General features: G+C 61.7%; 113 protein-coding genes, 2 tRNA genes and 1 other RNA gene (2 of these 116 cut by a window edge). 55 read left to right on the top strand and 61 right to left on the bottom strand.

What is annotated here, in order from left to right:
• Positions 1–1,078: the 5' portion of a galactonate dehydratase gene (gene dgoD, locus ACXZ1M_RS07695; RefSeq protein WP_459052585.1), read on the bottom strand. It extends 71 nt beyond the left edge of the window; only the first 1,078 of its 1,149 coding nucleotides appear in the window; the start codon lies at positions 1,076–1,078; its stop codon lies beyond the left edge, outside the window.
• Between the two features lie 298 nt (positions 1,079–1,376).
• On the opposite strand from dgoD, the gene ACXZ1M_RS07690 reads away from it, so the two are divergent.
• The 8 genes from ACXZ1M_RS07690 to ACXZ1M_RS07655 all read left to right on the top strand — a co-directional run bounded on the left by ACXZ1M_RS07690 (position 1,377) and on the right by ACXZ1M_RS07655 (position 10,338).
• Entirely contained in the window at positions 1,377–2,294 is a 918-nt protein-coding gene (locus ACXZ1M_RS07690) for an SMP-30/gluconolactonase/LRE family protein (protein ID WP_459052584.1), read from the top strand.
• A 58-nt stretch (positions 2,295–2,352) separates the two neighbouring features.
• A complete protein-coding gene (locus tag ACXZ1M_RS07685) occupies positions 2,353–3,321 on the top strand; it encodes a LysR substrate-binding domain-containing protein (protein WP_459052583.1) in 969 nt (322 codons plus the stop codon).
• A gap of 138 nt (positions 3,322–3,459) precedes the next feature.
• Positions 3,460–6,066 carry a TonB-dependent receptor gene (locus ACXZ1M_RS07680; RefSeq protein WP_459052582.1) on the top strand — a complete coding sequence of 869 codons (2,607 nt, stop codon included), beginning with the start codon at positions 3,460–3,462 and terminating at the stop codon, positions 6,064–6,066.
• Between the two features lie 86 nt (positions 6,067–6,152).
• Complete coding sequence (gene galA, locus ACXZ1M_RS07675) at positions 6,153–8,951, top strand: beta-galactosidase GalA (protein ID WP_459052581.1); 2,799 nt, start codon at positions 6,153–6,155, stop codon at positions 8,949–8,951.
• A 91-nt stretch (positions 8,952–9,042) separates the two neighbouring features.
• A complete protein-coding gene (locus tag ACXZ1M_RS07670; RefSeq protein ID WP_459052580.1) occupies positions 9,043–9,282 on the top strand; it encodes a hypothetical protein in 240 nt (79 codons plus the stop codon).
• Entirely contained in the window at positions 9,279–9,590 is a 312-nt protein-coding gene (locus tag ACXZ1M_RS07665) for a cell division protein ZapA (RefSeq protein WP_373988647.1), read from the top strand. Before ACXZ1M_RS07670 ends, ACXZ1M_RS07665 begins: the two co-directional genes overlap by 4 nt.
• 45 nt (positions 9,591–9,635) lie before the next feature.
• A non-coding RNA gene (ssrS, locus tag ACXZ1M_RS07660) (6S RNA) lies at positions 9,636–9,816 on the top strand.
• 63 nt (positions 9,817–9,879) lie between these two features.
• The gene (locus ACXZ1M_RS07655) at positions 9,880–10,338 is read left to right on the top strand and encodes an EVE domain-containing protein (RefSeq protein WP_459052579.1); all 459 of its coding nucleotides are present in this window, start codon (positions 9,880–9,882) and stop codon (positions 10,336–10,338) included.
• Here ACXZ1M_RS07655 and lgt read toward each other — a convergent pair.
• A complete protein-coding gene (gene lgt / locus ACXZ1M_RS07650) occupies positions 10,322–11,182 on the bottom strand; it encodes a prolipoprotein diacylglyceryl transferase (protein WP_459052578.1) in 861 nt (286 codons plus the stop codon). The genes ACXZ1M_RS07655 and lgt overlap by 17 nt on opposite strands.
• Entirely contained in the window at positions 11,176–12,072 is an 897-nt protein-coding gene (locus ACXZ1M_RS07645) for a LysR family transcriptional regulator (RefSeq protein ID WP_459052577.1), read from the bottom strand. The genes lgt and ACXZ1M_RS07645 overlap by 7 nt, the downstream gene beginning before the upstream one ends.
• A 126-nt stretch (positions 12,073–12,198) precedes the next feature.
• On the opposite strand from ACXZ1M_RS07645, the gene ilvD reads away from it, so the two are divergent.
• The gene (ilvD, locus tag ACXZ1M_RS07640) at positions 12,199–14,061 is read left to right on the top strand and encodes a dihydroxy-acid dehydratase (RefSeq protein ID WP_459052576.1); all 1,863 of its coding nucleotides are present in this window, start codon (positions 12,199–12,201) and stop codon (positions 14,059–14,061) included.
• A gap of 32 nt (positions 14,062–14,093) precedes the next feature.
• Here ilvD and ACXZ1M_RS07635 read toward each other — a convergent pair whose 3' ends face one another.
• Positions 14,094–14,315, bottom strand: coding sequence for a TIGR04438 family Trp-rich protein (locus tag ACXZ1M_RS07635; RefSeq protein ID WP_373988642.1), 222 nt, complete (start codon positions 14,313–14,315; stop codon positions 14,094–14,096).
• Between the two features lie 139 nt (positions 14,316–14,454).
• Between ACXZ1M_RS07635 and ACXZ1M_RS07630 the strand changes: the two genes are divergently transcribed.
• Positions 14,455–14,775, top strand: coding sequence for a c-type cytochrome (locus tag ACXZ1M_RS07630; RefSeq protein ID WP_459052575.1), 321 nt, complete (start codon positions 14,455–14,457; stop codon positions 14,773–14,775).
• A gap of 79 nt (positions 14,776–14,854) precedes the next feature.
• Here ACXZ1M_RS07630 and ACXZ1M_RS07625 read toward each other — a convergent pair whose 3' ends face one another.
• The gene (locus ACXZ1M_RS07625; RefSeq protein ID WP_459052574.1) at positions 14,855–15,988 is read right to left on the bottom strand and encodes a branched-chain amino acid ABC transporter substrate-binding protein; all 1,134 of its coding nucleotides are present in this window, start codon (positions 15,986–15,988) and stop codon (positions 14,855–14,857) included.
• Here ACXZ1M_RS07625 and ACXZ1M_RS07620 point away from each other — a divergent pair.
• Positions 15,905–16,099, top strand: coding sequence for a hypothetical protein (locus tag ACXZ1M_RS07620; RefSeq protein WP_459054094.1), 195 nt, complete (start codon positions 15,905–15,907; stop codon positions 16,097–16,099). The two genes, ACXZ1M_RS07625 and ACXZ1M_RS07620, sit on opposite strands and share 84 nt — an antisense overlap.
• 65 nt (positions 16,100–16,164) lie before the next feature.
• On the opposite strand, the gene ACXZ1M_RS07615 is transcribed toward ACXZ1M_RS07620, so the two are convergent.
• From ACXZ1M_RS07615 to folD, 4 genes are all read right to left on the bottom strand, one after another.
• The gene (locus ACXZ1M_RS07615; RefSeq protein WP_459052573.1) at positions 16,165–16,545 is read right to left on the bottom strand and encodes a hypothetical protein; all 381 of its coding nucleotides are present in this window, start codon (positions 16,543–16,545) and stop codon (positions 16,165–16,167) included.
• The gene (locus tag ACXZ1M_RS07610) at positions 16,542–16,973 is read right to left on the bottom strand and encodes a DNA polymerase III subunit chi (protein WP_459052572.1); all 432 of its coding nucleotides are present in this window, start codon (positions 16,971–16,973) and stop codon (positions 16,542–16,544) included. Before ACXZ1M_RS07610 ends, ACXZ1M_RS07615 begins: the two co-directional genes overlap by 4 nt.
• Positions 16,974–17,073: 100 nt before the next feature.
• Entirely contained in the window at positions 17,074–19,146 is a 2,073-nt protein-coding gene (locus ACXZ1M_RS07605) for a M3 family metallopeptidase (RefSeq protein ID WP_459052571.1), read from the bottom strand.
• A 93-nt stretch (positions 19,147–19,239) separates the two neighbouring features.
• A complete protein-coding gene (folD, locus tag ACXZ1M_RS07600; protein ID WP_459052570.1) occupies positions 19,240–20,085 on the bottom strand; it encodes a bifunctional methylenetetrahydrofolate dehydrogenase/methenyltetrahydrofolate cyclohydrolase FolD in 846 nt (281 codons plus the stop codon).
• Positions 20,086–20,318: 233 nt separating this feature from the next.
• Here folD and aceE point away from each other — a divergent pair, with 233 nt between their 5' ends.
• The 6 genes from aceE (at position 20,319) to ACXZ1M_RS07570 (ending at position 27,513) form a co-directional block, all read left to right on the top strand.
• Complete coding sequence (aceE, locus tag ACXZ1M_RS07595; RefSeq protein WP_459052569.1) at positions 20,319–23,009, top strand: pyruvate dehydrogenase (acetyl-transferring), homodimeric type; 2,691 nt, start codon at positions 20,319–20,321, stop codon at positions 23,007–23,009.
• A 21-nt stretch (positions 23,010–23,030) separates the two neighbouring features.
• Positions 23,031–24,701, top strand: a complete 1,671-nt coding sequence (aceF, locus tag ACXZ1M_RS07590; RefSeq protein WP_459052568.1) for a dihydrolipoyllysine-residue acetyltransferase — start codon at positions 23,031–23,033, stop codon at positions 24,699–24,701.
• Between the two features lie 9 nt (positions 24,702–24,710).
• Complete coding sequence (lpdA, locus tag ACXZ1M_RS07585; protein ID WP_459052567.1) at positions 24,711–26,498, top strand: dihydrolipoyl dehydrogenase; 1,788 nt, start codon at positions 24,711–24,713, stop codon at positions 26,496–26,498.
• A 57-nt stretch (positions 26,499–26,555) separates the two neighbouring features.
• A complete protein-coding gene (locus ACXZ1M_RS07580; RefSeq protein ID WP_459052566.1) occupies positions 26,556–26,882 on the top strand; it encodes a TfoX/Sxy family protein in 327 nt (108 codons plus the stop codon).
• Between the two features lie 161 nt (positions 26,883–27,043).
• A complete protein-coding gene (locus ACXZ1M_RS07575) occupies positions 27,044–27,229 on the top strand; it encodes a hypothetical protein (protein ID WP_459052565.1) in 186 nt (61 codons plus the stop codon).
• Positions 27,229–27,513: a CPBP family glutamic-type intramembrane protease gene (locus tag ACXZ1M_RS07570; RefSeq protein ID WP_459052564.1), complete on the top strand. Its 285-nt coding sequence runs from the start codon at positions 27,229–27,231 to the stop codon at positions 27,511–27,513. Before ACXZ1M_RS07575 ends, ACXZ1M_RS07570 begins: the two co-directional genes overlap by 1 nt.
• Before the next feature lie 16 nt (positions 27,514–27,529).
• Here ACXZ1M_RS07570 and ACXZ1M_RS07565 read toward each other — a convergent pair whose 3' ends face one another.
• Positions 27,530–28,828, bottom strand: coding sequence for a M20/M25/M40 family metallo-hydrolase (locus ACXZ1M_RS07565; RefSeq protein WP_459052563.1), 1,299 nt, complete (start codon positions 28,826–28,828; stop codon positions 27,530–27,532).
• A 40-nt stretch (positions 28,829–28,868) separates the two neighbouring features.
• On the bottom strand, positions 28,869–29,288 hold the full coding sequence (locus ACXZ1M_RS07560) for a PACE efflux transporter (RefSeq protein WP_459052562.1): 420 nt from the start codon (positions 29,286–29,288) through the stop codon (positions 28,869–28,871).
• A gap of 97 nt (positions 29,289–29,385) precedes the next feature.
• On the opposite strand from ACXZ1M_RS07560, the gene ACXZ1M_RS07555 reads away from it, so the two are divergent.
• Positions 29,386–30,297 (top strand): LysR family transcriptional regulator, encoded by a 912-nt coding sequence (locus ACXZ1M_RS07555; protein WP_459052561.1) that lies wholly within the window; start codon positions 29,386–29,388, stop codon positions 30,295–30,297.
• A 33-nt stretch (positions 30,298–30,330) separates the two neighbouring features.
• Positions 30,331–30,990, top strand: a complete 660-nt coding sequence (locus ACXZ1M_RS07550; protein WP_373988626.1) for a thiol:disulfide interchange protein DsbA/DsbL — start codon at positions 30,331–30,333, stop codon at positions 30,988–30,990.
• Positions 30,991–30,993: 3 nt separating this feature from the next.
• On the opposite strand, the gene ACXZ1M_RS07545 is transcribed toward ACXZ1M_RS07550, so the two are convergent.
• Genes ACXZ1M_RS07545 through ACXZ1M_RS07530 form a run of 4 tightly spaced genes read right to left on the bottom strand, consistent with a single transcriptional unit; the run spans position 30,994 to position 33,421 of the window.
• Entirely contained in the window at positions 30,994–31,506 is a 513-nt protein-coding gene (locus ACXZ1M_RS07545) for a GNAT family N-acetyltransferase (RefSeq protein ID WP_459052560.1), read from the bottom strand.
• Positions 31,503–32,441, bottom strand: coding sequence for an alpha/beta fold hydrolase (locus tag ACXZ1M_RS07540; protein ID WP_459052559.1), 939 nt, complete (start codon positions 32,439–32,441; stop codon positions 31,503–31,505). Before ACXZ1M_RS07540 ends, ACXZ1M_RS07545 begins: the two co-directional genes overlap by 4 nt.
• 2 nt (positions 32,442–32,443) lie before the next feature.
• Complete coding sequence (locus ACXZ1M_RS07535; protein WP_459052558.1) at positions 32,444–32,626, bottom strand: hypothetical protein; 183 nt, start codon at positions 32,624–32,626, stop codon at positions 32,444–32,446.
• Positions 32,627–32,683: 57 nt separating this feature from the next.
• The gene (locus ACXZ1M_RS07530) at positions 32,684–33,421 is read right to left on the bottom strand and encodes a TetR/AcrR family transcriptional regulator (protein ID WP_459052557.1); all 738 of its coding nucleotides are present in this window, start codon (positions 33,419–33,421) and stop codon (positions 32,684–32,686) included.
• 102 nt (positions 33,422–33,523) lie between these two features.
• Between ACXZ1M_RS07530 and ACXZ1M_RS07525 the strand changes: the two genes are divergently transcribed.
• The 8 genes from ACXZ1M_RS07525 (at position 33,524) to ACXZ1M_RS07490 (ending at position 44,878) form a co-directional block, all read left to right on the top strand.
• A complete protein-coding gene (locus ACXZ1M_RS07525) occupies positions 33,524–34,636 on the top strand; it encodes an HlyD family secretion protein (RefSeq protein WP_459052556.1) in 1,113 nt (370 codons plus the stop codon).
• Between the two features lie 15 nt (positions 34,637–34,651).
• Positions 34,652–36,265, top strand: coding sequence for a DHA2 family efflux MFS transporter permease subunit (locus ACXZ1M_RS07520; RefSeq protein ID WP_459052555.1), 1,614 nt, complete (start codon positions 34,652–34,654; stop codon positions 36,263–36,265).
• Positions 36,266–36,288: 23 nt separating this feature from the next.
• On the top strand, positions 36,289–37,764 hold the full coding sequence (locus tag ACXZ1M_RS07515) for an efflux transporter outer membrane subunit (protein ID WP_459052554.1): 1,476 nt from the start codon (positions 36,289–36,291) through the stop codon (positions 37,762–37,764).
• A 95-nt stretch (positions 37,765–37,859) separates the two neighbouring features.
• Positions 37,860–39,560, top strand: coding sequence for a dipeptidyl-peptidase 3 family protein (locus ACXZ1M_RS07510; protein ID WP_459052553.1), 1,701 nt, complete (start codon positions 37,860–37,862; stop codon positions 39,558–39,560).
• 80 nt (positions 39,561–39,640) lie between these two features.
• Positions 39,641–40,324, top strand: coding sequence for a hypothetical protein (locus ACXZ1M_RS07505; protein WP_459052552.1), 684 nt, complete (start codon positions 39,641–39,643; stop codon positions 40,322–40,324).
• Between the two features lie 89 nt (positions 40,325–40,413).
• On the top strand, positions 40,414–41,124 hold the full coding sequence (locus ACXZ1M_RS07500; RefSeq protein WP_459052551.1) for a BON domain-containing protein: 711 nt from the start codon (positions 40,414–40,416) through the stop codon (positions 41,122–41,124).
• Between the two features lie 126 nt (positions 41,125–41,250).
• Positions 41,251–42,573 carry an MFS transporter gene (locus ACXZ1M_RS07495; RefSeq protein WP_459052550.1) on the top strand — a complete coding sequence of 441 codons (1,323 nt, stop codon included), beginning with the start codon at positions 41,251–41,253 and terminating at the stop codon, positions 42,571–42,573.
• A gap of 166 nt (positions 42,574–42,739) precedes the next feature.
• On the top strand, positions 42,740–44,878 hold the full coding sequence (locus ACXZ1M_RS07490; protein ID WP_459052549.1) for a metallophosphoesterase: 2,139 nt from the start codon (positions 42,740–42,742) through the stop codon (positions 44,876–44,878).
• A gap of 8 nt (positions 44,879–44,886) precedes the next feature.
• On the opposite strand, the gene ACXZ1M_RS07485 is transcribed toward ACXZ1M_RS07490, so the two are convergent.
• On the bottom strand, positions 44,887–45,267 hold the full coding sequence (locus ACXZ1M_RS07485; RefSeq protein ID WP_459052548.1) for an MAPEG family protein: 381 nt from the start codon (positions 45,265–45,267) through the stop codon (positions 44,887–44,889).
• 11 nt (positions 45,268–45,278) lie between these two features.
• Positions 45,279–47,390 (bottom strand): prolyl oligopeptidase family serine peptidase, encoded by a 2,112-nt coding sequence (locus ACXZ1M_RS07480; protein WP_459052547.1) that lies wholly within the window; start codon positions 47,388–47,390, stop codon positions 45,279–45,281.
• A 95-nt stretch (positions 47,391–47,485) separates the two neighbouring features.
• Between ACXZ1M_RS07480 and ACXZ1M_RS07475 the strand changes: the two genes are divergently transcribed.
• On the top strand, positions 47,486–48,340 hold the full coding sequence (locus ACXZ1M_RS07475) for a PhzF family phenazine biosynthesis protein (protein WP_459052546.1): 855 nt from the start codon (positions 47,486–47,488) through the stop codon (positions 48,338–48,340).
• 4 nt (positions 48,341–48,344) lie between these two features.
• Here ACXZ1M_RS07475 and ACXZ1M_RS07470 read toward each other — a convergent pair whose 3' ends face one another.
• From ACXZ1M_RS07470 to ACXZ1M_RS07415, 12 genes are all read right to left on the bottom strand, one after another.
• A complete protein-coding gene (locus ACXZ1M_RS07470) occupies positions 48,345–49,112 on the bottom strand; it encodes a substrate-binding periplasmic protein (RefSeq protein WP_459052545.1) in 768 nt (255 codons plus the stop codon).
• A 63-nt stretch (positions 49,113–49,175) separates the two neighbouring features.
• Positions 49,176–49,952: a hypothetical protein gene (locus ACXZ1M_RS07465; protein ID WP_459052544.1), complete on the bottom strand. Its 777-nt coding sequence runs from the start codon at positions 49,950–49,952 to the stop codon at positions 49,176–49,178.
• Positions 49,953–50,033: 81 nt separating this feature from the next.
• Entirely contained in the window at positions 50,034–50,726 is a 693-nt protein-coding gene (locus ACXZ1M_RS07460; RefSeq protein ID WP_459052543.1) for a substrate-binding periplasmic protein, read from the bottom strand.
• A 164-nt stretch (positions 50,727–50,890) separates the two neighbouring features.
• Positions 50,891–51,166 (bottom strand): type II toxin-antitoxin system RelE/ParE family toxin, encoded by a 276-nt coding sequence (locus ACXZ1M_RS07455; RefSeq protein ID WP_459052542.1) that lies wholly within the window; start codon positions 51,164–51,166, stop codon positions 50,891–50,893.
• Positions 51,135–51,359, bottom strand: a complete 225-nt coding sequence (gene relB, locus ACXZ1M_RS07450; protein ID WP_459052541.1) for a type II toxin-antitoxin system RelB family antitoxin — start codon at positions 51,357–51,359, stop codon at positions 51,135–51,137. The genes ACXZ1M_RS07455 and relB overlap by 32 nt, the downstream gene beginning before the upstream one ends.
• Before the next feature lie 317 nt (positions 51,360–51,676).
• Complete coding sequence (locus ACXZ1M_RS07445; protein WP_459052540.1) at positions 51,677–52,978, bottom strand: hypothetical protein; 1,302 nt, start codon at positions 52,976–52,978, stop codon at positions 51,677–51,679.
• 159 nt (positions 52,979–53,137) lie between these two features.
• Positions 53,138–54,556 carry a DUF262 domain-containing protein gene (locus ACXZ1M_RS07440; protein ID WP_459052539.1) on the bottom strand — a complete coding sequence of 473 codons (1,419 nt, stop codon included), beginning with the start codon at positions 54,554–54,556 and terminating at the stop codon, positions 53,138–53,140.
• The gene (locus ACXZ1M_RS07435; RefSeq protein WP_459052538.1) at positions 54,553–54,996 is read right to left on the bottom strand and encodes a DUF262 domain-containing protein; all 444 of its coding nucleotides are present in this window, start codon (positions 54,994–54,996) and stop codon (positions 54,553–54,555) included. Before ACXZ1M_RS07435 ends, ACXZ1M_RS07440 begins: the two co-directional genes overlap by 4 nt.
• A gap of 468 nt (positions 54,997–55,464) precedes the next feature.
• Positions 55,465–55,540, bottom strand: a tRNA-Lys gene (locus ACXZ1M_RS07430).
• 50 nt (positions 55,541–55,590) lie between these two features.
• Entirely contained in the window at positions 55,591–57,393 is a 1,803-nt protein-coding gene (locus ACXZ1M_RS07425; protein ID WP_459052537.1) for a GspE/PulE family protein, read from the bottom strand.
• 21 nt (positions 57,394–57,414) lie between these two features.
• Positions 57,415–58,215: a spermine/spermidine synthase domain-containing protein gene (locus ACXZ1M_RS07420; RefSeq protein ID WP_459052536.1), complete on the bottom strand. Its 801-nt coding sequence runs from the start codon at positions 58,213–58,215 to the stop codon at positions 57,415–57,417.
• A gap of 95 nt (positions 58,216–58,310) precedes the next feature.
• Positions 58,311–58,826 carry a glycine zipper 2TM domain-containing protein gene (locus ACXZ1M_RS07415; protein WP_459052535.1) on the bottom strand — a complete coding sequence of 172 codons (516 nt, stop codon included), beginning with the start codon at positions 58,824–58,826 and terminating at the stop codon, positions 58,311–58,313.
• A gap of 334 nt (positions 58,827–59,160) precedes the next feature.
• Between ACXZ1M_RS07415 and ACXZ1M_RS07410 the strand changes: the two genes are divergently transcribed.
• The 6 genes from ACXZ1M_RS07410 (at position 59,161) to ACXZ1M_RS07385 (ending at position 65,539) form a co-directional block, all read left to right on the top strand.
• Positions 59,161–59,640, top strand: a complete 480-nt coding sequence (locus tag ACXZ1M_RS07410; RefSeq protein WP_459053983.1) for a barstar family protein — start codon at positions 59,161–59,163, stop codon at positions 59,638–59,640.
• 113 nt (positions 59,641–59,753) lie between these two features.
• A complete protein-coding gene (gene purN / locus ACXZ1M_RS07405) occupies positions 59,754–60,365 on the top strand; it encodes a phosphoribosylglycinamide formyltransferase (RefSeq protein ID WP_373988602.1) in 612 nt (203 codons plus the stop codon).
• Between the two features lie 19 nt (positions 60,366–60,384).
• Positions 60,385–61,674, top strand: coding sequence for an RsmB/NOP family class I SAM-dependent RNA methyltransferase (locus ACXZ1M_RS07400; protein WP_459052534.1), 1,290 nt, complete (start codon positions 60,385–60,387; stop codon positions 61,672–61,674).
• Positions 61,675–61,756: 82 nt separating this feature from the next.
• Positions 61,757–63,100, top strand: coding sequence for a mechanosensitive ion channel family protein (locus tag ACXZ1M_RS07395; protein WP_459052533.1), 1,344 nt, complete (start codon positions 61,757–61,759; stop codon positions 63,098–63,100).
• 120 nt (positions 63,101–63,220) lie between these two features.
• A complete protein-coding gene (locus ACXZ1M_RS07390; protein WP_459052532.1) occupies positions 63,221–64,417 on the top strand; it encodes a DesA family fatty acid desaturase in 1,197 nt (398 codons plus the stop codon).
• Between the two features lie 174 nt (positions 64,418–64,591).
• Complete coding sequence (locus ACXZ1M_RS07385) at positions 64,592–65,539, top strand: PEP-CTERM sorting domain-containing protein (protein ID WP_459052531.1); 948 nt, start codon at positions 64,592–64,594, stop codon at positions 65,537–65,539.
• A gap of 61 nt (positions 65,540–65,600) precedes the next feature.
• On the opposite strand, the gene rpmG is transcribed toward ACXZ1M_RS07385, so the two are convergent.
• The 3 genes from rpmG to radC form a co-directional block, all read right to left on the bottom strand.
• Positions 65,601–65,768: a 50S ribosomal protein L33 gene (gene rpmG / locus ACXZ1M_RS07380; protein ID WP_220461439.1), complete on the bottom strand. Its 168-nt coding sequence runs from the start codon at positions 65,766–65,768 to the stop codon at positions 65,601–65,603.
• A 13-nt stretch (positions 65,769–65,781) separates the two neighbouring features.
• Positions 65,782–66,018, bottom strand: coding sequence for a 50S ribosomal protein L28 (gene rpmB, locus ACXZ1M_RS07375; RefSeq protein ID WP_026637479.1), 237 nt, complete (start codon positions 66,016–66,018; stop codon positions 65,782–65,784).
• Positions 66,019–66,179: 161 nt separating this feature from the next.
• Entirely contained in the window at positions 66,180–66,854 is a 675-nt protein-coding gene (gene radC, locus ACXZ1M_RS07370) for a RadC family protein (RefSeq protein WP_459053982.1), read from the bottom strand.
• 114 nt (positions 66,855–66,968) lie between these two features.
• Here radC and ACXZ1M_RS07365 point away from each other — a divergent pair, with 114 nt between their 5' ends.
• From ACXZ1M_RS07365 to ACXZ1M_RS07340, 6 genes are all read left to right on the top strand, one after another.
• Positions 66,969–67,421 carry an FKBP-type peptidyl-prolyl cis-trans isomerase gene (locus ACXZ1M_RS07365; protein WP_459052530.1) on the top strand — a complete coding sequence of 151 codons (453 nt, stop codon included), beginning with the start codon at positions 66,969–66,971 and terminating at the stop codon, positions 67,419–67,421.
• A 7-nt stretch (positions 67,422–67,428) separates the two neighbouring features.
• On the top strand, positions 67,429–68,394 hold the full coding sequence (gene ispH, locus ACXZ1M_RS07360) for a 4-hydroxy-3-methylbut-2-enyl diphosphate reductase (RefSeq protein WP_459052529.1): 966 nt from the start codon (positions 67,429–67,431) through the stop codon (positions 68,392–68,394).
• Positions 68,395–68,641: 247 nt separating this feature from the next.
• Entirely contained in the window at positions 68,642–69,571 is a 930-nt protein-coding gene (locus tag ACXZ1M_RS07355; protein ID WP_373988595.1) for a branched-chain amino acid ABC transporter permease, read from the top strand.
• A gap of 11 nt (positions 69,572–69,582) precedes the next feature.
• Positions 69,583–70,800, top strand: coding sequence for an ABC transporter permease subunit (locus ACXZ1M_RS07350; RefSeq protein ID WP_459052528.1), 1,218 nt, complete (start codon positions 69,583–69,585; stop codon positions 70,798–70,800).
• Positions 70,801–70,813: 13 nt separating this feature from the next.
• Positions 70,814–71,584 carry an ABC transporter ATP-binding protein gene (locus ACXZ1M_RS07345; RefSeq protein ID WP_459052527.1) on the top strand — a complete coding sequence of 257 codons (771 nt, stop codon included), beginning with the start codon at positions 70,814–70,816 and terminating at the stop codon, positions 71,582–71,584.
• A complete protein-coding gene (locus tag ACXZ1M_RS07340) occupies positions 71,584–72,306 on the top strand; it encodes an ABC transporter ATP-binding protein (protein ID WP_459052526.1) in 723 nt (240 codons plus the stop codon). The genes ACXZ1M_RS07345 and ACXZ1M_RS07340 overlap by 1 nt, the downstream gene beginning before the upstream one ends.
• Before the next feature lie 229 nt (positions 72,307–72,535).
• Here the strand turns inward: ACXZ1M_RS07340 and phaP are convergent, their stop codons facing one another.
• Complete coding sequence (gene phaP / locus ACXZ1M_RS07335) at positions 72,536–73,096, bottom strand: TIGR01841 family phasin (protein WP_459052525.1); 561 nt, start codon at positions 73,094–73,096, stop codon at positions 72,536–72,538.
• A gap of 338 nt (positions 73,097–73,434) precedes the next feature.
• Between phaP and ACXZ1M_RS07330 the strand changes: the two genes are divergently transcribed.
• The 3 genes from ACXZ1M_RS07330 to pbpG all read left to right on the top strand — a co-directional run bounded on the left by ACXZ1M_RS07330 (position 73,435) and on the right by pbpG (position 76,261).
• Entirely contained in the window at positions 73,435–74,343 is a 909-nt protein-coding gene (locus ACXZ1M_RS07330) for a DMT family transporter (protein WP_459052524.1), read from the top strand.
• A gap of 20 nt (positions 74,344–74,363) precedes the next feature.
• Positions 74,364–75,059: a nitroreductase gene (locus ACXZ1M_RS07325; protein WP_459052523.1), complete on the top strand. Its 696-nt coding sequence runs from the start codon at positions 74,364–74,366 to the stop codon at positions 75,057–75,059.
• Between the two features lie 128 nt (positions 75,060–75,187).
• Complete coding sequence (gene pbpG, locus ACXZ1M_RS07320; protein WP_459052522.1) at positions 75,188–76,261, top strand: D-alanyl-D-alanine endopeptidase; 1,074 nt, start codon at positions 75,188–75,190, stop codon at positions 76,259–76,261.
• On the opposite strand, the gene ACXZ1M_RS07315 is transcribed toward pbpG, so the two are convergent.
• Complete coding sequence (locus ACXZ1M_RS07315; protein WP_373988587.1) at positions 76,243–77,022, bottom strand: IclR family transcriptional regulator; 780 nt, start codon at positions 77,020–77,022, stop codon at positions 76,243–76,245. The genes pbpG and ACXZ1M_RS07315 overlap by 19 nt on opposite strands.
• A gap of 102 nt (positions 77,023–77,124) precedes the next feature.
• Between ACXZ1M_RS07315 and ACXZ1M_RS07310 the strand changes: the two genes are divergently transcribed.
• The 10 genes from ACXZ1M_RS07310 to ACXZ1M_RS07265 all read left to right on the top strand — a co-directional run bounded on the left by ACXZ1M_RS07310 (position 77,125) and on the right by ACXZ1M_RS07265 (position 86,262).
• Positions 77,125–77,508, top strand: a complete 384-nt coding sequence (locus ACXZ1M_RS07310) for a diacylglycerol kinase (RefSeq protein ID WP_459052521.1) — start codon at positions 77,125–77,127, stop codon at positions 77,506–77,508.
• 88 nt (positions 77,509–77,596) lie between these two features.
• The gene (locus tag ACXZ1M_RS07305; RefSeq protein ID WP_459052520.1) at positions 77,597–78,604 is read left to right on the top strand and encodes a sulfate ABC transporter substrate-binding protein; all 1,008 of its coding nucleotides are present in this window, start codon (positions 77,597–77,599) and stop codon (positions 78,602–78,604) included.
• A gap of 5 nt (positions 78,605–78,609) precedes the next feature.
• Positions 78,610–79,164, top strand: a complete 555-nt coding sequence (locus tag ACXZ1M_RS07300; RefSeq protein ID WP_459052519.1) for an RBBP9/YdeN family alpha/beta hydrolase — start codon at positions 78,610–78,612, stop codon at positions 79,162–79,164.
• A 25-nt stretch (positions 79,165–79,189) separates the two neighbouring features.
• Positions 79,190–79,828 (top strand): peroxiredoxin, encoded by a 639-nt coding sequence (locus ACXZ1M_RS07295; RefSeq protein WP_161015131.1) that lies wholly within the window; start codon positions 79,190–79,192, stop codon positions 79,826–79,828.
• A gap of 71 nt (positions 79,829–79,899) precedes the next feature.
• Positions 79,900–80,676, top strand: a complete 777-nt coding sequence (locus tag ACXZ1M_RS07290) for a sulfite exporter TauE/SafE family protein (protein ID WP_459052518.1) — start codon at positions 79,900–79,902, stop codon at positions 80,674–80,676.
• Between the two features lie 95 nt (positions 80,677–80,771).
• Positions 80,772–81,644 carry a sulfate ABC transporter permease subunit CysT gene (gene cysT / locus ACXZ1M_RS07285; RefSeq protein WP_459052517.1) on the top strand — a complete coding sequence of 291 codons (873 nt, stop codon included), beginning with the start codon at positions 80,772–80,774 and terminating at the stop codon, positions 81,642–81,644.
• 1 nt (position 81,645) lies between these two features.
• Complete coding sequence (gene cysW / locus ACXZ1M_RS07280; RefSeq protein WP_459052516.1) at positions 81,646–82,536, top strand: sulfate ABC transporter permease subunit CysW; 891 nt, start codon at positions 81,646–81,648, stop codon at positions 82,534–82,536.
• Between the two features lie 4 nt (positions 82,537–82,540).
• On the top strand, positions 82,541–83,611 hold the full coding sequence (locus ACXZ1M_RS07275; RefSeq protein ID WP_459052515.1) for a sulfate/molybdate ABC transporter ATP-binding protein: 1,071 nt from the start codon (positions 82,541–82,543) through the stop codon (positions 83,609–83,611).
• Positions 83,608–84,540 (top strand): CysB family HTH-type transcriptional regulator, encoded by a 933-nt coding sequence (locus ACXZ1M_RS07270; RefSeq protein ID WP_459052514.1) that lies wholly within the window; start codon positions 83,608–83,610, stop codon positions 84,538–84,540. The genes ACXZ1M_RS07275 and ACXZ1M_RS07270 overlap by 4 nt, the downstream gene beginning before the upstream one ends.
• A 117-nt stretch (positions 84,541–84,657) precedes the next feature.
• A complete protein-coding gene (locus ACXZ1M_RS07265) occupies positions 84,658–86,262 on the top strand; it encodes a methyl-accepting chemotaxis protein (protein WP_459052513.1) in 1,605 nt (534 codons plus the stop codon).
• Between the two features lie 36 nt (positions 86,263–86,298).
• On the opposite strand, the gene ACXZ1M_RS07260 is transcribed toward ACXZ1M_RS07265, so the two are convergent.
• The 6 genes from ACXZ1M_RS07260 to ACXZ1M_RS07235 form a co-directional block, all read right to left on the bottom strand.
• Positions 86,299–88,641 (bottom strand): TonB-dependent receptor plug domain-containing protein, encoded by a 2,343-nt coding sequence (locus ACXZ1M_RS07260; RefSeq protein WP_459052512.1) that lies wholly within the window; start codon positions 88,639–88,641, stop codon positions 86,299–86,301.
• A gap of 114 nt (positions 88,642–88,755) precedes the next feature.
• Positions 88,756–89,805 carry an aldo/keto reductase gene (locus ACXZ1M_RS07255; protein WP_459052511.1) on the bottom strand — a complete coding sequence of 350 codons (1,050 nt, stop codon included), beginning with the start codon at positions 89,803–89,805 and terminating at the stop codon, positions 88,756–88,758.
• A gap of 10 nt (positions 89,806–89,815) precedes the next feature.
• Positions 89,816–90,853 (bottom strand): quinone-dependent dihydroorotate dehydrogenase, encoded by a 1,038-nt coding sequence (locus ACXZ1M_RS07250; RefSeq protein ID WP_459052510.1) that lies wholly within the window; start codon positions 90,851–90,853, stop codon positions 89,816–89,818.
• A gap of 33 nt (positions 90,854–90,886) precedes the next feature.
• A complete protein-coding gene (locus ACXZ1M_RS07245; protein WP_459052509.1) occupies positions 90,887–91,615 on the bottom strand; it encodes an arginyltransferase in 729 nt (242 codons plus the stop codon).
• 40 nt (positions 91,616–91,655) lie between these two features.
• The gene (aat, locus tag ACXZ1M_RS07240) at positions 91,656–92,384 is read right to left on the bottom strand and encodes a leucyl/phenylalanyl-tRNA--protein transferase (protein ID WP_459052508.1); all 729 of its coding nucleotides are present in this window, start codon (positions 92,382–92,384) and stop codon (positions 91,656–91,658) included.
• Positions 92,381–92,962 (bottom strand): NUDIX hydrolase, encoded by a 582-nt coding sequence (locus tag ACXZ1M_RS07235; protein WP_459052507.1) that lies wholly within the window; start codon positions 92,960–92,962, stop codon positions 92,381–92,383. Before ACXZ1M_RS07235 ends, aat begins: the two co-directional genes overlap by 4 nt.
• Before the next feature lie 161 nt (positions 92,963–93,123).
• Here ACXZ1M_RS07235 and ACXZ1M_RS07230 point away from each other — a divergent pair.
• Positions 93,124–93,200, top strand: a tRNA-Met gene (locus ACXZ1M_RS07230).
• A gap of 21 nt (positions 93,201–93,221) precedes the next feature.
• On the opposite strand, the gene ACXZ1M_RS07225 is transcribed toward ACXZ1M_RS07230, so the two are convergent.
• The 9 genes from ACXZ1M_RS07225 to ACXZ1M_RS07185 all read right to left on the bottom strand — a co-directional run bounded on the left by ACXZ1M_RS07225 (position 93,222) and on the right by ACXZ1M_RS07185 (position 99,333).
• A complete protein-coding gene (locus tag ACXZ1M_RS07225; protein ID WP_459052506.1) occupies positions 93,222–93,689 on the bottom strand; it encodes a DUF29 domain-containing protein in 468 nt (155 codons plus the stop codon).
• A gap of 5 nt (positions 93,690–93,694) precedes the next feature.
• Positions 93,695–94,144 carry a DUF29 domain-containing protein gene (locus tag ACXZ1M_RS07220; RefSeq protein WP_459052505.1) on the bottom strand — a complete coding sequence of 150 codons (450 nt, stop codon included), beginning with the start codon at positions 94,142–94,144 and terminating at the stop codon, positions 93,695–93,697.
• Positions 94,102–94,569: a DUF29 domain-containing protein gene (locus tag ACXZ1M_RS07215; RefSeq protein WP_459052504.1), complete on the bottom strand. Its 468-nt coding sequence runs from the start codon at positions 94,567–94,569 to the stop codon at positions 94,102–94,104. The genes ACXZ1M_RS07220 and ACXZ1M_RS07215 overlap by 43 nt, the downstream gene beginning before the upstream one ends.
• A gap of 10 nt (positions 94,570–94,579) precedes the next feature.
• Positions 94,580–95,020, bottom strand: a complete 441-nt coding sequence (locus ACXZ1M_RS07210) for a DUF29 domain-containing protein (protein ID WP_459052503.1) — start codon at positions 95,018–95,020, stop codon at positions 94,580–94,582.
• 46 nt (positions 95,021–95,066) lie between these two features.
• Positions 95,067–96,101, bottom strand: coding sequence for a MerR family transcriptional regulator (locus tag ACXZ1M_RS07205; RefSeq protein WP_459052502.1), 1,035 nt, complete (start codon positions 96,099–96,101; stop codon positions 95,067–95,069).
• A 16-nt stretch (positions 96,102–96,117) separates the two neighbouring features.
• Positions 96,118–96,384 carry a hypothetical protein gene (locus ACXZ1M_RS07200; RefSeq protein ID WP_459052501.1) on the bottom strand — a complete coding sequence of 89 codons (267 nt, stop codon included), beginning with the start codon at positions 96,382–96,384 and terminating at the stop codon, positions 96,118–96,120.
• A 66-nt stretch (positions 96,385–96,450) separates the two neighbouring features.
• Positions 96,451–97,344 carry a DNA-3-methyladenine glycosylase family protein gene (locus ACXZ1M_RS07195; protein ID WP_459052500.1) on the bottom strand — a complete coding sequence of 298 codons (894 nt, stop codon included), beginning with the start codon at positions 97,342–97,344 and terminating at the stop codon, positions 96,451–96,453.
• Positions 97,341–98,225, bottom strand: coding sequence for a DMT family transporter (locus tag ACXZ1M_RS07190; RefSeq protein WP_459052499.1), 885 nt, complete (start codon positions 98,223–98,225; stop codon positions 97,341–97,343). Before ACXZ1M_RS07190 ends, ACXZ1M_RS07195 begins: the two co-directional genes overlap by 4 nt.
• Positions 98,226–98,310: 85 nt before the next feature.
• Positions 98,311–99,333 (bottom strand): XdhC family protein, encoded by a 1,023-nt coding sequence (locus tag ACXZ1M_RS07185; RefSeq protein ID WP_459052498.1) that lies wholly within the window; start codon positions 99,331–99,333, stop codon positions 98,311–98,313.
• 44 nt (positions 99,334–99,377) lie between these two features.
• Here ACXZ1M_RS07185 and ACXZ1M_RS07180 point away from each other — a divergent pair, with 44 nt between their 5' ends.
• Positions 99,378–99,515, top strand: a complete 138-nt coding sequence (locus tag ACXZ1M_RS07180) for a hypothetical protein (RefSeq protein WP_459052497.1) — start codon at positions 99,378–99,380, stop codon at positions 99,513–99,515.
• Here the strand turns inward: ACXZ1M_RS07180 and ACXZ1M_RS07175 are convergent.
• The 12 genes from ACXZ1M_RS07175 to ACXZ1M_RS07120 all read right to left on the bottom strand — a co-directional run.
• Positions 99,512–99,907: a surface-adhesin E family protein gene (locus ACXZ1M_RS07175; protein WP_459052496.1), complete on the bottom strand. Its 396-nt coding sequence runs from the start codon at positions 99,905–99,907 to the stop codon at positions 99,512–99,514. The two genes, ACXZ1M_RS07180 and ACXZ1M_RS07175, sit on opposite strands and share 4 nt — an antisense overlap.
• Positions 99,908–99,916: 9 nt before the next feature.
• The gene (locus ACXZ1M_RS07170; RefSeq protein WP_459052495.1) at positions 99,917–101,014 is read right to left on the bottom strand and encodes a M48 family metalloprotease; all 1,098 of its coding nucleotides are present in this window, start codon (positions 101,012–101,014) and stop codon (positions 99,917–99,919) included.
• Positions 101,015–101,041: 27 nt separating this feature from the next.
• Positions 101,042–101,491: a dUTP diphosphatase gene (gene dut / locus ACXZ1M_RS07165; RefSeq protein WP_459052494.1), complete on the bottom strand. Its 450-nt coding sequence runs from the start codon at positions 101,489–101,491 to the stop codon at positions 101,042–101,044.
• A complete protein-coding gene (coaBC, locus tag ACXZ1M_RS07160; RefSeq protein WP_459053981.1) occupies positions 101,492–102,715 on the bottom strand; it encodes a bifunctional phosphopantothenoylcysteine decarboxylase/phosphopantothenate--cysteine ligase CoaBC in 1,224 nt (407 codons plus the stop codon).
• An 18-nt stretch (positions 102,716–102,733) separates the two neighbouring features.
• The gene (gene lspA, locus ACXZ1M_RS07155) at positions 102,734–103,237 is read right to left on the bottom strand and encodes a signal peptidase II (RefSeq protein WP_459052493.1); all 504 of its coding nucleotides are present in this window, start codon (positions 103,235–103,237) and stop codon (positions 102,734–102,736) included.
• Between the two features lie 119 nt (positions 103,238–103,356).
• Positions 103,357–106,224: an isoleucine--tRNA ligase gene (ileS, locus tag ACXZ1M_RS07150; protein ID WP_459052492.1), complete on the bottom strand. Its 2,868-nt coding sequence runs from the start codon at positions 106,222–106,224 to the stop codon at positions 103,357–103,359.
• Positions 106,225–106,286: 62 nt separating this feature from the next.
• A complete protein-coding gene (locus tag ACXZ1M_RS07145) occupies positions 106,287–107,243 on the bottom strand; it encodes a bifunctional riboflavin kinase/FAD synthetase (RefSeq protein ID WP_459052491.1) in 957 nt (318 codons plus the stop codon).
• Positions 107,244–107,356: 113 nt separating this feature from the next.
• Complete coding sequence (locus ACXZ1M_RS07140) at positions 107,357–108,580, bottom strand: tetratricopeptide repeat protein (RefSeq protein ID WP_459052490.1); 1,224 nt, start codon at positions 108,578–108,580, stop codon at positions 107,357–107,359.
• 73 nt (positions 108,581–108,653) lie between these two features.
• On the bottom strand, positions 108,654–109,082 hold the full coding sequence (locus ACXZ1M_RS07135) for an ExbD/TolR family protein (protein WP_373988558.1): 429 nt from the start codon (positions 109,080–109,082) through the stop codon (positions 108,654–108,656).
• 59 nt (positions 109,083–109,141) lie between these two features.
• On the bottom strand, positions 109,142–109,570 hold the full coding sequence (locus ACXZ1M_RS07130; RefSeq protein ID WP_090181773.1) for an ExbD/TolR family protein: 429 nt from the start codon (positions 109,568–109,570) through the stop codon (positions 109,142–109,144).
• Between the two features lie 6 nt (positions 109,571–109,576).
• A complete protein-coding gene (locus ACXZ1M_RS07125; protein ID WP_373988557.1) occupies positions 109,577–110,485 on the bottom strand; it encodes a MotA/TolQ/ExbB proton channel family protein in 909 nt (302 codons plus the stop codon).
• A gap of 83 nt (positions 110,486–110,568) precedes the next feature.
• A protein-coding gene (locus tag ACXZ1M_RS07120) for an energy transducer TonB (protein ID WP_459052489.1) crosses the window boundary here: on the bottom strand, positions 110,569–110,611 show its end. The gene runs 620 nt beyond the window's last position; 43 of the gene's 663 nt are visible here — the last part of the coding sequence; its start codon lies beyond the right edge, outside the window — the gene reads right to left on this strand; the stop codon is at positions 110,569–110,571.

The raw sequence follows: 110,611 nt of genomic DNA, 5'->3' as shown, positions 1-110,611 counted from the left end.
CTTCGATGACGCGCTCTTCGTCCACTTCCACGCCCAGGCCTGGTTTTTGCAATGGATTGCAGTAGCCGTCGATGATCTTGAAGTCTTCCTTGTTGATCACGTAGTCCAGCAGCTCGCCGCCCTTGTTGTAGTGGATGCCCATGCTCTGCTCCTGCAGCACGGCGTTGTACGACACGAAGTCCACCGCCAGGCAGGCCGCCAGCGCGACTGGACCCAGCGGGCAGTGCGGCGCCAGCGTGATGTCGTAGGCTTCGGCCATCGAGGCGATCTTCAGGCACTCGGTGATGCCGCCGGCGTGCGACAGGTCCGGCTGCACGATGGACAGGCCACCGGCCGCGAACACGTTCTTGAATTCGAAGCGCGAGTACATGCGCTCACCGGCCGCCAGCGGGATGGAGGTCATCTCGGCCAGGCGCGGGTAGTATTCGGCCTGCTCGGCCAGCACCGGTTCTTCCACGAACAGTGGTCGGAACTGTTCCAGTTCGCGCAGCAGGGTCTTGGCCATCGGCGCGGCCACGCGGCCGTGGAAGTCCAGGCCGAATTCGATGGTGCTGCCGAAGGCTTCGCGGATCTCGGCAACGCGGCGCACCGCCTCATCGACCTTGGCCGACGTGTCCAGCATGCCGAGTTCCTCGGTGCCGTTCATTTTGAAGGTGTTGAAGCCACCCTTTTGCAGCGTGCGGATTTGTTCGATGATGTCGGACGGACGGTCGCCGCCCACCCAGCTGTACATCTTCATGCGATCACGCACCAGGCCGCCCAGCAGTTCGTACACGGGCTTGCCCAGCACCTTGCCCTTGATGTCCCACAGCGCCTGGTCGATACCGGCGATCGCGCTCATCAGGATGGCGCCGCCGCGATAGAATCCGGCGCGGTACATGGTTTGCCACAGGTCGTTGATGCGGGCCGGGTCCTGGCCGATCAGGTAGGGTTCCATTTCCTGCACCGCCGTCTCCACGGTGCGGGCGCGGCCTTCGATGACCGGTTCGCCCCAGCCGACGACACCCTCATCGGTTTCGATTTTGAGCAGCATCCAGCGCGGTGGAACACGGTAGGTCGTCAGTTTGATGATTTTCATAGGATCGGGTCAGGGAATGGTTCGGGAACAGCACTCAGTCTAAAGCGGGCGGCTAGACGGGAAATATGATTAATTCGTAACGACCCATATCATTATCGGATAGCTTAAGCCCATCGTTCCCGCGTAGGCGGGAACCCATGTTGAGTTAAATGGTCGGCGCCCGATGGATTCCCGCGTGCGCGGGAATGACGGTCTCGTGCTATCCGATATCGGCATGGATGGACGCGGTTTATTCATAGCTGTGCCCGTTGGCGCTCGCTTAGACTGGGACCTGTCAAAAATCGTCTCCGAGATCCGTATGAATTCCACCAGCACCACCGTCGCCTCCACGCCCGGCATCATGTTGCTGCGGGTAGGACAAGCCGGCTGCGCGCTGCGCTGGGATGCTTTACGGCAATGCTGGCGTTGGCCCGATCCGGTCGGCAGCCAACTCTACGCCTGGCCGGCGCCGCCGGCGATGCCGAGTGGCCTGCGCATGTTGGAGACCGCACGCGTGATGGCGTTTTGCAGTTCCGGCCGGATTTTGCTGGGCCTGGGCAAGCGCCTGGGCATGGTGGAGCTGCCGGCGCCGGGCCAGCCCAGCCGGCCACTGCAGGCGCAGGTGCTGATCACCATCGACGCCGCCGAGCCGCGCACCAGCGTCAGCGACGGCTGCGCCGACCGCCATGGCAATTTTGTCTTCGGCACCGCCAACACGGCGCAGGACCGGCGCCCGATCGGCAGCTTCTACCAGTATTCCCAGCGCTACGGCCTGCGCCGGCTGGCCTTGCCTGCGGTGGTGACCGCCGCCAGCATCGCCTTCAGCCCGGACGGCCGCCGCATGGTGTTTGCCGACGCCGCGCGCGGTGCCATCATGCAATGCGAGTACGACGCCGAACGCGGCAAGGTCGGCGGTGTGAAACCGTTTTCAGAATTACTGGAGCAGGGCGCCGGCGCCGCCATCTTCGACAGCGCGGGCAATCTGTGGAGCGTGCAGGGCGGCGTGCTGGTGCAGTACGACGGCGAGGGCCAGGTGCTGCAGCAAATCGCCTTGGCGCGCGAGCCGGCGGCCAGCGTGGCCTTCGGCGGCCCGGCGCTCGACCAGTTGCTGGTGCTGGGCGAGCAGGGCGGCCTCTACGGCCTGCCGCCGGACTTGCTTCACGGCCTGGCGCCGGGACTGAACGACAGCCTGTTCAAGGACAGCGGGAGCGCTTCCACCAGCGTGTCCCGTTCGTAGCGGTGATTGACGCTGGTACGGCTCGCCTTTATGATGGGCGATCAAACCACTCATCTATATGACTGACTCCCGCTCGGACCGCTTTGTACGCTCCCACCTGAAAACCCGTCACCTGGTCTTGCTGGTTGAACTCGGCCGCCATGGTTCGATCGCCCATGCGGCGCAAGCAGCCAACCTGACGCAACCCGGTGCGTCCAAATTATTGGGCGAGCTGGAACACGCCCTGGGCGTGCAGCTGTTCGAGCGTTTGTCGCGCGGCGTGTCGCCGACCTGGTACGGCAAGGTGCTGATCCGTCGCGCCGGCGCGGCGCTGGCGGAGATGGACGCGGCGCACCAGGAAGTGATGGAGCTGCTCTCCGGCCTGCGCGGCCGCGTGGGCATCGGCACCGTGCTGGCGCCGGCCACCGGCCTGGTGCCGAAGGCGATCAATCTGCTCAAGGGCCGCCACGCGCGCGTGCATGTGGCGGTGACGATGTCGACCAGCAAAGTGCTGGTGGAACGCCTGCGCAGCGGCGAACTCGATCTGGTGGTGGGCCGCATCCTCGATACCGAAGCGGCCGATGAATTGAATTTCGAACCGCTGACCGACGAGCCGCATCTGCTGATCGCGCGCGCCAGCCATCCGCTGATGGGCCGCAGCGACCTGACGCTGGAAGACCTGATGGAACAGTGCTGGATCCTGCCGCCTGCAGGCTCCATCCTGCGCGACCGCCTGACCGCGTTGTTCCTTTCGCATGGTTTGGAGCAGCCGGCGGAAACCGTCGAAACGCTGGACATGCCCGTGGTTGCTAGTCTCCTGCTCAACAACGACATGGTGGTAGCGCTGCCAGCGGAAGCGGTGCAACCGTATCTCGACGCCGGCCTGTTGAAAATTCTGCCCTTCGATCTGGGCGTGAGCATGGATTCCTTCGGCATTGTGACGCGCAAGCGACACCAGCTCTCGCCTGGCGCCGATGCCATGCTGACCGCGCTGCGCGACGCCGCAGCCAGCATCTACCCTCACTATCGCGCGCCTGTTCAAAGCTGAAACCTTGCCTGATATACGAACTTGGTATGGCGCAAACTAAAATAGCTATTGGTTTGTAAATTCGTGTTTCGTTAGCATCCGTTTATCCGTCCACATCTTCACCAGAGACGGGACAAATACAAACACTGGAGATGCACAATGAAACATAAAAAAATGAGCTGGCTGATCGCCACGCTCTTCACCACCCCTCTGCTCGTCCAGGAAGTTCTGGCCCAGGAAGCTGCAGCAGCAGGCGATATTCAACAAGTGAACGTCACCGGCATCCGTGCTTCGGTACGCAATGCGCTGGCGGCGAAGGAAGCCTCCAACAGCATCGTGGAAGTCATTTCGTCGGAAGACATCGGCAAGCTGCCGGATACCACCATCGCCGAATCGCTGGCGCGTCTGCCAGGTCTGTCGTCCGGCCTGGATCGCGGCAACGCTTCGCAGATCGTGGCGCGCGGCATGGGCCCACGCTTCATCGGCGCCACTTTGAACGGCCGTGAGCTGGCCTCGTCGGAGCCCAACCGCGCCGTGCGTTTCGAGCAGTTCCCGTCGGAGTCGCTGAGCGGCGCCACCGTCTACAAAACGCAGCAGGCCGATATCGTTGAAGGCGGCATCGCCACCACCATCGACCTGCAAACCGTGTCGCCGCTGAAGACCAACGGCCGTCAGGTGGTGCTGCGCGCGGATGCGCTGTACTACCCGCTGGCCAAGGACATCCAGGGCGCCGATAAAACCGCACCGCGCCTCGGCGGCGTGTATGTCGACCAGTTCCTGAACAAGACCCTGGGCGCGGCGCTGGCCTTCAGCTATCAGGACCAGCCTTCGGTGCAGAAGAACAAGCGCCACTGGGGCTTCAACGAAACCAACTCGGTCGACGTGACCGGCGACGGCAAGGTGGACAAGCTGCCATGGGGCTTCCAGGACGAAGCGCGCAACGGCAAGGACAAGCGCGGCAGCCTGCTGGGCAAGGTCGAATGGAAACCGAACAGCGACGTGCTGATCACCGCCGACACCTACTACGCCGAAGCGAAGATCAAGGAACGTGGCCTGCAGCACTGGGTGGACGGCGTCGGCAACTGGGACGGCTACAACTCGGCCAACTACAGCAACCTCGATGTGCGCAACGGTTACGTGGTCGGCGGCACCATCAGCAACGCCACCCTGATCAACAACGACTTCATCTACGTGCAGGACACCAGCGTGGCCGCCAGCGGCTTGAACGGCAAGTTCAACGCCGGCGACTGGAAGATCGAAGCCGACCTGTCGTCGTCGCACGCCCGTCGCGGCAGCGCATGGCGCGACTTGCGCCAGAGCGCCTTCAACGTGCCGGTCACCTGGTCGTTCCCTGGCGACGAAGTGCAGAACTACAGCTACGGCATCGACAGCGGCAAGGTCTCCAACTTCGGCGCGCCTTCGCTGTACATCGACAACGATGGCCACGTGAAGGACAAGTTGAACGCGGCCAGCCTGAGCGCCTCGCGTCAACTCGACAACAGCATCGTCAGCCGCATCAAGTTCGGCGCGCGCGCAACCGACCGCACCAAGAGCTACCACCAGACCACCTGGACCCTGCAACCGACTACGCCGATTCCGGCATCGGCCTACGAAACCATCAACGTCGACGGCTATCCCGCCTTCATCGGCCTGAAGGACTGGGACAGCACCATTGCCTCGTCGTTCGGCCCGAACGCGTTCAATCCATACGGCCAGACCCAGGAAGGTTGGCAGACGCAGAACGACGCGCTGGCCGGCTGGAAGGTCAAGGAGCGCAGCAGCTCGGCCTATGTTCAGGGCGACCTGGATGGCGAAGCGCTGGGCAAGACCTATCGCGGCAATGTCGGCCTGCGCGTGGTACGCACCAAGCAGACCGGCTACGGCATGCAGTCGATCAATGGCGCGGCGCCTACCGCTACCGAAGGCGGCGTGTCGTACACCGAAGTGCTGCCTAGCCTGAACCTGGTGTTCAACATGGACGAAGCGCAGGAACGCCAGGTGCGTTTCAGCGTGGCCCGTGCCATGTCGCGCGCACCGCTGGACGAAATGCGCAGCTCGCGCAACCTGAGCGTCAACACCGACACCAGCCAGCCGGTGACCGGCAGCGCCGGCAATCCGGAACTGAAGCCGATGATGGCCAATCAGGTTGATTTGTCCTACCAGTGGTACTTCGGCAAAGGTTCGCTGCTGTCGGCTGGTGGCTTCTACAAGAAGGTATCGCGTTACATCGCCATCGAAAGCGACACCACCGTGGTCAATGGCCGCAACGCCACCATCACCCGTTCGGTGAACGGCGACGGCGGCGATATTCGTGGCCTGGAGCTGGTGTATCAGCAGGCGTTCACTTCGCTGCCTGCACCGTGGGATGGCCTGGGTATCTTCAGCAGCTACTCCTACACCACCAGCAACATCAAGGAGCAGACGCCGGTCAACGATCCATATCCGATCGAAGGCCTGATGAAGCACAACGGCGGTGTGACCCTGTGGTACGAGAAAGCCGGCTACGAAGCACGCCTGTCGGCCAACTACCACAGCAAGTTCGCGCGCAACCCGACCTGGGGCGCCGGTCAGCTGATCATGAACGAAGCGGAGACTTACCTGACGCTGAATCTGTCCAAGCAGCTGACGCCTAACCTGCAACTGCGCTTCGGCATCGACAACCTGACCAACCAGAAAGCGGTCTACACCAGTGCTAACATTCCGGCGCAGCAGGAAGTTACGGAATTCGGCCGCCGCTTCAACCTGGGCCTGACCTTTAAACTGTAAGAAGTACGCCTTCATCCTGATTTATCGTGGTTTTACGGAGCGGTGCGTGATGGCGCTGCTCCGTTTTTTTTTACCAGGAGACTGTATTGAAAACACGACTGATAGCCACCGTTCTACTGATGCTGGCCTGCGTGAGTGTGAGTGCGGCGCCGCGCGAGCGCCTGTCGCTCAATCGCGGCTGGCTGTTCCACCAGGGCGACATCGTCCAGCCGCCCATCCTCGGGCACGAAGAATCCTACGGCAACGCCAAGGCCGGCAGCGCCGGCGGCGCGGCCGGCAATGAATACGACGACTCCGACTGGCGCCGCCTCAACCTGCCGCACGACTGGGCGGTGGAAGGCCCGTTCGATCCCAAGGCCAATGTCTCGCAGGGCTACCGTCCGCGCGGCATCGGCTGGTATCGCCGCTACCTGAAGGTGGATGCCGCCGATCGCGGCAAACATTTCGAACTGCAGTTCGATGCCATCGCCACCCACGCCACGGTCTGGGTGAACGGCAATGTGGTCAACCGCAACTGGTCCGGCTACAACGCCAGCTACATCGACATCACGCCCTACCTGCGCTACGGCGATGCGATGAACACCATCGCCATCCGCGTGGATGCGGAAGCGATGGAGGGCTGGTGGTATGAAGGCGCGGGCATGTATCGCCACAGCTGGCTGGTCAAGCGCAACCCGGTGCATGTGGTCACCGACGGCGTGCACGCCACGCCGCGCCTGGTGAAGGACAAGCAGTGGAGCATTCCGGTGGAAGTCACGCTGAACAACAGCGGCAAGCAGGCCGGCGACGTCATCGTCGAAGTCACCGTGTACGACCCGTCGGGCAAGCAGGTGGCGCGGCGCACCGCGCCGGCGAAGGTGGGCGTGCTGGCCACCAGCGGCATCAAGCTGCCGGTGACCATCGATAACCCGGCCCTGTGGTCGATCGAGAAAACCAATCTGTATCGCGTCACCACCCGCGTTTTGCAAGCGGGCAAGGCGATCGATGAAGTGTCGCTCAACACCGGCTTCCGTACCATCCGCTTCGATGCGGCGCAGGGCTTCTTCCTCAACGGCGTGCACGTCAAGCTGCAGGGCGTGTGCATCCACCAGGACCACGCCGGCGTCGGCGTGGCGGTGCCCGATTCGGTGTGGGAGTATCGCCTGCGCCGTCTGAAGGAGATGGGCGTGAACGCCATCCGCTTCTCGCACAATGCGCCGGCGGCGGAAGTGCTGGACCTGGTGGACCGCATGGGCTTTGTGGTGATGGATGAAAACCGCAACTTCAATCCTTCGCCGGACTACATGAAGCAGCTGGAGTGGATGGTCAAGCGCGACCGCCATCATCCGGGTGTGGTGCTGTGGTCTGTGTTTAACGAAGAGCCGGTGCAGGCTACCGAAGTCGGTTACGAGATGGTGCGCCGCATGTCGGCCGTGGTGAAGGCGCTGGACGATACGCGTCCGGTGACGGCGGCCATGAACGGCGGCTTCCTGACCGAGCTGAATGTCTCGCACGCGGTGGACGTGGTGGGCGCCAACTACCAGGTGCCGGACTACGACAAGTACCACAAGGCCTATCCGAACAAGCCGTTCACCAGCTCGGAGGACACCTCCGCCTTCATGACGCGCGGCGAGTACAAGACGGTGAAAGAGAAGAACCTCATCGCCAGCTATGACGACGATGCGGCGCAGTGGGGCAACACCCACCGCGACGCCTGGCAAGCCATCGACACCCGACCTTACGTGGCGGGCGGCTTTGTGTGGACCGGCTTCGATTATCGCGGCGAGCCGACGCCGAACGAATGGCCTTCGGTCAGCTCGGTGTTCGGCATCATGGACCTGAACGGCTTTGCCAAGACCGCGTACTACATCCACCAGGTGCAATGGATCAAGGACAAGCCATTGATCCACATCGCACCGCACTGGAACTGGAAGCAGGGCGAGAACGTGCGCGTGATGGTGATGGCCAACGTGGAGCGCATCCAGCTGCTGCTGAACGGCCGTGCGCTGGGCGAGCAGAAGGTGGACCCGTACCGCATGAACAACTTCGATGTGGCGTTCGAACCGGGCAAGCTGGAAGCCATCGGCTACAAGGGCGGCAAGGAAGTGGTGCGCACGGCGGTGGAAACCACCGGCGCGGCGGTGTCGCTGGAGCTGGTGCCGGACCGCGCGCAACTGGCGGGCGACGGTTACGACGCCCTGCCGATCACCGTGCGCGCGCTCGATGCGCAGGGCCGTGCGGTGCCGCTGGCCGACAACGAAGTCACGTTCGCCGTCAGCGGCGGCGGGCGTTCCATCGGCCATGGCAACGGCGATCCGAATTCGCACGAGGACGAGAAGGGCGCCACCCGTCGCCTGTTCAACGGCCTGGCGCAGCTAATCGTGCAGACCAACTACGAAAGCAAGGACGCCGTCACCATCACCGCCAATGCCCCCGGCCTGCAAGCCGCGCGCGTGACGATTCCGGTGAAGCCGGTGGACGCCGTGCCTTACGTGGAACCGGCGGATGCGCCGCTGACCTTCGTGCGCAGCTGGCGCATCGCGCCGGACGGCAACGAGCGTCCGGACCCGAACCAGAAACTGGCCAGCTTCGACATGAACACCTGGGGCTGGGGCTCGCCGCCGATGCGCGCCGCCGCCGGCAGCAAGTACCATCTGTACCGCGCCAGCTTCACGCCGCGCAAGAGTCTGGCGGACGGCAAGGGACGGATCCGCTTTGCCGCCATCAAGGGCAAGGCGGAGATCTGGCTCAACGGCCAGCTGATCGGCAAGAAGGACAGCTACGCCGCCGCGCCGCTGGACGTCACGCTGCCGGCCGGTCTGGGCAAGCGCGACCTCAATGTGCTGATCGAAGCCGAAGCGGGCCAGGGCAGCGGCATCGAAGGTCACGTGACCATCGAGCCTTGATTGTTAGTAAGCTGTAAATAAATCGCGTGCTTGTTGGTAGCAAACACGCGATTCGGTTGACGGCGTCCCGCGCGCTCCCTATAGTGGCGGGATGATTTCCGAATTCCAAGAGCTCTCTGACAAAATCGACCAACTGGCCGAGATGACCGCCGCGCTGCGCCGGGAAAATGCACAACTACGCCAAGCCAATGCCGCCCTCGTGGTGGAAAACATGGGCTACCAGCGCCGCCTGAGCGAAGCGTCCGACCGGGTCGAGGCTTTGCTGGAAAAAATTCCCGCGCTCGATGCTGTTGCAGCAGACGAGCAGCCTGAAAACGAGGACGCACGATGATCCAACTGGACGTGACCATCATGGGCCAGGTCTACAAGCTGGCTTGCAAGGAAGACGAAGAGCCGGCCCTGCGCAAGGCCGCCGCCTTCCTCGACAAGAAGATGAGCGCCATTCGCGACGCCGGTAAAGTCAAGGGCACCGACCGCATCGCGGTGATGGCGGCGCTGAGCGTGGCCGGCGAGTACCTGTCGGTGAAAGCGCCACAGGGACCGTTGTCGGACATGTCCATGCTCGAGGTGCAGACCAAGATGGCGGCCATGCACAAAGTGTTGGACTCCGCCCTGACGCCGCAAGAAACCCTGTTTTAATTTGTAAAAGTCTTCCTTTGCGGCGCACAAGAGAGTAAACTCTGTCTCACCCTGCGGTGTTCGAGACTTGTCATATATTCCTTGAACCATTTGTTTGCACCGGTCGTGGAAATTTGTTCGATGGGCGAGAGCGTCGCTAGTCCGATGAACCCGAAATTGAACTAACCGTGACCACCTGAGCCTTTTAGGTTCGGGATGCCGGCAAGACGGCACATGCGGGGCCTTATATCTAGAAAGCGGTTGTTAGCATGTGAATGCGCAGCCGCTTTTTTTCGTCTGGAGAATCCGAATGCAATACTGGTTGATGAAATCCGAACCGGATGAAGTGAGTATTGACGATGTGATGGCGTCACCCGACCAGACCACTGCGTGGTTCGGCGTGCGCAACTACCAGGCGCGCAATTTCATGCGCGACCAGATGAAGCCTGGCGACGGCGTGCTGTTTTATCACTCCAGCTGCCCGCAGCCCGGCATTGCCGGACTGGCGGAAATCGTCAGCGTGCCGTATCCGGATGCGTCGCAGTTCGACGCCAAGGGCAAGTACTACGATCCCAAGGCCACGCAAGAGCAGCCGCGCTGGATTTCGATCGATGTGAAGGGGACGCAGAAAACGCGTTTGCTGTCGCTGGCGGAGATGCGCACGATCCCCGCGCTGGAAGACATGGTGGTGCTGCAGAAGGGCACTCGCCTGTCCATCACGCCGGTCACGCCGGCGCAATGGAAGGCTGTGGTCAAGCTTTTGAAGTGAGGACGGGCGCGCGGCCCTGCTGGCGCACTTTGTAGGCCCACACCAGCATCAGGATCGCGCCGACGATCATCGGCAGCGACAGCACCTGGCCGGAGGTGATCGGCATGCCCAGCACCGTGGTTTCCCAGTCCGGTGTGCGGAAGTACTCGGTGAAGAATCGCGCGCAGCCATACAGCAGCGTGTAGAACGCGCCCACCGCCAAACGCGGACGGGCCTTGCGCGAGAATAGCCACAACATCACAAACACGATCAAGCCGTCGATCAGCATCTGGTAGATCGGCGATGGATGGCGCAAGCCTTGCAGGAACACCGGGTCCGGATGCAGGGGGTAGCGGATATCGGGCCACAGCATGGCCCATGGCAGCGATTGATCGCCCACCACGCGGCCCGGCAGCTCGGCGTTGATGAAGTTACCCATGCGACCGGCCGCGTAACCGAGCGGCACCAGCGGCGCGATGAAGTCGTACACGTCGAGGATGTTGCGCCCGGCCTTGCGCGCCCACAGCGACATCGCCACCAGCACGCCGATAAAGCCGCCGTGGAAGGACATGCCGCCGTGCCAGACCTTGAAGATTTCAATCGGATCGGCGAAGTATTTGGCCGGCTCGTAGAACAGCACCTCGCCCAGCCGGCCACCGATGATCACACCCATCATGCCGTAGAACAGCATGTCGTCCAGATCCTCTTTCTTCCACAGCTGCGCGGCGATGTGCGGCTGCTTGATGCGCACCCGGCCCAAGGCGATGAATAGCGCAAAGGCCAGCACGTACATCAAGCCATACCAATGGATGGCGACTGGCCCGATTTGCAGGGCGATGGGATCGGGCATCGGGTGTATCAGCATAGAGTGTTCTTCCTTAATAATTCCAAAAAGCCGTGCAGCACCGGCGAGGCGTTGTCGCGCCGCCAGGCCAGGCCGGTTTCGACCAGCGGCGTGGCGTGGCTGAGCGCCCGGTATTCTACCCCGGTCCGCATCAGGTTGGAGACGGACTGCGGCACCAGCGCCATGCCGATGCCGGCCGAGACCAGGCTGACGATGGTTTGCATCTGGATCGCTTCCTGCCCGATCTCCGGCGTGATGCCGGCTTCGCGGAATACAGACAGGATGGCGTCGTGCAGCGCCGGCGAAATCGCGCGCGGGAAGATGATGAGCGGTAGCGGCGGCAGCGAAGCCAATGCCAGCTTGCCCTTCTTCTTCAGCGCGGGCAGGCCGGAGGGCAGGGCTAGCACCAGCGGTTCGTTCAGCACCGGCAGGTAGTCGAGTTCCGCGCGCGCCTTGTCGGGCAGCGGCGGGATCAGAAGGCCGGCGTCGATGCGGTTTTGCAGCAGGTCGTCCAGCTGCAGGTCGGAGGTGGCTTCCTGCAGCGTGATCTGCACCTGCGGATAGGCGGCGCGGTAGGCGCGCAGGAAGGGCGGCAGCACGCTGTAGTCGGCCGAGGAGACGAAGGCCAGCGTCAGGCGTCCCACCTCGCCGCTGGCGGCGCGTTGCACCAGCTGCGGCAGTTCCTGCGCCTGCGCCAGCATGCGGCGCGCTTCGGGCAGCAGCGCGGTGCCGGCCGGCGTCAGCGCCACGCCGCGCCGGTTGCGCTCGAACAGCTGCGCGCCCAGCGCTTCCTCCAGCGCCTGGATGGTTTGCGACAACGGCGGCTGCGTCATGTGCAGGCGCAGCGCCGCCTTGCCGAAGTGGAGTTCCTCGGCGACGGTGACGAAGTAGCGGAGCTGGCGCAGTTCCATATGGTTAACTATGCAATTTAATCTCTGTGATATTTTATATGAATCACAGTGACGGAAATCATATATTTGACACGGTGGCAGGGTAGTCGCACACTCTTAGGCTAGGCTTACCTTTGGAGAAACATCATGCCGCAATATCGTTCCCGCACCACCACCCACGGCCGCAACATGGCCGGCGCCCGCGCCCTGTGGCGCGCAACCGGCATGAAAGACGGCGATTTCGACAAGCCGATCGTTGCCGTGGTCAATTCCTTCACGCAGTTCGTGCCCGGTCACGTGCACCTGAAGGACCTGGGTCAGCTGGTGGCGCGCGAGATCGAAAAGGCTGGCGGCGTGGCCAAGGAATTCAACACCATCGCCGTCGATGACGGCATCGCCATGGGCCACGGTGGCATGTTGTACTCGCTGCCGTCGCGCGACCTGATCGCCGATTCGGTAGAGTACATGGTCAACGCCCACTGCGCCGATGCGATGGTCTGCATCTCCAACTGCGACAAGATCACGCCAGGCATGCTGATGGCCGCCATGCGCCTCAACATTCCGGTGGTGTTTGTCTCCGGCGGCCCGATGGAAGCGGGCAAGGTCGTCAAGGTTGTCAACGGCAACCAGAAGATCATCAAGCTCGATCTGGTCGATGCCATGATCAAGGCCGGCGATACCACCGTCAGCGATGCCGACGTGGCCGAGATCGAGCGTTCCGCCTGTCCTACCTGCGGTTCCTGCTCGGGCATGTTCACCGCGAACTCGATGAACTGTTTGACCGAGGCGCTGGGCCTGTCGCTGCCGGGTAACGGCACCATCGTCGCCACCCATTCGGACCGCGAACAGCTGTTCCTGCGCGCCGGCCGCGTGATCGTGGAGCTGGCCAAGCGCCACTACGAGCAGGACGACTACAGCATCCTGCCGCGCACCATCGCCAACAAGGCGACCTTTGAGAACGCCATGGCGCTGGACGTGTCCATGGGCGGCTCCACCAACACCGTGCTGCACCTGCTGGCGGCGGCGCACGAAGCGGGCGTGGACTTCACCATGGCCGACATCGACCGCATCTCGCGCAAGGTGCCTTGCCTGTGCAAGGTCGCGCCGATGACCGACAAGTACCATATCGAAGACGTGCACCGCGCCGGCGGCATCATTTCCATTCTCGGCGAACTGGCGCGCGGCGGCTTGCTCGATACGTCGCGTCCCACCATCCACGCGCCGACGCTGGGCGAGGCGATTGAACGCAACGACATCAAGCGCAGCGACGATCCGGCCGTGCATTCGCTGTTCCGCGCGGCGCCGGGCGGCGTGCCGACCCAGGTGGCGTTCTCGCAATCGGAGCGTTTTGCTTCGCTGGACCTGGACCGCAGCACCGGCTGCATCCGCGACAAGGAACACGCTTACTCGCAGGACGGCGGCCTGGCTGTTTTGTACGGCAACCTGGCGCTGAACGGCTGCATCGTGAAGACCGCAGGCGTGGATGAGAGCATCCTGAAGTTCAGCGGCAAGGCGCGCGTGTTTGAATCGCAGGACGCGGCGGTGGAAGCCATCCTGGGCGATACCGTGCACGAAGGCGATGTGGTCATCATCCGTTACGAAGGCCCGAAAGGCGGTCCTGGCATGCAGGAGATGCTGTATCCGACTTCGTACATCAAGTCCAAAGGTCTGGGCAAGGCGTGCGCGCTGTTCACGGATGGCCGCTTCTCGGGTGGTTCGTCGGGCCTGGTGATTGGTCATGCTTCGCCGGAAGCGGCGGAAGGCGGCGCCATCGGCCTGGTGGAAGAGGGCGACATGATCGATATCGATATCCCGAACCGCACCATCAACCTGCGCATCAGCGATGCCGATCTGGCAGCGCGCCGCGCGGTGATGGAAGCCAGGGGCGCCGATGCATGGCAGCCGGTGAACCGCGAGCGTTATGTGTCGCAGGCGCTGCAGGCGTATGCGGCGCTGACCACCTCCGCCGATCGCGGCGCGGTGCGTGACCTCTCGCAGCTGAAACGCTAACGCCATAGCTCCCGCGAAAGCGGGAGCTATGGTTATTTCTTATCGAAGGTTTTGGTGACGCGTTCCTTGCGTCGCCTCTCATCTTCGTTGTGGGCGCGGCGCTTGTCGAAGCCAAGCATCGGTTCCAGGAACTCAAACCACAGGAATGCAACCACCATCAGGGCGCCGATCGCCCACCAGGATAATTCGGCAAATTTCCACACTTCAAAGTAGCGCAGCGCAACCAGAGCGACGATCAATAGGATCAGTGGCATGATTTCCTCCTCTATCCTCCATCTTACAAGCAATATTCAGGTTTAAGTCAACGTTTACTCGACCCAAGCGTTAAATGCATCAAAGCAAAACGCGGTAAAATAAGTCGCGTAATTGAGTAGTACTCACCTGGAGAATACAATGAAACGACAATTGATGATGGCTGGAGTAGTACTGGCTTCGGCGTTGGCTTCGCAGACCGCCATGGCGGACGCGGGCGGCGACCTGGCCAAGGCGAAAAACTGCATGGCATGCCACGCGGTCGCCACCAAGCTGGTTGGTCCTGCGTACAAGGACGTAGCCGCCAAATACGCTGGCCAGAAAGACGCCGAAGGCAAGCTGGTGACCAAGGTCATGAAGGGCGGCTCGGGCACTTGGGGCGCGATCCCGATGCCGGCCAATCCGCAGGTCAGCGAAGCTGAAGCCAAGACCCTGGTGAAATGGGTGCTGGCACAGAAATAAATCTGCCCCTGGCTTGAAAAAAGCCCCGTCGGCACTGAGCGCGATCTTGAGCGCGTTCAGGCTGACGGGGCTTTTTTCTTTATTTGATGACTTCGATCTTGGTCTTCTTGCCGTCCGTGTAGGTGAACAGGGTTAGCGAGCCGTCCTTGATGTCGCCCTTGTCGTCAAACGCGATCAGGCCGGTAACGCCCTGGTACTTGATCTTCTGCAGGAAGGGCAGGTACTTGGCCGGCTGCGAGGACTTGGCTTCCTGCATGGCGGTGGCCATGGTCATGACGGCGTCGTACACGTATGGCGAGTAGATCTGCACGTCGGCGTTGTACTTCTTCTTGTAGCGGGCGACGAAGTCGTCCATGTTCTTTTGCTGCTCGGCGGTGACGCCGCCCGCTTCAGCGCAGGTGACCACGCCGTTGGCGGCGGCCGTGCCGGCCAGCTTCGGCAGGGACTCCGTGCAGATGCCGTCGCCGCCCATGTACTTGGCGTTGATGCCCAGCGCCTTCATCTGGCGCAGCAGCGGGCCGCCGACTGAGTCCATGCCGCCGAAGAACACCAGGTCCGGATTCTTGCCCTTGATCTTGGTGAGGATGGCGTTGAAGTCGGTGGCCTTGTCGTTGGTGAATTCCTTGGTGAACTCGGCGCCGGGCGAAGCCTTCTTGGCGGCCTTCATGAACTCATCGGCCACGCCCTGGCCGTAGGCGGTGCGGTCGTCGATCACGGCGATCTTTTTCGCGCCCAGCTTGGTGATGGCGTAGTTGCCCAGCGAGCCGCCCAGCTTGGCGTCGTTCGCCACCACGCGGAACACCGACTTGAAGCCTTGCTGCGTGTATTTGGTCTGGGTGGTGGCCGGCGAGATTTGCGGGATGCCGGCGTCGTGGTAAATCTTGGAGGCGGGAATGGAGGTGCCGGAGTTCAGGTGGCCGATCACGCCGTTGACCTTGGCGTCGACCAGCTTCTGCGCCACCGCCGTGCCCTGTTTCGGATCGCTGCCGTCGTCTTCCAGCTGCAGCACGAACTTGACCGGTTTGCCGTCGATCTTGAAGCCTTTGGCGTTCAATTCTTCGACCGCCATTTTGGCGCCGTTTTCATTGTCCTTGCCCAGGTGCGCGGAAGGACCGGAGACTGGACCGACGTGACCGATCTTGATCACTTCTTGCGCACCAGCGCTACCGGCAAAAGCCAGGGCTATGGCGAGAGGAATGAATTTGAACTGCATGTGCAAATCTCCAAAGTTGTATGCAAGGCCACCAAGGTACAACAAATTATTGTCGGCGCAAAGCGTGAAACCGGTGGTTTTGATCTTTTTTGGAGCGTTTCCCTGGTTTGAGGCAAACATGCTTCAGGGGAGTGCGGTCCATGCACCAAGGTGGGCATGGACCGGGGAGGCGGGGTCTATTTTTTCTGCGCTTGCAGGTGGGTGAGTTCTTGCAGCACGGCGCGCGAAACGATTTTTTCGATGGTGTCGTGCAGGCCGATGCGGATTTCATTGGTCAGGTCGTGCAGGGCATGGCTCAGCACTTCCGCCATGCTGTCCTTGATGCGCTGTTCGAGCACGAAGTCCACGCGCGACTGCAACTGGTGCATGATGCGCACCGACAGGCGGTGTTCCATCATCGCCCATTCGGCTTCGCTCCAGCCGTCGATGGCGGCGCTTTCCAGTTGCTCGGCGGCCGAAGCCTGGGCTGGCGGCGCGACCGCCTCGTCGCTCAGCGGTTCCGCCTTCAGGACTTCCGTCAATACAGGGATACTTGCGTCAAACGATGCTTGGCTCATGATTTTCCTGTGACAAAGTGGGTAAGTGGATAGTCTTGCTGCTTGTATGCGACATAACGCTTGCGGCCGGCAGCCGCATCATCCTCGTCCGAGGAAATCACTTCGATCATGCGCGCGAACTGCGTCAGTTGCGATGGCGTGCGGCGCGACAGATTGACCAATAATTCTTTGTGCGTGTGTGGTAATTCCGCCTCATCGGAGGCGGTCAACAAAATCGGCGTGTGCGCCGCCAGCGCATCGTCCGCCGGCACGTGCGGCAGGAAGTCGACGGCGGAAAAAGTCCACATCGCCGCGTTAAGTTCAGCCAGTTGCATTTCATCGTCGGTCAACACCACCACACGGTTGTTGGCGGCCCAGGCCTTGCGCGCGAGGCGGCAGGCGTAGTCCAGCTTGTCCGGTACATTGGTGTGGAAGTCGATGCGTGTCATGGTGAATCCAGTGTATGCGAAAACGCCGGAAACCGCTGGCATCGATGTTGCTATCGAGCGGGCTCCGGCGCGGACGCAGAGGTGAAGTTAAAGTGAAGTCTTAAGCAGCCATGCCGCTATGGCGCAACAGTGCGTCGATGCTGGGCTCGCGGCCGCGGAAAGCGGTGAACGATTCGAGTGCTGGACGCGAACCGCCGACCGACAGGATCTCCGCCAGGTAGCGCTTCCCGGTTTCCGACACGGCGGCCGGGCCCAGCTTCTGCGCTTCTTCAAACGCGGCATAGGCGTCGGCGGACAAGACCTCGGCCCACTTGTAGCTGTAGTAGCCGGCCGCGTAACCGCCGGCGAAGATGTGGCCGAACGAGTTCTGGAAACGGTTGAACGACGGCGGAATCAGCAGCGAGAACTTGGCGCGCACTTCATCGATCAACTGCTGCACGGTCTTGCCGGTGCTGGCGTCGTAGTCGTAGTGCAGGTGCATGTCGAGCAGCGAGAATTCCACTTGGCGCAGCGTCTGCAGGCCGGACTGGTAATTCTTCGCGGCCAGCATCTTGTCGTACAGCGCGCGCGGCAGCGGTTCGCCGGTGACGGCGTGCGCGGTCATGTGTTCCAGCACTTCCCATTCCCAGCAGAAGTTCTCCATGAATTGCGACGGCAGCTCGACCGCATCCCATTCCACGCCGGAGATGCCGGACACACCCAGCTCATCCACCTGGGTCAGCATGTGGTGCAGGCCGTGGCCGAATTCGTGGAACAGCGTAGTCACTTCGTCGTGCGTGAACAGCGACGGCTTGGTGACGCCGTCCACCACGGCAGGCTCGGTGAAGTTGCAGGTCAGGTAGGCGACCGGGGTTTGCACATTGGTGGCATCGGCGCGGCGGCCGCGTGCGTCGTCCATCCAGGCGCCGCCGCTCTTGCCGGCGCGCGCGTACAGGTCGAGGTAGAACTGGCCGATCAGCTTGCCGTTGCGTTCGATGCGGAAGAAGCGCACGTCCTTGTGCCACACCGGTGCGTCGTCGGTTTTGATCTCGACGTTGAACAGGCTCTGGATCAGGCGGAACAGGCCGTCGACCACTTTATGCTCGGGGAAGTATTGCTTCACTTCCTGCGCCGAGAAGGCGTAGCGGCGTTCCTGCAGTTTTTCGGAAGCGTAGGGAATGTCCCAGGCTTTCAGCTCTTCGATGCCGAGCTCTTCCTTGGCGAACTGCTTGAGTTCGGCCAAGTCTTTTTCCGCGAACGGACGCGCGCGCTTGGCGAGATCTTCCAGGAAGGCGATTACTTCGTCCGGCGACTTGGCCATCTTCGGCACCAGCGAGACTTCGGCGAAGTTGTTATAGCCGAGCAGCTTGGCTTCCTCGTCGCGCAGCTTGAGCAGCGTGACGATGTTCTGGGTGTTGTCCCACTCTTCCTTTTTGGAGAACGCATCGCCCTGCTCGGAAGCCTTGGTGGCGTTGGCGCGGTAGATGGTTTCGCGCAGTTCGCGCTTGTCGGCGAATTGCAGGATCGGGTAGTAGGACGGGAAGTGCAGCGAGAATTCCCAGCCTTGTTTGTTTTCTTTTTCAGCGGCGGCGCGGGCGGCCGCTTTGACGTCGTCCGGCAGGCCGGCCAGATCGGCTTCGTCGGTCACCAGCAGCTTGTAGTCGTTGGTGGCGTCGAGCACATTTTCCGAGAAGCGCGTGGAGGTCATCGCGTGTTCTTCCTGGATGGCGGCGAAGCGCTCTTTTTGATCTTCCGGCAGTTCGGCGCCGCCCATGCGGAAATCGCGGATGGCGTTCTCGACGATGCGCTGGCGTGCCGGCGACAGCGTGGCGAACTCGGCCGATGCGCGCAGCGCCTTGTACTTGACGAACAGCGCTTCGTTCTGGCCCAGCTCGGTCCAGAATTCGGTGACCTTGGGTTGGTTCTCGTTGTAGACGGCGCGCAGTTCGGGCGTGTCCACCACATTGTTCAAATGACTGACGATGCCCCAGGCGCGGCCCAGCAGCTCGGTGGCGTTCTCCAGCGGGGTGACGAAGCCGTCCCAGCTGACGTCGTCCGAAGGCGCTTGCAGTTGCTCGACCACGGCGCGGCTCTTGGCCAGCAGTTCATCGATGGCCGGGGTGACGTGCGCGGGCTGGATGGCGTCAAAGCGCGGCAGGCCGCTGAAGTCGAGCAGGGGATTAGTGGCAGTCATATTCAATTCCATTGTTACAGCGTCGTCCCCGCGAAGGCGGGGATCCATAGAACGCTGGCTCAGCATAGGTTCCCGCTTTCGCGGGAACGACGGTTAAACGCGCTCGGCCGCTTCCACCGTGTTCATCAACAGCATGGTGATGGTCATCGGACCCACGCCGCCTGGTACGGGCGTGATGTGCGATGCCACTTCCTTGATGCCGTCGAAGTCCACATCGCCGCACAGCTTGCCTTCTTCATTACGGTTGATGCCGACGTCGATCACGATCGCGCCCGGCTTCACCATATCAGCAGTCAAGGTGTTGCGGCGGCCGGTTGCGGCCACGACCACGTCGGCCTGACGCGTGTACAGGCCGATATCCGGGGTCGCGCTATGGCAGATGGTGACGGTAGCGTTCGCTTGCAAGAGCAGCAGGCCCATCGGCTTACCGACGGTGTTGCTGCGGCCGATCACCACCGCATGCTTGCCGCGCAGGTCGACGCCGGTGCTCTCGATCAGCTTCATGCAGCCATACGGCGTGCAAGGACGGAAGCCTTCCAGCCCGGTCATCAGCTCGCCGGCGCTCAGCACCGCGTAGCCGTCCACGTCCTTCTTGACCGAGATCGCCTCGATCACCTTGTGCGGGTCGATGTGCTTCGGCAGCGGCATCTGCACCAGGATGCCGTGGATGGCCGGATCGGCGTTCAACTGGGCGATGCGCTCCAGCAGCGCCGCTTCGGTCAGCTCGGCCGGGTATTGATCCTTGAGCGAGTAGAAGCCGGCATCTTCGCAAGCCTTGACCTTGTTACGAACATAAACGTGGCTGGCGGGATCGTCACCAACAATAATGACGGCCAGGCCCGGCTGTTTGCCTTGGGCGGTGAGGGCGGCAGCACGTGCAGCAATTTCGGCGCGCAGTTTTTTGGAGAGGGCGACTCCGTCGATCAGTTGAGCAGGCATGATTTACACAAGGTGGTAGAGGGAAAGCAGGATTATAAGGCCGCAAGGCGCATCCCGCCTCGTTTTCGACGGTTGCGGCATGTCGCACTGCACAAAATTTTCATAGGGAAATTTCACTATATGAAATGACTTATCGTAATTTGAAAAAGGACAAAATCGCTGATAGAATCCTCACACGTCATCAAAGTATTAGTAAATAATCAGCGAACTCTCAAACTCAGGAGACTTAATACATGTCAGCTCAACTTGACCAGGTAACGGCAAACACCGACCCTGATTCGCAAGAAACCAAAGAATGGTTGGACGCACTGGCTGCAGTGCTGGAACAAGAGGGCCCTGAACGCGCTCATTATCTGATGGAACGGTTGATCGACCTGGCCCGCCAAAGCGGCTCCGACATCCCGTTCTCCGCTAATACCGCTTACGTCAACACCATCCCTACCCACCTGGAAACGCACTGCCCAGGCAATCTCGAATACGAAGAAAAGCTGCGCTCGTGGATGCGCTGGAACGCCATGGCGATGGTGGTCAAGGCCAACCGCGTCGACGGCGACCTCGGCGGCCACCTGTCCTCGTTCGCCTCGCTGGCCAACATGCTGGGCATCGGCTTCAACCACTTCTGGAAAGCGCCGAGCGAAAACCACGGCGGCGACCTGCTGTACATCCAGGGCCACTCCTCGCCAGGCGTCTACGCCCGCGCGTTCCTGGAAGGCCGCCTGAGCGAAGAACAACTGACCCATTACCGTCGCGAAGTCGACGGCAAGGGTCTGTCGTCGTATCCGCACCCGAAACTGATGCCGAACTTCTGGCAGTTCCCGACCGTGTCGATGGGCCTGGGCCCGCTGATGGCGATCTACCAGGCGCGCTTCCTGAAGTATCTGCACGCGCGCTCGATCGCCGACACCACCGACCGCAAGGTTTGGGCATTCTGCGGCGACGGCGAGATGGACGAACCGGAGTCGCTGGGCGCGATCGGCATGGCCGCACGCGAAAAGCTGGACAACCTGGTCATCGTGGTCAACTGCAACCTGCAGCGCCTGGACGGCCCTGTGCGCGGCAACGGCAAGATCATCCAGGAACTGGAAGCGGACTTCCGCGGCGCCGGCTGGAACGTGGTCAAAGTCATCTGGGGTCCAGGTTGGGACGCCCTGCTGCAACAGGATAAAGAAGGCATCCTGCGCAAAGTGATGATGGAAACCGTCGACGGCGAATACCAGAACTACAAGGCAAAAGACGGCGCCTACGTGCGCGCCAACTTCTTCGGCAAGCATCCTAAGCTGCTGGAGATGGTTGCCAACATGACCGACGACGACATCTGGCGCCTGACCCGTGGCGGCCACGATCCGCACAAGATCTACGCCGCCTTCAAGGTAGCGCAGGAACACAAAGGCCAACCGACCGTCCTGCTGGTGAAAACCATCAAGGGCTTCGGCATGGGCAAGCACGGCGAAGCACGCAACACCGCGCACAACACCAAGAAGCTTACCGACGAAGCCGTGCGCGAAATGCGCGACCGCTACTCGATCCCTATCCCGGACGACAAGCTGGCCGACATCCCGTTCTACAAGCCAGCCGACGACGCACCGGAAATCAAGTACCTGCACGAGCGCCGCGCCGCGCTGGGCGGCTACCTGCCGGCCCGCCGTCCGCAAGCCGATGAAAAACTGACCGTGCCGCCGCTGAGCGCCTTCCAGAACGTGCTGGATGCGACCGCCGAAGGCCGTGAAGTGTCGTCGACCCAGGCTTACGTGCGTATCCTGACCACGCTGCTGAAAGACCAGAGCGTCGGCGCCCGCATCGTGCCGGTGCTGGTTGATGAATCGCGTACCTTCGGTATGGAAGGCCTGTTCCGTCAGGTGGGTATCTTCAACCAACAAGGTCAGTTGTACGAGCCGGTCGACAAGGACCAGGTGATGTACTACCGCGAAGACAAGGCCGGCCAGATCCTGCAAGAGGGTATCAATGAAGCCGGTGGTATGAGTTCGTGGATCGCTGCGGCGACGTCGTACTCGACCAACAACCGCGTGATGATCCCGTTCTATACCTACTACTCGATGTTCGGTATGCAGCGTATCGGCGACCTGGTGTGGGCAGCGGCCGACATGCGCGCTCGCGGCTTCCTGATGGGCGGCACCGCCGGCCGTACCACGCTGAACGGCGAAGGCCTACAGCACGAAGACGGCCATAGCCACTTGTTCGCAGCGGCTGTGCCGAACTGCATGCCGTACGACCCGACCTTCGGTCACGAGCTGGCAGTCATCATCCAGGACGGTATGCGCCGCATGGTGGAAGAACAGGAAGACGTGTTTTACTACATCACCATCATGAACGAGAACTACTCCCACCCAGGCATCAAGCCTGGCCAGGAAGAGGGCATCCTGAAAGGTATGTACCTGCTGCAGAAAGGCGACGAGTCGCTGAAGCAGCGCGTGCAGCTGATCGGCTCGGGCACCATCCTGCGTGAATCGATCTTCGCCGCTGAACTGCTGAAGAACGACTGGAACATCGCCGCCGACGTGTGGTCCGCTCCTTCGCTGACCCTGGTGGCGCGCGACGGCCAGGACGCCGAACGCTGGAACCTGGTCAATCCGACCAAAGAGCAGCGCGTGCCATACGTGGCGCAACTGCTGAAGGATACTTCGGGGCCGATCGTTGCCACCACCGATTACATGCGTGCGTTTGCTGAACAGATCCGCGCCTTCATTCCGAAAGACCGCACCTACCGCGTGCTGGGCACCGATGGTTTCGGCCGTTCGGACACCCGCGCCGCGCTGCGTAATTTCTTCGAAGTGAACCGTCACTACATCGTGGTCGCCGCGCTGAAATCGCTGGCCGAAGAAGGCAAGATCGACGTGAAAGTGGTTGAGCAGGCCGTGGTCAAGTACAACCTCGATCCGAACAAGCCAAATCCGGTGACCCAATAAATAAAATACGGAGCAAACGCTATGAGCATTGTGGAAGTTAAAGTCCCGGATATCGGCGATTTCAAGGAAGTTGAAATTATCGAGTTGATGATCAAGGTTGGTGACACCATCAAGGTGGACCAGTCGCTGATTACGGTTGAATCGGATAAAGCCAGCATGGAGATTCCTTCGTCGCACGCTGGTGTGGTCAAGGAAATCAAGGTCAAGGTCGGCGACAAGGTCGCTATGGGTTCGCTGATGCTGTTGGTGGAGGCCGATGGCGCCGCCGCTGCACCGGCACCTGCTGCGGCTCCTGCGGCTGCTGCTCCGGCCCCAGCGCCGGCAGCCGCTCCAGCGCCTGCCGCTGCCGCCGCGCCTGCGGCTTCGGCCGGCCCGGTCGAAGTCAAAGTGCCGGACATCGGCGACTTCAAGGAAGTGGAAGTCATCGAAGTGATGGTCAAGGTTGGCGACACCATCAAGGTGGACCAGTCGCTGCTGACCGTTGAATCGGACAAGGCCAGCATGGAAATCCCATCGTCGCACGCCGGCGTGGTGAAGGAAGTGAAGGTCAAGGTTGGCGACAAGGTTGCCATGGGCTCGATCGTGCTGGTGGTTGAAGCCACCGGCGGCGCTGCCGCTCCTGCGCCAGCCGCTGCCGCTCCTGCCGCAGCGCCAGCCGCCGCAGCTGCACCTGCAGCCGCACCATCGCCGGCACCTGCAGCGGCTCCTGCCGCCGCAGCACCGGCCTCGCAAGGCTCCGTGCAGACCGGCAAACTGGCGCACGCCTCGCCATCGATCCGCAAGTTCGCCCGCGAACTGGGCGTGGACCTGGGCAAAGTGCCAGGTTCCGGTCCTAAAGGCCGCATCACCCAGCTGGACGTGCAGAATTACGTCAAGGGCGTGATGGCCGGCACCACCGCAGCACCAGCCGGCGCTGCCGCTGGTTCGGGTGTTGGTGGCGGCGGCAACTTCAGCGTGCTGCCATGGCCGTCGCTGGACTTCAGCAAATTCGGCGAAACCGAACTGCTGCCGCTGTCGCGCATCAAGAAGATCTCCGGTCCCAACCTGCACCGCAACTGGGTGCAGATCCCGCACGTCACGCAATTCGACGACGCCGACATCACCGACCTGGAAGCCTTCCGCGTTGAATCCAACGCCGCCACCGCCAAGAACAAGGACGCCACCAAGCTCACCATGCTGGCCTTCGTGATCAAGGCATCGGTCGCCGCGCTGAAGAAATTCCCGACCTTCAATTCTTCGTTGGACGCGAAGGGCGAGAACCTGATTCTGAAGAAGTACTACAACATCGGCTTCGCCGCCGACACGCCGAACGGCCTGGTAGTGCCAGTGGTGAAAAACGCCGACCAGAAATCGGTCACGCAGATCGCCAAGGAAATGACCGAGCTGTCGCTGCAGGCACGCGAAGGCAAGCTGAAACCGGCCGACATGCAAGGCGCGACCTTCACCATCTCGTCGCTGGGCGGCATTGGTGGTACGCACTTCACGCCGATCGTGAACGCGCCGGAAGTGGCGATCCTGGGCTTGTCCAAGGCATCGATCAAGCCGGTGTGGGATGGCAAGGCCTTCCAGCCTCGCCTGATGATGGGCACCTCGCTGTCCTACGACCACCGTGTGGTCGATGGCGCGATGGGCGCTCGCTTCTCCGTGTACCTGAGCGAAGTGCTCGGCGACATGCGTAAAATTCTGCTGTAAGGAGCCACTATGAGCACAGAAGTAAAAGTGCCGAATATCGGCGACTTCGCGGAAGTAGAAGTAATCGAAGTGATGGTCAAGGTTGGCGACACGATCAAGGTCGATCAGTCGCTGATTACCGTGGAGTCGGACAAGGCCAGCATGGAAATCCCATCGTCGCACGCCGGCGTGGTGAAGGAACTGCGCGTCAAGGTTGGCGACAAGGTCAAGGAAGGCGTTGCGCTGCTGGTGGTTGAAGCTGCCGACGGCGCCGCCGCTGCCGCTCCTGCCGCTGCTCCTGCTCCGGCTGCTGCCGCTCCTGCGCCTGCCGCCGCACCGGCTGCACCGGCCGCACCGATCGTCGCGCCAGCCGGTAGCAGCTACACCGGCCAGGTCGACATTGACTGCGACATGATGGTGCTGGGCTCCGGCCCTGGCGGTTACTCGGCTGCGTTCCGTGCGTCGGACCTGGGCCTGAACACCGTGCTGGTCGAACGTTACGACGTGCTGGGCGGCGTATGCCTGAACGTGGGTTGCATCCCATCGAAAGCGCTGCTGCACGTGGCCGCCGTGATCGACGAGACCTCGCACATGGCCAAGACCGGCGTGACCTTCGCCAAGCCGACCATCGACATCGACCAGGTGCGCAAGCACAAGGAAAGCGTCATCAAGAACATGACCACCGGCCTGGCCGGCATGGCCAAGGCGCGCAAGACGCAGGTTGTCACCGGCGTTGGCCAGTTCCTGAGCGCGAACCACATCGAAGTCACCGCCAACGACGGCACCAAGAAAGTGGTGCAGTTCAAGCAGGCGATCATCGCCGCAGGTTCGTCGGTGGTGAAGCTGCCGTTCGTGCCGGAAGATCCACGCATCGTCGATTCGACCGGCGCGCTGGAACTGCGTCAGATCCCGAAACGCATGCTGGTCATCGGCGGCGGTATCATCGGCCTGGAAATGGCGACCGTCTACTCGACCTTCGGTGCGCGCATCGACGTGGTCGAAATGATGGACGGCTTGATGCAAGGCGCTGATCGCGATGCGGTCAAAGTCTGGCAGAAGTACAACGAAGCCCGCTTCGATAACATCATGACCAAGACCAAAACCGTTGGCGTTGAAGCGCTGCCGGAAGGTATCAAGGTCACGTTCGAAGCAGCGGAAGTCGGCGTTGCGTCGCCTGCGCCACAGGTCTACGACCTGGTGCTGGTGGCAGTGGGCCGCAGCCCGAACGGCAAGAAGATCGCGGCCGACAAGGCTGGCGTGGTGGTGACCGATCGCGGCTTCATCCCGGTCGACAGCCAGATGCGCACCAACGTGCCGAACATCTTCGCCATCGGCGACCTGGTGGGCCAGCCTATGCTGGCGCACAAGGCGGTGCACGAAGGCCACGTGGCGGCGGAAGCCGCAGCGGGCCAGAAGTCGCACTTCGATGTGAAGGTGATTCCATCGGTGGCTTATACCGATCCGGAAGTGGCATGGGTAGGCGTGACCGAAGACGAAGCGAAAGCCAAGGGCATCAAGGTCGAGAAGGGCCACTTCCCTTGGGCGGCGAGCGGCCGTGCTGTGGCCAACGGCCGCGCCGAGGGCTTCACCAAGCTGCTGTTCGACGCTGAAACGCACCGCATCATCGGCGGCACCATGGTCGGCACGCATGCCGGCGACATGATCGGCGAGATCGCGCTGGCGATCGAGATGGGCGCCGACGGCACCGACATCGGCAAGACGATCCACCCGCACCCAACGCTGGGCGAATCGATCGGCATGGCGGCGGAAGTGTACGAAGGCGTCTGTACCGACTTGCCGCCACCGCGCAAGCGCTAAGCTGCAGTATCATGAAAGCCGGGACTTGTTCCCGGCTTTTTTCATTTGGAGACGGGAATGGCAGCGAACGCGGAATTTGTCAGCTACATCGAAGAACAGCTAGCGCCGCTTGGCGCACTGAGTAACGGCGCATTTTTCGGCGGGCGCGATATTAAATATCACGGCAAGCAGTTCGCCTGGATCATCGGCAGCACGCTCTACCTGCGCGTGAGCGACGCCACCCGCGCCGAGTTCGAAGCCAACGGCGGGCAGCCCTTCAAGTACAACACCAAAAAAGGCGAAGTCACCGTCCGCAAGTTCTACACCGCCCCCGAATTCCTCCTCGACGACCCCGAACAACTCCTCACCTGGTCCCGCCGCGCGATCGACGCCGCAGCGGACTAACTCAACGCAGGATTAGCACTGGCGGATGCAGTCCCAGCTTGGCAACGCGGCGGGCGAATTTACGGTCGTCGAAACTATCTCGCCAGAGTTTGATCTATGTCGCCTCTGCCCACTTGCGCGCAACTTATACTGGCCATTTGTCCACGCCCGGGAGAGCTTTGGTGAAGCATTTGGCGCAGCGGTATCCGGCAACGGGTGACGTCGCGTGGTTCTTCGTTTTGCTTTTGATGCTGCTGTTCGTCGACTATGTCGCCACCGGATTTTATGGCGACCTGCCGGGCCTCGGCTCGCTCAAGCGGATGTCGGCACATACCTGGCGTTTTTGCTCATCGTATTTTTCCCTTTGATGGAGACCCTGCTGTATCAAAGGCTGCCTGCGTGGATAGGGAAGTGTTACGTGCGCAAGCGGCTCTGGCGCTGGGCAATCATTGTGCTGCCGTTCGGGCTTGCTCACTATCGCCCGGAAGCAGTCGGTGGTTCGCTCTTCTTTGGATTTGGCGCCGGCATCATCTTCGGCTACATCTATTTCCAGCACATGGCGCGTTCACACGCCCGGGCCATATTGATGACCTGGGCGCTGCACGCGGCAATTAATGGATGTGTGATGCTGGACTATGTCGTGTCGCCGTAGGCGGGATCAATTTCGCTTAGCGCGTCAGACGATACAGCAGGATCGCGGTGCGGATGGTGGCGCGTTCGATGGAGGCGATTTCCAGGTCTTCGTCCGGCGAGTGCGAGCCGTTGCCGACGGCGCCCAGGCCGTCCAGGCTATCGATCAGCGGAGCGACGAACTGCACATCGCCGGCGCCGCGCTGGCCCGGCGGCAGGGCAGGGATCTCGCCCAGGCCCGCGTCCTTGCTGGCCTGCGAGTACACCTTCAACACCGCCAGGTTGCCGGCAGTCGGCGACATTGGCGGATACGCATCGTGGAAGCTGATGCTGGCGCTGGTGCCCGGCAGATTCTGCGCGACGATGGCCTTCATCTTCGCGTGCGCGCGGTCGCGCTGTTCATAGCTCAGGTAGCGCAGGTCGCCTTCCACCGTCGCCGTGCGCGAGATGACGTTGCTCTTGCCGGACACCTGGGCCACGGTGCCCAGTGCGTTGACCGTGGTGTCGGTGCCGCCGACGATCAGGCCGGGGCTGAAGGTCAGGTCAGGTTCGATTACCTGCTGGCGGAAGCCGTCCACAATGCGCGCCGCTTCATACACGGCGCCATAGCCGGCGTTCTCGGTGAAGATGCCGCTGGAGTGGCCCTGCTTGCCGGTCACTTTCAATTCCCACGACGACGAGGCGCGGCGGCCGATGGTGCCGGTGTCCTTGCCTTCCTTGTTGCGCACCGTGCCTTCGAAGGCGAGGGCGATGTCGCTGCGCTTGGCGGCGGTCACCATGTCCGCGCGCGAGATTTCGATCGGGTCGCCGGCGTTTTCCTCGTCACCGCTGAACACCACGGTGATAGTGGTGTTATCCAGCGCGCCCAGGCGGTGCAAGGCGCGCAGCGCTTCAACGATGATCACATCGCCGCCCTTCATGTCGTTCACGCCTTGGCCGCGCACGCGGTCGCCCTTGCGCTGCCACAGCTGCACCTGGCTGTCTTTTTCAAACACGGTATCGAGATGGCCGATCAGCAGCAGGCGCTTGCCTTGCTTGCCTTCGCGCGTGGCGATCAAATGGCCGGCGCGCTGCATCGAGGCCGGCATGTCGGCCCAGCGCGTGGCGAAGCCCAGCGCCGTGAACTGCTCATCAAACAGCTTGCCCACGGCGCGCACGCCTTCGTGGTTCATGGTACCGCTGTTGATGTTGACCGAACGCTCCAGCAGCTCCAGCCCCTGCGCGGAATGCGCCTTCACTTCGGCGACGATTTTCTGCTCAATCGGGGACAGGCCTTCGGCGCGCGCGGCGCCAAATGCCAAAGCCAGGACTGCAAATGCGAACGGTTTCAATTTCATGCGACATACCTCCAGGTGGATGAGCGTCGCTGATTGTAGCTCAGCCCTGCGCCGATGCGGGCAGTCCGAACACGCGATCGAACGCCAGGCTGAAGATATAGGTGTAGACCATGAAGAACAGCAGCAGGCCGATGTCCAGCACCAGCGCCTCCCACAGCGTGATGCCCAGCCACCAGGCGAACAGCGGCACCAGCGCCAATACCAGGCCGCCTTCGAAGCCGATGGCGTGGGCGGCGCGGCGTTTCCAGCTGCGCCCGCGCGTGGCCTGGCGCGCTTCCCACGCTTCGAACATGGCGTTGAAGGCGAAGTTCCACAGCACCGCGATCAGCGAGGAGGCGATGGCGGCGACGCCGGCATGGTTCGCGTCATGACCGCCCAGCACCAGCATGCTGCTGGTCAGGCCGACGGCGATCAGTTCAAACATGGTGACGTAGACAACTTTGCGTTTCAGGCCTTGCATGGGATTTCCTTTGTGCTTAACAACAGGCCGCATGATATGAGAATTCTGTTGATAGCCAAAGTCAGCAGCTATCAGTTTTTCTGATAGAGTGAGATGTATGGCTTTCTCATCCGATAACATCGCGATTTTCCTTGCAGTGCTCGATCACGGCTCCTTCTCGGCCGCCGCACGGGCGCTGGGGCGCGTGCCGTCCGCAGTCAGCATGGCCATCGCCCAGCTGGAGGCGGAACTCGACCTGACGCTGTTCGAGCGCAGTTCGCGCGAGGTGCGGCCCACCGAATCGGCGCGCGCGCTGGAGGCGGAGGCGCGGCAGATGGCCGGCCAGCTGCGCCGCCTTCAGGCGCACGCGCTGTCGCTGCATCAGGGCCTGGAGCGGCGGTTGACGCTTGCCGTGGCTCCCGAGCTGCTGTCGGCGCCGTGGAGCGAACCGCTGGCGCGGCTGGCGGAGGAATTCCCGTCGCTGGAAGTGGAGGTGCTGTCGGCGCCGCAGGATGACGCGCTGCGCATGCTGCACGAAGGCACGGCGCAGCTGGCGTTGATCTACGAACGCACGCGCGTGGACGACCGCGAGAGCTTCCAGGAGCTGGGCAGCGAGGTGCTGGTGCCGGTGATTTCGCCGCGCCACAAGCTGGCGCAGGAGCGCAAGGGGGGCATCCGGCTGGAAGACCTGGTCGACCTGCGGCAGATCGCCATCGTCAGCCGCGACATGGCGGAGGCCGACCAGCGCGTGCTCATCTCGCGCAAGCTGTGGCGCACCGACAGCCACCTGGCCACATTGAGCCTGGTGCGCGCCGGCGTCGGCTGGGCCTATCTGCCGCTGCGCCAGGTGGCGCCGCTGCTGGAACGCGGCGAGTTGCTGCACATCGGCTTTGCCCACATGAGCAACGAGCTGCGGCTGTGGGTGGACGTTGTGTGGCTGAACGACAGGCCGCTCGGCCTGGGCGCCAAGCGCCTGATCGCGCTGATGCAGGATATCGCCGGATTAGAGGCGCGGCCGCCGCAGAAGTGATAATCTGCTGTCTTTGCTATTGAGAGGATCGTTATGCGTTTGTTGAAGATTGCCCTGGTAGTCGCCGGCCTGTGCGCCGCCACTGCGTTTGCCTCGCCGACCGCGCCGCGCAACGGCGCCGAGTACACCACCCTGAAAACCCCGCAGCCGGTGCAGGCGCAGGGTAAGAAGGTGGAAGTGATCGAGTTCTTCATGTACCACTGCCCGGCGTGCTACGCGCTGGAACCGGCCATGCTGGAGTGGGTCAAGAAGCAGGGCGACAACATCAGCTTCCGCCGCATCCACTTGCCGCTGACCGGCGAGAACGATCCGGAAGCGCATATGTTCCTGACGCTGGAAGCGATGAAGCTGGAAGAGCAGCTGCACGCCAAAATCCTGAACACCTGGCACGTCGAGCGCAAGCGCTTGAAGAGCGACGCGGACAATATCGACTGGGCCGCCAAGAACGGCGTGGACAAGGAAAAGTTCACCGCGACCTATAACTCGTTCGCGGTGATGACGCGCCTGAAAAACGCCGGCCGCGTGGCGGGCGCCTACGAGGTGACCAGCACGCCGACCATGGTGGTGGCCGGCCGCTACGTGACCAATCCGAGCATGGTGGACGCCAGCAATCCAGGCATTCCGCGTCCGCAGCTGGGCGCCGCTACCTTGCAGGTGCTGGATGCGCTGGTAGCGCAGTCGCGCGGCAAGTAAGCCTTACAAGCGGCACTGGTACAGGTGGGAGGCGTGATCTACGCCATGCACCTGTACCACCTGCGGCGCGGCCAATGCGTCGCGGGTGAAGCCGCACTTATCCATCACCCGTTTTGATCCGGCGTTGTGCTCGGAGATCCATGCGTTGAGTATGCGCAGGCCGTACTGCGTGCGCGCCACCTGCAGCAGGTGCGTCAGCGCCAGACTGGCCAGGCCTTGTCGTGCATGATCGCGGGCGATGCGGTAGCCCACTTCGCCGCTGCCGGCTACGCGGTCGATGTCGCGCAGGTTGGTGCGGCCGATGATTGTCGCGCCGTCGTCGGTGGTCAGCACGCACGGATGCATCTTGCCGGCCGCGTGGCTGTCCAGGTAGTCGGCGATGTGCGCCGCCACGCCGGCCTGCGAGTAGAAGGCCGGATCGCGCGCCTCCACGTGCTGCTCGAACCAGGCGCGGTTGGCCAGTTCGAACGCCAGCAGGCGGTCGACGTCGTCGGCTTGCAGGATGCGGATCTTCATGGGTGGGCCGCCAGCCAGGTCAGCATGTCGTGGTTGAAGATGGCCGTCTGCTCCATATGTGGCAGGTGGCCGGACTGGTCGATCTCGCGGTACTCCAGCGTTGGAATCGCCTGGCGGATGCGCGCCGCCTGCGCCACGGGAATCACCGGGTCCTGCTTGCCCCATACCAGATGCACCGGCGTGCCGGCCTTGGCGATGTCCGCGTAGATGGCGTCGAAGTTTTCCTGCGACAGGCTCATGCGCGAACGGTAAAGCGCGCGGCCGAAGCCGTAGAACTCCATTTGCGGGCGATAGCGTTCGGCCCAGCCGGGGAATTGTTCGGGATGCAGGAAGTCGCTGCTCTGGTTGTCCGCCATGGTGGGCACGGCGCCGGTCTGGAACAGGTAGCGCCCCAGCAGCGGCGTGGCCAGCTGCCACGGAATGACCGGCGCGCTGTTCGATGGATCGACCAAGGTCAGGCTGCGCACGCGCTGCGGATGCGTGGACGCGTAGTGGGCGCTCACGTAGCCGCCGAAGGACAGGCCGAACAAATCGATCTTGCCGTCCACCTTGAGGGATTTCAGCAGCTCGTCGAGCTGGCGATCGTAGAAGCCGCCGTCGTAGGCGGCGTCCGGCCGGTCGGACATGCCGCGTCCGTACAGGTCGTAGCGAATCACGCGGTAGCCGGCGTCGCGCAGGGCGGCGAAGGTCGGGTCCCAGATGTAGGACGGCACCGAGAAACCGTGCACCAGCACCGCCACGCGGGCCTCGGCCGGGCCGGCCGCCTCGTAATAGGTGACGCCGTCGCTCAGCCTGGCGTAGGCGCCGGGCGAGCCGTCGCGCTGGCGCACGGAATCGGTCAGCGCGCGCCGTTCGGGATTGCGTTCGTGGTAGTGCGCTGTCGCACCGGCGACCGTCAGGATCAGGGCCAGCAGGACCCAGCGCAGCGCGCTCATGCTCAGTTGACGGTGAAGCGGGCCGGGATTTCGATGCCGCCGCTGCGGGCTGCTTCGGCGTAGGCTTTCAGCTCGTTGACGACGGCGTCCAGCTGCTCCTGGCCGGGGTTGGCTTGGAAGTTCTTGATGCGTTCGTTCATGAGCGTAATTTGCATGCTCCAGTCCAGGCGATTCGTCTTGCTCATAGTTGCTCCAATTTATAAAAAATTAGTATAGAACAAATAGCAAAACTGTGGCGTGGTTTAGCGTTTGACGCCGCGCAGGAACAACTCCAGACCTTCGGCCGCACGGGTGCGCAGCTCTTCGATCGACGGCGACTGGTCGCTTGGGAACAACAGCCGGGTCATGTGGTCGCCCATGATGCAGTTGGTCAGGAACACCGGCAGCACCTCCGGCCGCACGTCGCCGCGTAGCTGGGCGCGGATGTCGGGGCGGGCGAAGAAGCGGCCCAGCTCTTCGCGGGTGCGCAGGGGGCCGGCCTGGAAGAAGGTTTCGGCCAGTTCCGGCGTGGTCTTGGCCTCGGCCACCACCATGCGATGCAGGTTGCAGAAGGTGGACATCGAAATCAGTTCCAGGAAGCGCAGCGAGAAGTCGCCGAGGATTTCCTCCATCGGGCGCGGATCGGTTTCCATATTGTCCATGCCGCCGAAGAAGCGGGCGCGGCCGTCGGCGATGACGGCGTTCAGCAGCCCGGCCTTGCCGCCGAACTGGACGTAGATGGTGCGCACCGCCACGTGCGCTTCGCGGGCGATCATTTCCAGGCTGACCTTGCTGTAGCCTTTTTGCAGGAACAGATGGCCGGCCGTGTGCAGCAGGGCGGCGCGGCGCGCGGCCTTGTCGGCGGCGCGCGGGCGGCCGGCCGGCTTGCCGAAGCAATTTTCAGAAGAGGTGCCTTCTGCGCAATCTTGCTCTTCCAGCGCAGCGGCTTCGGTCGGGGCGGTGTTATTCATGGCGGTGGGAATCATAACGAATGCCGACATGCTAGTCCAAAAAAAAATGAAATGCAATCGTTTCATTTCTTGACTTTGGATGTAAACCAGCGATAATGCACCTACCTCATTTCATTTCTCCTGGAGCTCTTCATGTCCACTCAAGAACAAAAACTCAGTGCCGTGCCCCCCGTTCCTGCCGCAGCTCCAGCGGCGCCGCAGCCACCGAACCGCCGCGTGCTGGTGGTGGCCGCCATCGTTGCGCTGGCCGCACTGGCCGCCGGCGGACGCATGTGGTATCGCAGCCATTTCTATGTCGAGACCGAGAATGCCTACGTGGCCGGCCACGTGCACCCGGTATCGACCCGCATCGCCGGCGTGGTCACCAAGGTGCTAATCGACGACAACCAGCTGGTCAAGGAAGGCGATGTGATCGCTGAACTCGATCCTTTCGACCAGGGCGTGAAAGTGGAACAGATCCAAGCGCAGATCGCCTCGGTCCAGCAGCAGGTGCTGCAATCGGACGCGCAGGTCGCGCAGGTGCAGGCGCAAGCCAGCGCCGCCGCCGCCCAGGTGGCGCAGTCGGAAGCGCAGCTGGTGCGCGCCAAGCAGGACGCCGACCGTTACGGCCAGCTGTATAACAGCCAGATGAAAGCCGTGTCGAAAGCGGAACTCGATGCAGCCGTCGCCGCCCGTGCCGGCGCCACCGCCGACGTGGCGGCGCGCAAGGACAGCGCCACCGCCGCCAAGGCGCAGATCGCCTCGGCCAAGTCGGCGCGCGAAGTGCTGAACGCGCAGATCTCCGTGCTGCAGGTGCAACTGAAGGACGCCAAGCAGCAAATGGCTTACAACAAGGTGCTGGCGCCGGTGTCGGGCCGTATCGGCAAGCGCACCGTCGAAGTGGGCCAGCGCGTTCAGCCTGGCCAGCAGCTGACCGCCATCGTGCAGGAAAACGTGTGGCTGACCGCGAACTTCAAGGAAACCCAATTGGCCAACATGAAGATCGGCCAGGAAGTCAAAGTCACCATCGATGCGATTCCCGGCAAGGAACTGGTCGGCAAGGTGGACAGCTTTTCGCCGGCTTCCGGCGCGCAGTTCGCGCTGCTGCCGGCCGATAACGCCACCGGCAACTTCACCAAGATCGTGCAGCGCGTGCCGGTCAAGGTGGTGTTCAAGCCGGAAGACGTGAAGGCCCTGAGCGGCCGCCTGGTGCCGGGCATGTCGGCGATCGCCGAAGTGGCGATCAACCAGAAAGAAGCTCACTAATCCAAGGAGCCTCTGATGGCCAGTACCACTATCGATACGCCGGGCGGCGGGGGCACGTTCGTCCCGCCGGCGCCGAGCGAGAAGGTCTCCGCCCGCACCTGGATGGCGGTTGCCGCCGGCATGATGGGCGCCTTCATGGCGGTGCTCGATATCCAGATCACCAATTCCTCGCTGAAGGACATCCTCGGCACGCTGTCGGCGACGCAGGAAGAGGGCTCGTGGATCGCCACCGCCTACCTGGTGGCCGAGATCATCGTGATTCCGATGACCGGCTTGTTCGTGCGCGTGTTCGGCATGCGCGGCTACATGATGGGCACCACCGCGCTGTTCCTGCTGTTCTCCACGCTGTGCGGCTTCGCCTGGAACCTGGAGAGCATGATCGCCTTCCGCATGCTGCAGGGCTTCACCGGAGGCGCGCTGATTCCGATGGCGATGACGCTGGTGATGGCCAAGCTGCCGGCGTCGAAACGCGCCACCGGCATGGCGATCTTCGGCCTGACCGCCACGCTGGCGCCGTCCATGGGACCGACGCTGGGCGGCTACCTGAGCGAGCTGTATGGCTGGCCGTCGATCTTCTACATCAACTGGGTGCCGGGACTGCTGCTGATCGGCGGCATCGCGGTCGGCCTGGATAAAGAAAAGTCGAACCTGTCGGCGCTGTTCAATGCCGACTGGCTGGGCATCTTCTTCATGGCGCTGGGCCTGGGCTGCCTGACCATCTTCCTGGAAGAGGGCAATTCGAAGGACTGGTTCGATTCCTCGTTCATCATCACTTTCGCCGCGTTGTCGCTGGTCGGGCTGCTGGGTTGGGTGGTGAACAGCACGATACACAAGCAGCCGTTCGTGAACCTCGGCCTGTACGGGCGGCGCAACTTCGCCGCCGCCACCGCGCTGTCGATGGCGATGGGTATGGGCCTGTATGGTTCGTCCTTCATCCTGCCGCTGTTCCTGGCGCAGATCCCCGGCTACTCGCCGATGCAGATCGGTGAAGTGATCATGTGGGCCGGCCTGCCGCAGCTGTTCATCATGCCGTTCGTGGCCAAGCTGTCGTCGAAGATCGACAACCGCATCCTGTGTTCCTTCGGCCTGCTGCTGTTCGGCGGCTCCTGCCTGATGAACGCCTACATGGACGCCACCACCGGCTACGACCAGCTGCTGCTGTCGCAGATCGTGCGCGCGCTGGGCCAACCGTTCGTGATGCTGACGCTGTCGAACTTCGCGATGAACGGCATCCAGCCCAAGGACATGCCGTCGGCATCGAGCCTGATCAACATGACCCGCAACCTGGGCGGTTCGATCGGCATCGCGCTGCTGGCCACCGCGCTGACCACGCGTGAGCACTTCCACTCGGTGCGCATCGGCGAATCGGTGAGCGCCTACGCGCTGGCGACGCAGGAGCGACTGAGCGCGCTGACCTCGTCCTTTATCGCCAAGGGTTTCGACAGCGCCACCGCGTCGGACATGGCGCTGAAGGCGGTCGATGGCATCGTGCGCCGCGAATCGTATGTGATGGCCTACAACGACGGCTTCTTCCTGGTGGCGATGGTGCTGTTTGCCTGCATCGGCGTGCTGTGGTTCTCGGACAAAGTCAAAGCCCCTTCGGGTGGCGGTGGCGGCGGCGCTCACTAACAAAATCAATTTAAGAGGTAATCATGTTGAATTCAGCTCTGAAGCGCCTGACGCTCGCTGTATCCCTGGCCGTTGCGGCAACCGGTTGCGCCACCGTCGGCACCGACTTCAAGGCGCCGGCCGCCGTTGCCGACGCCTCGTTCCGTCACCTGCCGCAAGCCGGCGCCAATGCGACCCATTTGCCGGCGCAATGGTGGACCGTGTTCGGCGACGCCACCCTGAACCGCCTGGAAGAAACCGCGCTGCGCGACAACCCGAGCATCAAGGCGGCCGCGCAACGCCTGGTGCAGGCGCTGGAGCAGGCCGGCGTGACGCGCGCCGCCGAGCAGCCGCAGTTGAGCGTCAACGCCGGCATCTCGAACTCGCGCACCTCGGCCGAGACCTCGCAAGGCCTGGCGCTGGGCCATCGCTCGATCAAGGGTAACAACTACGCGGTCGGTTCCAGCTTCTCGTACGAAGTAGACCTGCTGGGCCGCGTGCGCCGCCTGGTGGAAGCATCTGATGCACAAGCGCTGGCGGCCGAAGCGGACCGCGACGGCGTGCTGCTGGTGCTGTCGTCGCAACTGGCCACCACCTATTGGCAGCTGCGTGGCCTGGATGCGGAAATCGCCATCCTGAAAGGCGCGCTGGACACCCGCCGCGAATCCGAGGAACTGGTGACCGCGCGCTTCGACGCCGGCCTGTCGAATGAGCTGGACGTGTCGCGCGCCCGCATCGAGCACGCCAATGCGCAGGCCGACCTGCATGAAGTGCAGCGTCAGCGCAACCTGCTCGAACACAGCCTGGCCACGCTGGTGGGCGCCTCGCCGTCGGCCATGCTGACGGCGGCCAATGCCGATGCATCGGTGTTGCCGCAACCGCCGGCGATTCCGGTCGGCCTGCCGGCCAGCGTGCTGGCGCAGCGTCCCGACCTGGCGGGCAGCGTGGCGACCCTGCGCGCCACCAACGCGCAGATCGGCGTGGCCGAAGGCGCGTTTTATCCATCGTTCTCGCTGACCGGTAATTTCGGCTTTGCGTCCGAAAGCCTGAGCAACCTGGCCAAGGGCGACGCGCGCCAGTTCAGCGTTGGTCCATTGGCGCTGTCGCTGCCGATCTTCGACGGTGGCCGCAACAAGGCCAACCTGGCGATCGCCAAGGCGCGCTACGAAGAAGCCGTGGCCAATCACCAGACCAAGCTGCTGACTGCGCTGCGCGAAGTGGAGGATGCGTTGTCGGACGTGCAGCAGCGCCAGATGCAGGGCGAAGCTCAGCAAGCCTCGCAAGTGGCGGCGGCGCGTGCCTATCTGGTGGCGCGTGCGCGCTACGAGCGTGGCGTCTCGACCTACCTCGACGTCACCGATGCGCAACGCAGCTCGCTGGCGGCCGACCGCGCTGCGGTGCAGATCAACACCCAGCGCCTGCTGGCCGCCGTGTCGGTGGCGCGCGCACTGGGCGCCGGCTGGCAGCCTTCGGCGCAGCTGTCGCAAGTAGCGCAGAACGGCGCTATCAAGGCGCAGTAACGATTACGCGAGAGAGGCCAGCGGCAACCATGCCGTTGGTCCTAAGCGTCGATGTTGTGCTTTACAATATGGTCCTCACTCCACAAGAGGACCCCATGAAAAAAATCCTGCTCCCGTTGGCACTGGCTATCGCCTGCGCCAGCGCTTACGCCGCGCCTGCCGGCGTGAACGATCTCAATAAAATGAGCAAGCGTTACGCGCCGGTCGCGCTCACCGCCGACACCAGCCACCTCTCCGCCGGCGACAAGAAAGCCATCGGCAAGTTGATCGAGGCGGCCAAGATTGTCGACACGCTGCAACTGCGCCAGCGCTGGTCCGGCAACGAGGCCTTGTGGGCAGCGCTGCAAAAAGACACCACGCCGCTGGGCAAGGCCCGCCTGAACTACTTCTGGCTCAACAAGGGCCCGTGGTCCATCCTCGACGATCATCAATCCTTCCTGCCGGCCGAAGTCGGCGGCATCAAGATTCCGGCGAAGAAACCGGAAGGCGGCAACTTCTATCCGGAAGGCGCCACCAAGGCCGAACTGGAAACCTGGATGAACGCGCTGCCGGCGGTCGATAAAGAACAGGCGCAGTGGTTCTTCACCACCATCCGCAAGAACAAGGACGGCCTGTTCACCACCGTGAAGTATTCCGACGAATACAAGGCCGACCTGGAGAAAGCCGCGGCCCTGCTGAAGCAGGCCGCCGCCGATACCGACAACGCCTCGCTGAAAAAATTCCTCGACCTGCGCGCCGACGCCTTCCTGAGCAACGACTACCTGGCCTCCGACTTCGCGTGGATGGATCTCGATTCGCCGGTCGACATCACCATCGGCCCGTACGAAACCTATAACGACGAGCTGTTCGGCTACAAGGCCGCGTTTGAAGCCTATGTGAACATCCGCGACCAGAAGGAGACCCAGAAGCTGGACTTCTTCGCCAAGCACATGCAGGAGCTGGAAGACAACCTGCCGCTGGACGCGCAGTACCGCAATCCGAAAGTCGGCGCGCTGGCGCCGATGGTGGTGGTCAACCAGGTGTACGGCGCCGGCGACGGCAATATGGGCGTGCAGACAGCCGCCTACAACCTGCCGAACGACGAGCGCATCATCAGCCAGCGCGGCTCCAAGCGCGTGATGCTGAAGAACGTGCAGCAGGCCAAATTCAAATCGACGCTGACGCCGATCTCTAAGCTGGTGCTGCGTCCGGCCGACCAGAAGGATGTCGATTTCGATTCGTTCTTCACCCACATCCTGGCCCATGAAATCACCCACGGCCTGGGCCCGCACAGCACCAGGAACGACGGCAAGGAATCGACGCCGCGCCAGGACCTGAAGGAAGCCTATTCGACCATCGAGGAAGCCAAGGCCGACATCACCGGCCTGTATGCGCTGGCCTACATGATGGACAAGGGCCAGCTGAAAGGCACGCTGGGGCAGGGCCAGGCCGCCGAGCGCAAGCTCTACATCACCTTCCTGGCCTCGGCCTTCCGCACGCTGCATTTCGGCCTGACCGACTCGCACGCGCGCGGCATGGCGATCCAGGTCAACTACCTGCTCGACAAGGGCGGCTTCGTCTCGCATGGCGACGGCACGTTCTCGGTCGACTTCGGCAAGATCAAGCAGGCCGTGATCGACCTCGACCGCGAGTTCCTGACCATCGAAGCCACCGGCGACTATGCGCGCGCCAAGGACATGATGACCAAGTACGTGGTGATCCGTCCGGACGTGCAAAAAGGCTTGGATAAAATGAAAGCTGTACCGAACGACATCCGTCCGGAATTCAAGACCGCCAACACCTTGTTGGGCAAGTAAACATTCAAGTTTTTCTACGTAGTAATATACCTGCCACCGGGCAATAATTCTTGCCCGGTGCATGCTACAGTTTGATCACCATGATCAAGCGCACCTTATTCCCACTGCTGTTGCTGGCTTCCAGCCTGGTTCCCGGCTTGACTCGCGCCGCCGAGTTGACCGAGATGGAAATGCGCTGGCTGAAGGCTGGTTCCGCCGTGCTGAACTATGCGAAGCAGGAGTTGAAACTGCCGCTCGACATCACCGTGCAACCGCAGGCGCGGCCCACCGATGTGCCGCTGGCGTTGGGTTATGACAACGGCCGCTGCAAGCTGGTGCTCTCCATGCGCGGCAACCCGAATGCCGAAGATATCCTCGACAATGTACCCACCGCGCAACGCGCGCTGATGATCGAAGCCATGGTGGCGCATGAAATCGGTCATTGCTGGCGTTATGCGCAAGGCGTGTGGCATGCGGTGCCCTCCGGTTTCGAAGAGGGCCAGGCGCCCGCCGCCGACCTTGCCCACGCGCTGCGCGACACCCGCCGTGAGGAAGGTTATGCCGACCTGGTGGCGCTGGCCTGGATACAGCAGCGTCATCCGGCCCAGTACGCCACCGTGGCCGACTGGATGCGTCAGGTGCGCCAGCCGTCGCCCGCCACCGGCAGCCACAGCACCCTGGCCTGGCTGCAGCTGGCGCCGACCGGCGCCGCCTTTGAAACCGGTCTGCCGCTGTTCGAACAGGCTGACCGCTTGTGGCAGCAGGGCTTGTTGCAAGATCAATGAATTTCCAGTCTTGGTACGTTTCCGCACGGAGCGGATGACTGTAGAGGCGTCTAATCGTGTCCATCAACCACCACAAGAGGGACACGATCATGAATAAATTACTCTGCTTCGTGCTGGCCACTGCCGCCAGCGCTGCCTTTGCCGCGACGCCAGTGAACGACACCGTGGCTTACAAAGCCGCCATCAACAAATCCGACGCCGACTACAAGACCGCCAAGGCTGCCTGCGATGCACAATCGGGTAATGCCAAGGATGTATGCCAGGAGCAGGCCAAGGTCAACCGCGCCAACGCCGAATCGACCGCCGCCCTTCAATACCGCAACGACAAGAAATCGGTTGAAAAAGCCCAGATCAACGTGGCGGACGCCAACTATGACCTGGCCAAGGCCCAGTGCGCGCCTAAGAGCGGCGCCGACAAGGATAGCTGCCTGAGCGGTGCCAAATCGCAACACACCGCTTGGGTGAATGACGCCAAGGCCGGCAAGAAAGCCGCCGATGTGGCCCAGACCGGCATCGACTGCAGCGCCATGAGCGGCACCGACAAGGCATCGTGCGAAGCCCGCTCGAAAACCGAGCTGGCCAAGGATGCGGTTGCCGATACCGCCATCACCACCAAGGTGAAAACCGAGCTGATGGCTGAGCCTGCACTGAAATCGCTGGATGTGCATGTGGAAACCACCAACGGCACCGTGATGCTGAGCGGTTTCGTGCCTTCTCAGGCTGAAATGGATAAAGCTGTGGATGTGGCGCGCAATGTCAAAGGCGTCAACAAAGTCCAAAGCTCGCTGCGTATCAAGTAAAGCGTGAACGATGGAGGTGGGGCGGAAACGCCTCGCCTCATCTTTTTGCTTGTATTCATTATGGTCGTAATTTAAAATGGTGAAAAGCGCGCTTTCCTGCGTGCGTCTCCATTGCGAGGACCATTTATGTTTGCACAATCTTTATCGAATTGGCTACACCGGCGCGGCTGGCACTTTTCCTGGGTGATCGTGGCCCTGACCTTTTTGACCGCGCTGTCGTCATCCGCCGCGCTGGGTCTGCCGGGCGCCTTGCTGCAGCCGCTGTCCAGGGAGTTCGGCTGGGACGTGGAGCAGATTTCCTCGGCGCTGGCGCTGCGCTTTGCGCTGTTCGGCTTAATGGGCCCGTTCGCGGCGATCCTGATGGAGCGCTTCGGCCTGCGTAATGTCGTCGTCACCGCGCTGACGCTGGTGGCGGCCGGCATGGCGCTGGCCACTCAGATGACCCAGTTCTGGCACCTGGTGCTGTTCTGGGGCATCATGCTCGGCGTCGGCTCCGGCATGACCGCGCTGGTCTTGAGCGCGGTGGTTTCCAACCGCTGGTTCGACAAGCATCGCGGCCTGGTGATCGGCATCCTGACCGCCAGTTCCGCCACCGGTCAGCTGATCTTCCTGCCGGTAGCCGCCTGGATGATCGAGCGCTTCGGCTGGCGCCTGGCCGTGCTGCCGGTGCTGGTGGCTTGTGCCGTGATGGCGGTGGCCGTCTATCTGCTGATGCGTAACCGTCCGAGCGACGTCGGCCTCGCACCGTATGGCGCCACGCCCGATCCTGTTACCGGCGTTGCGCCGATCGCGCCCGCCGCGCCGGCCATGCGCATCACCTTCGCCACGCCGTTCAAGGTGCTGGCCGAAGCCTCGCGCAATCGTGTGTTCTGGATTCTGGCCGGTACCTTCTTCATCTGCGGCCTCAGCACCAACGGCCTGATCCAGACCCACTTCATCTCCCTGTGCGGTGACGCCGGCCTTGGCCCGGTGCCGGCCGCCTCGGTGCTGGCGATGATGGGCGCGTTCGACCTGGTCGGCACCATCGCGTCCGGCTGGCTGTCCGACCGCTACGACAACCGCAAGCTGCTGTTCGTCTACTACGCCTTGCGCGGCCTGTCGCTGCTGTGGCTGCCGTACTCGGAGTTCACGCTGTACGGGCTGTCGCTGTTCGCCATGTTCTACGGCCTCGACTGGATCGCCACCGTGCCGCCGACGGTACGCCTGGCCGGCGCCACCTTCGGCAAGGAGAAGGCCGGCATGGTATTCGGCTGGATCTTCGCCGCCCACCAGCTGGGCGCGACCGTGGCCGCCTACGGTGCGGGCCGCGTGCGCACGCTGTTGCTGACTTACGATCCGGCCCTGTTTTCCGCCGGCGCCGCCTGCCTGGTGGCGGCCGCCGTCATCTTGCTGATCCGCAAACCGGCGGTCGCCAGCGCCGCCGCACCGCTGCAGGCGAAGGTCGCGTAACAACCCGGGGTCAGGTCCTCCATTGCTACACGAGCTCTGCCCTAGCGAGCGCTAGGGCAGAGCTCGTGTAGCAATGGAGGACCTGACCCTGGATTGCCGGGTTGTAATCAGGCGGTCATTTGCCGGTGCAACAATGCGCCGACTTTAACCGCCTGATGGAGTTTGTATGCGCTATGCTTTACCCGCTGCGGCCGCACTGGCCGCCGCTGTTGCCGCTTTGCTGGCCGCTTGCGGCAGCGACGGCTTGCCGGTCACCGAAACCAATCCGGGCGACGGCTTCAATTCCACCGCCGTCGCCTTCATGAGCGACGTCCACTTCGAGAACATCTACGGCGATTTGAAGAGCAGCCAGTTCGCCGGCATTCCCACCAAGGACGGCAAGAACGCCACCGTCCGCACCATGTACGCGCAGCTGACCTCGACGCGCCTGTTCAACGAAAACTATTTCGCCTTCCGCGCCGCGCTGGACGACGCCTACGGCAAGGGCATCCGCCTGGTGGCGATGCCGGGCGATATTTCGGACGACGCCCAGCCGATCAACATCGACGGCCTGGCCGACATCCTGCACGAGTACCAGGCCAAGGGCATGCGCTTCTTTATCGCGCCCGGCAACCACGACCCTAACGAGCCTTACGATGACGACGAAGCCGGCAAGAACGACTTCCTGACCAAGGACGGCAAGGAACAGAAGATCTACGCCGTCAACAACGCCGCCTGCAAGGCCAAGGACCCGACCGTGGTCTGCACCAACCAGCTGATGGAGCAGGGCTACGAAAAGCTGATGACCAAGCTCGGCGAGTTCGGCTACGCGCCCAATAAGAGCGACGTCTACTGGGAAACCCCGTTCAGCGCCTATGCCGACGGCAAGTACAGCTACGAAGCGGCCAGCGCCGCCGCCAGCTTCGACAAGCGCCAGTTCGAGATCTGCACCGAAGGCGAGGGCGGCAAGTACAAGGTGGCCGGCAAGACCTACAGCCGCTGCACCAATATGGTCGACGCCAGCTATCTGGTGGAACCGGTGAAAGGTATCTGGCTGCTGGCGCTGGACGGCAATGTGCACGCGCCGAACGCCAACTTCGATCCGGCCAATCCGAAGAACTTCAAAGGCTACGACAACGCCGGCGACGGCGGCTGGAACAAGATGCTGACCCATAAGATCCACCAGATCGAGTGGATCAAATCGGTGGCCGCGCGCGCCAAGGCGCAGGGCAAGCAGCTGATGTCGTTCTCGCACTATCCGACCATGGACTTCTACGCCAACCAGACCGACGCCATGAAGGCCGTGTTCAAGCCGGGCGCGTTCCAGGTGAGCCGCATGCCGGCCACCGCTACCACCGCCGCGATGGCCGCCACCGGCCTGCCGCTGCACGTGGGCGGCCACATGCACTTCAACGGCACCAATGATTTCAAGGATGCCGCCGGCAACTACCTGGTCAACGTGCAGTCGCCGTCGCTGGCGGTGTTTGGCGCGGCCTACAAGATCGTCAGCTACCAGAACAAGGATCTGATCGATGTGCAGACCGTGGGCCTGAACAATGTCGCGCGGCATAACGAGCTGTTCCCGCTGTACCAGGTCGAGTACGACTACCTGCAAGGCAGCAGCATCACCAGCGATATCGGCAAGCGCTGGAACCGCAGCATCCTCGACAGCAAATCGTATGGCGAGTTCACGCGTACGTATTTCGGCGAACTGTCGCGCCTGCGTTTCATGAGCGATTACTGGCCGTGCGAAATGAAGGAAGCGGCGATGTCGCTCGATGCGCGCCAGATGCTGATCCTGTCGCAGCTGCAAACCAAGGTGACGCTGGCGCAGCTGAAGGACAATCCGCTGGTGGTGCCGCTGACTGCGGCCTGCGCGGCCAAGGGCACGGTAGCCGACGGCGGCGTCGCCGCCAGCCAGCTGACGGCCGATTGGGCCGCCGCCAGCGCCAAGGCCGAGCAGATCGCCGCCGCCGCCAACCTGAAGCTGGCGGACTTCGCCAAGATCAGCGCGTATGAGTTCTATGGCGACTTCCATCGCACGGTGTACGCCGGCGAGCTGGCCTTGCGCGACATGGGTGCGGAACGCGTGGCGCAGTACAAGGTGCTGATGGCAGCCTTCCCGGCGACGCCGGCGGCGATCGTGAAAGTGGGCGATCAACTGTCGGACCAGAACGCCGTGCACGTGGCGTTCCAGTCGCAGTTCAAGCAGGTGTTTGCGATTTTGAAGGGGCTGGGTTCGGGCAAGCCGAGCGACCACTTCACCATCGACCTCAAGGCGCAGAAGCTGAACAACGCCAGCAGCAGCGGCTTGAGTTTCAACTAAGCGAAGGCTTAGCTCATGGCGAGTATGGCGATGCTGATCGCCGTACCGCCTATCCATACCAGCGTGCGCAGTGCGTGCTGGTTGGCCAGGTACATGGCCACATACACCACGCGCACGGCGATGAAGGCCATCGCCAGCGTGTCGATGCGGCCTTGCTCGGCCTGCGCCTGCTGCGCCAGCACCACCGCCGCGATGAACAACGGCAGCGCTTCAAAGCCGTTCATCTGCGCGGCGTTGGCGCGCGCCTTCCAGCCCGTCAGCCCGGACACCCAGTCGCGCGGATGCTTGTTGTTGTAGCGTTCCGCGCCGCGCGAGGTGATCTTGGCCAAGCCCACTGTTGCCGTCGGCAACAGGCAGGCTATCAATACGCACCAGTTTGCAATCGTCATGCAGTCTCCTTTTAGTTGAGGTATTTGGCCAGCCAGCCGTGCACTTCGTTGTAGAAGTAACGGCTGTTTTCGCCTTTGAGGATCCAGTGGTTCTCATCCGGGAATACCATCAGCTTGCTTGGCACGTTGAGGCGCTGTTGCAGGCCGAAGTTCATCAGCGCGTTGTTGGCCGGCACGCGGTAATCGAGCTCGCCCACCGAGATCAGGATCGGCGTCTTGAAGCCCGTGCCTTTCGCCTGGTTGCCGGCTTGCAGCACCGGGCTTTGTTCGCGCCATACGGCCTTGTCGCCCCACACCGGGCCGCCGCTGTTGACTTCGCGGCCCCACATATTGTCGCTGGTGCCCCACTGCATGATCAGGTCCATCTCGCCGGCGTGCGAGATGATGGCCTTGTAGCGCGTGGTGGTCGCTTGCAGCCAGTTGGCCAGGTGGCCGCCATAGCTGGCGCCGCCGGCCGCCAGCTTGTTGCCGTCGACGTAGCTGTATTTTTTCACCGCTTCATCCACCGCTTCGTTCACTTCATCGGCCGGGCCTTTCAAAGGATCGCCCTTGATGGCGCGGGCGAATTCCTCGCCGTAGCCGGTCGAACCCTTGTAGTCGGTCAGCAGCACCACGTAGCCGGGCTTGGCCAGCAGGTGGTAGTTCCAGCGGATGACGAACTGGTCGCGCCACATATTGGCCGCGCCGCCGTGGATCACCGCGAACAGCGGGTACTTCTTCGACGGGTCGAAGTTGGCCGGCTTGACGATCATGTTGTGGATCATGCGGCCGTCGCTGGCCTTGAACCAGAAGTGCTCGGGCGCCTGCCAGTCGATCTTGGCCGCGCGCTCGGTGTTGAACGAGGTCAGGCGCTTGGGCGTGCCTTGGCCGAAGGCGTACACCTCGGGCGGATTGATCGACGATTCCCAGACGCCGACCAGCGCCCTGCCGCCGGCGTTGAGCGAACCGATGCTGCCGGTCGGCAGCGATGGCTCGGCGCGCAGGTCGCCGCCCGCGTAGTCGATCGAGTGCAGCTGCTCCAGGCCCGCGTGTTCGTAGCTGAACACCACGCGCTTGCCGCCGGCCGGCAGGGCGTAGCGCGAGATCGAGCGGTCCAGCGTGGCGGTCAGGACTTTGGGCGTGGCGCCGGTCATCGGCCAGGCCGCGCTGGCGATGCGGCTGACGTCGTAGACCGCGTCCGGTTCTTCCGCCTGGGTCAGCATGAACAGGGTCTTGCCGTCGTCGCTGAATTTCAGGTTGCCGTAGCTGCGCTTGTCGTTGGTGAGGCGGGTCGCTTCGCCGCCCGCAACCGGCAGGCTGAACAGCTGGGTGTAGGTCGAGGCGCGGGCCATTTCGTCGCGGTTGATCGAGGCCGACAGCACCACGGTCTTGCCGTCCGGCGCCCAGATCACATCAAGCGTCTGGCCTTCGTCGCCCTGGCCGCCGCCGAAGCCCGGCAGCGCCGCCAGCTTGGTGGCGCTGAGCAGGTCGCGCGGCTTGGCGCCGATCTCGGCGTCCATCACGAACAGGCGCACCTGTTTGTCGTCGAGCCATTTGTCGAAGTAGCGCATCGGGAAGCTCTCGTAGCTGCGCACGTTGTACTTGCGGTCCTTGCGTTCCTTGGCGGCTTTCTTGACGTCTTCTTCGCTGGCGTTGCCGGGGAAGATGTCGCTGACGAACAGGATCTGCTTGCCGTCCGGGCTGAACTTCGGCTGGCGCGCGCCCAAGGTGAGCGTGGTCAGGCGCTGCGCTTCGCCGCCGCCCGCCACATCGATGCGGTAGATCTGGCCGGCGTCGTCGCCGTCGCGCTTGGCGACGAACAGCAGTTGCTTGCTGTCGGGCGACCAGCTGAGCGCGCCTTCGCCGCCCTTGCTGAAGGTGAGGCGGCGGGCAGGGCTGTCATCGTTCAGCGATTTGATCCACAGGTCCGACCATTGCTCCTTGCTGTCGTAGGCCGGATCGGTGACGGAGAAGACGGCCCAGCGCCCGTCCGGGCTCGGCTGGGGCGCGCCCACGCGCTTCATCAGCCATACATCCTCGTGGGTGATGGCGTGTTTGGCCGGCGCGGTGTCGGCCGCGTAAACCTGGCCCGTCAACTGGGCCGAAATGATGAAGGCAAGCGCGGAAAGTCGCGGTATAGTCATGGCGAATTGCTCTAAAGTCAGTGAAATAAAGATAGTGGCCATTCCCGTCATTGCTGTCAATCAAGTTATCCCATCCCTTAGCTTTCGGAGACAACATGCAGACCATTACCAAGGTTCACAAAGTGGCCGCTTTCACCAGCGGCGATAGCGGCGACAGCGGCGGCAATCCGGCCGGCGTGATGATCCGCGCCTCGCTGCCGGAGGAGCCTGCCATGCAGCGCATCGCCGCCGAGATGGGCTACTCGGAAACAGTATTTGCCGCACCGCATGAGGACGGCTGGCGCGTGCGGTATTTCTCGCCCGATGGCGAGATCGCTTTCTGCGGCCACGCCACCATTGCGCTGGGCGCGGTGCTGGCGCAGCAGAACGGCGACGGCATTTTCCCGCTGACCACCAACCACACGCGGGTGACGGTGGAGGGCCGCGCCCACGCCAACGGCGCCACCGCCGCGCTGCAGTCGCCGGCCACGTTCAGCGAGCCGGCCTCGCCGGCGCTGGTGCAGGAAGCGCTCAAGCTGTTCGGCTATACGCTGGCCGATCTGGATGACCGCATTCCGCCGGCCATCGCCAACGGCGGCGTGCATCACCTGGTGCTGGCGCTGAGCAGGCGCGAACGGCTGAGCGCTATGCGCTACGAGCTGGCGGCCGGCCGCAACCTGATGCAGCGCTACGGCCTGACCACCATTTCGCTGGTGCACGCGGAAACGCCGCAGCGTTTCCATGCGCGCAATCCGTTCGCCTCCAGCGGTGTGTACGAGGACCCGGCCACCGGCGCGGCGGCGGCGGCCCTGGCCGGCTACCTGCGCGACCTCGACTGGCCGCACGGTGGCGCCATCGATATCATCCAGGGCGAGGACATGGGCGCGCCTTGCCATCTGCGGGTGCAGATTTCCGATGAGGCGGGCAGTTCGATCCGGGTGTCGGGCCAGGCCCGTATGATCGGCGAATGAGGCCTTAGTCCCACTTCTTCAGCAGGCGGGCCAGCTCGCCGTTTTTCTCCAGCTGCTCGACGGCGTGCTGCACGCGCATCCGGGTGCCGGCGTCGACGTGTGTGCCCATCGCCATGTAGACGTCGGAGGTGGCCATCACGTTGGGCAGGATTCTGACCTTGCCGGTGGCGCCGGCGCGCTCAAGGAAGCCTTGCATGCCGGGCGCGCGGTGCAGGAAGAAGCGGCCGCGTCCGGCGATCAGCTTTTGCAGATTGATGGCCGGGCTGGTGGCGCTGGGATCGATCTGCAGCCCGCCCAGCCGCTGCAGCATTTCCGGCGTGGTGTAGCCGCGATTGGTCAGCACGGTGGCGCTCGGGCCGAGCCTGCGCACGTCGTCCCAGTTGTTGACGACGACGGGGTCGTCGGCGCGGGCGATCAGGTGGTAGCGCAGCTGGAACAGCGGCGGATCGAGGAACACGTACTGGCGCGCGCGCTCGTCGGTGCGTTGCACGGCGCACAGCGCGTCGTGCTGGTGGCTGGCCAGTTCCGAGTGGGCGCGCAGCAGCGGCAGCCATTGCTGGTCGCCGACAAACTGCAGGCTCGGATCGGTGCGTTCGATGGCGCGGAACAGGTCGACGCACAGGCCGACCACGCGGCCGATGCCGGCCGGGATGAACTTCGGCTCGGTGCCTTCCTGGGCCACCACCTTGAGCACGGTGGGCGCGGACCAGGCTGGTGCGCACAACAATGCGCACAGCAACGTCAGCCCGCAGCGCAATCCCCTGGACAGCATTGCCTCTCCCTCGGTTTCTTATAAAAGGGAAAGTATAGAGCAGGGCGAGCGGGCTGGGCTGGATTATTGCGCGAGCAGGCGTGGCATGCCGCTGGCAACGGCTTCGCGCATCAAGCGGTCGAGGTACTCGGTTTTTTGCTTGGCGGTCAGCGCCTGCCAGGTGCGCACCGCGCGGTCCTGGCCGTTTTCGTAGGTCACCAGTTCACTTTGCTTGAGGCGGACTTCCCGTTCCACGGCCAGCGTATCGGCGTTGATCAGGCGCAGTTTGACGTAGGCGAACGGCATCAGCACGCCTTGGCTGCTTTCGTGCCGTTGTTGTTTCTCGTCGTGGCTGGTCACTTCCACCCGGTTGTCCATGTAGAAGCCCAGGCCCTCGATCTTACCGGTGCCGCTGGATTCGTTCATGAACTTCAGCTCGGCATCGGCACGGTATTTGGTCACCAGGATCAGGTGGGTGAGGCCCTTGTCCTTCCACAGGCTTTTCAGGAAGTCGCGGTTGCCCTGGTTAGCGGCGGGATCGTCGAACATGGCGTTTTGCGCCGTGTGCAGTTCGGCGTCGGTGCTCAGCATCAGAAAGCGGCCGGCGTCGGGCTGGGCTTTCTGGATGGCGGCGCTGGCGGCGCGGATGGCGGCCTCGTCGAACGTGGTGATGTTCCCCAGCGAATAGGTCTGCTTGTCGTTGGTGTCGATGCGGGTGCCGACTTCCGGGACGTAGGTGATGGTGGAAATGGCGTCGCCGGCCAGCGAGAGGATGCCGTAATTGCGCGTGGCGCCGGGATCAGTGGCATGGGCTGCGCCGGTCAGCAAGACGGCGGCGAGGACGAGCAGATTTTTTTTCATGGGCGCATGCGCAGGGTGGATACCGTGGAATTCTAGCAGTAGTGACTAGCGGCAATTTTCACCGATTCTCACTTTTGCGGATTAATCCCACTTCTTCATCATGCGTTCCAGTTCACCTTTTTTCTCCAGCTGGAACAGCGCGCTGGCGAGGCGTTCGCTGACGCGCTGGTCGAGCTGCCTGCTGGTGGCGAAGTAGAGCTTGGCGCTGTACATCACTTGCGGCAGGATCTTGATCTTGTTGCTGTTGCCGGTGCGATCGAGCAGTTTGCGCAGGCCGGGGCCGCGATGGAAATACAGACGGCCACGACCGGCGACCAGCTTTTGCAGGTTCAGTTCCTGGCTGGTCGAACTGGCGTCGACTTCGATGCCGCCCAAGGCGGCCAGGATATCGCCGGCGGCAAAGCCGCGATTGACCAGCACCACGCCGTTGGGCGCCAGCTTGCGCACGTCGTCCCAGTTGTGGATGGCCACGTTGTCGTTGCTGCGCACCAGGAACTGGTACTCGATGGTGTACAGCGGCGGGCCGATGTAGTTGAAGCGCTTGGCGCGTTCGGCGGTGTGTTGGACTGCGCACTGCACGTCTTCCAGTCCGGATTCCAGTTCGGAGTAGGCACGGATCAGCGGCTTCCAGCGCTGGTCGCCGACGAAGCGCAGGCCGGGGTCGATTTGTTCAACGGCGCGCATGATGTCGATGCACAGGCCGGCGATGCGGTCCTTGCCGTCGTGAACGAACTTGGGTTCGGTGCCTTCCTGGGCGGCGGTGCGCAACTGCACTGGTGCCTGCGGTTCTACGGCGGCGGTGGCCAGAATCGGAACGCAGCATGCTGCGCAAAGCAGCGTCTTCCATGCCCCGTAACCACCCCTCATATCGTCCCCAAAAATCCGGCGCCGCGCGCTCTTTGTCCCTAGCTTACACCAGCGGCCGCTTGTTGCGGAAATCAGGGGTATTGTTGTCGTGAATGTAGCACCGCGTGCACCCGGATCTCAGTGCTGCGAACCTCATAGACAAGGACGTAGTTTTTATGGACAACCAGCTCGCGGGTGTTGGCGACCCTGCCGGCGCGATATAAGAGGGAATGTTGAGGCAGCTGTGCCGCAGCGTCCACTAATGCTTTGTGCAGCGCAAGTGCCGCCGCTGGGCTGCGCGCGGCGATATATTTAGCGATGGCTTTCAGGTCTGCCCTAGCTGCGGGGCTCCAGATCACGGGAAGCATCTGCGGCTTTTCGCTGGGCTTCGATTTCCGCTTCGATAATCGCCATCATCTCGCCCATCACAACCTCATGCGGAGTACCCGGACCGGGATCGTTCAGCGATTTTTGCACTTTCGCGCGATACCATCGGTCGTAGGCCTCAGCTTCTTCCGCTGTGGCGAAACCTTCGTGATCTGATGGCGGAAGTGTCGGCATGATGTCGAATTATACGCCGCTGGCAAGGCCGCGCTTTGCGATGCGACAAACGTTGCTGGTGGGGGGATACGGACGACAGACCTCCTTCTTGAGAACTCTCCTTAGGATTCGCTTCTTAGCAGTGTTGATTCGAGTCTGCAACTAACGGATTAAAATTCTGTGAGGCTATTGGCAAGGAAAGCCTCCTGCTGCGTTGGATCTCCAAGAGTAATTGGAAATATGTTGGTCATTTTTCACCGACTTTTGCTTGGAATTTTTACTGAATTTCAGAAATATTTTCCAGTTAAATGGACTAAATTCAGCTTCTCTACCGAAAATTATATTTCGCCGTTTCCGGCAATTTTGACTTGGCGTATGATCATCGCATCGTTGATGGCCCGCCCTGAGTTATTTGGATCGTCAATAGTTTTCTGCAATAACCCTTCTAAAAGCGACAAGCGTAAAGCAACGTGCTTTCGTATCGATGAAAGATCCGCTTCGATCTCTCCACATGCCAGAAGGATTCGGTCAGTGGGCCAATCCAATGTAGTAATTATTGGAGCTGTGTTGATTTGCGGTGGCTCGGAGAGGGATCCAGGGTAGATTGCACAATGCAATGCACTAGGGGTTGGCGTTAGAGACACTCCGGTCAGCCACGAGAGAGTTCCCCAGCCGAGGTTTTCCGATTCTGCCAAATTCCGGAATGGCTTGGTGCTTTCCGCTAGCGGCTCAATGTTCGGCAGGGAACGCGGATTGCCATTGGTGAGCTCGTCGAACTCGTGTGCTAGCCGAGCGACTGCACGAACGAACAGCCAGACGTCCGAAAAAACATGGGCGATGAAAGAAGAAAGTTCCAAGTCTTTTGGCGGGTTCAGCGCGTTCGCTGTGAGTCCTTCTCTAAGCCTTAGGAACGCAATGTCCATCGTTTCGGCGGCATGACGAATCGCGTTGAGAGAGCGCGACTGCTTGTCGTTCATGTTAGTCGGTATGCTCCGAAGAGGGGACTCTCGCCCTAGAATCAGTGCGCTTGAGGCGCGAATGTCCGGAAGTTCGATTTGATCTTCTAACGAAGCGGCAATTGCTCTGTCGTCTGTATCGGATGTTGACGGGGGATGGAGTAGGTACGCAGCGGCTCCGCCTAGCGTATTTGTGAGTTCGACCAGCGCGGCATGGGAAATAAGTTCTGGCCCGTCTATTTCATAGGCGTACCTCCATTTGACGAACGGTTGCGTCCCAACTTCATCAAGAGCTTGAGCGAAAAGTGTCGAGCGGGTTTCGAGTGCGCTCTCCTGTGGACGGTCACCTGAATTTCGAAACATGCCAACGATCAGGCTCCGGCGTTTCAGGCTTATTTTTTCCCACAAGGAAGACAAAGTATGTCCGGATGTTTTTTCCCTTAAATTCTGTGTTTTTTCGGCATTTTCGTATGTTATGAATGCTTTGAGAAATAGCTCGATGGAAAAGCTTGAACATACGACTGCCGGAAAGACGAACTCCGTTCGGTGGGAGCGATGCGCCCTGTCGCTTAATATCAGACCAGACTGAGCATAGGCCATGGCAATCGAGAAGATCGCTTGGTAATCGTCTTTTGACGATCCGGGTATCACTACTAGAGAGGGTACTGCCGGTTTCCTCACCATTTAGTCACCTTGAGTTTTCCGTTAAGTTTGATACCAGCTCAGTGTCGGTTGCATTACTTCTGGCCAAACGCTTGTGTTTGAAAAATCGGGCCTCATACCTTCAACTCACACGAGTAAGGTGCGTTACCGCCTTCTACTGAGGAATCCAGAAATGCAGACCTAGCGACTCCAGATTTTCAGCGCGCGATTAAGAAGATCACGCGCCCTTCGCTCGATTGTGGCCTCATCCCAGTTTTCGAAACCCTGTAGTTGAAGATTGATCGGCAGGATTGAGTTCCGCATTACCTCAGGACGCTTCACTGCCCAGCCACTATTCGAAATCGAGCTATTGAGGCTCCCGGTAATGATCGTCAGATTTCCGAAGGTCTGAATAGCGACATTTCGATTTCGTGTAGCCTCCAGTCGGGGATCATTTTCCTGCAACTCCCAAGGGCTTTTTGCTCCCGTGGAACCGTCTGGGAGCGGCCAGTGCTCAGTCCAGTTGTTCGGCATTATGTGCTCGACCGTTAGTGGGCTACTCAGCTTGATCTTTTCTGTCTTTGACGACCCGTATGTGTCGCTCAGCCTACTGAGGATGTGCACGATCCGGGGATTGTTTAATGAAGAGTAAGCCCGGCCAGTCATCCATGCGTGGGAGAACGACTCGTCACTAGGCCAAGCGTCCGTTAGACTCCGCAGACTACTGAGGTGATCGGATACAACCTTGGCGCTCGCTCCTTCTCGGCGGATCGATTTCGTAAGGCCCATGAAAACGCGATTGTATGCCTTTGTCTCAGCACCGCAAACAGCACGGCGAAGCAAGTAGCTTTCTAGTATTCGCGCCACAAGCTCCATTTCATTGTCGTCGGCATTTGCGTCAAGCATCGCAAGCAGCGGGGGAAATGCCGTGCCAACATCAAACACATCTAGGAAATGCGCCAGCGGCCCGAGTATGTCGGCCTCATTTCGTACCGAGATGCGGCGGAAGTCAGCTCGCTGCTTGTACAACACGAGTAATTCCTTCTCTACTGTGTCAAAGGGCTTTGCCTGCTCGATCCAATACTTGTATTCGACGAATAGGTGCTTTATGGGGATGTCGCGGGCTTGTTTGCTGGCCAAGTAATGCTGGATAAAAAGATCGCTGCGCGGGCGCCTTAACCGACCTTGCACTAACTCCTGCCGCCAGAACGGTTCATCGAACTCTTCCCAGTAAGTCTTATAGAGTGCTTCCTGCTTTTCGCCTAGTCGTGCCGCGCGTAGGAATATGTAATTGCGAAGCAGATCCGCAGGGAGAAGCGGTTCCCCGCGAGCGTTTAGAGTTTCGAAAATTATCTGCGCATCGTCGTCGCGGTCGAGATCGATTGCAACTACCTTGAGTGCCGTCTTTAGCGCTTCGAAGCATTCCTCCAGGCGATCTGCCAATGGCATATCTGAGTTCAACGCGGGATCGTCAGGCGTGCCGTTGAAAAAATCATTTAAGCTCTGGTGAAAGAAAACGTACGCCTCAATCATGCGCGGTCGGGGATCGAATTTTCTTGCATACGGACGCCTCGTGAGCGGATGCTTTTTCTCCAGCTCCTGCCGCGATCCTGCTGTCATACGTCGATGAATTGTGAACGGTCCGCGAGGGTAGGCCATACCTTGTACTTTTCAACTTCTGGCTCGGCCATTCGCCCACTGTTGAGAGTGTATTTTTCGCATTCGTCAGCGAACTCCTGTAGTCCTTCCTGTCTGCAGAAGTCACGGAACGCAGCGAGAAAAATCTGTAGTGTGGTCAAGCGTTGCTGTCCGTCGATGACGCTCCGTCTTTCCACTCGGCCTGTTTGCGTCTGGCGTTGGTCCAATACCATTGCGCCTAAGAAGTGAGATGGAGCATCCTTTCGGCCTTCTATGAATTCACTAAACTTACGGGAAATGTCTTCCCATAGCGGAGCCCATTGGAGTTCCTGTTTCCACACATATTGACGCTGGAACATAGGAATTTCGAGGCGCATTTTCTTTTCAAATATGTCTAACAGCGTGATTGCATTCGCATCCATAGATGATTTCCTTGAGTAACTTATAGATTTAACTCGAACGCCTAGAAAGAGAGCAAATTACTCTTCGAAAAATTTGGTGTTTGGGGAATAACTATACATGGTTACCCAGTAAAGACTTACGTTATATGTCACCGTTCGTGACACATTTTTCAATGTGAGGGCTGGCTCGGAATAACGTCAGATGGACTGCTTGCTTTAGCTTGGCTGAATTGACTTACTTGTGAGTTGCTTCTGTGTTTCTCAGATATGGAACATGTGGGCCATTTTTCTGAATTTGGTTATTGCAGAGCTATTTGAACTTGGGGCGAGGGAGAGCGGCCGACGAAGGTTGCTCCTGTGAACTGAGTTTTTTGGGGAGGGGGAATTGCCCCAAAACATGATGTGGCTGATCAATATTTTTAGCCAGATGCAAAAAAAGGATTAGCAAGCCTAAGCTAACTAACCCTCTCTGTGTAATGCTGAATTCGGTGGTAGGCCGTGCGGGATTCGAACCTGCGACCAACGGATTAAAAGTCCGCTGCTCTACCAGCTGAGCTAACGACCCCCGAAAGAGGCCGTATTATATACACGCCGGCGCGAATTGCAAAGGGCTTTTTATTTGATACCCAAGGCCGCCGTCGCCTTCAGCACTTCTTCGGCCGTGGTCACGCCTTCCTGGATCTTCAGCGCGCCGGCGATGCGCAGCGGCTTCATGCCGTCGGCCACGCTTTGGCGGCGCAAAGCCTGGATGTCGGTTTCCTGGCGCACCTGCGAACTGAAGGCTTCCGTCACCGTCAGCAATTCGTACAGGCCGGTGCGGCCGCGATAACCGGTCTGGCGGCATTCCGGGCAGCCGACCGGCTGGTACACCGGCTGCGGCTTGGGCAGGTCCCACTCGCCGGCCAGGCTGCGCCAGATTTCGTCGCTCAGCTCGCCGCCTGGGGTTTTGCAGTCCTCGCACAGCGTGCGCACCAGGCGCTGCGCCATGATGCCGATCAGCGTCGCTTCCAGCAGGTAGTAGGGCACGCCCAGTTCCAGCAGGCGCATCACCGCCGACGGCGCGTCGTTGGTGTGCAGCGTCGACAGCACCAGGTGGCCGGTCAGCGCGGCCTGGATCGCCATCTCGGCGGTGGCCAGGTCGCGGATCTCGCCGACCATGATGATGTCCGGATCCTGCCGCATCAGCGCGCGCACGCCGTCGGCGAAGGACAGCTCGATGCCGGGCTGTACCTGCATCTGGTTGAAGGCCGGCTCCACCATCTCGATCGGGTCTTCCACCGTGCAGACGTTGACCTCGGATGTGGCCAGCGCTTTCAAGGTGGTGTACAGGGTGGTGGTCTTGCCCGAGCCGGTCGGCCCGGTCACCAGGATGATGCCGTGCGGACGCTGGGTCAGCGCATCCCAGCGCTGCGCGTCGTCCAGCGGGAAACCCAGTTCCGGCAGGGTTTTCACCACCACGTCGGGATCGAAGATGCGCATCACCAGCTTTTCGCCGAAGGCGGTCGGCAGCGTCGATAAACGCAGTTCCACTTCCTGGCCGCCGGCGGTGCGGGTCTTGATGCGGCCATCCTGCGGGCGGCGCTTTTCGATCACGTCCATGCGGCCCAGCAGCTTGATGCGCGCGGTCATGGCGATCATCACCACCGCCGGCACCTGGTACACCTGGTGCAGCACGCCGTCGATGCGGAAACGGATCGCCGCCATGTCGCGCTTGGGTTCCAGGTGGATGTCCGAAGCGCGCTGCTCGAACGCGTACTGCCACAGCCAGTCGACGATGTTGATGACGTGCTGGTCGTTGGCGTCGACCTGCTTGTTGGTCTTGCCCAGTTCGACCAGTTGCTCGAAGTTGTTGCGCAGCGCGAGGTCGTTGCCGCTGGATTTGTTAGCCTTTTTGATCGACTTGGCCAGGCTGAAAAACTGCGTGATGTACTGCGCGATATCGAGCGGATTGGCGATCACGCGGCGCACGGTGCGGCGCGAGATTTTGGCGATCTCCGCTTCCCATTCCAGCGTGTAGGGATCGGCGGTGGCCACCACCAGCGTGTCGGCGCTCAGCTCCAGCGGCAGGATGTTGAAGCGCGCCGCGTAGCCGGACGACATGACGTCGGCCACCTTGGTGAAATCGATCTTCAGCGGGTCGATGCGGACGAAGGGCAGGCCGACGCGCGTGGCCAGCCATTCGCACAGCGCGTCGAGCGTGAGCAGCTTGTGCGGCGGCTGCGCCGACAGCAGCTTGGCATGCGCCACCGCGCACAGCGGATGCATGTAGCCGGCGGTGTTTTTCAGGATGCCCTGGCTTTGCGCGTACAGCTCCTTGACCTCGGCCTTGCGTATCATGCCGTCGGCGAGCAGCCAGGTGTAGATCTGCTGAAGATCGAGCGGGGCCGCCTTGCTCGCCGTGCTTGGGACTGAACTCATCTGTGCGGCCGCCTTTCAGGTTTATTTCGTCAGGATGCCCTTGACCCAGGATTTGGCCGGCAGCTTGGTGTCGGCGACGATCTGGGCGGCCCTGGCCGCCAGCGCGGCGGGATCGATGTCGCGCGCGCGCTTGAAGGCAATCGCGACCACGTTACCATCATGTACCTGCGGCAGGCAAATCACCTGTGCAAAGGCGAACTTGATGGCCTTGATATTGCGCGTGTAGCTCGGGTGGTCGCCGAACAGGTTGACGGTCATCACGCCGTCGTCGCTCAGGCAGGCGTTGCAGGAGGTGTAGAACTCGGGCGTGTCGAGCACCGGGCCGCGCGCGGTGGCGTCGTACAGGTCGACCTGCAGCACGTCGAGCGTGTTGGCGTTGGCCTTGTCGTTGACGAAGTCCAACGCATCCATCTCCAGCACCTGCAGGCGTTCATCGTTGGGCGGCAGCTTGAACATCGATTCGCAGATGGCGATCACCGACGGGTTGAGCTCGACCGCCGTGACGGTGGCGGCGGGGAAGGTGACCTGGCAGAACTTGGTCAGCGTGGCCGTGCCCAGGCCCAGCTGGGCGATGTGCCGGGGCTGCTCCAGCCACAGCATCCACGCCATCATCTGCTGCGCGTACTCCAGCTCCGGCCAGTTCGGCTTGCGGATGCGCATCGCGCCCTGTACCCACTCGGTGCCGAAATGCAGATAGCGTACCCCATCCTGTTCCGACAAGGTCACCGGTGCATATTTGGGCTTGCGGACCTTGGCCGGCGCCGAAGCCGAGGCCGGGCGCGAGGATTCTTCTTTTTCGATGGATTTGCGTTTGATTAACATTAGGAGTGGCCGCTAGAGGTGAACAGGCATTATCTGAAAACAACAATGCCGGCGCAAGGCCGGCATTGGAAAGCTGGAGCAGAGTTTGATCTCGATTAACGCTGCATCGGCTCGACCACCACGCGCAGGCGGACGCGTTCGCCCGGGTCGTAGGACATGACGCTGGTGTAGTTGCGGCCACGGTAGTCGTAGGTCACTTCGTAGCCCGAGGTGCGCGATTCCCAGTGGTCGACGGTGCGGCACTGCTTGACAGCTTGTTCCTGCACGCCGCCGCTGTTCGGGGTGTTGGCGTTGTCCACGCGGTCGCCCACCAGCGCGCCGGCGATGGCGCCCGCCGCCGTGGCCACCGAACGGCCCGAGCCGCCGCCGACCTGGTTGCCGGCCAGGCCGCCGACGATGCCGCCCAGGATGGCGCCGCCGACGCCGCGCTCAGGCGCCGGCTGCTGGACCTGCACGTACTCGGTACGGCATTCCTGGCGCGGACGGTTGATTTGTTCCACTTGCGGGGTGACGCGCACCACGCGGCCGAAATCTTCAAAGTCGGCGGCTTGTGCAAAAGGCAAGGCGCTCAGGCACAGGGCCGAGGCGATCAGTTTGGCTTGCAGGTTCATTTGTTACCTCGTTTTTTAGTCAGGGTGCCTGTCAGGGGGATTCTGACATTGCGTCATTCTATGGTAATCCGCTCGCGCGGCGGCGGCTAGTGGCCTTTAGGTATCTGTGGCAACAAATTGTAACAAGCCGCCAAGATCGAACTGTGCCGATTTCACCCCTAAATCCGCCAAAAATCTTCTGTTTTTAACAAATATTGCGTTAGACATCACATACGTGTTGATCTGGGAGGAACAACACGTTACCCTAATATGCGTATGGGATTCAGAAACATAGTGAATCGACCATGGCCGGCATCGACCTGCCGCCCATGTTTAGTGGACAGGTGCTCAAATTATTTACTCTTTAATACACAAGTTAGGCACTCCCGACAGTAAAGTGGACACACCGTACATACCAGGTCAAATTGAGGGGAACACGAGTTTGCTGATGACCGTGCCGCCCAACCTCGTGCAATCGATCCGCGCCTTCCGCGTGGCCGAGCTGCAGGAAGAGGCGGTCCGTCTGGGCCAGCACTTCCTGTACGCGCACTGTATCGCCGGCGCGACCAAACAGCAGGTGCTGGGCATCATCGCGGAATCGTTCCAGTTCCCCAAAGGGGTGGGCAAGAATTTCGACGGGCTGCGCGAGACGCTGACCGAGACCATGTTCAAGGCCGGCGAGCAAACCGGCTTCCTGATCGTGCTCGAACAATTGCCTAATACCCAAAAATTTGACAAGGAAGCAAGGGAAACCCTGCTGGACGTCTTCCGCGACGCTGCCGATTACTGGGCCGACAAAACCGTGCCTTTCCGGGTGTTTTACTCGTTCGAGTAAGCCCGTAACACCCCGCGCCCATGCCGGCGCGGTGTGCCCCATCCCTGCTGCGTTGCAACATTTCTTGCCTTTTGAGTGGCCCTGCGCCTGTGGACAAGGTACAATGCCGGGTTATGAAAAACATCGTCATCCTGATTTCCGGTCGCGGCAGCAACATGGAGGCCATCGTGCATGCGCTGCAAGGCGAGCGCTGGCCGGCCCGTATCACTGCCGTCATCAGCAATCGCGCTGACGCGCCCGGCCTGGCATTTGCCGCCGAGCACGGTATCGCCACGGCCGTGGTGGCCAACAAGGATTACGCCAGCCGCGCCGAATTCGACGCCGCCCTGCAGACGGTGATCGACGGCTTCGCGCCCGATCTGGTGGTGCTGGCCGGCTTCATGCGCATCCTGACCGAGCCATTCGTCGCGCATTACGCGGGACGCATGCTGAACATCCACCCGTCGTTGCTGCCGCTGTTCCCCGGGCTGGCAACGCACGCGCAGGCGCTGGCCGCCGGCGTGCGGGAGCATGGCGCCACGGTGCATTTCGTAACGGCCGAACTCGATCACGGGCCGATGGTGCTGCAGGCGTCCGTGCCTGTGTTGCCGGATGATACGGTCGAAACCCTGTCGGCCCGCGTGCTGGAACAGGAACATGTCATTTACCCGCGCGCGGTGCGTTGGTTTGTCGAAGACAGGTTGACGCTAGCGCAGGGCGCGGTCCAAGTGGACCACAGTAAGTAAAAACTAACCAAGGAATTCCATGAGATTGCCTCCAGCGATACTCGCCAACGCCGAAGAAGTGTTGCGCGAGATTTTGCGCTTTGCCGCGCCAGCCGACACCACCCTGTCGCGTTATTTCAAAGACCATCCACGCCTGGGCGGCCGCGAGCGCGGCGCTATCGCCGAGTCCGTGTACAACGTGCTGCGCAACAAGAACTTCTACACCGACTTCTCCGAAGCCGGCGGCGGCGCCACCATGCGCCGTCTGACCCTGCTGGGCATGGCCGACGCCGTGGGCCTGGACTCGCTGGGCGGCGTCACCGACGAGGAAGTCGAGTGGGTTACCCGCATCATGGAAATCGACCGCAAGCTGATGCACAAGTCGAGCCGTTCGAATATGCCGAAATGGCTGTTCGACAAGCTGGTCGAGCAGATGGGCGAAGAAGAAGCGCTGGCGCTGGCCGACGCCATGAACCAGCCGGCGCCGCTGGACCTGCGCGTCAACACGCTCAAGGCCAACCGCGAAGAAGTCATCGCCAAGCTGGCCGAAGCGCCGATCCGCGCCACGCCGACCCCGTTCGCGCCGCAAGGCCTGCGCGTGCTGCAAAAGCCGCAGCTGCAAAACCTGCCGCTGTTCAAGGACGGCCATATCGAAGTGCAGGACGAGGGCAGCCAGCTGCTGTCGGCCATCGTGGCGCCGAAGCGCGGCGAGATGGTGGTGGACTTCTGCGCCGGCGCCGGCGGCAAGACCCTGTCGCTGGGCGCGATCATGCGCAACACCGGCCGCCTGTACGCGTTCGACGTGTCGGAAAAACGCCTGGCCAAGCTGAAGCCGCGCATGGCCCGCAGCGGCCTGTCGAACGTGCATCCGGTCGTCATCGCGCACGAACGTGACGCCAAGATCAAGCGCCTGGCCGGCAAGATCGACCGCGTGCTGGTCGACGCACCGTGCTCGGGCCTGGGCACCCTGCGCCGCAATCCGGACGTGAAATGGCGCCAGAAGGCCGAAGCCATCGGCGAAATGCAAATCAAGCAGGCAGCGATCCTGGCCGGCGCCGCGCGCCTGGTCAAGGGCGGCGGCCGCCTGGTCTACGCCACCTGCAGCGTGCTGGATGACGAGAACGAATTCATCGCCCAGCAATTCCTGGCCGCGCATCCGGACTTCGAACTGGTGCCGATGAGCCAGGCCCTGGCCGAGCAACGCATCGAGCTGGAGATGGGCGACTACCTCAAGCTGCTGCCGCACAAGCACCAGACCGACGGCTTCTTTGCCGCCGTGTTCGAGCGCAAGCAGATGGCCAAGAAAGCCAAAGAAGAAGACGCAGAGTAATTCAACAGGCCGGAGATTCCGGCCTGTTTTACGTTAAGCTAGCATCTCAACCATTTATCTCAACCATTCAAATACGACCACAATGGCGCAACAACAGCCCCTGCTCAACCTGATCGAAGACCTCACCGGCGACCTGCACAATCCCAGCCTGCTATGGCAAGTGGTCGCCATCATCGCCTCGGTGGTGATCGGCTTTGGGCTGGCGGGCTTGCTGAAGAAGCGCTTCGGGCGCCAGGATGGGCATACCGGCATGCTGGGCTTCGGCGTGGAAAGCTTCGGCCGCGTGATGGCGCCGCTGGCCGTGATCGGCCTGCTGGCCCTGGCCCGCGTGATCATGGCCCGCTATGGCTACACCCATGTCAACTGGATCAGGGTGGCGATGCCGATCTTCGGCTCGCTGGCGGTGATCCGCTTCACCTTCTACCTGCTGCGCCGCGTGTTCGCGCGCAACGGCCGCACCATCAGCCCGACCATGCTGGCGTTCGAGAAGATCTTCCAGTTGCTGGTGTGGCTGGCCTTCGTGCTGTACATCACCGGCTTGTGGATCGACGTGTTCCAGTTCATGGACGACACGGTGCTGCCGCTCGGTAAGTACAAGGTCAGCATCGCCGACATCCTGCAGGCGACCGCTTCCGTGATCGTGTTGCTGATGCTGGCGCTGTGGGCCGGCGCGGCGCTGGAAGAGTGGCTGATGAAAATGCAGGGCATGCACACCAACCTGCGCGTGGTGGCCTCGCGCACGGCGCGCGCGGTGCTGATCCTGGTGGCGGTACTGATGAGTTTGTCCTTGGTGGGGATCGACCTGACCGTGTTGTCGGTGTTCGGCGGCGCGCTGGGCGTGGGCCTGGGTTTGGGCTTGCAGAAGATCGCCAGTAATTATGTGTCCGGCTTCGTCATTCTGCTCGACCGCAGCCTGACCATCGGCGACATGATCACCGTCGACAAGTACAGCGGCAAGGTCACGCAGATCAACACCCGCTACACGGTGCTGCAGGGCCTGGACGGCATGGAGTCGATCGTGCCGAACGAAATGCTGGTGTCGGGCGCGGTGCAGAACTCGTCGCTGTCGAACAGCCGGGTGAATATTGCGACCAAGGTGTCGGTGGCCTACGATACCGACGTCGACTTCGTCATCCAGCTGCTGATCAATGCCGCCGCGACGGTCGAGCGCGTGCTGGACGAGCCGGCGCCGTCGGTCAACCTGACCAGCTTCGGCGCAGACGGGCTCGACCTGACGGTCAACTTCTGGATCGCCGACCCGGAGAACGGGCGCGGCGGCGTGACCTCGGATGTGAACCGCGCGATCTGGCGCGCACTGAAGGAAAACAACATCTCCGTTCCTTTCCCGCAACGGGAAATGCGGATTCTCGGCCCCGTTCCTACGCCCGTGGGCGCCGCGGAAAGCACGACCGTGCCGAAGGAATAGCTGGTGATTCTAGGAAAACCTTCCTCAAATCAGCATTAATTCATCGTACAATACTGTCCAAAAGTCGGAAGCGGCGGGCGACGTGCGCCTGTCGAAAACACAATCTTGGTTGGAGTAGTAATGAGTTTATACGCAGTATTGGATTTTCTGTCGAACGGCATTACCCGTTTTACAGCGTGGGAAGTTTTCTTCTACACGATGGTGGTCACCCATATCACCATTGCCAGTGTGACAATTTACCTGCACCGCTGCCAGGCGCACCGCGCGCTGGATCTGCATCCTATCGTGAGCCATTTCTTCCGCTTCTGGCTGTGGCTGACCACCGGCCAGGTGACCAAGGAGTGGGCGTCGATCCACCGCAAGCACCACGCCAAGTGCGACACCGAGGAGGATCCGCACAGCCCGGTCACGCGCGGCATCAAGAAAGTATTCTGGGAAGGCGCCGAGCTGTACCGCGCTGAATCGAAGAACAAGGAAACCATGGACAAGTACGGCCATGGCACACCGGACGACTGGATCGAACGCCACGTCTACACCGGCCGCAGCGCCGCCGGCGTGATCTCGCTGCTGTTCATCAACTTCGCGCTGTTCGGCGTGATCGGCATCACCGTGTGGGCCGTGCAGATGATGTGGATTCCGGTGACGGCGGCCGGCATCATCAACGGCATCGGCCACTACTGGGGCTACCGCAACTACGATTGCGCCGACGCGGCCACCAACATCATCCCGTTCGGCATCCTGATCGGCGGCGAAGAACTGCACAACAATCACCACACCTTTGCGACCTCGGCCAAGCTGTCGTCGAAATGGTATGAGTTCGACATCGGCTGGGGCTACATCCGCGCCCTGGAAATGGTGGGCCTGGCCAAGGTGAAGAAACGCGCGCCGGAGCCGAAGTTCGCCAAAGGCAAAGTGGAAGCCGACTTCGACACCCTGCAATCGGTGATCGCCAACCGCTACGACGTGATGGCCAAGTACGCCAAGTCGGTGAAGAGCGCCTGGAAGGAAGAGCTGGAACACCTGAAGGACAAGGCCCAGCTGGAATCGCGCTTCCTGAAGTCGTCGCGCAAGCTGCTGCAGCGCGAGCCGGGCAAGCTGGAAGCGCCGCAACAGCAACAGCTGGTGGAACTGTTCCAGCACAGCAAAGCGCTGGAAACCATGCACAATATGCGCGTGGAACTGGGCGTGATCTGGGAGCGTTCGCACTTCACCCGCGACCAGCTGCTGCACAAGCTGCAAGACTGGTGCAACCGCGCGGAAGCGTCCGGCATCAAGTCGCTGGAAGACTTCTCCTTGCGCCTGCGCAGCTATGCATAAAGCTTGCAAGCAATGATGAAACGGCCCTTCGGGGCCGTTTTTTTTTGTCGGTATATTTTCCATGTTTTCAGGAGGACACTGCGGCTGGCGGACTAAGGGTTTGATTTGATGGGAGAACGTACTCGGGCATATGTTTTGCGATGAGTCAGGGACAATCACTCAAGGAGAATCATCATGTTGACTATTGCCAAAACAGTGCTCTGCACCGCCTTGTTGCTGGGTAGTTGGTCCGCCCAGGCCGGTGCCATCGATGTCCTGCTGAATATTGAAAGGGTGGTGGGCCTGACAGGAAAATCCATCGTAGCGACTTACGCGCGCACCAAGCACGCGCCGGCTGCGGCGCCGCTGAAACCTGGGGGCTGTGCGAAGAGCAGCGCCACCGGTGCGTCGGTGGTGTGCGACAACAGTGATGTGTTCACGCATCCGACTCCTCCTGGGTCCGACGTGGCGCTGGCGCATGCCGATGCGGTGGGCTTTCGCTTCTTATTCGGCAATGTCTCGACCAATGCCACCGCCCACAAAGGCGACTTCGCGGTGGCGGGGGCGTTTGCCAAGGCGGGCCTCAACTTTTCCGCCAGTGGCGGCACCGACTTCAAGCTCGGCGCCAAGCTCGGGCCGCTGACCCTGACCGCCAGCACGGACCCAGGGATTTCCAACTACCACCTGCAAATCACCGACCTGGGTGTGAACCAGTACAATGCCGACATCGTGCATCCCTTGCTCGTGAAGGATGTGCTGGAGACCGACAGCAGTATCGCCGGCGCCGCGCCGTCGCATGTGTTCTACGACTTGCAGATCTCCTTCAACGCCAGCACTGGGGATTACACCGTGAGCAATACCTCCGACTTCCTCAGCGAAGGACAGCTGCTGACGGCCGCCGATTTCGTCGTCGGCACGTTTCCGGAACTTGACCCCTTCGGCAATACGATCATGATGCCCGGCATTACGTTGAGCGATGTCGCGCTGGGCGATTTCGCGCTGACGTTGCCGGGCAGCGTGGACCCGCAAAACATCTCGGCCGACGCCATGCAGTTCGCGATCGCGATACCGGAGCCCGGCGTGCTGGCTTTGTGCGGAATAGGGCTGGTCGCCGGCTGGCTGGTGCGGCGCCGTCCGGCTTGAGCGCAATAAAAAAGCCGCTGAGCATATGCTGAGCGGCTTTTCTGTCGAAGCGAAGATCGAATTACTTGATCTTGGTTTCTTTGTACGTCACGTGCTTGCGAGCTTTAGGATCAAACTTGATGATCTCCATTTTCGCTGGCATGGTGCGCTTGTTTTTGGTGGTGGTGTAGAAGTGACCCGTACCTGCGGTCGATTCCAGCTTGATTTTGTCGCGGCCAGTTTTTGCCATGGTAGCTCCCTAATTAGACTTTTTCGCCACGGGCACGCATGTCGGTCAAGACGGCATCGATGCCGACTTTGTCGATTACACGCAGACCAGCGTTGGACAGACGCAGGGAGACCCAGCGGTTTTCAGATTCAACAAAAATACGACGGTTCTGCAGGTTAGGCAGGAAACGACGTTTGGTTTTGTTGTTTGCGTGGGAAACATTGTTGCCGACCATCGGCTTCTTCCCAGTAACTTGGCAAACACGTGCCATAACGCACTCCTTAAAAGACATTCCAAAATTGGAAAAACAAGAGTATATCGAAAAAAATCAGCTTTTTCAATCACTTACGAAAAACAATTGTGTCTCCATCGCGTGAAAATATTTAACAATTGTGAATTCGCTCGTAAACCCTTGAGCCCATAGGGGTAAACTCATAGTTGGCCGTGCTCCGCAAACGAGTGGACTTGACGCCCGGCGACCACAAAATGGTCGAGGATGCGGATATCGACCAGGGCCAGCGCCTGCACCAGCGCCCTGGTCAGCAGCAGATCGGACTCGCTGGGCTCCGGCGTGCCGGACGGGTGATTGTGGGCCAGCATCACGCTGGCGGCGTTGCGCGCCAGCGCTTCCTTCACCACTTCGCGCGGATACACCGAGGTGTGGGTGAGCGTGCCGCGAAACATTTCCCTGGCGTCGATCAGGCGGTTTTTTACATCCAGGAACAGCACGTGGAAGGATTCGAACGATTTGCCGGCAAAGGCGGTGCGCAGATAATCCTTGACCGCGCGGGGCGAGCTCAGCATCGCCCCGGCCTGCATTTCTTCGAGGATGGCGCGCCGCGCCAGCTCCATCACCGCCTGTAGCTGCGCGAACTTGGCCGGCCCCAGCCCGTGCACGGCGGCGAACTCGGGCAGGGTGGCGCCGAACAGTTTTTGCAGCGAGCCGAAGTGGTGCATCATGTCTGCGCCCAGCTGCACGGCATCTTTGCCGGCGACGCCGATGCGCAGGAAGATGGCCAGCAGTTCGGCGTCCGACAAGGCTTGCGCGCCTTCGCGGATCAGGCGCTCGCGCGGACGTTTTTCCTGTGGCCAATCGAGGATGGGCATGGCGGTTTCTCCGTGGGTCTCCATTTACTTTGCATGAGTTTTGGGCGCGGAGGGCGACGCGGATCAAAGGTGGCTTACAATATGGCCTTTGTCAGTCCAACCGAAGCTTAAGTCATGTCTATCGAGCAACCTGTCGTCACCGCGTCGTCGTATCTCACCCTGAACTATCGTCTGGCCTCGCTGGAAGGCACCGATATCGTCACCACCTTTTCCACCACGCCCGCCACGCTGCTGATGGGCCAGGGCCAGCTGGCGCCGGTGCTGGAAGAGTTGCTGATCGGCCTGCCCGAGGGCACGCACAAGACCTTCGACCTGGAGCCGGGTGTAGGCTTCGGTCCGCGCAATCCGGAACTGATCCGCCAGGTCAGCCGTGCCACGCTGGACGCCAACTCGGCGCCGGACGCCGATTACAAGATCGGCGACCTGGTCGACTTCGCCGCGCCGGGCGGCGGCCGCTTTGCCGGCATCCTGCGCGAGCTGGGCGAGGAGACCTGTTTGTTCGACTTCAACCACCCGCTGGCCGGCCAGCCGCTGAAATTCGAAGTTCAGCTGATTTCCGTGTTGTGAGGAACGCATGAGCGATAAAGAACTCCTGTTGGCCCAGCCGCGCGGTTTTTGCGCCGGCGTCGACCGCGCCATTGAAATCGTCGAGCGCGCCTTGCAGCAGTTTGGCGCGCCGATCTATGTGCGCCATGAAATCGTCCACAACGCCTATGTGGTGAACGATCTGCGCGCCAAGGGCGCCATCTTTATTGAAGACTTGAGCGAAGTCCCGCCCGGCAACACCCTGGTGTTCTCGGCGCACGGCGTATCCAAGGCCGTGCGCGCGGAAGCCGATGCGCGCGGCTTCAGCATCTTCGACGCTACTTGCCCGCTGGTCACCAAGGTGCACGTGGAAGTGGCCAAGATGCGCAAGCAGGGCTGCGAGATCATCATGATCGGCCACGACGGCCACCCGGAAGTCGAGGGCACCATGGGCCAGACGGAAGAGGGCATGTATCTGGTGGAAACCGTGGCCGACGTGGAAACGCTGCAGGTCACCAAGCCGGACCAGCTGGCTTACGTGTCGCAGACCACGCTGTCGGTCGACGACACCGCCGACATTATTGCCGCGTTGAAGCTCAAATACCCGGCCATCATCGAGCCTAAGAAGGGCGATATCTGCTACGCCACCACCAACCGCCAGGAAGCTGTGAAGTTCATGGCGCCGCAGGTGGAAGTGGTGATCGTGGTCGGCAGCCCGAACAGCTCCAACTCCAACCGCCTGCGCGAAGTGGCGGACAAGATGGGCACGCCCGCCTACATGATCGACAACGCCAGCCAGATCGACCCGACCTGGCTGGACGGCAAGCTGCGTGTGGGCGTCACCGCCGGCGCCTCGGCGCCCGAGGTGCTGGTGCAGGCCGTGATCGACCGTTTGAAGGAACTCGGCGTGCGCAGCGTGCGTCCGCTGGAAGGCGTGGAAGAGAACGTCACCTTCCCGTTGCCGAAAGGCCTCGACGGCACTCCAAAAGTTGCACCAATCGAGGGCAACGTCTAAACCTTTTGCCCACGGAGCGGAATATAATTCCGCTCCGTTGAGATTTTTCCACGATTAGTTTTTCGGAATTCTCGTTATCATTTGCCTCGCTCTAAAAAGTTGTCGTTTCGGCTTAATAATCCGGGGCGGCGCAGACTACGATCAGGCATGAAACTTGCATCGTGAACGTGTAGTCAACGGCGGCACTACGGGGACACCCGAGTGCCGTTTTTGTTAGATGGTCGCATAACAATAGGTAAGGGCACACATGGATACTTTTATCCAACAAATTATTAACGGGCTAGTGCTGGGCAGCATGTACGCACTGGTCGCGCTGGGCTACACCATGGTGTACGGCGTGCTGAATCTGATTAACTTCGCCCACGGCGATGTGCTGATGATCGGCGCCATGACCGGCCTCACCATCCTCAACATCCTCAACACGCATTTCCCCGAATTACCCGGCTATATCAAGCTGGCGATCGCCATTGGCGGCGCTATTCCGGTGTGCATGATCGTCAACGTCATCATCGAGCGCGTGGCCTACCGCAGCCTGCGCAACGCGCCACGGCTGGCGCCGCTGATCACCGCGATCGGCGTCTCGACGCTGCTGAACACCTTCGCCATGATGATCTGGGGCCGCAACCCGCTGCCGTTCCCGCAGCTGCTGCCGGCCGATCCGATCGCCATCGGCGGCGCACTGATCTCGCCGACCCAGATCCTGCTGCTGGCGCTGGCGCTGGTATCGATGGCCGGCCTGGTGCTGCTGGTGGAGAAAACCCGCATGGGCCGCGCGATGCGCGCCACGGCGGAAAATCCACGCGTGGCCGGCCTGATGGGCGTCGATTCGAACAAGGTCATCATCGCCACCTTCGCGCTGGGCGCGGCGCTGGCGGCGGTGGCGGGCGTGATGTGGGGCGCCAACTACGCCTCCATCCAGTTCTCGATGGGCTTCCTGCCGGGCTTGAAAGCCTTCTGCGCGGCGGTGCTGGGGGGCATCGGCAACATCTACGGCGCCATGCTGGGCGGGATCGTGCTGGGCATTATCGAAAGCCTGGGCGCCGGCTACATCGGCGACCTGACCGGTGGCTTCCTCGGCAGCCACTACCAGGACATCTTTGCGTTCGTGGTGCTGATCCTGGTGTTGACGGTGCGTCCGTCCGGCATCATGGGCGAGCGTGTCGCGGACCGGGCGTAAGGAGCACAAACATGGGTATTATGAATTTCGACACCACCCGCAATCCGCGCAAGGCCTACGCAAGCATGGCCGTGCTGATCATCGCGCTGCTGGCCTTCCCGTTCTTTGCTTCGCAGTTCGGTAACTCGTGGGTGCGCATCGCCGACATGGCTTTGCTGTACATCATGCTGGCGCTGGGCCTGAACATCGTGGTCGGCTTCGCCGGCCTGCTGGACCTGGGCTACATCGCGTTCTACGCGGTGGGCGCCTACCTGGCCGGCTTGCTGTCCTCGCCGCAGTTCGCCACCTTGCTGGAATCCGTCATCAACCAGTACCCGGTGCTGGGCGATACCCTGGTGGCGATTTTGGGGCCGGAGATCCAGCAGAACGGTATCCACCTGTCGGTATGGATCATCGTGCCGATGGCGGCCGCGCTGGCCGCGTTCTTCGGCGCGCTGCTGGGTGCGCCGACGCTGAAATTGCGCGGCGACTACCTGGCCATCGTGACTTTGGGCTTCGGCGAGATCATCCGTATCTTCATGAACAACCTGAACGAGCCGATCAACTTCACCAACGGCCCGCAAGGCATCAATCTGATCGATCCGATCCGTGTGTTCGGCGTCAACCTGGCCGGCGAGGCCGGTTCGCGCGCCACCGTGCATCTCGGCAGCTACGCCATGCCGTCGGTGAACGCTTATTACTTCCTGTTCCTGGCGCTGTGCGTGGCGGTGGTGTTTGTCACCTCGCGCCTGCAGCACTCGCGCCTGGGCCGCGCCTGGGTGGCGATCCGCGAAGATGAAATCGCCGCCAAGGCCATGGGCATCAACACCCGCAACGTGAAACTGCTGGCGTTCTCGATGGGCGCCTCGTTCGGCGGCATCGCCGGCGCCATGTTCGCGTCGTTCCAGGGCTTTGTGTCGCCGGAATCGTTCTCGCTGACCGAGTCGATCGCCGTGCTGGCGATGGTGGTGCTGGGCGGGATCGGCCACATTCCGGGCGTCATCATGGGCGGCGCGCTGCTGGCGGCCCTGCCTGAGGTGCTGCGCCACATCGTCGAGCCGCTGCAGGAAAAGCTGTTCGGCCACGTGCTGATCGAGGCGGAAGTGCTGCGCCAGCTGCTGTACGGCCTGGCCATGGTGCTGATCATGCTGAATCGCCCGGCCGGCCTGTGGCCCGCGCCCAAGCACGAGGATCGCCCGGATGGCGATTCCGACACCAAGAATCAATCGTCCGGCGTGATGGCGGCTTGAGGAAGAGATAACAATGACTGAACAGGTAATTCTCCAGATCGCCGGCGTCAACAAGCGCTTCGGCGGCTTGCAGGCGCTGACCGATGTTGGCATCAAGATCACCCAGGGCCAGATTTACGGCCTGATCGGCCCCAACGGCGCCGGCAAGACCACTTTCTTCAACGTCATCACCGGGCTGTACCAGCCGGACACCGGCACCTTCGAGCTGGCCGGCAAGCCGTATTCGCCGTCGGCGCCGCACGAGGTGGCCAAGGCCGGCATCGCCCGTACCTTCCAGAACATCCGCCTGTTCGGCGAGATGACGGCGCTGGAAAACGTCATGGTGGGGCGCCACGTGCGCACCAAGCAGGGCGTATTCGGCGCGATTTTCCGCCACAAGGCGGCGCGCGAGGAAGAAGCGTCGATCCGCAAGCGCGCGCAGGAGCTGCTCGATTTCGTCGGCATCGGCCAGTTTGCCAACCGCACGTCGAAATTCCTGTCCTACGGCGACCAGCGCCGCCTGGAGATCGCCCGCGCGCTGGCGACCGATCCGCAACTGCTGGCGCTGGACGAACCGGCGGCCGGCATGAACGCCACCGAGAAACTGGCGCTGCGCGAACTGTTGATCAAGATCAAACAACAGGGCAAGACGGTGTTGTTAATCGAACACGACGTCAAGATGATGATGAGTTTGTGCGACCGCATCATGGTGCTCGAATACGGCAAGCCGATCGCAGAAGGCCTGCCGGCTGAGATACAAAGCAATAAGGCTGTGATTGAAGCCTACCTCGGAGGATCGCATTAATGAGCGACAACGTTCTTAAAGTATCGGGACTGAAAGTCGCGTACGGCGGCATCAAAGCGGTTAAAGGGATCGATCTTGAAGTAAACAAGGGCGAGTTAATTGCGCTGATCGGCGCTAATGGCGCCGGTAAAACCACCACGCTGAAAGCCATTACCGGGACTTTGCCGCCATGTAAAGTCGAAGGGACGATTACTTATCAGGGCGAAGCGCTGAAAGGTACTAAATCTTTCCATTTGGTGGAAAAGAAACTGGCGATGGTTCCGGAAGGTCGTGGTGTATTTACCCGCATGTCGATTCAAGAGAATCTGATGATGGGTGCATATACTCGTAATGATAAAGCCGGTATTGAAGCTGATATTGCGAAATGGTTTGATGTATTCCCGCGTTTAAAAGAACGCGCGCAGCAATTGGCGGGTACTTTATCCGGTGGTGAACAGCAAATGCTGGCGATGGCGCGCGCATTAATGTCGCATCCGCAGCTGCTGTTATTGGATGAACCGTCGATGGGTTTATCGCCGATTATGGTCGATAAGATTTTCGAGGTCATCCGGAATGTATCGAAAGAGGGGATTACCGTTTTGCTGGTGGAGCAGAATGCCAAGCTGGCATTGCAGGCCGCGCATCGCGGTTATGTCATGGACTCGGGCAATATCACCATGACCGGCAACGCCCAGGACATGCTGGACGATCCGCGCGTGAAGGCCGCCTACCTGGGCGAGTAAGGCTACTCCCGCTGCAAACAAGCCGCCCAGAGTGATCGGGCGGCTTTTTTATCGCCTATCCATGCCAGATTTTGGCACGTAAATGCCATTTTCCAGCTTGGGAAGGGCGAAAAAAAAGCCTCGGTATGAACCGAGGCTTCTAAGGACACCCGTTTGAAGCGGAAACCACGGATGCCGAGGAGACCATTACAACGGGATGCCGGCACCCTACCGTGCCGGCGTCCTGTATTTATTTCTTGGCTGGAGCCACTTTAGCGGCGGCAGCGGTGAATTGGTTCACAGCGGCGCTGACGTTGGTTTCCATCGATTCAACAGCTTGTTTTGCCGTTTTGGTGAATTGCTCGTAACCGGCGTTCGCATTGCCGATAGCCGATTTAAACAGGGCTACTGCGTTTTCCGAACCGGCTGGTGCGTTTTTGCTGACTTCTTCAACCAGCGAAATAACCTTGCGGTTGGTTTCGGCGATTTGGGTTTCAGCAGCTTTGCTGAATTCAGCACCGGTGCTCGAAGCGATGGTCGCCAGGTGACGGCCATAAGCGATGGTTTTTTCTGCGTTTGGCTGAGCTTGCGCTGCAGCCAGCGAGAAGAATTCTTGTGGATCTTTAGCAGCCAGCAATTGCTTGGTGGTTGCCGACGATTCTTCCAGCGATGCCTTGGCGGCGGTCAGGTTCAGATCGACAAATTTCTCCACGCCTTCAAATGCTTTATTGGTCAGGGTCGAGAAAATAGCGAATTGGGCTTCAAAGTTAGCTTTGGTCGCATTCGAAAATTGCTCAGGAATCGAAAACATGTGGTTCTCCAGGAAAAATAGTCGTTTAAATGAATACTGCTGGTGTTTCTACCGTCGGTGAGAAACAAGCAAACTACGTTTCAGACCGAACAACAAATTGTGCAACGCAACAAACCCGATTTTACGGCCTTCAGAAATTAAGTCAAGCGATTTTTTGTGCGTTGCACCAAAGCACCGAAACTTAAGCTGGTGGAAATGTTTGCAAAACGTCCTATCCCTTGGGAATAGCGAAAGCAGGGGCTTGCGGGTGAGGAAATGGCTGCCGTGGTAGACTTGGGCCATCCCGAGTCGGCGCCGTAATCCGGCGCCGATTGCCTTTTAGATCACAAGTCTGCCTGATGCCAGAATCCTCCAAAGCAGTGCCGGCCGCCGCGCAGGCCAGTTTCCTGTCGCCGCTGCCCTTGTTTTTCGTGTTGCTGTGGAGTAGCGGCTTCATCGTGGCCAAGTTCGGTCTGCCATACGCGCCGCCGCTGACCTTCCTGCTGATGCGCTTCCTCGGCGTGCTGGCGTTTCTGGTGCCGGCCGTTCTGCTGCTCAAAGCGCCTTGGCCGCGCGGCAAGATCGGCCATATCGCTGTCGCCGGGATTCTGGTACAGGCCGGTTACCTGATCGGCGTCTGGTGCGCGATCAAGCAGGGCATGCCGGCCGGCTTGTCGGCCCTGATCGTTGGCATGCAGCCGATTTTGACCGCCTTCGCGGCGCCGCTGATCGGTGAGAAGGTTCGTCCCGCCCAGTGGCTGGGATTGCTGTTCGGCATCGGTGGCGTCGGGCTGGTGGTGGCGGCCAAGATTCAGCTGGTCGGCCTGTCGGTGGATGCCATTTTGTTGTGCGTGCTTGCACTGCTAAGTATCACGGCCGGCACCCTGTATCAGAAACATCACTGCCCGCAATTCGACCTGCGCGTGGGCACGGTGATCCAGTTTGCGGCGTCCACCGTGGTGGTATTGCCGCTAGCTATTATTTTTGAAGGGCTAGGCCCGGATTTTGCTGCTGTGCAGTGGGAGCCGCGCTTTATTGGTGCTTTGTTGTGGTCGGTGTTGGGCTTGTCGATCGGCGCGATCTTCCTGTTGTTTGCACTGATCCGCAGAAATGACGCCACCCAGGTCACCAGCTTGATGTATCTGACGCCGCCGACGACCGCTATCATGGCGTGGTTGATGTTTGGCGAAGCTTTTAATGCCCTCGGCATGACTGGCATGGCGCTGGCCGTCACCGGCGTCATATTCGTGGTCAGGAAACCAAAGTGAATCAAAGTGATCAAAACAGCATGATTGCCACTCCAGCCCAGCAAGCGGTCGACGCCGCGATCACCTCGCGCCGCTCGATCCGCGCCTTCCTCGACACGCCGGTGGCGCAGGAGGACATTGCAGCCATCTTGCAGGTGGCCGCGCGCGCCCCGTCCGGCACCAATACGCAGCCGTGGAAGGTCTACGTCTTGCAAGGTGAGCGCAAGCAACAGTTGTCTTCTGCCATTTTGGCCGCACATGGTGACCAGGAGCTGGCGCGGCAGCACTCCGAAGAGTACGCCTACTATCCGCGCGAATGGGCGTCTCCCTATATCGACCGGCGCCGCAAGGTGGGCTGGGATTTGTACGCATTATTGGGTCTGACCCGCGACAACAAGGTCGGCATGGCCGCCCAGCATGGCAAGAACTACACATTTTTCGGCGCACCCGTCGGACTGATCTTTACCATCGACCGCATCATGGAGCAGGGCTCGTGGCTGGACTACGGCATGTTCCTGCAAAACATCATGGTGGCGGCGCGCGGACGCGGACTCGATACTTGCCCGCAAGCCGCTTTCACGCAGTACCACCGCATCATCCAGGAACAGCTGGCTTTGCCTGAGCAGGAGATGGTGGTGTGCGGCATGGCGCTCGGTGTTGCCGATATGAGCAAGATCGAGAATTCTTTGATAACTGAGCGCATGGCGCTCGAAGAATTTGTTAAATTTATCGATTGATACAGCTTGCTTTTCCCGTATTGCGGCTACGCAACCAATCGCGGGGAAAAGGTTAAATTCGCTTGCGCTCGCTCAGCGTTTTGCTACACTGCAACGAGCGTTGTATTGAAATTTTTTGGGGAATACGAATGATTAAACTCGCATTAAGCGCGCTCATCTCGCTGATGTTTGCTTCCGCAGCCATCGCCGCACCGGCCGTGGACGCAGGCGGCACCGCGCCCAAAAAACAAGTCGTGAAAAAGAAACGCCAACCGGTGCGCGTTGCCGCCGTCGAGGCGTCCGGTCGCGTGGTAAAGCGCGTGACCAAGGTCAATGGCAGGCGCACGGTGGTGTACCAGCGCGTGCTGGCCGCCGCTCCGGCAACGCCGACCATGGGCGACCTGGCGGGCCTGAACCACACCAACGATCCGCTGGCCCTGGCCTCGAATGTGGCGCTGGTGCTCGATCAGGCCAATTCGGAAGTGCTGTTTGAAAAGAATTCCAACATCGCCTTGCCGATCGCCTCGATCACCAAGATGATGACCGGCCTGGTGGTGGTTGAAGCCAAGCAGGACATGGACGAAGTCCTCACCGTCACCGACGAAGACGTGGACCGCGAAAAATTCAGCAGCTCGCGCCTGCGCGTCGGCACCCAGATGAGCCGCGCCAGCATGCTGCACATCGCCCTGATGAGTTCGGAAAACCGCGCCGCTTCTGCGCTGGGCCGCAACTATCCGGGCGGCAAGCCTGCCTTCGTCGAAGCGATGAACGCCAAGGCGCGTGAACTGGGCATGACCGACACCCACTACGTCGATTCCAGCGGCCTGTCGAAAATGAATGTGGCCAGCGCACGCGACCTGGCCAAGCTGGCCATGGCGGCCTACCAGCAGCCGATGCTGCGCCAGTTCTCCACCGATCCGAAAGCCACGGTGGAACTGAGCAACGGCCGTCCTATGCAGTTCGGCACTACCAACCATCTGGTGGCGAGCCCGGACTGGGCCATCGGCCTGCAGAAAACCGGTTTCATCAATGAAGCGGGGCGTTGCCTGCTGATGCAGGCGGTGATTGAAGGCCGCTCGGTCATCATGGTATTCCTCGATTCCAAGGGCAAGCAGTCGCGGACGGCCGACGCCGGCCGCATGCGCAAGTGGCTGCAGGCATTGCGCCCAGCCAATCTGGTCGGCGGCGGCAGCACCGCCACGTCTTACTCGACCGGGATGTAACCGAGGGTGACGGAGATCTGGCGCGCAGTCAGCACCAGGTCTTCGAGCCATTCTTCCTGCAAGCGGTCGGCCGGCGCCGAGATCGACAGCCCGGCAATTAGCTTGCCGCCGTCGTCGTAGATGCCGGCGGCCATGCAGCGCACACCCAGTTCCAATTCCTCATTATCCCGCGAGTAGCCGCGCGATTTCACCAGGCTCAGCTCGCGTTCCAGCTTGCCCAGGTCGGTGATCGAATTCTTGTTGTGACCGGCCAGGCCGGTACGCGTGGCGTAGGCGCGGATCGCCTTCGGCTCGTCCACCGACAGGAATAGCTTGCCGGTCGAAGTCAGGTGCAGCGGACCGCGTCCGCCGATGGCGCGCACCACCTGCATGCCCGAGCGTTCCGAGAAGGCGCGGTCGATGTAGACGATCTCGTCGCCCTGGCGCACCGACAGGTTGATGGTCTGCTGGGTTTTTTTGTGCAGTGCACGCATGAAATCCAGCGCGGCTTCGCGCACGGACAGGCGGCTCTTGACCACATTTCCCAATTCCAGCAGGCGCATGCCGAGCCGGTAGGTGCCCGGTTCGACCCGGTCGACAAAGCGGCTGACCACCATATCGTTCAAAATCCGGTGCGCGGTGGACGGGTGTAGCCCCGAGACCTTGGACAATTCCTTGAGGCTGACGGGATCGGGATACTTGGCAAGGGCATCGAGCAGCGCCACCATGCGCTCAATCACCTGGATGGTGGTCTTTTGCTCCGGAACGGTTTCGATTTTCATGATGTGGTTGGTGCGATGCAGTATTCGATACAAGCTTTATACCATAATGTGGAAAAAAGCGAAAATACTGCATAATGTGGCAATTCTTTTTGTGGCGACATCATGGATCCAATCAGCGAGTTCAAGAGCAAAAGCGGTCTCAAACGTATCTATACGGCGTTTTTCTATTCCATCGACGGCTTCCGTGCGGCGTGGAAGGGCGAGCATGCCTTCCGGCAAGAGGTGGGTCTGTTTTTGGTGGGCACCGTCATCGCGCTGGTGCTGCGGGTGTCGGCGTTTGAAAAGCTGGTGCTGATCGGTGTGTTGCTGCTGGTGTTGATCGTGGAGCTGATTAATTCCTCCATCGAGGCGGTGGTGGACCGGGTGTCGCTGGATCGTCATCCGCTGTCCAAGAATGCCAAGGATTTCGGCAGCGCCGCCGTGTTGCTAACCTGCATGCTGGCGCTCGCCACGTGGTCCGTCGTCCTGTACAACCGCTTCATATGATTTTCTTGTATATAGAACTGCTAAAAGCTTAGTTCTCATTTATAAGGGGCGGCAGTAATCTGAAGACCTTCACTACTAGGGGAATCAAATGCTGTCCAAAAAAATTATTGCCGCCGCCATCCTCGCGACTTCCGCAGTTGCCCCAGCCATGGCTGCGGAGATTTCGCTGCTGAACGTGTCGTATGATCCTACCCGCGAGCTGTACCAGGACGTCAACACCGCGTTCGCCAAGGAGTGGAAAGCCAAGACCGGCGATACCGTCAAGATCAAGCAATCGCACGGCGGTTCGGGCAAGCAGGGCCGTGCAGTGATCGACGGCCTGGAAGCGGACGTGGTCTCGCTGGCCCTGGCCTACGACATCGACGCCATCGCCGAGCACAAGCTGCTGGCCTCCGACTGGCAGAAAAAACTGCCGCACAACAGCACGCCTTACACCTCGACCATCGTGTTCCTGGTCCGCAAGGGCAATCCTAAGGGCATCAAGGACTGGAACGATCTGGTGAAACCAGGCGTGGCCGTCATCACCCCGAATCCGAAAACCTCGGGCGGTGCCCGCTGGAATCACCTGGCCGCTTACGGCTACGCCCTGCGTCAACCGGGCGGCACCGATGCCACCGCCAAGGAATTCCTGAGCAAGCTGTACAAGAATGTGCCGGTGCTGGACTCCGGCGCGCGCGGCGCCACCACCACCTTCGTGGAACGCGGCATCGGCGACGTGCTGATCGCCTGGGAAAACGAAGCCCTGCTGGCGATCAAGGAACTCGGCCCGACCAAGTTCGACATCGTCGCGCCATCGGTGTCCATCCTGGCCGAGCCGCCGGTGGCCGTGGTCGATAAAGTGGTCGACAAGCGCGGCACCCGCAAAGTGTCCGAGGCTTACCTGAACTTCCTGTACACCGATGAAGCGCAGGACATCATCGCCCAGAACTACTACCGTCCAGGCACCGAGAAAGCGTCGAAAAAATACGCTGCCCAGTTCCCGAACGTGAAGCTGTTCACCATCGCCCAGGTTGCCGGCGACTGGACCAAGGCGCAGAAAGTCCACTTCGCGGACGGCGGCGTGTTCGACCAGATCTACCAGCCTACCGGGAAGTAAATCGCATGCGCGGCGTCTTTGAACAGTTGCGCGTATTGATCGCGCTCGGCCTGCACAACAGCGGACCGGACCACTGGCAAAGCCGCTGGCAACGCCTGTTCCCCGCTTTCGAGCGGGTGCAGCAGGAGGATTGGGAAGCGCCGGACCTGCCGCGCTGGTCGGCCCGTGTCGACCAGCTACGGCAACAGGACCGCCGGCCGACCATCATCGTCGGCCACAGCTTCGGCGCGCTGGCGACGGTGCACAGCGTGGCGCGCGATCCCACCGGCGTGGTGGGCGTGCTGCTGGTGGCGCCGGCCGACCCCGACAAGTTCAACGTGGCGCCGCTGCTGCCGCAGCAGGCGCTGCCCGTGCCTTCCATCATGGTAGGCAGCACCAACGATCCCTGGATGGCCGCGCCGCGCGCGGAATTATGGGCTCGGCGCTGGCATAGTCGCTTCATCAACGGCGGCGCACTCGGCCATATCAATGCGGAGTCCGGCCTTGGCGACTGGCCCGAGGGATTGGAAACCTTGTACTTTTTAGCAGAGCAGGCGCACAATAGCGTCTTGTCCTTGTGACCATCTTTTTACTCTGGAGACCAATATGACCATTCGTCTGGGCGACACCGCACCTGATTTTGAACAAGACTCGTCGATCGGCAAGCTGAAATTCCATGAGTGGGCTGGCAATTCGTGGGTGGTGCTGTTCTCGCACCCTGCGGACTTCACGCCAGTCTGCACCACCGAACTGGGCCTGACCGCCAAGCTGAAACCTGAGTTCGACAAACGCAATGTGAAAGCGATCGCGCTGTCGGTGGACCCGGCCGAATCGCACACGGCGTGGATCAAGGATATCGAAGAGACCCAGAACACCGTGGTCGGCTTCCCGATCATCGCCGATGCGGACCGCAAAGTGGCGACGCTGTACGACATGATTCACCCGGAAGCGTCGGCCACCGCGACCGTGCGCACCCTGTTCGTGATCGACCCGAACAAGAAGGTTCGCCTGAGCATCACCTATCCAATGAGCACCGGCCGCAACTTCGACGAAGTGCTGCGCGTGATCGATGCGCTGCAACTGACCGACGGCTACACCGTGGCTACCCCGGGCAACTGGAAAGATGGCGATGATGTGATCATCCCGCTGACCGTGCAAGATCCGGAAGTACTGAAGCAAAAATATCCAAAAGGTTTCAGCTCGCCACGCCCATACCTGCGCGTGACGCCACAACCGAACAAATAAGCTTATAAGTTTTCCGTTGTTTGGATCTTTCCTCAAAGTAGTTACCCTTCGGGCCTACTTTGGGGAAGCTTATGGATTTGCTTTTTGTCGCATCTGGGTTTGGGGTGGGCCTGCTGGTCGGCATGACCGGCGTCGGCGGTGGTTCGCTGATGACTCCGCTCCTGACCTTGCTGTTCGGTGTCACGCCGGCCGTTGCCGTTGGCACCGACCTGGCCTTCGCCTCGCTCACCAAGGGCGTCGGCACCTTCACCCATCGAATGCGCGGCACGGTCCACTGGGACATCGTGCGCCGCCTCTGCCTCGGCGCGCTGCCTGCCGCCTTGCTCGCCAGCCTCGGCCTTAAATACTTCGGTACCCTCAGCAAAGAGATGGGCCAGATCATCCGCTACACCATCGCCGGCTCGGTCATGCTGACCGTGGTCGCGCTGCTGTTCCGCGCCAAGATGCTGGCCTGGATCACCGCCCATCCCGAACGCCAGTTGCAGGGCAGGGCGCTGCACACCGCCACCATCGTCTCCGGCGCCGTGCTCGGCGTGCTGGTGACCATCTCCTCGATCGGCGCCGGCGCCATCGGCGCCACCCTGCTGGTGATGCTGTATCCGCGCCTGACCGCCGCCGAAGTGGCCGGCACCGACATCGCCTACGCCGTGCCCCTGACCGCCATCGCCGCCATCGGCCATTGGTGGCTTGGTTCGATCGATTGGATGTTGCTGTTGACCTTGCTGGTCGGTTCCGTTCCAGGCATCACCATCGGCGCCTACGCCGCCCGCGCCGTGCCTGAACGATTGCTGCGCGGAATCCTTGCTGTCACCCTGGTAGCAGTTGCGGCCAAGCTGGTATATAGCTGAAACATCTAACCAAATGACTAATGCTTCGTTTGTAATATGAAGCATTGATGAGAATATGCAGCCCTTATAGAAGGATTTGTAATAAGGGAGCATATATGTCTGCAGTTCTCGCTGCGCCCGCTACGGCACCTGTTGCCGTGAAGGGCGCTCCGTTCCGGGTCATGCCGGGTTTCCGGCTATCGCTGGGATTTACGATTTTCTACCTGACGCTGATCGTCCTGATCCCGCTGTCGGCTGTGTTCCTGAAGACCTTCACCATGAGCTGGGATGCGTTCTGGACCACGGTGACGTCGGCCCGCGTGATGGCTTCCTACAAGCTGACGTTCGGCGCTTCGCTGATCGGCGCTTTCATCAACGTCATCTTCGGCGGCATCGTCGCCTGGGTCCTGGTGCGCTATGAATTCCCCGGCAAGCGCATCGTCGACGCGCTGGTCGATCTGCCGTTCGCGCTGCCGACCGCAGTCGCCGGCATCACCCTGACCGCGCTGTATTCTGCCAATGGCTGGCTGGGCCGCTTCATCGAAGGCGAGCTCGGCATCAAGGTGGCGTTCACGCCGCTCGGCGTGGTGATCGCGCTGACCTTCATCGGCCTGCCGTTCGTGGTGCGCACCGTGCAACCGGTGCTGGAAGACGCTGAACGCGAGCTCGAAGAAGCCGCCGCCAGCCTCGGCGCGAACTCGTGGCAGACCTTCAGCCACGTGGTGTTTCCGACCATCCTGCCGTCGCTGATGACCGGTTTCGCGCTGGCCTTCGCGCGCGCCACCGGCGAATACGGTTCCGTGATTTTCATCGCCGGCAACATGCCGATGGTGTCCGAGATCACGCCGTTGTTCATCATTACCAAGCTGGAGCAGTACGACTACGCCGGCGCCACCGCGATCGCCACCGTGATGCTGGTGGTGTCCTTCCTGCTGCTGTTGGGGATCAACCTGTTGCAAGCCTGGGCTCGCGGAAAGTCGGGGAAATAAGATGAGCGGAGTTCCAACCACCACCGTGCGTCGCGGCGAACTGCCGTCCGCGCCGAAGTCCCTGGAGCCGGGCTGGGTGCGTATCGTATTGATCATCGTCGCGCTGCTGTTCCTGACGCTGTTCCTGTTCGTGCCGCTGGTCTCGGTATTCTTCGAGGCGCTGCGCAAAGGCTGGGGCGCCTACAGCGCCGCCATCTTCGAAGACGACGCCATCTCGGCCATCAAGCTGACCCTGATCACGGCCGTCATCGCCGTGCCGCTCAACCTGGTGTTCGGCGTGGCGGCATCGTGGTGTATCGCCAAGTTCGAGTTCCGTGGCAAGAGCATTCTGCTGACGCTGATCGACTTGCCGTTCTCGGTGTCGCCGGTGATCTCGGGCCTGATCTATGTGCTGCTGTTCGGTGCGCAGGGCTGGCTCGGTCCATGGCTGCAAGAGCACGACATCAAGATCCTGTTCGCGGTGCCGGGCATCGTGCTGGCCACCATCTTCGTCACCTTCCCGTTTGTGGCGCGCGAGCTGATCCCGCTGATGCAGGTGCAGGGCAATGAAGAGGAAGAAGCCGCCATCGTGCTGGGCGCTTCGGGCTGGGATACCTTCCGCCGCGTGACGCTGCCCAACATCAAGTGGGGCCTGCTGTACGGCGTGATCCTGTGTAACGCCCGCGCCATGGGCGAGTTCGGCGCGGTGTCGGTGGTGTCCGGCCACATCCGTGGCGAGACCAACACCATGCCGCTGCAGGTCGAGATCCTCTACAACGAATACAACTTTGCCGCCGCCTTTGCCGTGGCGTCCCTGTTGGCCTTGCTGGCCCTGGTGACGCTGGTTGTGAAAACCTTTATCGCCTGGCGCCTGAACGAATCCATCGCCGACGACGTGCGCACTACGGAGTAATACCATGACGATCGAAGTAAAAAACATCAACAAGCGTTTCGGCGATTTCGTCGCCCTCAACAATGTGTCGCTGGACTTTCCGCAGGGCGAGCTGACCGCGCTGCTGGGCCCGTCGGGCTGCGGCAAGACCACGCTGCTGCGCTGCATCGCCGGCCTGGAGCATCCGGACTCGGGCCAGGTGCTGCTCGACGGCCAGGATGCCTCGGCCCGCCACGTGCGCGAGCGCCAGGTCGGCTTCGTGTTCCAGCACTACGCGCTGTTCAAGCACATGACCGTATTTGAAAACGTCGCTTTCGGCCTGCGCGTGAAACCGCGCGCCGAGCGTCCGTCGGAAGACCAGATCCGCCGCAAGGTGAAAGACCTGCTGGAGCTGGTGCAGCTGGACTGGCTGGCAGACCGCTATCCGCCGCAGCTGTCGGGCGGTCAGCGCCAGCGTATCGCCCTGGCGCGCGCGCTGGCGGTTGAGCCGCGTGTCTTGCTGCTGGACGAACCGTTCGGCGCGCTGGACGCGAAGGTGCGCAAGGAACTGCGTCGCTGGCTGCGCCGCCTGCACGACGAACTGCACGTGACTTCCATCTTCGTTACCCACGACCAGGAAGAAGCGCTGGAAGTAGCCGACCAGGTGGTGCTGATGAACAAGGGTAACGTCGAACAGATCGGCGCCCCGGACGAGGTCTACAACCACCCGGCCTCGCCGTTCGTGTACGGCTTCCTGGGCAATGTGAACGTGTTCCACGGCCGCGTGCAGGACGGCGTGCTGGCCACCGGCGAAGCCAGCTTCGACGTGCCGGGCCAGCCGGCTGCGGCAGGCAAGGGCACGGCCTATGTGCGTCCGCACGAACTGGACGTCGACCGCTACACGCCGGGCGCGGAAGGGATCGTCGTCACGCTGCGCCGCGCCCACGCGATCGGTCCACTGGCGCAGCTCGATCTGGAGCGCGGCGACAACGCCGAGCTGATCGAAGCCGTCATCCCCAATGAACGCTTCAGCAGCCTGGGCCTGAAAGAAGGCGACACGCTGGTGGTGCGTCCGAAACGTCTGCGCGTGTTCGTGGACGAAGGAGCTTCCATATGAATTTTCAACAGCTGCGGTCCATCCGCGAAGCCGCCCGTCGCGGCTACAACCTGACCGAAGTGGCGAATGCCCTGTTCACCTCTCAGCCTGGCGTGTCGCGCCAGATCCGCGAGCTCGAAGATGAACTGGGCGTCGTGATTTTCGAACGCAACGGCAAGCGCCTGACCGGCATGACCGAGCCGGGCAAGGGCATCCTGAAGATCATCGACCGCCTGCTGATCGAGGCCGAGAACCTGCAGCAGGCCAGCCTGGAATACACGGGCCAGCAAAGCGGCACGCTGAGCGTGGCGGCCACCCACACCCAGGCGCGCTATGCGCTGCCGAAAGTGGTGCAGAGCTTCCGCAGCGCCTATCCGGACGTGCGCATCGCCCTGCAGCAGAGCGCGCCGGAGCACATCGCCGAGTGGATCTTGTCGGGCAAGACCGACATCGGCATCGCCACCGAGGGCCTGTCGCAGTTCCCGGACCTGGTGTCGTTCCCGTGCTACCGCTGGAGCCACATCATCGTGGTGCCGGACGGCCACCCGTTGCTGGCGCGCTCGCCGATCAAGCTGGAAGACCTGGCCGAGTTCCCGCTGATTACCTATGACGTCGGCTTCACCGGCCGTGGCCACATCGACGCCGCCTTCGCGCAAGCCGGCGTGCGTCCGGACATCGTGCTGACCGCCATGGACTCGGACGTGATCAAGCAGTACGTCGCGCTGGGCCTGGGCGTGGGCATCGTCGCTTCGATGGCCTTCGACCATGGCCGCGACAAAGGCATGCGCGCGGTGGAAGCGTCGCATCTGTTCGCGCAGAACACCACCCGTCTGGCGGTGCGCAAAGGGGCTTATCTGCGTTCCTACGCCTACCACTTCATCCAGGAATTCGCGCCGGACCTGACCCGCGCCGACATCGACGCCGCCCTCAACGGCGGGGATCTCTCCTGATCCGATGCCGCCGCCACCAAGTGTGGCGGCGGCATGACAGTTCCCAAAATTTTTCCTAATTGCATGATCAAATGACCATATACTAAATCCGGGCATCCAACTCCGGGGAGTACGAATATGGGCATCGGCAACTGGAAAATCGGCTACCGCCTGGCAGCCGGTCTGGGCGTGGCTATCATCTTCATGATCGGCATCGCCGTGGTAGGGATAGGCAATCTTGGCAAGTTGAACAACAACACCAAGGATCTCGCCATCGACAAAGTTCCCAAGGTTATCCTCGCATATGAAACCATCGGCGGCCTGAACGACATCGCCCGCGCCATGCGCAACGCCATGCTGTCCAACGACCCGGCCGTGATCAAGGCGGAGCTGGAGCGGGTGGACAAGCGCAAGGTGGAAAACACCGAGCGCCTCGACAAGCTGGGCAAGCTGATCGCCGACGACGAGGGCACCGAAAGCAAGGCCAAGCTGCAGGTCGTGCTCGACACCGGCGCAAAATACCTGGTGGTGCAGAACGCTTTCGTTGCCATGTCGGCGGACGGCAGCAAGCATGACGAAGCGATCAAGTATTTGCTGAGCACGGTGCGCAAGGAACAGACCGCGTACATGAACGCGCTGACCGACATGGTCAAGTTCCAGACGGCGGCGGTGGAGGATGCCAGCGTGGTATCCGAGCAGGCCTATACCAGCTCGCGCAACATGATGGTGATGCTGACGGTGCTGGCTTCCGCGCTCGCGGCGTGGGTGCTGTTCTGGATTACGCGCAGCATCACGCAGCCATTGAACCGCGCGGTGGGCATGGCACAGGCGGTGGCCGGCGGCGACTTGACCATGCGCATGGAGTGCAACACCACCGATGAAACCGGCCAACTGCTGCGCGCGCTGATCGACATGAACGATTCGCTGGCGCGTACCGTGGGGCAGGTGCGCTCGGGGACGGACACCATCACCACCGCCTCGAATGAAATCGCCAGCGGCAATCTCGATTTGTCGTCGCGCACGGAGCAGCAGGCTTCGAGTTTGGAAGAGACTGCGTCGTCGATGGAGGAACTGACGTCCACCGTGTCGCAGAATGCCGAGAATGCGCGCCAAGCCACCAAGCTGGTGCTGGCGGCGTCCGATTATGCGACCAAGGGCGGGAAGGTGGTGGGCGAGGTGGTCAGCACCATGGGGGCTATCAAGGAGAGTTCGAGCAAGATTGTGGACATCATCAGCGTGATTGACGGGATTGCGTTCCAGACCAATATCCTGGCGTTGAATGCGGCGGTGGAAGCGGCGCGCGCCGGTGAGCAAGGCAGGGGCTTTGCGGTTGTGGCGTCCGAGGTGCGCAACCTGGCGCAGCGATCGGCGTCGGCGGCCAAGGAGATCAAGGAATTGATCGGGCGTTCGGTGGAGACGGTGGATGCGGGCTCGTCGCTGGTGGATCAGGCCGGGGCGACCATGCAGAGCATTGTGCAGTCGGTGAAGCAGGTGGCGGAGATCATGCATCAGATCAGCGCCGCCAGCAGCGAGCAGAGCACGGGGATCGAGCAGGTCAATCAAGCCATTGTGTCGATTGATGATGTGACGCAGCAGAATGCGGCGCTGGTGGAGCAGGCTGCTGCGGCGGCGCAGAGCATGCGTGATCAGGCGGATTTGTTGGCGCAGGCGGTTAGCGTGTTCAAGCTGGCGGGAAACCCACCGCCAGCAAAAACGCAACTGAAGCGACTGACGGCCGCTTGAGCCGCAACGCTAACCCCGGCAAGGCCGGGGTAGCGATCACCAGGTATAACCAGCCTTGGCGTAGTAGTACCGGCCATTGAATCCGTTCGGCGCGAATCCGCTGTAGGGGTTGATGCCGTTGTTGTTGAGATTACTCGCCGACGTGACCTTGTCCGGATAACGGTCGGTTACATTGTCCACCCCCACGCTCAAGCGCCAGTTCTGGCCGAGCTTGACACTGGCCGACAGGTCCAGCACCCATTGCGGATTGTAGTTCTGATCCAGCGTCGCGTTGTTCTGCGGTACGGTGAAGCTGCCGTAACGCGTAACCACCGCGCGCGCTCCCCATTGCGCCAGCGACCAGTCGGTCGCTAGGCTGAACTTGTCCTTCGGCGAACCCACCGTCAGCCGGTTGATGGTCTGGCGATCGATCAAGGTCAGGCCGTTGGCCGTCAAGATCGCCGGATTCGCATTCACGTGTTCCAGTGCAGTCTTGTTGTGGTTGTAGGCGGCGGTGAAGTCATAACGCCCGGCGCTGCCGGCTTCCCAGCGATACGTGCTCAGGATGTCGACGCCGGTGGTGCGCGTGTCGATGGCGTTGGTGAAGTAGCGGCCGGCGCCCACCAGCAGGCCTTGCGTCGCCAGCACGGTTTGCAGCGCGGGCGACAGCGTCATGTTGGCCGACAGCGCAACGCGGTCGTCGATGTCGATGCGGTAGGCGTCGATCGAGGCGGTCCAGTTGCGGGTCGGCTGGAATTGCAGGCCGAGGCTGTAGTTGCGGGCTTTCTCCGCTTTCAGCGGCGTCGCGCCCAATGCGGCGGCGGCCGCGCTGCCCACCGCGAAGGTGCCGGTTTCGATCGGCGTGTTGACACCATTGACCACCGAGAAATTGGTGGTGGTGATGGTGTAGAACTGCTGCGCCAGCGACGGCGCGCGGAAGCCGGACGAGGCGGTCGCGCGCAGCGATACCGCGTCGTTGAAGGCGTAGCGGGTCGATGCCTTGGCCGAGGTGGTGTTGCCGAAGTCGCTGTAGCGTTCGTGGCGCAGCGCGGCCGAGGCTGAGAACTGCTTGGTGATTTCCGCTTCGAAGTTGGCGTAAGCCGAGACGTTGTGACGGTCGTTGCTGCCGGCGTTCACCGGACGGAAGCCGGAGAAGCCCTGCGCGCCGCTGCCGCTGTAGGAGGCTTCGTCGCCGGCGCCGATCTCGTATTTTTCTCGGCGGTATTCGGCGCCCAGCGCCACCGTCAGCGGGCCGCTGAAGCCGTCCACCGGCAATTCGTGGGCGATGTCGAAGTTCAGCAGCGTCTGCGTGTTCTTCAGCTTGCCGGCGTAGAAGTGCGTCGGGCTGGCGGCGAGCAGCGACAGGTTGACCGTGTTGTCGAGGTCGAGTTCGAATTCATTGCTGCCGTAGTTGGCGCTCAGGTCCCAGCGCCAGCCGCTGGCCTCGCCACGCAGGCCGGTCGCCAGCGAGGTGTCGGTGGAGGTGCTGTTTTCCAGCGGCAGGAAGCCCTCCGGGAAGATCGTCGAGCGGCCGAAGCTTCGCCAGGTGGCGGCGGCCGAGGTCTTGCGCTGGCCGTAGTTGGCGAAGGCGTACCAGTCGATGTCGTCGCTCACGCGGTACTGGCTGTTGGCGAACAGCGTGCGCGGCTTGGTTTCCGGATCGCCGAAGCGCTGGTTGACCTTGCCGTAGCGCGGGTCGGTCGGGAAGCGGAAGTCGGCGCCGGCGCGGTTGGTCGGATCGCGGTCGGCCGCGTCCACCGCCAGGCGCAGCCAGCCGTCCTCGCCGAGATTGAAGCCGGCCGAGCCGCGCAGCGAGACTTGCTTGCCGTCGCGTTCCTGGTACTCGCCGAAGCCGATTTCGGCATCGCCGCCGGCCGCGCCTTTTTTCAGGATGATGTTGATCACGCCGGCAATCGCGTCCGAGCCATACAGCGCGGCGGCGCCGTCGCGCAGCACTTCGATATGGTCGATGGCAGACAGCGGAATCGCGTTCAGGTCGACCGGCGCCGAGCCGCGTCCCTGCGTGCCGTTGACGTTGACCACGGCGGAGGCATGACGGCGCTTGCCATTCACCAGCACCAGCACCTGGTCCGGCGACAGGCCGCGCAGCTGCGCCGGACGCACGGCGTCGCTGGCGTCGGCGCCGGAAGGGCGCGGGAAATTCAGCGATGGCAGCACGCGGCCCAGCACGGTGGCCAGTTCGGTCGAACCGCTGGCCTGCAGCTCGCGCGCGCCGATGATGTCGACCGGCGATTCGGTATCGACGGTGCGGCGGTTCTTGGCATAGGTGCCGGTGACAACGACCGACTGCAATTCGCCGTCGGCAGCTTGTTGTTGTGCGAAGGCGGGAATAACGATGGAGGAAATCAGGGAGGCAAGCAGCAGGGGGCGAACGCGCATCGGTAAACTCTTTAAAGTATCAATGTCAAAAAGCTTATCAGTGGGCGGGTATATTGCCCACTAATCCTTTGGACTAATGATATTCAGGTTTTGGATATAACGTCGCCCCGAAGCTTATTGGCCGGGGTTGGTGATGGCGGCGTGGATCTGGTCCACTTGCTTGATGACGTCCAGCGGCAGCACCACGTCGTAGGCGTCGATGTTGTGCTTGAGCTGCTCCAGGTTGGTGGCGCCGATGATGGTCGAGGCCACGAACCAGCGCGAGTAGCACCAGGCCAGCGCCAGTTGCGTCGGCGTCAGGCCGTTGTCGCGCGCCAGCTGCGCGTAGCGCGTCGCCGCTTCCACCGTCGCCGGACGCAGGTAGCGCGGGCTCCAGTTCGACGGGAAGATGGTCAGGCGGCCGTGCGCCTTCGGATCGTCGATGTATTTGCCGGTCAGTTGGCCGAACGCCAGCGGGCTGTACGCCAGCAGGCCGACGTTCTCGCGGTAGCAGGTCTCGTCCAGCAGGCTGGTTTCGTAGTGGCGCGCGGTGAGGTTGTAGAGGTTCTGGATAGTGGCGATGCGCGGCAGCCCCTTCATCTCGGATTGCTTGATGAATTCGTTCACGCCCCAGCACGATTCGTTCGATACGCCGATGGCGCCGATCTTGCCTTCCTTGACCAGCTCGCCCAGCGCGGCCAGCGTTTCCTCGATCGGCACGCAGTCGCGCTCCTGCTTGGGATTGAAGACGTTGTTGCCGAAGATGGGCACGTTGCGGCTCGGCCAGTGCAATTGGTATAAATCGATATGCTCGATCTGCAGGCGCTGCAGGCTGGTCTCCACCGCCGCCTTCAGGTTGGCGGCGTCGAAGTTGCGCGCGCGGCCGCCGCGCAGCCAGGTCACGCTGGCGTTGGGGCCGGCGGCCTTGGTGGCGATCACCACCTTGTCGCGCAGGCCGGTCTTCTTCAGCCAAGTGCCGATGTAGCGCTCGGTCGAGCCCTGCGTTTCCGCGCGCGCCATCACCGGGTACATTTCCGCCGTGTCGATGAAGTTGATGCCGCGCTCGAACGCGTAGTCGAGCTGGCTGTGCGCTTCCGCTTCGGTATTCTGCTCGCCCCAGGTCATGCTGCCGAGGCAAACCTTGCTGACTTCCAGATGACTCGATCCCAGTTGTACCTTCTGCATGGCTGTTTCCTTAACGACGAAGCGCGTCCGCACAATCCTTGATCAGTGCCGGGCCGGCGTAGATCAGGCCGCTGTACAGCTGCACCAGCTGCGCGCCGCAATCCATTTTGACCTTGGCGTCCGCGCCCTGCATGATGCCGCCCACGCCGATGATCGGCAGGGCGTCGCCCAGCTCGGCCTTGAGCAGGCGGATCACATTGTTCGAGAACTGGAACACCGGCGCACCCGACAGGCCGCCCGCTTCGGCTCCGTGCAACATGCCGGTGACGGCGTCGCGGTTCAGGGTGGTGTTGGTGGCGATAACGCCGTCGATCTTGTGGCGGATCAGCACGTCGGCGATGTTCTTGACCTGGTCGCCATCCATGTCCGGCGCGATCTTCAGGGCCAGCGGCACGTAGCGCTTGTGCTGGTCCGCCAGGCGCAGCTGGGCGTCCTTCAGCGTGCTCAGCAGGCCATCGAGTTCCGAGCCGCCCTGCAGCTGGCGCAGGTTCTTGGTGTTGGGCGAGGAGATGTTGACGGTGACGTAGCTGGCGTAAGGGTAGACCTTCTCCAGGCAGTGCAGGTAGTCGTCGGTGGCGCGCTCGATCGGGGTGTCGGCATTCTTGCCGATGTTCAGGCCCAGCACGCCGGCCTTGTCCTGGTAGAAGCGCGAGGACTGCACATTGGCCACGAAGGCATCCACGCCGCCGTTGTTGAAGCCCATGCGGTTGATGATGGCGTGCGCTTCCGGCAGGCGGAACATGCGCGGCTTCGGGTTGCCCGGCTGCGCGCGCGGCGTCACGGTGCCCACTTCCACCGAACCGAAGCCCAGGTCGGCCAGCGCGTCGATGTAGGCGCCGTCCTTGTCCAGGCCGGCGGCCAGGCCGACCGGGTTCTTGAAGGTGATGCCCATGACGGTGCGCGGATCGGCCTTCGGTTGCTGGATCAGCTTGGTCAGGCCGAGGGCGGCGGCGCGTTTCAGCACAGGCAGGGTGAAGTGGTGGGCGGCTTCGGCGTCCATCGAGAACAGCATCGGACGGGCCAGGGAGTACAGGAATTTGTTGGACATGGGGCGCTCTGGTTGTAATTCGCCCGTATTTTATCAGGCGTCCAGCACGCTCCACACGCCTTTTACCCGCGCTTCCAGCGGCTTGAAGTTGGTTTTGTAGGACATTTTCGGACTTTCACGTATCCAGTAGCCGAGATAGACATACGGCAGCTTGAGTTCGCGCGCCTGTTCGATCTGCCACAACACGTTGAAGGTGCCGTAGGAGGCGTTCTCCATGTCGGGATCGAAGAAGGTGTAGACCGAGGACAGGCCGTCCGACAGCACGTCGATGATGCTGACCATGCGCAGCGTGCCGCCCGGCTCGCGGAACTCCACCAGGCGCGTGTTGACGCGGCTTTGCAGCAGGAATTGCGCGTACTGGTCGCGGCTGTCCTGGTCCATGCCGCCGCCGGCGTGGCGCTTGCTCTGGTAGCGCAGATAGAGCTCGTAGTGCTCGTCGGAGAAGGACAGGGTGGCGACGCCGGCGATCAGGTCGCCATGCTTGCTCCAGGCGCGGCGCTGGGTGCGGTTGGGGCGGAACTGGTCGGCCACCACGCGCACCGGGATGCAGGCCTGGCAACCGTCGCAATATGGACGATAAGTAAAGATGCCGCTGCGGCGGAAGCCGTTCTTCACCAGCTCCGAGTAGACGTCCGCATTAATCAGGTGCGAAGGCGTAGCCACCTGCGAGCGGGCCTGACGGGCGTCAAGGTAGCTGCAAGGATAGGGCGCCGTGGTGTAAAACTGTAGCGTCGCGAAAGGCAGGTCGTTCAGGTGCGTCATGCACGTCCTAACTGGCGGGTGGTTGTGTCTTGATGCTAGCTTAACTGGCTGGCGCGAGTGGTGCAATTGGTTCCCAGCTGGTGATCTGAGGCAATTCAATACTGTTGCGCAGATGCGCCAGGAATTGTGCCCTGGGAATCGGCGCAGCGCCCAGCGAGGCCAGATGGCCGGTCTCTTGTTGGCAATCGATCATCTTTACTCCGTGGGCATGCAGGAACCGCACCAGATAGGACAAGGCGATCTTGGAGGCGTCGCTGACGCGCGCGAACATCGATTCGCCGTAGAACATGCGGCCGATGCAGACGCCGTAGGCGCCGCCCACCAGTTCGCCATCGAGCCAGACTTCGGCCGAGTGCGCGTAGCCCAGGCGGTGCAGGCCGGTGTAGCCGGCGATGATCTCGTCCGAGATCCAGGTGCCGGGGCCGTCGCGGCGCGGCGCGGCGCAGGCGCGCATCACGTCTTCGAAGGCGCTGTCGAAGCGGACCTGCCAGCGGCCGCCGTCCTCCCGGCTGCGTTCGATCTTGCGCAGGGTTTTCTTGAGCGAGTCGGCGATGCGGAAGTTTTCGGTCAGCAGCACCATGCGCGGGTCGGTGCTCCACCACAGGATGGGCTGGCCTTCCGAGAACCACGGGAAGATGCCGTGCTTGTAGGCCATCAGCAGGCGCGGCGGCGACAGGTCGGCGCCGGCCGCAAGCAGGCCTGGCGCGTCCTTGGTCAGGGCCTCGGAGACGTCGGGAAAGGGCGTATGGGTGTCAAGCCAAGGGATCACGTTGGTTCGAGGTCCGAGCGCATGTTACGGGTAATGTCCTGGGTGTGGAAGCCGTAGTTGCCACCTTCACGGATTTTGACGCGGTCGGCGAAGAACAGTTCCAGCGTGGTGCGGATGGTGGGGAAGGCCAGGTCGTCCCAGGGGATTTCCGCTTCGCTGAACATGCGCACGTCCAGGCTTTCCTCGCCGGGCGCGAAATCGAGGTCGAGCAGTTCGGCCAAGTAGAACATATGGACCTGGTGCACGCGCGCGACGTTCAGCAGCGAGAACAGGGGGCCGAGCTTGATGTTGGCGCCGGCTTCCTCTTCGGTTTCGCGCATGGCGGCCTCGCCGGTGGTTTCATTGTTTTCCATGAAGCCGGCCGGCAGCGTCCAGTAGCCGTGGCGCGGTTCGATGGCGCGCTTGCACAGCAGGACCTTCAGTTCGCCGTCGCGCTCCCACACGGGAATCGAGCCCAGCACCATTTTGGGATTCTGGTAATGGATGGCGGCACAGTTGCTGCAAACATAACGGGGACGGTTATCGCCGGCCGGAATGGAGAGGCTGACGGGGGAAGCGCATTCGGAGCAGAATTTCATAAACTAGGTGAGCAAGTCGGTTTAGTGCTTACTTTACACCGATTGCCGCCTGCGCGGCGTGCCGCCCACAACGGTGGGCCGGCATTTATTCGATCTATCGTGATTCTTTTCAGGATTAATATTGCCTAAGCTCCAGATCTGCCCTATAATAACGGCACAGACGCGGGGTGGAGCAGTCTGGCAGCTCGTCGGGCTCATAACCCGAAGGTCACAGGTTCAAATCCTGTCCCCGCAACCAAATTTCAAGCCGTTGATACCGTCAGGGATCAGCGGCTTTTTGGTTTTTGTCCGGGAAAAAAGCTTCGTCGAGAATTTGGTCGGTAGTGTAAGGCGCTTCTTTCGGAAACGTTGAGATCGGCAGATGGGTTTCTTCTGCCGCGTCCCTGACTGCATGCGGATAAGCATCCGCAACATAGTCATCCAGTCTTCGCCGCAGGCTTGGCATCCTCTTGAGTACCTTTGCGATTTGGCGACGCTGCGTTTTGATCGTCTGGCGCCAGCTATTGCAGATGCGTGCCGGTAGAAACTGATATTTCAAGAGGTGGTGCAATAGTAGTTGGATGCGGGTTTCCACCTCGCGTTTGTCTTTGCGCACTTGGTATCCCAGTTCTGAGATGATGTTTTCCAGATCCAGCTGATCGAATTGACCGGCGCGCAGCAAGGCGATCTGGTATTCGGTCCAGATCAGGGCGTCGGTTTCGTAGAGGCTGTTGAGATGATCGTCCATGGCTTTCAGGTTTCGCCTGGGAAGAAGTCGCTATCAAGAATCTGGTCCAAGCTATATGGATTTTCTTGAGGGAAGCAGGCAACAGCTGTACGTGTCTCACGTGCCGCCGCAGTCACTGCTTTAGGATAATTGCGCATGACATATTCCTCGACCTGCGTTCGCAGGCTGGGCATTTGCTCCAAAATGCTTAGGATTTCATTCCGGTGCTCGATTATTTTGCTAACCCAGCTTGGTGAGTGCCGTTGAGGCTGAAACTGGTATTTAAGTAAATTCGTGAGTAAGCCGCGCAGACGACTTGCGACCTCGTCCTTGTCCGTTTGTACTTGGTACTTCAACTCCAAAATGATGTTTTCCAAATCGAGTTGATCGAATTTTCCGGCACGTAGCAGCGCGATCTGGGTTTCTGTCCAGATCAGGGCGTAGGTGTCATAGGGCTTGTTGATGTGATCGTCCATGGCATGAAGTCCTGTTCCAGTAGTTGCTCCTTGGTGTAGGTCAGTGTTTCGGGGAAGCTGGAGCGCGGCAGGCGGGCTTTGATGGTCAGGCGCTCGGCGATGTCGGCGTAGGCTTCGGCGATGTAGCCGTCGAGCAGCGGTTCGAGACTGGGCATTTCTTCGACCAGCTTGGCTATCCAATGCCTGTGCCCGCAGAGTTTTCCCAGCCATCGGCCGGATACACGTTCGGGATAAAGTTTGCTTTTCAAGAAGTAGTGCATCAGTTTTCGCACGTGCCGTTTCAATTCCTTTCTTTCCTCCTTCGCCAGGTTCAGCACTTCCGCCATCAAATTTTCCAGATCCAGTCGTTCAAAGTCCTGCGTGTGCAGGAGCTTGATTTGGCGTTGGATCCAGATGTAGTAGTCGGCGTTGTACAAGGCGCTCACGGTCACTCCTTTATGGCAGGTAGTTGTTGTCCAGGATTTGCCTGAGCGTGTAGGGCAAGGATTCTGGAAAATGTGAGATCGGGATGCCGGTTTCCCTGGCTGCTTTGCGCCGTGCGTATTTGTAGGCGTCGTGCATGGCGTCCTCCAGCTTCGGTCGCAGGCTGGGCATGCGTTTCAATCCGGCTTTGATGCGGTCACGCTGCTCGAAAATGGTGTTGATCCAGCTGCCCGTGATGTGGTCGGGCTGCTGCTGGAATTTCAACAGGTGCATGATGAGTATAGTCAGCCGGTGCTCAAGTTCATGTCGCTTGCGTATGCCCATGGATGCGAGTTCCTCGATGAGGTTGGGCAGATCAAGTCGTGCGAAATCGCGGGTCCGTAGCAGCTCCGCCTGGTGGTGCGCCCAGCGGTGGAAGTCGGCCTGGTAGAGGTTGTTGAGATGATCGTCCATGGGACACCATCGTAGAACGGTGAGGGGACTCTTACTTTATGCCGGATCAAACAGGCCCGCAAGCGGCCACCGCCGTGCGGATGTAGTCCAACGTGGCCGGGCTGACCCAGGTGCCTTTCAGCAGTTCGGGTTCGTTGTCGTGGGCCTGACGCACTTTGGCCTGCGTCTGCGGATCGCTGCCGGCGCGTGCGCGGAACAGGGCCATCCATTCCCGCGCCAGCACCTGCGTGGACGCGTGCTCCGGCGCCACGCCGCGCTCGATGTGCTGGTGCACTTTGATGAACAGCGCGATCCACTCCTGCGCGTACTTGCCGCTGTTGATGCGCAGGTGACGCATCTCGTCTTCGTTCAGGTATTTCGCATACAGCGCCATCTTGCGTTCGTTGAAGGCCTTGCCCACATAATTGCGGACCTCGTCCGGAATCGGCGAGCGGCGCCGGGCGGCGGCTTCCTGGTCCATCATCATCGTCATGCGCCGCGCGAAGTCGGGATTGGCGGCGGTGTCGCGCTCCAGCGTTTCCATCCAGCGTTGCGCCAGTTGGCCCGCTTCCTCGTTTTCCACCGGCACGCCGCGCGCCATCAGGCCGCGCGCTTCATCCACCATGCCGCGCCAGATGGCGTTGCGGCGCGCGTCCTGCTGCCAGAACGGCAGGCGGCGCAGTTCTTCCGACGTGAAGTACTGCTCGTAGAGTTTCATGTGTTCCAGCGCGTCGAGCCAGTCGTGCAGCGCTGGCGCGTCGTCGCCGTCCATCTGCTGCTGCAGGCGGCTCAGTTGTTCGCGCAGCGTGCTGGCTTGTTTGATCTGCTGGTCCAGCGCGGCGATCTGCTGCGCCACCACGTCCGCAAACGGCGCTTCCTCGCTGGCGAGGAAGGTGGCGATGTCGGCCAGGGACATGCCGAACTTGCGCAAGGCCTGTATCTGGTGCAGCCGTGCGACATCGGTGCCGTTGTAGAGACGATAGCCCGACTCGGCGCGCGCCGATGGCGTCAGCAGCCCGATGCTGTCGTAGTGATGCAGCGCGCGCACCGTCAGCCCGGAGCGCGCCGCCAGTTCGCCGATTTTCAGTACCGATTTATCCATGTACCGGAGTGTAGCCTTAAACGCTGGCCTTGATGAGGCCCAGGCCCGCCGCCGCATCGCCATGCTCGATCCGGCGAAAGCCGAAGTGCGACAGCATGTGCTCCAGCATCTGCGGCGTGAAGGCGCTGAGCGCGTAGTCGAAGGTGATGCTGCTGCCCGGCGCGCAGCAGGCGACATCCTGCAGGATGCGCATGACTTCATCCGGCTTGAGCGCCGCGCTGGCGCCCATCCAGGTCAGGTGGCCGGGGACGCCGGATTGTTGCAGTTGGTCGAGATTGTGCATGAGGTTCTCCGTGAGGTTCATGCAAGGGAGCGTAAAGCCTGACGTAACGTGAGGCTCAAGCGATTTTTAATCTTCGGCGCGCGGATGCAGGCTGGCCCACAGGTGGGCGGCGGCCATGGTGCGGTGCGGGCTGTAGGCGGCCAGGATTTGTTCGGTGCGTTTCATGTCCGGCTTGGCCTCTTCGCCGAGCAGGGTTTGCAGGGCGGCGCGCACCGCCACGTCGCCGTGCAGCGAGCAGTCGGCGTGGCCGTAGCCGCGCAGCAGGCCGTAGTTGACGGTCCACGGGCCGATGCCTTTGACGGCCAGCAGCGCGGCCGAGATGTGTTCGATGCTGTTTGTCGGCGTGACGTCCAGTTGCAATTCGCCGTTGGACACCAGCGTCGCCAGGCGCAGCAGGGTCTCCGCCTTGGCGCGCGAGAATTTGCGGCTGGTGAGATCGTCCATCGACAGTGCCGCCGCGTCCTGCGCGGCCGGGTAGCACCACAAGCCGCTGCTGTGCTGTCGGCCTGCTTGCAAGATGAAGGTGCGGCGCAGGGCGATGGCGAACGACAGGTTGATCTGCTGGCCGATGATGGCCCAGGTCAGCGCCTCGAACACGGTGGCCGATTGCACGATGCGCAGGCCGGGCTGCTTGCGTGCCAGCGCGGCAAACAGTTTGTCCTTTTTCACGAAGGCGCTGAACGCCGCCGGATCGATGCGCAGGCCCAGGATGTTGAGCACCGCTTCGCGCACCTGCTCCTGCGCAGCCTTGGACAACTTGCCGTCGGCGTGCACGGTGATGCTGGCGCTGGTGGGCAGAAACACGACGTCCAGCACCACCGGCACGCCATCCAGCACCACGCCCTTGCGCAGCCTGTCGGCGCCGACTTCCTCCGCGATGCTTTCGGCGTCGCGGCGGTGGAAGACCAGCACGTCGTGCAAGCGATAATCGGCCGGCAGCTCCAGCGTGTAAGGCTTCATGCGGCGCGGGCCTTGAGGCTGAAGCTGGGGCGGAAGCCGGTGACCAGCGCGGTGCCGGCGATGACGATGGCGGCGCCGGCGAAGGTGTACCAGCCGACCGTCTCACCGAGGAACAGCACGCCCCACAGGATGCCGAACAGGGGGCTGAGGAAGGTCACCGTCAGCGCCGACGATGGGCCGACGTCCTGGATCAGGCGGAAGTAGATCAGGTAAGCCACGCCGCTGCACAACACGCCCAGCGCGATCACGGCGGCCATGATGCCCATGGTGGGCTCGGACGGCGCCGGGAAGAAGGGCACCACCGGCAGCACCAGCAGCGCCGAGGCCCACATCGAGCCGTGCGCGTTGGCGAACGGCTCGACCGTCTTGGCCTGCTTGGCGTAGTTGCTGGCGATGCCGTAGTTGAAGGAGGCGAACAGCACGGCCGCAATCGCGATACCGGCGCCCGACTTGGAGCTGACATGGTCGAAGCCCACCAGCAGCGCGACGCCCACCGTGCCCAGTGCGAGGCCGATTAGCACCTTGGCGCTGACCATGTGGCGCGACCAGACGGCGGCGATCAGCGTGCCCCACAGCGGCGTGGTGGCGTTCAGCACCGCCAGCAAGGAGGCCGACAGCGTGCGCGCGGCGAACGCGAACATCAGGAAGGGAATCGCGGAGTTGAACAGGCCGAGGATGAGGTAGTGCTTCCAGTGCTGCTTGAGGTCCAGTTTCTTTTGCAGGAATACGCCGATCACGGCCAGGAAGATGGCGGCGAACAGCACGCGGTATTCGATCAGCACCGCAGCACCCAGCACCGGCGCGGCGATGCGCATGAACAGGAAGGAGCCGCCCCAGATGGCGGCGAGAAGGATGAGACGGAGTAGGTTGGCGGTGCTCATGCAGTTTTCCAGTAGGTCGGTGGGCGGCGCTATTGTCCCGCATCGCTGCCGGCGGCGCCAGCCGGTTCTTGCTTTTGAATGCCGGCTACACCGCGCCGTTTTCCACCACGCAGACGGCGGCGCCCGGCGTCGTGGGGGCGGCGGCGTGCGGCACGATCATCTCGGTCGGCACGCCGTTTTTGATGGCGGTCATTTCGGCCAGGATGGAGATGGCGATTTCGGAGGGCGTCTTGCTGCCGATGTACAGGCCTATCGGCCCATGCAGGCGCGCCAGCTGCGCCGGCGTCAGGTCGAATTCCAGCAGCCGCTCGCGGCGCTTGCTGTTGTTCAGGCGCGAGCCGATCGCGCCGACGTAGAACGCCTCCGACTTCAAGGCCTCCATCAGCGCCAGGTCGTCCAGCTTGGGATCGTGCGTCAGCGCGACCACGGCGCTGCGGTGGTCCAGCCGCATGTCGAGCACCACGTCGTCCGGCATCTCGTGCACCAGCTGCACGCCGTCCACATGCCAGCCGGCGCGGTATTCCTCGCGCGGATCGCACACGGTGACGGCATAGTCCATGGCCAGCGCGATCTGCGCCAGGAAGCGCGACAACTGGCCGGCGCCGATGATCAGCAGCCGCCAGCGCGGGCCGTGCAGCGTGACCATGGCCTGCGTGCTGACCTGCATCTGCGCGCCCGGCGTGGCCTTGGACAGTTCCACCTCGCCGCTGTGCAGGTCGAGCCGGCGCTGCACCAGCTCGTGGCGTTCCAGCCGCTCCAGCAGCTCGGCGATGCGGCTGCGTTCGGACAGCGGTTCGATCGACAGTTCAATGGTGCCGCCGCAAGGCAGGCCGAAACGATGGGCCTCATCGGCCGTGATGCCGTAGCTGACGATTTCCGGAATGGTGCGTACGATGCCCTCGTTGCGCACGCGGGCGATCAGGTCGTCCTCGATGCAGCCGCCCGAGACCGAGCCGATCACCGTGCCGTCTTCACAGATGGCCAGCGTGGCGCCGATGGGACGCGGGCTGGAGCCCCAGGTCTTGATGACGGTGATCAGTTCGCAGCGGCGCCCGGAGGCGATCCACGCGGCGCTGGTTTTCAATACTTCGAGGTCGATAGAGTCCATGAATGGAATATACTACGACGATGCCAAACTTGCAGGGAACCGAAATGCCTGAAACACCGGAAAAAGAAGACGATGGCTCGCCCAAATTCGGCCGCCTGCTGATCGTGTTGATTCTCGCCGTGCTGTCCTGCGGCCTGCTGACCTGGGTGATGGCGACCTTCTTCCCGCACTTCCCCAGCTAGATCTTGCAGGCGGCGACCAGCGCGCTGTCGAACGGGCTATCCGGCACGATGTCTTCCGGGTTGAATTTCTCGAACTTGTAATTTTCCACCGGCTCGCCCTTGCCCATGGCTTCCGGGTAGTAGACCTGCGCCAGAAGAGTGCTGGTGTGATCCTCGCACGCGTACAAGTGCAGCATTTTCACCGAGCGATACAGCTTGCCCTCGGGCGTCTTCTGCGGCCGCGCATAGCTTTGCATCGACCACACCTTGCGGGTCTTCTCGGCCTTGATCACGCTGGCCTTGTCGATATAGAACACGCTGCCGCTGCTGCCGCCCACCTTCATCCACTGCGCCGCCTGCGCCCAGCCGGCCGCCAGCGTCAATACGATTGCGATCAGGCCGGACTTGTTCATGGCGCTCTCCTAAGGGACCAGGGGCCGCTTGGCGGCCTGCTTGCTCTTGATTTCGGCGACGGTCTTGTCGATCACGGTCAGGCGGTTCGACACAGTGGGATGGATGGCGGTATAACCATTGAGCACCGAGGCCGGGTATTGCGTCGCCAGGCGCTGCCAGAAGCCGCGCGCGCCGTCGATGCTGTAGCCGGCCCGCGCCACCATGTACAGCGACAGTCGGTCGGCCGCCGCGTCCAAGTCCTGCGGCACCGGCTTCACGCCGGCGGTCCCGATCAGCATCGACAGGTCCGGCCGCACCGCCACCAGGTTGTCGATGATGCTGCCGACCGTGTAGGCCTGCTTGGTGGTGGCCGCGTGGCCCAGCACATTGTGGGCGATCTCCTTGGCCAGCACGTAGGCGACGGCTTCGTCGCTCTGCGCGAAGTTGACCATGCCGCGCGTGATCAACACGCGCTGGCCGTCGGAGTAGGCGTTGATGTTGTCGGAGTTGCCGATGTCGATCTTGAAGGCGCAGGCGCGCGTGACCGGCACCTTGAGCTGCTGGTTGGCGCCGCCGCGCGCCACCGTCAGTTCCAGCGACTGGCTGTTGCTGGCCAGCGGGCCGAGGATGGCGGCGGCCTGGGTTTCGGCGTTGGCGCCGATCGGCAGCACCTTGCCGTTGGCTGCGATCAGCGCGTCGCCCTTGCGCAGGCCGGCGCGCGCGGCGCCGCTGCCCGACAAGACGCTGGCCACTTCCAGCCGTTCGCCGTAGTTCAGCACCGCTTGCGCGGCGTCGACGAATTCGCCGCTGTAGGAGTATTTGTTCTTGGCCGTGAAGCCGAGCAGGTTGCGCGCCTGCGTGCGGCACAGGTCCGCGTTGTTGATCAACAGCGGGCCGGCGATGCGGTACAAGCGGTCCTGCAGGGCCACCATCTGGCTCAGTTGCGCGCGCGCGGCGCTCATCTTGGCGGTGACCACCGGCGGTGCTTCGGTGGTGCTGCTGACCACCGCAGGCGGCGCTTCCGGCGCGGCCGGTTTGGATTGGAACGTCGAACAGCCGGTGACGAGGGCGCCCGCCGCGATCGATGTGACGAGGGATAATGTGCTGAATTTATGCGTCTTGTTCATCCCTGTGCTCCGTCTCCATTTTTTTGGTTAGTGTTTGCCCGTGCTGCCGAAACCGCCGACACCGCGTTCGCTGGTGTCGAATTCTTCCACCACATTGAAACCGACCTGCAGCACCGGCACGATGATCAGCTGCGCCAGGCGTTCCATCGGGTTCAGCGTGAAGGCGCTGTGGCCGCGGTTCCAGGTCGAGATCATCAGTTGGCCCTGATAGTCGGAGTCGATCAAGCCTACCAGATTCCCCAGCACGATGCCGTTTTTGTGTCCCATGCCGCTGCGCGGCAGGATCATGGCGGCGTAGCCGGGATCGGCCACGTGGATCGCCAGGCCGGAGGGAATCAGCACGGTCTGGCCGGCTTCGATCACCATTGGCGCGTCGATGCAGGCGCGCAGGTCGAGGCCCGCCGAACCTGGCGTGGCGTAGGCCGGCAGTTGATCCTTCATGCGCGGGTCGAGAATTTTTACGTCTACGTTTTTCATTTACTTGGCAAAGAGAGAGTGTTGCGAGATCCGTTTCGAGATCTCCGAAATCAGTTGGCGCGCCAGCGTCAGCTTGTCGGCGCGCGGCAAAATGGTGTGGCCGTTTTCATCGAACAGGATGATGGTGTTGTCGTCCTGGCCGAAGGTGTGGTGGCCGATATTCCCTACTAGCAGAGGGATGCCTTTTTTCTCGCGCTTGTCGGCGCCGAACTGCACCAGGTTTTCCGATTCGGCGGCAAAGCCCACGCAGTAAGGATGGCCGGCCAGGTTGGTGCGCGCGGCCACGGTGGCCAGGATGTCCGGATTCTGTTCGAACTTCAGGTCCGGCGCGGTGCCGTTCGGGTTCTTCTTCAGTTTCTGGTCGCTGGCGTTGGCGATGCGCCAGTCGGCCACCGCCGCCACCGCGATGAAGATGTGCTGATGGTCGACATTGGCCAGCACCGCGTCGTACATCTGCTGTGCGCTCTGCACGCTGATGCGCTGCACGCCGAACGGCGCCGGCAGGGCCACCGGGCCGGAGACCAGCATCACTTCGGCGCCGGCTTCGCGCGCGGCGCGCGCCACGGCGTAGCCCATCTTGCCCGAGGACAGATTGGTGATGCCGCGCACCGGGTCGATCGGCTCGAAGGTCGGGCCGGCGGTGATCAGGATGCGTTTGCCGGCCAGGACTTTCGGCTGGAACGAGGCCACCACTTCTTCCAGCAGCTGTTCCGGTTCCAGCATGCGGCCCAGGCCTACTTCGCCGCAGGCCTGGTCGCCGGCGGCGGGGCCGAAGATGACGATGCCGTCGTCGTGCAGCTGCTGCACGTTGCGCTGGGTGGCGGCGTTCTGCCACATCTCCACGTTCATAGCCGGCGCGATCAGCAGCGGCACATGGCGCGGACGCGCCACGCACATGGTCGACAGCAGGTCGTCGCAGGCGCCGTGCGCCAGCTTGCGGATGAAGTCCGTGGAGCAGGGCGCGATGACGATGGCGTCGGCGTCGCGGGTGACGTCGATGTGGGCCATGTTGTTGTTGACGCGCGGGTCCCACTGGTCGGTGTACACCGGGCGGCCCGACAGCGCCTGCATGGTGACGGCCGTGATGAAGTGGGTGGCCGCTTCGGTCATCACCACCTGCACGGTGGCGCCGGCCTTGGTGAAGGCGCGGCACAGTTCCGCCGCTTTGTAGCAGGCGACGCCGCCGGACAGGCCGAGGACGATCTTTTTACCAGTCAGTTCCATCATGATGCTGCTCCGATCTTATTTGTTCACCCGGCGCAGTTCGTCCAGGATGAACAGGCCGGCGCCGATGCAGATGGCCGAATCGGCGACGTTGAACGCCGGGAAGTGGCCGATGCCGGCCCAGTGGAAATCGAGGAAGTCGACCACGTGGCCGTACAGCACGCGGTCGATCACGTTGCCGACCGCGCCGCCCAGCACCAGCGACAGCGCCCACGCGAACATGCGCTGCGCGGCGTGCTTTTTCAGCAGGTAGATGATGAAGATGGCCGCGCCGATGCCGATGGCGGTGAAGAAGTAACGCTGCCAGCCGCCGCTGTTGCTGAGGAAGCTGAAGGCCGCGCCCTTGTTATACGCCAGCACCAGGTTGAAGAACGAGGTGATGAACTTCTCTTCGCCCAGCTGGAAGGTCTTGGTGATGGTGATCTTGGTCAGCTGGTCGATCAGGATAATCAGGGCGGCGATGCCCAGCCAGGGCGTCAGGCTCGCCGAGGATTTGGTCGGGAAGATTTTTTTGGTGGCCATGTGTTGTCAATCATACGCAGCGGTCTCCCCGTCATTCCCGCGTAAGCGGGAATCCATGCTGAGCGTCCGCCATAAGCTCAGCATGGGCTCCCGCTTGCGCGGGAGCGACGGGCTGTATATTAAGCGAACTTGCGTTTTTCGCCCGCACCAAACAGGTTGCTGTAGCAGCGGCCGCACAGGGTCGGGTGGTCCGCGTGGGCGCCGACGTCGGCGCGGTAGTGCCAGCAGCGTTCGCACTTCTCGGCCTTGGAGGCCGCCACGGCAACCGCTTCTTCCTCTTCCGTCGCCACCTCGGTGACCGTGGCCAGCGAGGTGATGAAGATGAACTTCAGGTCATCTTCCAGGCTTGCCAGCACCTTGAACTTCTCGCCGGCGGCCTTGATGCTCAGCTCCGCCTGCAGCGAGGAGCCGATGGCGCCCGAGGTGCGCAGGTCTTCCAGCTGCTTGGTCACATCGGTGCGCACGGTGCGCAGCGCGGTGTACTTGGCCAGCAGGGCGTCGGCATCGGCCAGTTCCGGCAGCTGCCACCAGGTCTGGGTGAAGATGGTTTCGTCGCTGGCTTTCCAGCCTTCGGCGCCGGCGAAGATTTCCCATGCTTCCTCGGCGGTGAAGGACAGCGCCGGCGACATCAGGCGCAGCAGGCTTTGCGTGATGTGCCACAGCGCGGTCTGCGCCGAACGGCGCGAGGCCGAGGTCACGCCGGTGGTGTACAGGCGATCCTTCAGGATGTCCAGGTAGAAGCCGCCCAGGTCTTCCGAGCAGTAGTTCTGCAGCTTGGAGTAGACCGGCTGGAATTCGTACTGCAGGTAGTGCGTTTCGATTTCCTTCTGCAGCGCCGCCATGTTGGCGATGGCGTAGCGGTCGATCTCCAGCAGCTCGGCCACCGGCACCGCGTCCTTGGCCGCGTCGAAGTCCGACAGGTTGGCCAGCAGGAAGCGCAGCGTGTTGCGGATGCGGCGATAGGCTTCGGTCACGCGCTTGAGGATCTCGTCCGAGATCGACAGTTCGCCCGTGTAGTCGGTGGTGGCCACCCACAGGCGCAGCATGTCGGCGCCCAGCTTGTTCCACACGTCTTGCGGCGCGATGGTGTTGCCGATCGACTTGGACATCTTCTTGCCTTCGCCGTCGACCACGAAGCCGTGGGTCAGCAGCGCCTTGTACGGCGGGGCGCCGTTCAGCATCGAAGAGGTCAGCAGCGAGGAGTGGAACCAGCCGCGGTGCTGGTCCGAACCTTCCAGATACAGGTCGGCCGGGAACGCGGATTGCTCCTTGTGCGAGCCGCGCAGCACGGTCTGGTGGGTCGAGCCGGAGTCGAACCAGACGTCCAGCGTGTCCTTGTTCTTGATGTACATCTCGGCTTCGGCGCCGATCAAGTCTTTCAGGTCGAGCGCCTGCCAGGCGTCGATGCCGCCTTTTTCGATCAGCAGCGCCACCTGTTCCAGCAGTTCAGGCGTGCGTGGATGCAGGGCGCCGGTTTCCTTGTGGACCACGAAGGCCATCGGCACGCCCCACTGGCGCTGGCGCGACAGGGTCCAGTCCGGACGGTTGGCGATCATGCCGTGCAGGCGCGCCTTGCCCCAGTCCGGGAAGAAGGCGGTCTGCTCGATGCCGGCCAGCGCCGCTTCGCGCAGCGTGTGGCCGCCGTCCTTCGGCTTCACATCCATGCCGGCGAACCACTGCGAGGTGGCGCGGTAGATGATCGGCGACTTATGGCGCCAGCAGTGCATGTAGCTGTGGTCGAACATCTTCACTTCGAACAGCGCGCCCGCTTCCTTCAGGGCGGCGCAGATCGGCTTGGAGGCTTCCCAGATGGTCATGCCGCCGAACAGCGGCAGGCTGTCGGCGAACTTGCCGTCGCCCAGCACCGGGGTCAGGATGTTCTCGTCCTTCATGCCATGCGCGCGGCAGGAGATAAAGTCGTCCAGGCCGTAGGCCGGGGCCGAGTGGACCACACCGGTGCCGCTTTCGGTGGTCACATATTCGGCCAGGTACATCGGCGACAGGCGGTCGTAGAACGCGTCCGAGGCGTGCAGCGGGTGACGGAAGCTGATGCCGGCCAGCGCCGCGCCATGGCAGGTGGCGATGGTCGTGCCTTCGAGCTTGAAGCGCGCCAGGCTGGACTCCACCAGGTCCTGCGCCAGGATCAGCAGCAAAGGCTGGCCATCGCGCTCGGCTTGCACCAGCGCGTAGATCACTTCAGGATTGACGTTCAGCGCCTGGTTGGACGGGATGGTCCAAGGCGTGGTGGTCCAGATGACGATGAAGCCGTTCTCGGTCGGCAGCTGGTCCAGGCCGAAGGCGGTGGCCAGCTTGTCGAATTCGGCGAACTTAAAGCCGACGTCGATGGCCGGATCGCGCTTGTCCTGGTATTCCACTTCCGCTTCGGCCAGCGCCGACTGGCAGTCGAAGCACCAGTTGACCGGTTTCAGGCCGCGATAGACATAGCCTTTTTCCAGCATCTGGCCGAGGGCGCGCAGTTCGTCGGCCTCGTTCGAGTAGTTCATGGTCAGGTAAGGGTTCTGCCATTCGCCCAGCACGCCCAGGCGGATGAAGTCCTTGCGCTGGCGGTCGACCTGCTCCAGCGCGTAGGCGCGGGCCTTGGTCAGCACGTCGGCGGTCGGCAGGTTCTTGCCGTATTGTTTTTCGATCTGGATCTCGATCGGCATGCCGTGGCAATCCCAGCCCGGCACGTAGGGCGCGTCGTAGCCGGCCATGGTGCGGGCTTTCACCACCATGTCTTTCAGGATCTTGTTGACGGCGTGGCCGATGTGGATGTCGCCGTTGGCGTACGGAGGACCGTCGTGCAGGACGAACTTCGGACGGCCGGCGGCGGCCTTGCGCACGCGCTCATAGATTTTTTTGGTCTGCCATTGCTGGACCCAGTTCGGCTCGCGCTTGGCCATGTCGCCGCGCATCGGGAACGGGGTTTCGGTCATATTGACCGGGTATTTGCTTTCAGGCTTTTTCGAGGATTTGTTATCGGACATAGTGGTCTTCAGTGATTTATTCGGGAATGCTGTGTAGCCGGCGCGCGTAGCTGGTCGCGCGGTCAAATTCGGTCGGTGGCGCGCTTGGCAAAGAAGGCGCGGGCGATGTCGGCGTCGCGGTGGATGGCGGCCGTCAGCGTCGGCAGGTCGATGTATTTTTCCTCGTCGCGTATCTTGCCGAGGAATTCCACGCGCACCTGCTTGCCGTAGCATTGCTGCGCGAAGTCGAACACGTGCACTTCCAGCAGCACGCGGCCGCTGTCGTCGACGGTGGGGCGCACGCCCAGGCTTGCCACGGCCGGCAGCGGCTGTTCGCCAAGGCCGTGCACCTGCACGATGAAAATGCCGGCCAGCGCCGGACGGTGCGGCACGCGCAAATTCAAAGTCGGGAAGCCCAGCGTGCGGCCCAGCTTCTGTCCGTGGACCACGTGGCCGGAAATGGCGTAGGGGTGACCCAGCAGCGCTTCGGCGCGGGTGAAATCGCCTTCGGCCAGCGCGGCGCGCACGGCGGAGGAGGAAATGCGGGTGCTGCCGTTCATCACGGTAGGCAGGGTCTCGACGTGGAAGCCGTATTGTTGGCCGGCTTCCAGCAGCATCTGCACATTGCCGGCGCGGCGCGCGCCGTAGCAGAAGTCGTCGCCGACCATCAGCCATTTCACGTGCAGGCCTTCGACCAGCACTTTTTCGGTGAATTCCTGCGGCGTCAGGGCCGCGAAGGAGGACGAGAAGTGTTCGACGATGACGCGGTCGATGCCGTTGTCGGACAGCGATTGCAGTTTGTCGCGCAGGTTGGCGATGCGGGCCGGGGCCTTGGACAGGTCGCCCGATTTCTGCGCGAAGAATTCGCGCGGATGCGGTTCGAAGGTCATCACGGCCGCTTCCAGGCCCAGGCGGTCGGCGGCGGTGCGCACGCGGGCCAGCAATGCCTGGTGGCCAAGGTGGACGCCGTCGAAATTACCGATCGTGAGCGCGCACGGCGCACGCGCCGCTGCATTGGGAAGACCTCGAAATACCTTCATGGGAATCTGGGGAAAGCTATCGCAAATAGGGGATTATACGGGCAGATCCCTCGAAGCGAAAAAAAAGCGCTGCCGGCGGGGCCGGACAGCGCTTTGCGCACCTACTGCCCGTATTACATTGGGCGGTTGATGTTCAGGGTCCAGTAGCGGGCCAGGTCGGCGGTGCCGTCGGTGCCCTTGACCGATTTCAGGGTGGTCAGCGCGGCGGCTTTCTTGCCGGCGACGTTCTGCGCCACGCCGTAGTGCAGCTTGATCGCTTCAGGATTGCGGCCGGTGCCCAGCTTGACAGCCTGGTCCAGCAGCGGCAGACCCTTGTCTGCCTTGCCTGCCGATACCAGGGCGTAGCCCAGGTTGGCCAGGGCGTCGGCGTCCTTGGCTTTCTCGGCTTCCGCTTGGGCGGTGGCCAGCTTGGCGTCGAACTCGGTCTGGGTCTTGTCGGCCAGGTCTTTCAGACGCTGGTGACGGGCGGCGTCGGAACCGGTGCCCAGCGCGCCTTTCTTGTAACCCTGGTCGATGATCTTGATGGCTTCAGCAGGATTGCCTGCTTGCAGGGCCAGCTGGCTCATTTCCATGTATTCGGCCGGCTTGGTCAGCAGGCCGTTGGCCAGGCGCAGGCGCAGCACGTCCAGCGACAGCGACGACGAGAAGCCTGGCTTGCCGGTCACGCGGTTCAGCAGGTCGGTCCAGTAGCTGGCCTTAGGATAGGAGCCGGCCAGTTTTTCCAGGGTCTGCACGTAGCCGACCTTGTCGTTCTGTTTCAGCTGGATGTTGGCCAGCATGCCCAGTTGGCTCTCGGTCAGATTCTTCGAGGTCTGCAGTTCTTTGGCCGCTTCGGCGTATTTGCCGGAGGTGTAGTAGATCTGGATCAGGTACTCGCGCGCCTGGGTGTTGCCTGGGTTGTCTTTCAGCACGCGCTGGAAGGCGCCGATGGCTTTTGGATAGTCCTTGGCGCGGTAGTAGATGCCGGCCAGGGCTTCAGCGAATTTTGGGGCTTCGGCAGCGGACAGCTTGCCGGAGTTCAGCACCGATTCAAAGGCCTTGGCGGCGGCGTCGTTGTCGCCTGCGGCAGCTGCGGCCGATGCGCGGGTGCGCTCGATCAAATAGGTTTCGTTGGCAGTTTTGCCGCCGACGGAGTCGGTTTCTTTCAGTTTAGCCAGCGCTTCTTTGTTCTTGCCGGCTGCGGCCAGTTTCTGTGCTTCTTGCAGCGGTTTGCCGATTTCAGCGCGCACCGACTCGGCGGCGTAGGCAACCGACGTCAGGCCGGTCAGGGGGGCTGCTGCGGTAAAACCAATAGCGGCCATTACCAGGCCGAGATGAGCGAGACGAAACTTGGTCATGGGTGAGTTTTCTTTCATCATAAAAACGAAAATAGGCAGGAATGGTCCTGCCTATTATTGTACATGGGACGTTTTATTGGAACTGTTCGTTACCGACCAGACCAATCTTGGTCACGCCCAGGCGTTGAGCCGAAGCCATCACGCCTGCTACGACTTTGTACGACACCAGCTTGTTCGGACGCAGATGCACTTCCGGCTGATCAGCTTGCGCTGCGACATCGGTCAGTTTCGCTTCCAGGGTGCCACGGTCAGCAACGACCACGTTATCCCACAGAATCGTACCGTCGAAGTCGACGTCAATCGTAATGACCACTGGTTCCTTGGTTGGCGGCGGCGGGGTGCCGACCGGCATGTTCAGGTTGACCGAGTGGTTGGCCTTAGGAATCGTAATGATCATCATGATAATCAGCACCAGCATCACGTCGATGAGGGGCGTCATATTCATTTCCATCATTGGTTCCGGATCCGCGCCTGCGGATGGAGAGCCGACACTCATACTCATGAATATTTCCTTTTTAGAAGGGCAGGCCTGAGCTACAGGCCTGCGATGCACTGTGGGAATTAACCCTTATCAGGCGGTTCGGTGATGAAGCCGACCTTCTGAATACCAGCACGCTGGGTAGTGTAAATAACCTTGCCGATGGATTCGTACTTGGTTTCTTGGTCACCACGTACGTGTACTTCCGGCTGAGGCAATTTAACAGCTTCCACCTTCAGATTGTCGAACAGTTCGTTCGCATCGCGCATCTTCCGTTGATTCCAGTAGATGTCGCCATCTTTGCTCACGACAATGTTCACGTCTTCCGGCTTGGTCTGGATAACCTGGTTGGTTTCTTCTGGCAGCTGGATCTTGATCAGCTTCAGAACAACCGGGCTCGTGATCAGGAAGATAATCAGCAGAACCAACATGATGTCCACGAGGGGCGTCGTGTTGATTTCTGACATGACTTGATCTTCGTCTCCGCTATCGGAGCCTACGGACATGGACATGGTTAATTACCCGACTTTTTTCGAGCCAGTTGCGGTCGACATTGCGCCCGAAATCAGCACCGAGTGAACGTCAGCCGAGAAAGCACGTACGTCTTCCATTGCCGACTTGTTACGACGCACCAGCCAGTTGTAACCCAGAACGGCTGGAACTGCCACGAACAGACCGAACGCGGTCATGATCAGCGCTTCACCGACTGGACCTGCTACTTTGTCGATCGATGCGTTACCCGACATGCCGATGGCGATCAGTGCATTGTAAATACCCCAAACGGTACCGAACAGACCGATGAACGGCGAGGTCGAACCCACGGTTGCCAGGAACGACAGGCCGTCTTGCAGACGCGACTGGACTTTGTCCACAGCGCGCTGGATCGACATGGTGACCCAGGTCGACAGGTCGATTTGTTCCAGCAGGGCGCCGTCGTGGTGCTGGGTAGCCTTGGTGCCGGTTTCAGCGATGAAGCGGAATGGCGAGCCTTCGGTCAGGGTAGCCGAACCACCAGCGATCGACGAAGCTTTCCAGAACTTGGCCGAAGTTTCTTTCGACTGTTTGAAGATCTTGGCTTGGTCGATCAGTTTGGTGATGATGATGTACCACGAACCCATCGACATCAGCGACAGGATGATCAGGGTAGCGCGCGACACGAAACCTGCGTCCCACACAGCGCTGAAGCCGTATGGATTTTCCACTTCTTCAGCTTTACCGTGGGCTGCTGGAGCTGCAGCGTCGGCTGCTGGTGCTGCTGCCGCATCCGCTGCTGGCGCTGGCGCTGCTGCTGCATCTGCTGCTGGAGCCGAAGCGGCTGCCGAGGCTGGCTCTTGCGCGAAGGCAGGGGCGCTCACCAGGGCGGTTGCTGCGGTCACCGAGAACAGCACAGCGGCCAGTACAGCGGACAAACGGGTATTCTTAAACATGCTTCCTCCAAATTAATAAAATAATCAGATCGCTGGCGTAATGACAACGAAAACTACGTGTGAGACGTTGGTCTGTCTCGGTTTTACTCCAGCGTCCAGACGTATTGCATCTGCTGCCAGCCTTCT

Source organism: Duganella paludis (assembly GCF_054461335.1).
This window is presented reverse-complemented; position numbering and strand designations above follow the sequence as displayed.

Excerpts from the sequence above, each read along its gene's own strand:
- ACXZ1M_RS07690 (WP_459052584.1), top strand. The coding sequence starts at position 1,377 with ATGAATTCCACCAGCACCACCGTCGCCTCCACGCCCGGCATCATGTTG.
- ACXZ1M_RS07685 (WP_459052583.1), top strand. The coding sequence starts at position 2,353 with ATGACTGACTCCCGCTCGGACCGCTTTGTACGCTCCCACCTGAAAACC.
- ACXZ1M_RS07680 (WP_459052582.1), top strand. The coding sequence starts at position 3,460 with ATGAAACATAAAAAAATGAGCTGGCTGATCGCCACGCTCTTCACCACC.
- ACXZ1M_RS07670 (WP_459052580.1), top strand. The coding sequence starts at position 9,043 with ATGATTTCCGAATTCCAAGAGCTCTCTGACAAAATCGACCAACTGGCC.
- ACXZ1M_RS07665 (WP_373988647.1), top strand. The coding sequence starts at position 9,279 with ATGATCCAACTGGACGTGACCATCATGGGCCAGGTCTACAAGCTGGCT.
- ACXZ1M_RS07655 (WP_459052579.1), top strand. The coding sequence starts at position 9,880 with ATGCAATACTGGTTGATGAAATCCGAACCGGATGAAGTGAGTATTGAC.
- lgt (WP_459052578.1), bottom strand. The coding sequence starts at position 11,182 with ATGCTGATACACCCGATGCCCGATCCCATCGCCCTGCAAATCGGGCCA.
- ACXZ1M_RS07645 (WP_459052577.1), bottom strand. The coding sequence starts at position 12,072 with ATGGAACTGCGCCAGCTCCGCTACTTCGTCACCGTCGCCGAGGAACTC.
- ilvD (WP_459052576.1), top strand. The coding sequence starts at position 12,199 with ATGCCGCAATATCGTTCCCGCACCACCACCCACGGCCGCAACATGGCC.
- ACXZ1M_RS07635 (WP_373988642.1), bottom strand. The coding sequence starts at position 14,315 with ATGCCACTGATCCTATTGATCGTCGCTCTGGTTGCGCTGCGCTACTTT.
- ACXZ1M_RS07630 (WP_459052575.1), top strand. The coding sequence starts at position 14,455 with ATGAAACGACAATTGATGATGGCTGGAGTAGTACTGGCTTCGGCGTTG.
- ACXZ1M_RS07625 (WP_459052574.1), bottom strand. The coding sequence starts at position 15,988 with ATGCAGTTCAAATTCATTCCTCTCGCCATAGCCCTGGCTTTTGCCGGT.
- ACXZ1M_RS07615 (WP_459052573.1), bottom strand. The coding sequence starts at position 16,545 with ATGAGCCAAGCATCGTTTGACGCAAGTATCCCTGTATTGACGGAAGTC.
- ACXZ1M_RS07610 (WP_459052572.1), bottom strand. The coding sequence starts at position 16,973 with ATGACACGCATCGACTTCCACACCAATGTACCGGACAAGCTGGACTAC.
- ACXZ1M_RS07605 (WP_459052571.1), bottom strand. The coding sequence starts at position 19,146 with ATGACTGCCACTAATCCCCTGCTCGACTTCAGCGGCCTGCCGCGCTTT.
- folD (WP_459052570.1), bottom strand. The coding sequence starts at position 20,085 with ATGCCTGCTCAACTGATCGACGGAGTCGCCCTCTCCAAAAAACTGCGC.
- aceE (WP_459052569.1), top strand. The coding sequence starts at position 20,319 with ATGTCAGCTCAACTTGACCAGGTAACGGCAAACACCGACCCTGATTCG.
- aceF (WP_459052568.1), top strand. The coding sequence starts at position 23,031 with ATGAGCATTGTGGAAGTTAAAGTCCCGGATATCGGCGATTTCAAGGAA.
- lpdA (WP_459052567.1), top strand. The coding sequence starts at position 24,711 with ATGAGCACAGAAGTAAAAGTGCCGAATATCGGCGACTTCGCGGAAGTA.
- ACXZ1M_RS07580 (WP_459052566.1), top strand. The coding sequence starts at position 26,556 with ATGGCAGCGAACGCGGAATTTGTCAGCTACATCGAAGAACAGCTAGCG.
- ACXZ1M_RS07570 (WP_459052564.1), top strand. The coding sequence starts at position 27,229 with ATGGAGACCCTGCTGTATCAAAGGCTGCCTGCGTGGATAGGGAAGTGT.
- ACXZ1M_RS07565 (WP_459052563.1), bottom strand. The coding sequence starts at position 28,828 with ATGAAATTGAAACCGTTCGCATTTGCAGTCCTGGCTTTGGCATTTGGC.
- ACXZ1M_RS07560 (WP_459052562.1), bottom strand. The coding sequence starts at position 29,288 with ATGCAAGGCCTGAAACGCAAAGTTGTCTACGTCACCATGTTTGAACTG.
- ACXZ1M_RS07555 (WP_459052561.1), top strand. The coding sequence starts at position 29,386 with ATGGCTTTCTCATCCGATAACATCGCGATTTTCCTTGCAGTGCTCGAT.
- ACXZ1M_RS07550 (WP_373988626.1), top strand. The coding sequence starts at position 30,331 with ATGCGTTTGTTGAAGATTGCCCTGGTAGTCGCCGGCCTGTGCGCCGCC.
- ACXZ1M_RS07545 (WP_459052560.1), bottom strand. The coding sequence starts at position 31,506 with ATGAAGATCCGCATCCTGCAAGCCGACGACGTCGACCGCCTGCTGGCG.
- ACXZ1M_RS07540 (WP_459052559.1), bottom strand. The coding sequence starts at position 32,441 with ATGAGCGCGCTGCGCTGGGTCCTGCTGGCCCTGATCCTGACGGTCGCC.
- ACXZ1M_RS07535 (WP_459052558.1), bottom strand. The coding sequence starts at position 32,626 with ATGAGCAAGACGAATCGCCTGGACTGGAGCATGCAAATTACGCTCATG.
- ACXZ1M_RS07530 (WP_459052557.1), bottom strand. The coding sequence starts at position 33,421 with ATGTCGGCATTCGTTATGATTCCCACCGCCATGAATAACACCGCCCCG.
- ACXZ1M_RS07525 (WP_459052556.1), top strand. The coding sequence starts at position 33,524 with ATGTCCACTCAAGAACAAAAACTCAGTGCCGTGCCCCCCGTTCCTGCC.
- ACXZ1M_RS07520 (WP_459052555.1), top strand. The coding sequence starts at position 34,652 with ATGGCCAGTACCACTATCGATACGCCGGGCGGCGGGGGCACGTTCGTC.
- ACXZ1M_RS07515 (WP_459052554.1), top strand. The coding sequence starts at position 36,289 with ATGTTGAATTCAGCTCTGAAGCGCCTGACGCTCGCTGTATCCCTGGCC.
- ACXZ1M_RS07510 (WP_459052553.1), top strand. The coding sequence starts at position 37,860 with ATGAAAAAAATCCTGCTCCCGTTGGCACTGGCTATCGCCTGCGCCAGC.
- ACXZ1M_RS07505 (WP_459052552.1), top strand. The coding sequence starts at position 39,641 with ATGATCAAGCGCACCTTATTCCCACTGCTGTTGCTGGCTTCCAGCCTG.
- ACXZ1M_RS07500 (WP_459052551.1), top strand. The coding sequence starts at position 40,414 with ATGAATAAATTACTCTGCTTCGTGCTGGCCACTGCCGCCAGCGCTGCC.
- ACXZ1M_RS07495 (WP_459052550.1), top strand. The coding sequence starts at position 41,251 with ATGTTTGCACAATCTTTATCGAATTGGCTACACCGGCGCGGCTGGCAC.
- ACXZ1M_RS07490 (WP_459052549.1), top strand. The coding sequence starts at position 42,740 with ATGCGCTATGCTTTACCCGCTGCGGCCGCACTGGCCGCCGCTGTTGCC.
- ACXZ1M_RS07485 (WP_459052548.1), bottom strand. The coding sequence starts at position 45,267 with ATGACGATTGCAAACTGGTGCGTATTGATAGCCTGCCTGTTGCCGACG.
- ACXZ1M_RS07480 (WP_459052547.1), bottom strand. The coding sequence starts at position 47,390 with ATGACTATACCGCGACTTTCCGCGCTTGCCTTCATCATTTCGGCCCAG.
- ACXZ1M_RS07475 (WP_459052546.1), top strand. The coding sequence starts at position 47,486 with ATGCAGACCATTACCAAGGTTCACAAAGTGGCCGCTTTCACCAGCGGC.
- ACXZ1M_RS07470 (WP_459052545.1), bottom strand. The coding sequence starts at position 49,112 with ATGCTGTCCAGGGGATTGCGCTGCGGGCTGACGTTGCTGTGCGCATTG.
- ACXZ1M_RS07465 (WP_459052544.1), bottom strand. The coding sequence starts at position 49,952 with ATGAAAAAAAATCTGCTCGTCCTCGCCGCCGTCTTGCTGACCGGCGCA.
- ACXZ1M_RS07455 (WP_459052542.1), bottom strand. The coding sequence starts at position 51,166 with ATGCTTCCCGTGATCTGGAGCCCCGCAGCTAGGGCAGACCTGAAAGCC.
- relB (WP_459052541.1), bottom strand. The coding sequence starts at position 51,359 with ATGCCGACACTTCCGCCATCAGATCACGAAGGTTTCGCCACAGCGGAA.
- ACXZ1M_RS07445 (WP_459052540.1), bottom strand. The coding sequence starts at position 52,978 with ATGGTGAGGAAACCGGCAGTACCCTCTCTAGTAGTGATACCCGGATCG.
- ACXZ1M_RS07440 (WP_459052539.1), bottom strand. The coding sequence starts at position 54,556 with ATGACAGCAGGATCGCGGCAGGAGCTGGAGAAAAAGCATCCGCTCACG.
- ACXZ1M_RS07435 (WP_459052538.1), bottom strand. The coding sequence starts at position 54,996 with ATGGATGCGAATGCAATCACGCTGTTAGACATATTTGAAAAGAAAATG.
- ACXZ1M_RS07425 (WP_459052537.1), bottom strand. The coding sequence starts at position 57,393 with ATGAGTTCAGTCCCAAGCACGGCGAGCAAGGCGGCCCCGCTCGATCTT.
- ACXZ1M_RS07420 (WP_459052536.1), bottom strand. The coding sequence starts at position 58,215 with ATGTTAATCAAACGCAAATCCATCGAAAAAGAAGAATCCTCGCGCCCG.
- ACXZ1M_RS07415 (WP_459052535.1), bottom strand. The coding sequence starts at position 58,826 with ATGAACCTGCAAGCCAAACTGATCGCCTCGGCCCTGTGCCTGAGCGCC.
- purN (WP_373988602.1), top strand. The coding sequence starts at position 59,754 with ATGAAAAACATCGTCATCCTGATTTCCGGTCGCGGCAGCAACATGGAG.
- ACXZ1M_RS07400 (WP_459052534.1), top strand. The coding sequence starts at position 60,385 with ATGAGATTGCCTCCAGCGATACTCGCCAACGCCGAAGAAGTGTTGCGC.
- ACXZ1M_RS07395 (WP_459052533.1), top strand. The coding sequence starts at position 61,757 with ATGGCGCAACAACAGCCCCTGCTCAACCTGATCGAAGACCTCACCGGC.
- ACXZ1M_RS07390 (WP_459052532.1), top strand. The coding sequence starts at position 63,221 with ATGAGTTTATACGCAGTATTGGATTTTCTGTCGAACGGCATTACCCGT.
- ACXZ1M_RS07385 (WP_459052531.1), top strand. The coding sequence starts at position 64,592 with ATGTTGACTATTGCCAAAACAGTGCTCTGCACCGCCTTGTTGCTGGGT.
- rpmG (WP_220461439.1), bottom strand. The coding sequence starts at position 65,768 with ATGGCAAAAACTGGCCGCGACAAAATCAAGCTGGAATCGACCGCAGGT.
- rpmB (WP_026637479.1), bottom strand. The coding sequence starts at position 66,018 with ATGGCACGTGTTTGCCAAGTTACTGGGAAGAAGCCGATGGTCGGCAAC.
- radC (WP_459053982.1), bottom strand. The coding sequence starts at position 66,854 with ATGCCCATCCTCGATTGGCCACAGGAAAAACGTCCGCGCGAGCGCCTG.
- ACXZ1M_RS07365 (WP_459052530.1), top strand. The coding sequence starts at position 66,969 with ATGTCTATCGAGCAACCTGTCGTCACCGCGTCGTCGTATCTCACCCTG.
- ispH (WP_459052529.1), top strand. The coding sequence starts at position 67,429 with ATGAGCGATAAAGAACTCCTGTTGGCCCAGCCGCGCGGTTTTTGCGCC.
- ACXZ1M_RS07355 (WP_373988595.1), top strand. The coding sequence starts at position 68,642 with ATGGATACTTTTATCCAACAAATTATTAACGGGCTAGTGCTGGGCAGC.
- ACXZ1M_RS07350 (WP_459052528.1), top strand. The coding sequence starts at position 69,583 with ATGGGTATTATGAATTTCGACACCACCCGCAATCCGCGCAAGGCCTAC.
- ACXZ1M_RS07345 (WP_459052527.1), top strand. The coding sequence starts at position 70,814 with ATGACTGAACAGGTAATTCTCCAGATCGCCGGCGTCAACAAGCGCTTC.
- ACXZ1M_RS07340 (WP_459052526.1), top strand. The coding sequence starts at position 71,584 with ATGAGCGACAACGTTCTTAAAGTATCGGGACTGAAAGTCGCGTACGGC.
- phaP (WP_459052525.1), bottom strand. The coding sequence starts at position 73,096 with ATGTTTTCGATTCCTGAGCAATTTTCGAATGCGACCAAAGCTAACTTT.
- ACXZ1M_RS07330 (WP_459052524.1), top strand. The coding sequence starts at position 73,435 with ATGCCAGAATCCTCCAAAGCAGTGCCGGCCGCCGCGCAGGCCAGTTTC.
- ACXZ1M_RS07325 (WP_459052523.1), top strand. The coding sequence starts at position 74,364 with ATGATTGCCACTCCAGCCCAGCAAGCGGTCGACGCCGCGATCACCTCG.
- pbpG (WP_459052522.1), top strand. The coding sequence starts at position 75,188 with ATGATTAAACTCGCATTAAGCGCGCTCATCTCGCTGATGTTTGCTTCC.
- ACXZ1M_RS07315 (WP_373988587.1), bottom strand. The coding sequence starts at position 77,022 with ATGAAAATCGAAACCGTTCCGGAGCAAAAGACCACCATCCAGGTGATT.
- ACXZ1M_RS07310 (WP_459052521.1), top strand. The coding sequence starts at position 77,125 with ATGGATCCAATCAGCGAGTTCAAGAGCAAAAGCGGTCTCAAACGTATC.
- ACXZ1M_RS07305 (WP_459052520.1), top strand. The coding sequence starts at position 77,597 with ATGCTGTCCAAAAAAATTATTGCCGCCGCCATCCTCGCGACTTCCGCA.
- ACXZ1M_RS07300 (WP_459052519.1), top strand. The coding sequence starts at position 78,610 with ATGCGCGGCGTCTTTGAACAGTTGCGCGTATTGATCGCGCTCGGCCTG.
- ACXZ1M_RS07295 (WP_161015131.1), top strand. The coding sequence starts at position 79,190 with ATGACCATTCGTCTGGGCGACACCGCACCTGATTTTGAACAAGACTCG.
- ACXZ1M_RS07290 (WP_459052518.1), top strand. The coding sequence starts at position 79,900 with ATGGATTTGCTTTTTGTCGCATCTGGGTTTGGGGTGGGCCTGCTGGTC.
- cysT (WP_459052517.1), top strand. The coding sequence starts at position 80,772 with ATGTCTGCAGTTCTCGCTGCGCCCGCTACGGCACCTGTTGCCGTGAAG.
- cysW (WP_459052516.1), top strand. The coding sequence starts at position 81,646 with ATGAGCGGAGTTCCAACCACCACCGTGCGTCGCGGCGAACTGCCGTCC.
- ACXZ1M_RS07275 (WP_459052515.1), top strand. The coding sequence starts at position 82,541 with ATGACGATCGAAGTAAAAAACATCAACAAGCGTTTCGGCGATTTCGTC.
- ACXZ1M_RS07270 (WP_459052514.1), top strand. The coding sequence starts at position 83,608 with ATGAATTTTCAACAGCTGCGGTCCATCCGCGAAGCCGCCCGTCGCGGC.
- ACXZ1M_RS07265 (WP_459052513.1), top strand. The coding sequence starts at position 84,658 with ATGGGCATCGGCAACTGGAAAATCGGCTACCGCCTGGCAGCCGGTCTG.
- ACXZ1M_RS07260 (WP_459052512.1), bottom strand. The coding sequence starts at position 88,641 with ATGCGCGTTCGCCCCCTGCTGCTTGCCTCCCTGATTTCCTCCATCGTT.
- ACXZ1M_RS07255 (WP_459052511.1), bottom strand. The coding sequence starts at position 89,805 with ATGCAGAAGGTACAACTGGGATCGAGTCATCTGGAAGTCAGCAAGGTT.
- ACXZ1M_RS07250 (WP_459052510.1), bottom strand. The coding sequence starts at position 90,853 with ATGTCCAACAAATTCCTGTACTCCCTGGCCCGTCCGATGCTGTTCTCG.
- ACXZ1M_RS07245 (WP_459052509.1), bottom strand. The coding sequence starts at position 91,615 with ATGACGCACCTGAACGACCTGCCTTTCGCGACGCTACAGTTTTACACC.
- ACXZ1M_RS07235 (WP_459052507.1), bottom strand. The coding sequence starts at position 92,962 with ATGAAATTCTGCTCCGAATGCGCTTCCCCCGTCAGCCTCTCCATTCCG.
- ACXZ1M_RS07225 (WP_459052506.1), bottom strand. The coding sequence starts at position 93,689 with ATGGACGATCATCTCAACAGCCTCTACGAAACCGACGCCCTGATCTGG.
- ACXZ1M_RS07220 (WP_459052505.1), bottom strand. The coding sequence starts at position 94,144 with ATGGACGATCACATCAACAAGCCCTATGACACCTACGCCCTGATCTGG.
- ACXZ1M_RS07210 (WP_459052503.1), bottom strand. The coding sequence starts at position 95,020 with ATGGACGATCATCTCAACAACCTCTACCAGGCCGACTTCCACCGCTGG.
- ACXZ1M_RS07205 (WP_459052502.1), bottom strand. The coding sequence starts at position 96,101 with ATGGATAAATCGGTACTGAAAATCGGCGAACTGGCGGCGCGCTCCGGG.
- ACXZ1M_RS07200 (WP_459052501.1), bottom strand. The coding sequence starts at position 96,384 with ATGCACAATCTCGACCAACTGCAACAATCCGGCGTCCCCGGCCACCTG.
- ACXZ1M_RS07195 (WP_459052500.1), bottom strand. The coding sequence starts at position 97,344 with ATGAAGCCTTACACGCTGGAGCTGCCGGCCGATTATCGCTTGCACGAC.
- ACXZ1M_RS07190 (WP_459052499.1), bottom strand. The coding sequence starts at position 98,225 with ATGAGCACCGCCAACCTACTCCGTCTCATCCTTCTCGCCGCCATCTGG.
- ACXZ1M_RS07185 (WP_459052498.1), bottom strand. The coding sequence starts at position 99,333 with ATGGACTCTATCGACCTCGAAGTATTGAAAACCAGCGCCGCGTGGATC.
- ACXZ1M_RS07180 (WP_459052497.1), top strand. The coding sequence starts at position 99,378 with ATGCCTGAAACACCGGAAAAAGAAGACGATGGCTCGCCCAAATTCGGC.
- ACXZ1M_RS07175 (WP_459052496.1), bottom strand. The coding sequence starts at position 99,907 with ATGAACAAGTCCGGCCTGATCGCAATCGTATTGACGCTGGCGGCCGGC.
- ACXZ1M_RS07170 (WP_459052495.1), bottom strand. The coding sequence starts at position 101,014 with ATGAACAAGACGCATAAATTCAGCACATTATCCCTCGTCACATCGATC.
- dut (WP_459052494.1), bottom strand. The coding sequence starts at position 101,491 with ATGAAAAACGTAGACGTAAAAATTCTCGACCCGCGCATGAAGGATCAA.
- coaBC (WP_459053981.1), bottom strand. The coding sequence starts at position 102,715 with ATGGAACTGACTGGTAAAAAGATCGTCCTCGGCCTGTCCGGCGGCGTC.
- lspA (WP_459052493.1), bottom strand. The coding sequence starts at position 103,237 with ATGGCCACCAAAAAAATCTTCCCGACCAAATCCTCGGCGAGCCTGACG.
- ileS (WP_459052492.1), bottom strand. The coding sequence starts at position 106,224 with ATGTCCGATAACAAATCCTCGAAAAAGCCTGAAAGCAAATACCCGGTC.
- ACXZ1M_RS07145 (WP_459052491.1), bottom strand. The coding sequence starts at position 107,243 with ATGAAGGTATTTCGAGGTCTTCCCAATGCAGCGGCGCGTGCGCCGTGC.
- ACXZ1M_RS07140 (WP_459052490.1), bottom strand. The coding sequence starts at position 108,580 with ATGACCAAGTTTCGTCTCGCTCATCTCGGCCTGGTAATGGCCGCTATT.
- ACXZ1M_RS07135 (WP_373988558.1), bottom strand. The coding sequence starts at position 109,082 with ATGAGTATGAGTGTCGGCTCTCCATCCGCAGGCGCGGATCCGGAACCA.
- ACXZ1M_RS07130 (WP_090181773.1), bottom strand. The coding sequence starts at position 109,570 with ATGTCCATGTCCGTAGGCTCCGATAGCGGAGACGAAGATCAAGTCATG.
- ACXZ1M_RS07125 (WP_373988557.1), bottom strand. The coding sequence starts at position 110,485 with ATGTTTAAGAATACCCGTTTGTCCGCTGTACTGGCCGCTGTGCTGTTC.